We start from the raw sequence: 115,343 nt of genomic DNA, 5'->3' as shown, positions 1-115,343 counted from the left end.
TATTTTAACAATTCTCCCTAGGGCAGATCAAAAATCCGGTTATCGGGGACATTGCTCACCGCCCGCTGGAGTTCAGCAATGGAGCGGTTGTAGGTAATGATTGCTGTTAACAGGTTGCCCCGGGCCCTGGTCAGTTCCGTTTGGGCCGTGATTACATCGGTTTGCGTCCCCACACCGGCTTGGAACCGTAGCCGCGCCAAGCGTAAACTTTCCTCCGCTAACTGCACCGCTGCCGTCGCTGTGCGGATGTTTTGTTCGTTGGCGGTGGAATTTTCATAGGCTTGCTCCACTTCGAGGCGGATTTGATTGCGCTGCTCCTCAAAGGAGACTTCCGCTAATTCAATATCAATCTCCTCCTGAACACTTTGGGCCCGGGCTGCGCCACCATCAAAGAAGCGCCACCGCAACCGGGCCCCAATGGCATAGCCATCGGCGGGGCCGGTATTGTCGTTAAACCGATCTAAAATGTTATAGCTGGCAAAGACGCTCACTTGGGGCCGCACCGCTGCGAGGGCAACGCGCCGCTGCTGTTCGTTGATGTCTCGTTGGAGCAAGTCCTGCTCCAATTCAGCGCGGTTGCGGTAGGCGAGGACGATGGTATCGGCAAGGGAAAGTTCCCAGGGTTGTACCGGGCGAATTTCATCGGCGGTGGTGACTTCCACCTGTTGCCCCAGGGCGAGGACACGCACCAATTCCCGGCGGGCGATCGCCTGGTTGGCCCGGGCCTGGGTCAAGGCCTGCTCACTATTCGCCAAATCCACCTGGGCCCGAATCACATCAAACCGCGTCCCTAACCCCGCTGTTTGCAACAGTTCCGCATCCCTCAGGGTTTGCTGCCCCAGTTCTACGGATTGCTCCTCAATCCCCACCCGTTGATCCCGTTCTTGGAGCGTGTAGTAGGCCGTCGTCGCATCAAGGCGAATTTGCTCGGCAATGCGCTCCACTTCCAGATAACCCAACCGGATTTGGTGCTCTGCTTCCTGAATCCGGGCTTCAATCCGCCCCCCGGAAATAATGTCATAGTTCACCTCCACTTGAGCGCTAAGGGTGTCGGTGGTGTTATCTCCCGTGGCCAGGGGATTTTGCCGCTGTTGCAATCGTCCGGAGGCGGAACTTTCGCGGGTGAGGCCCACAGTGCCATCCACGGTCGGTAGACGACCCGCACGGGCTAGGTCTAAACCGGCATAGGCCCTGTCTAAGTTGAGGCGGGCGGTTTGGAGCGTCGTGTTGTTGCGGCGGGCGAGGGCGATCGCCTGCTCTAAGGTAATCGGTTGGGTAATATCGACGGTGACTTCATCGGCTTCTGTGGGGAAGAGCAACGGATTGCCACTGGGGTTGAGGAAATCCGGGGCCGGGACTTCCTGCCGTCGGGCGGGGGTAATCGGGCTGGGGGCAGTGGGTTCTACTTCCGGTTGAATCAAAATTTCATTAAAATCCCCTTCCATCGTCCCTAAAGGCGCATCCTCAGAGAAGGGATCCGATTGGCTAATGGTGGATTCCGGCTCTGGGCCTTGGGGTTTGGGGATCTCCCTCTCCCTTTGGGTGAGGGTGGGTTCCGGTGGAGGGATGACTGCCTCCTGGCCTTGGGGTTCCGGCAGACGGACGATTTCCCCTTCCGCCCTGGGTTTGGGTTTTGCGACAGTGGGATCGAGGTTGGTGAGGGGGCCAGGGGCCATCGGTGCGCTCTCGCGGATGGGTACGCTATCGCGGATCGCCTCCGGATTCTGGTTTAGTGGCTCCACTGGGGTGGCGGGGGCTACAGTCATTGCCAAGGATTCTCCCGGCTCATCGGCAACGGCTACCGGGGCGGCTACCGTGGGGCGGGGTTGAGCCGCTATGATAGCCTCCCCGACGGGATCAGCGGCCCGTTGAGGAGCCGTCGTTTGCACAGTGGGGGGTAAGGGGGCAAAGGCTACCGCTGATACGGGTTTGCCATACTTATCCACCACCGCCCCAAACTCATCTGCCTCCGTTGCCGCCAGGAAGCTCGGTTGGGGGGTTGAGGGGGGTTGAGTTGGGTTAACTGCGGGCTGGGAGGGTGACTCTGCGGTTGTGGGGCGAGGCTCCATCTGTTCAGCATCAACGGCGGTGGGGGTAGCCGCTGGCGCAGAACGAAAGGGAAAGACAGCCTGAGCCGCAACCGGCACAGCATACCCCAGGGCAACAACGGCCCCAGCACTGACAATAACGAGAGAACGAAACTTGAGCATCGATATTTTTTGGGCTGAGGGTTCCTAGAACTTAACCGGCGCAGGTCGCGGTACAGGTTAATCTTAATAACTGACGGTGAAGATCACAATTTTTCGCTCATCTTTTGTCGATTGCTATGCAGACTTTATATGTTGAACCCGGCTCAGAAGATCGCGATCGCAGCAATGCCTCTGCCCCCCCGGATCGCCACCGTCCCCTCCGTACCTTGACCGCTGCCCTCAAGCTGGCCCAACCCCAAACCATTATCCAACTCCGACCGGGAACCTACAACCGCGCTCATGGGGAAATCTTCCCCCTGATTGTGCCGCCGGGCGTGATGATCATTGGTGATGAGCGGAACCATGGACAACATATTGCCATTGAGGGCAATGGCCTCTACTATAGCCACGCCTTCCAACAGCAGAATGTGACGTTAATTTTGGGCGATCGCGCCCAACTGCGGGGTATTAGCCTCAGTAATCGCGCCCCCAAAGGGATCGGCATTTGGATTGAAACCGCTTCCCCCACCGTGAGCAACACTACGATCACCCGCTGCACCCTCGCAGGCATCGCTGTGATTGGCAATAGTAAGCCGCAAATTCAAGATAACCGCATCACCCACAACGGTTCAGCAGGGATTTTTCTGCGCCGCAATGCCAAGGGAGAACTGATCCGCAACTATTGCCACGCCACCGGCTACGGCATCACCCTCAGCGATGATAGCGCCCCTTTAGTCACCGATAACACCTGCACCGGCAACCAAGTGGGCATCTACCTCTCCCATCGGGTTCAGCCGGTGTTACGGCGCAATCGCCTCGAAGAGAATCAAACCGCTGGTTTGGTGGCCAAGGAAGCCGCCCGCCCGGATTTAGGCCATCCCCAAGATCCTGGCCGCAATATTCTGCGGGGCAATGGCCGCTGTGATCTTGAGAATGAAACCAGTCACCGCTTGTTAATTTCCGGCAATGATATTGCCCCCCAACGGATTCAGGGGTTGGTGGATTTGGCCCCGGTGGAGGTGGAGCAGGGCAGTTTAGGGCCTTCCCAGTTTCGGGATGTGGGGGGCCATTGGGCAGCGGCGTTTATTGAGGCACTGGTGGAGCGGCAATTGTTGCGGGGATTTCCCGATGGCAGTTTTCGCCCCGATGGCCGGTTGACGCGGGCGGAATTTGCGGCGCTGATTGCCCAAGCCTTTGATTTGCCCCGACAGTTGGGGACGCGGCGCAGTTTTCGGGATGTGGCGGAGAATTTTTGGGGGGCGGAGGCGATCGCCAAGGCGGCCCAAATGGGCTTTATCGCGGGCTATGAAGATGGTACGTTTCGCCCCCAGCAGAATTTAACGCGGGTGCAGGCGGTGGTGGCCTTGGTGAATGGGTTGGGGTTAACGGGGGCAAATTTGGAAAGTTTAGGGGCCTACGCCGACCGGGCGTTAATTCCCAGTTATGCGACGGCGGCGATGGCGATCGCCATTGAAAAACGCCTCATGGCCACCCATCCCGACCCGGAAAACTGCCACCCTCAACGGGAAATCACCCGTGCTGAAGTGGCGGTCTTTCTTTACCAGAGCCTAGTCACGATGGGAACCCTGCCCCCCCTCTTCTCCCCCTACCTGGTCAACCCCGACCCCTATCTACCCACATTTAAGGATGTGCGAGATCATTGGTCAGAACCCTTTTTGCGCCGCCTCAGCAGTGGGGAACTGATCAGCGGGTTTAGTGATGGCACGTTCCGCCCCGATCAACCGATCAACCGCGCCCAATACGCCGCCCTATTGGTGAAAATGCTCAACCCTAAGCCGATCCGGCCCGCAACACAATTCCTGGATGTGTTGCCGGAATTTTGGGGCCACAGTGCCATTGTGCAGGCCTATCGCGGCGGTTTTTTAAGTGGTTTCCCGGATCAAACTTTTCACCCCGATCAACGGTTACAGCGGATTCATTTAATCGTGTCCCTGGCCAGCGGTTTAGGGTTAACCCCAGGGGATGAGGCCTTGGTGGCGCAATACCCCGATGGGCCGGAGATTCCCACCTATGCCCGTGGCGCGGTTGCCGCTGCGACTTTGGCTAACCTGATTGTGCGCAATCCTGATCATGCCAATCTGGCTCCCAAACAGGAAGCCACCCGTGCTGAAGCGGCGGTGATGCTCTATCAGAGCCTCGTTCACCAAGGAATCCTGTTGCCCATTCCTTCCCCCTATTTGGTGGCAGTTTAGGCGCAAAAAACCCCTGCTGTCTGGGCCGGGGAAAAGTCAATGTACAATCAAGCTCAATGGAAAGAGGAAAGAGGACAGAGAAGAGAGGATAGAGTCAAGTTTAGCGTTCTCCCGCACTTCTCACTGCTCGCTCCTGCTTCGCTGATCTTGCTGTTTTCCCGTTTAACTGCCCCCCGTGACCAACCCCCCCCCGCCCCCATTGGACTTTTCCCCACAACTTCGCTTCATTTTGTTTTTGCTCGTAGCGATCGCCCTTCTGGGTGCTGGCTTTTATTTTTTCAGCGATAGCGACCCCTATATTCAAGCCGTTCTTGCCCTTGAAGGCCAGGGCGATGGCTTCACGAATGCCGATCGCGGCCATGCCATCTTTGAAATTAACTGCGCTGGTTGCCATGGGGTTTATGCCACTGGCAACGTTGGCCCCAGCCTCGAAAATCTCTCTCGCCACAAATCCGACGCGATGATCATCCATCAGGTGATCAGTGGCGACACTCCCCCGATGCCAAAATTTCAACCCAACCCCCAAGATATGGCGGATCTGCTCCGGTATCTCAAACGCCTCTAAGCCATGACCCAACGGTTTCGTCCCTGACGTTTGGCACTGTAGAGGGCGCGATCCGCCGCCAACAAAAAAGCACGGGGTGATTCATGGGGGGAAGGGAGCCAACTCATTACCCCTAAACTCACCGAGACCCAGGGGGAAACCTCCGACATGGCATGGGGAATTTTTAACTCTGTCACTTTCACCCCGATGCGTTGGGCAACGGTAATTGAGCCGGAGGCTGTCGTATCGGGAAGAATGACCGCGAACTCTTCCCCACCATAGCGAGCCACCAAATCCGCTGGCCGCTTCACCGATTGCTCTAAGGCGCGGGCGATCGCCACCAGGCAATCATCCCCCATCTGATGGCCATAGTGATCGTTATACTGTTTGAAAAAATCCACATCGCAAATAATCAAGCCAATCATGGCCTGATCCCGCGCTGCCCGTTGCCACACCTGTTCTAAATATTGATCAAAGCGGCGACGATTAGCCAAATGAGTCAAGCCGTCGGAGGTGGCCAACCGTTGTAATTCAGCGTTGGCTTGGGCTAGTTCAGCGGTGCGCTCCGCCACCCGTTGCTCTAGGGTGTAGGTATATTGCTCCTGGGCAGCATAGAGGCGAGCATTTTCCAAGGAAATCCCCGCTTGAGCACAGAGCAATTGCACCAACTCCAACCGCGCCGCACTAAACACCCCCGTCGCTAAATTATTTTCTAAATAGACAATATTTAAGAGCTTGCCTTGGTGAAAGAGGGGGGCGCAGAGCAATGAGCGCGGTTGATGCTTGAGGATATAAAAATCATGGCTTTGGTAGAGGGGAGAGGCGGGGTCATGGATCGCTTGACTGGCATCATCGACGACAACCGTGGTGAGGGTGCGCACCACATAAACCAACAGCGATAGGGGTAAGCGGCCCTCCGGTGATTGATGTTGCAGTAGTTGCACCGATTCTTGTTCGCGGCTCGTCTCCCCCGCTGCATCGGCTTCTCCTTCCATTTCAATGAACCATTGCCCTTCCACCGGACTGAGGAGATAGCCCCGCTCTGCGCCGGTATTCGTGAGCAGCATTTCAATGAGGCGGGCAAGGAGGCGATCGAGGCGAATTTCCCGCGAGAGGGCTTGGGAAGCTTGGATCACCGTGGCGAGATCGACGTGATGGGGGTGGCTGGTGGTGGAGGTCGGGGTGGTGGGTAGATGATGGACAAAGAGGGTGGGGTAGCTGGCATCAAGGTGATCGACCTTGGCCATTGCTCCCCATTTTTGATAGGTATAGCGGGCTTCCTGGAGATAGGCCTTCGCCACCAAGGTTTTGCCCTGGTTGAGATAAAACCGCGCCGCCAGTTCATAGGCCAGGGCCAATTCACTGAGATAACCCTGCTCAGTGGCGAGGGCGATCGCCTCGTCATACAACCGCATCGCCGTCGTCAACTGCCCCAAATACCCCGGTCGTGTCGCATCACTGCAGGACAATCGCTCCGCCTGCACCAAACAAAGGCGATGGCCATAGGGAATCGGCCCCCACTTCGCCCAGCGGGTTAACCGGCGTTCATGGGCTTGGGCCCGTTGCCACAATGCTTGCAGGTGGGGAGGGGGATCGGATTTGAGTAGGGCAAAACAGGTGAGGGCATCGTAGAAGCACCACAGACCATAGGCCAAGGTTCCCCGAGCCGAATCCTGATATTGGTGAGCAGTTTGGGCATGGATGCGAGCCGCTAACGGATCCCCAAACCAATAGGACAACACCAATTTATTCAGGGCAAACTCAAAGCGGCCGTAATCATCCCCAGGGGAAGCAATCCGGCTGGTGGCCCGGGCCACCAAGGTATCGTAGAGATGGGTTTCGCGGGGTAGCGTGGGGTGGTTATCTGCCAGATGGGAGAGCACTTCCAAAGAAGCACGGTAGAGTTCGAGGGTGGCGGTGGCATAGGGGTTTTTCGGCGCTCCCTCTCCCAGGGCGGTTAAGGTGTTGTGGAGTTCCCCCACCTCCGTTAACCCCAAGTAGTAGCGGTGGCTATAGCCGGTGGTCAGGGCAGCGGTGGCGGTGGCCAGATCCCCCACATCTAAACAGGCTTGATAGGCCCCTTGCAGTTCCGTCACCACCTCCCGACTATGCATCGACCAATGGTGGAGATAGGCAGCATTGAGCCAGAGAATCGGCCCCCGCACCGTCGGGCAGGGGAGATAATCGACAATTTCTAGGGCCCACCGGCCCAGGATCATCGGTGTACTAGCGCGAATTCCCCAAGGCCGTTGTCCGAGATCATTCCCCAACCACACCGCAAAATGACCATAACCCACCGCAGAATCGGCGCTATGGCCATAGCGCATCGCCGCCTGTACCTGCCGAATGGTGAGGAGGCGGTAGAGGCGGGGGGTGGCGGTGGCGAGGGCTGGTAACGTTGTCGTGATCAACGATAGGGCAGCTTGGAGTTGGGGGGGTTGTTGACTGGGGGGATTCAGCTTGAGGGGAGACTGTCGCCACAGTTGCCATAAGGTTAACCCCGTGGCCCAAACCAACTGCACCGGATGGGGCTGGGGAGGATAGTGCAGATCGAGACGACGGAGAATGTGTCGGAGCGTATCCACTGCCCCTTGAGGATTGCCCTTGGCCATCTGGGCCCGGATCTCAATATCATAGGCTTTGACCTGATCCAACACTGCCCGGGTATGGAGGCGGATGGTTTGTAAATAGGCTGCCATCACTTCGTATTCGCCGAGGCTATAGGCATTGTCCGCCCCATGGGTATAGAGGTTGAGGGTTAAGGCATATTGGCTTGACCAACAATTGGGGGCTAAGAGGGCAATGCCTGCCCGGCAATAACTGAGGGCGGCCCCGTAGGCGGAGGCGGCTTGGGCCCGCTGGGCGGCTTGCAGGTTCAGTTCTGCCCCCTGTTGGCGGATCATGGAGGTGACAACGATGGGGTAGCCAAAGTTGCAGTGGTCGGCAATGGTGAAGATGTTGCGGGGGTAGCTTCTGGGGTTGTGGGGTTTGAGTAAGAGCAGGGCGATTTTGTAGTGGGCTTTGATCCGCTCGTGGGGGGCGAGGAGTTCGTAGGCCGCCTGTTGAATGCGGTCATGGCGGAACCTGTATTGTTGCCCATGGGGATTGGGGAGGAGGGCGTGGTTCAGGGCGGGGGTGAGGGCGGTTTGGGTGGTGGTGAGGGGTTGTTCGAGGAGTTCGGAGAGGAGTTCTACTTCCACATGACGGCCAAAACAGGCTCCGTAGCGTAGCGCTCGCTGGGTGGCGGGGGGAAATTGTTGAATCATGGCGATCATGAATTCAACCACGTTGTCGGTGCTGGGTTGGGCGGCGATCGCCCCTAGATCCCATTGCCATTCCTGACGGCTGGCATCCCAGGCAATCAGACCATCGCGGACGCTGGCTTGGAGAAATTCACGGGTAAAGAAGGGGTTGCCGCCGGTTTTGTCCTGGATCAGGTGGGCGAGGGGTTCCACCTGACGATGGCTCTGGCTAAAGGTGGTGGCCAGGAAGGCGGCGATCGCCCCCCATGCCAAGGGATCTAAGGCCAGTTTGAGGGTGGGGGGATGTCCCGGTTGGGGGGTGAGGAGGGCCTGGAGGGGATGGTGGGGGGAGAGTTCCCCATCCCGATAGGCCCCAATCACCAGGAGCGAGAGGTTGGCGATTGCCGAGCGCATTTGGAGGTCTTTGAGCAACACCTCCAATAGTTTCAACGTGGCGGTATCAGCCCATTGCAGATCATCTAAAAACAGGACAATGGGATGTTCTGGCCGACAGACCAGGCGCAGAAACTGCCCCATGACCCGATGAAAGCGTTGTTGGGCTTCGACAATCCCCAAGGGAACTACCGGCGGCTGCGGCCCGAGAATGAGCGCCAATTCCGGCAAAACCTCCACCAAAACAGCGGGATTACTTAACTCGGTTTGGAGGCGCGATCGCCATTGGGCCAACAGATGATCCGGTTCACTGAGCAGATGGCGCACCCATTGATTCAACGCTTGGCTGATCACATCGTAGGGACGGGTGGCTTGGAGTTGATCACATTTGCCGGTGAGGAAATAGCCCCTGGCTTGGGTAATGGCGGGGTAGAGTTCTTGGATCAGGGCAGTTTTGCCCACGCCGGCCCCCCCGGCCACCATCACCAAGGCAATGGGGATCTCCTGCTGCACCACACCCCGCCAAAGGTTGAGGAGTTTTTCCCGCTCGCGATCGCGCCCATAGAGTTGGGCCGGCAGTTGGAACTGCTCAAAATAATCCTGCTCCCCCAAGGGAAAAGCGGAAACATCCGTTGTCAGGTTTAAGGGTTGTTTGCCGTTGTGCCAAGCTTGGCGACAGCGATTGAGATCCCACTGGAGGCCCTTGGCGGTTTGATAGCGCTCCGTTACGGGTTTCGCCAGCAGCTTCATCACCACTTGGGAGAGGGCTTCAGGAATGCGTTGATCCAGGGTGTGGGGTGGGGGCGGTGTGCGGGCCAGATGGCAATGGATCAGTTCCAATAAATCCCCGGAGGGAAAGGGCAATTGGCGGGTGAGCAGTTGGTAAAACGTCACCCCCAAGGCATAGAGATCGGTGCGGGTGTCGAGGGGACAGTTGAGGCGGCCGGTTTGCTCCGGGGAAATGTAGGCGAGGGTGCCTTCTAGGGTGGTGCTGGGGGCGGTGGCACCGGCTACCCCCTGCTGCCAACGGCTTGCCAGGCCAAAATCAATGATTTTCAACTGCCCGCTGTCGGGGTTGTAGATGATGTTGCTGGGGTTGAGGTCTTTGTGGATGATGCTGGCGCGGTGAATGTCCGCTAGGGCGGTGGTGATGGCGATCGCCACCGTAAAAAATTCCTCTAACCCCAGGGTATGGGCTTCGAGATATTGGGCGAGGGACTGCCCCCCAATATCCTCAAAGGTTAAAAAGACCGTATTGCGATAGGGGTGGAGGCCGTAGACCTCAATCACCCCCGGACTTTTGAGGCCTTGGGTGATCTCATATTCATGGCCATAGCAGCGTAGCTGCTCCGGTGTGGGGTAGTCACTCCTGAGCAGCTTGAGAATCATCGGCTGGGGCGGCCCTTCCGATCCCCGTAAGGCACGATAGACCAGTGTTTGCTGGCTTTCATAGAGTAGGCGACGGAGGAGAGGCTGGTTTGTTTTTTCGGCGGGGCAGTCAAACATGGGCAGTGGTGAAAAAAAGAGGGCGGTGGGGGGGATGATGCCCGACCAGCCCCCACTCGGCGCTCTACTCGTTACAGGTCGAGGACGGCAAGCACCGATCCCGGTGTGGGCCGTTGTAATTGGAAGCCGACTTTTTGACAAACCCGCTGCATGCCTGTGTTTTCGGGGAGAATATTTGCCATCAGACGGCTGATTTGGCGATCGCGGCCAATGGCGGCTAATCGTCCCAAGAGTTCTGTCCCCAACCCCTGGTTTTGAGCGCGATCGCTAATGATCATCGCAAATTCTGCTTCATTGACCCCGTGTAATTGACTGATGCGCCCGATGCCGAGAATCTGATGTTCCCCTGTGTTGGGGTCTTTGTAGTCTGCCACGAGGGCCAACTCGCGATCGTAGTCAATGAAACAAATGCGGGAGAGGCGATCGTGGGCCACCCGACTGGTTAAGGACATGAGATGAAAATAGCGCAGATAGACACTCTCTTCCGACAGCGGTTCATGAAATTTCACCACCAGGGGTTCATCCTCAGGCCGAATCGGGCGGATCACCACCGTCGTCCCATCCTTGAGGGTCCAAGGCTTGACATATTCCAACGGATAGGGGCAAATGGCAGGCTTGGGTAAATCCGCCTCCAGCGTCTCCGGGTCATGGAGCACCACCCGTGCATCCAAGGCAATCAGATGCTCACTCCCTGCCAACAGGGGGTTAATATCCAACTCCTTAATCCAAGACTGCTCGACAATTAAATGGCTAAACCGGACGAGCAACTGCTCCAACTCTTCCAAATTCACCGCCTTTTGACCCCGTACCCCCTGCAAGGCGCGGTAAATTTTCGTCTGCTCAATCATCCGCCGGGCTAGGGTCGTATTTAACGGCGGTAGCCCCAAGGCCCGGTCTTTAAACACCTCCACCAAAGATCCCCCCGTGCCAAACAGCAACACCGGCCCAAACTGGGGATCCAAGCTGCTGCCAATGATCAACTCATAATCCCCTTGGGTTTGCTGCAACATCGGTTGCACCGTCACCCCTTGGAAATGCTCCGCTCCCACCTTGGCCGTCACCGAGGTTTGAATGCCCCGGTAAGCGCCCCGCACTGTTTCCGCATCCTGGAGCAACAGCCGCACGCCCCCCACATCGGTTTTATGGGTGATCGTTGTGGAATTGAGCTTGAGCACGACGGGATAGCCGATCGCCTCGGCTTGGGCCACCGCCTCCTCCTCGCTGTAGGCAATTTCTGTGGCCACGGTGGGGATACCGTAGGCGGCGAGGAGTTGTTTTGATTCGTACTCCGTTAATAATGTGCGCCCCTGGGCCCGCACCGCTGCGATTATCTCCGTTACTTGGGGGCGATCGCGCCGCGCCGGACTCACCCAATCCGGGGATTCCTCCGTATCCGCCGACAGCATCGGCGTTTCATAGAGGCCCTGTAAATTGTAGGCATAGCGCCACATATAGTTAAAAACATGGGCCGCCGTATCGGGAAAAGGCAACGTGAAAATCTTCGCCTGGTTGAGCAACTGTTCCCCCGGCGTAATCCCATCCCCCCCCATCCAACTGGCGAGGATCGGTTTTGCGGGCCGTTGGGGGTCTTGGAGAATTTCCACAAACTTCTTCGCCGTTTGGGTGGGATCCGTCATCGCTTGGGGCGTGAGGATTGCCAGTAATCCATCACTATTGGGGTCATTGAGGGCAATTTTAATCGCCTCAGCGTAGCGTTCGGGGTCGGCATCTCCCAAAATATCAATGGGGTTGGCATGGCTCCAATGGGTGGGCAAAATCCCATCTAAGGCCGCTTGAGTTTCCGGGGAAATTTTCGCCAGTTGCCCCCCTTCGGAAATGAGGGCATCGGTGGTGAGTACCCCCGGCCCCCCGGCATTAGTGAGGATCGTCAGGCGATTACCCTGAGGGCGGGGCTGTTTGGCCAACACTTCCGCCATATTAAACAGATCATCAATGGTATCGACGCGCAACACACCACAGCGGCGAAACGCCGCATTGAGGACTTCATCACTCCCCGCTAACGCGCCCGTGTGGGAGGCCGCCGCCGCAGCGGCGGCTTCGGTGCGACCGGCTTTAATGACAATAATCGGCTTCGTGCGGGCCACCTCCCGCGCCGCTGACAGGAACGATCGCGCATCGCCGATACTTTCCATGTAGATCACAATGCTATGGGTGTGGGGGTCATCCCCCAGATAATCAATTAAGTTCCCCCAGCCCACATCGAGCATTGAGCCTACGGAAATAAACGCACTAAACCCGACGTTTTCCCGCAGGCTCCAATCTAAAATCGAGGTGCAGAGCGCCCCGCTTTGGCTGATAAAGCCGACATTACCGGGGCGGGCGATCGTGCTGGCAAAGGTGGCGTTTAACCCCGATACCGGACACATCACTCCCAAGCAGTTGGGGCCAACAATGCGCAGGTTGCCGGCCCGGGCCTTGGCGAGAATTTGCTGCTCTAGTTCCACCCCGGGTGCGCCAATTTCCTTAAAGCCTGCGGAAATAATAATCGCCCCCTTCACGCCTTGGGCAATACAGTCATCAATGGCGGCGGGAACCGCTTGGGAGGGAATGGCGATGACGACGAGATCCACCGGCTCAGGGATGGCAGCAAGATTGGGGTAGGCTTTGATGCCAAGAATACTAGGCCGTTTCGGGTTGACAGGGAAAACCATCCCCCCAAAGGGATGGCTGATTAAATTCCAAAGCAGGGTTCGCCCCACGCTGCCGGTTTTTTCACTGGCTCCGATGATGGCAACGGCTTGGGGTCGAAAAAAGACATCCAAGGGCTGTTGCTCATAGCGAAGCACGTTTTGAGCGGGATCATGGGTTTGAGGAGGGGATGTGATCATAATTGGGAAAAGCCTGAACTCTAAAAATCAATCGGGGTGAATTTTGTGTTACAAAATACACAAAATCACTCTAGGGTCGAGGTTTAAGGGCAACCCACCCATTCATTCTACTGATATCTTTGGAGAGATCTCCCAATTATCAATGATTCTTTTAACAATCTAGAAGCTGTTTTAATTTTTTCTTAACTTTTAGTTTGAACTGCATCAATTAATGTTTGATTAGGGGTCTAAAATTATGTTTTATTGGGCATCTACTGGGTTAGATATTCCAAGGCGGGAGATGCTCTAGGGGCGAAGATTTTTCATCTCTACGGTGACAACTTTACAACCAGGCTCCCCACAAGATCCTATTTTCAAATATCTCGATCTATCTATCATCAATAGAGATGATCATTCTATGTAGTTTTTGCTTGTTTTTTTGAGCGGTTTACCGATGATCATCGCTGTGCTTATTTTTCCTGATCTGGAATTGAATCTGTGAAGATCATCATGAATGTGTAGGGGGAATGCCGCTATTGTCCAGTGGTGTAGCGAGAACGATCGCTCCCTGCTCTGGGGTAGCGTTGTGTTCATCAGTTTGGCCTTTCCCAGGGGAAGGCGATCGCCCCCTAGGAACGGATGGAATGCCCCAGCCAGCCCTTTATTCAATTGCCAAATCATCTGGATTGCCCAATTAATTTTCTGAAGAGAAAAATAAATTTTCAACTGTACTGATCAGGGGAGGTAGTAATTATACTGAGTTTATCCGTTATAATATTGCTGTTGAATCTGACTCGATGGCAATGGCTATTCATGGTGTTTTGACGTAGTGACGAACTTGAGAATCCGGCTCCGTTCAATTCAACCTCCTTTCTTTTACGGCTTGTTGTTCATGCAAAACCGGACTTCTGCCCCCATTTCTCTCCGCCTGTTTTTGATCGCGCCCTTATTAGCGCAAATCATTGTGGTTGTAGGAACGACAGCCTATCTTTCCCTCCACAATGGCCAACGCACGGTAGATCAAATGGCCCAGGAATTGGTTAAAAATATGGGCGATCGCACCAAAAGTGAGATTAACCAACAACTCAACCTCCCCGAACTCCTCAGCCAATCCTACATTGACAGCTATCGCGCCGGGCAATTGCAGTTTAACCAGCTCACCCAGTTAGAACAATTCTTTGCCCAGCAACTCAAATCCCAAACCACCGTCACCGCCCTCTCCTATGCGACGACCGGCGGGGATTTTGTGGGAGTGGAGCGGGTGAGCGATCGCTCCCTGCTGTTAAAACGACGCAACCCTGAGACAGGGGCCAACCGCCACCTCTACCGGCTGTCCTGGGATGCCCTTGAAGAAACCACAATCCTCAACCCCTATAGCAATCGCTACATCGCCGCTGAACCCTATGATCCCCGTCAGACCCCTTGGTATCAACTCACCACGAGCAAACATCGAGCAATTTGGAGTCCGGCTTATGTTGATAAACGCCGACTGAAAGCAGGGGTTTCTCAACCCATTTATGATCAAGATCATAATTTGATGGGGGTGCTGAATTTAGAGCTTTCTCTTAATCAATTCAGCTATATGCTCAGTCAGTTAACCCTGAGTCGTCAAGGCATTATTGTCCTGACCGATCAAGATGGGTATTTGATCGCCACTTCAGAGCAAGAATCTTTATATCACAACAATCAGCGCCTCAAAGCAGTCCACAGTCAAAACCCAGTGATTGCCGCTTCTGCAATGGAGCATGGGCATGGCAATTTCAACAATTTTCAAGTTTTTCAAAGCAAAATTAACGAAAAAAAATACTATATTTATCGCACTGACTTAAAAAATAATCTGGATATCCATTGGGTGTTAACCATTGCCGTACCAGAAGCCTTGTTTACCGCTCCCCTCGCAGCGACACGGAATAAAACGTTAGTGCTTTGTGCGATCGCCCTGTTTATGGCCACAGGCATGGGCATTTGGACAACCAGAGTGATTAGCCGCCCCCTGCTCCATCTCCTCACCACCAGCCAACGCCTCGCCGAGGGAGATTTTGCCGCCCGTAACACGATTCGCCCCAGTCGAATTCAAGAGTTAAATTTACTCATGGAAGCCTCCGTGGCCATGGGGACAAAAATTCAAGAAACCCTCGCCGCACTCCATGCCCAGCAAGAAAATTTAGAATCCTATATTCAAGATCGAGATAGTTTATTTGAAGCGATTTTTGAAAATGCGGGGATTGGGATTGGCTTAACCAATTTAGAGGGTTATATTATCGATAGTAATCCTGCATTGCAAAGGCTATTGGGCTATAGCAATACAGAACTACAACAACTACATTTTTCAGAATATACCTACCCTGAAGACCTTGATGCTGATGTGGACAAGGTGATTGAAATTATTGAGGGAAAACGCGATAATTTCTCGATGGAAAAGCGCTATATTCGCAAAGATAAATCGATTGTTTGGGCGAGAATGACACTCTGTTCAATTCGTAAAGAGGGGGAATTGCTCTATACCTTTTGTATGACGGAAGACATTACTGAATGGAAACAAAGTGATGCCCAAAATAAGGCCATGTTTACGGTGTTTCCTGATTTAATTTTTCGCATGGATCAGGAAGGGACTTATTTATCCTACAATTCAGCGGCGAGCATGGATGCTTTAGTCACTCAAGGCGATCGCCTAGGGAAAAAACTTCATGATATTTTGCCGGAGGAAGTGGCCAACCGCCATTTATATTTCATTCAAGAGGCGATTGCATCGGGTACGGTGCAGTGCTATGAGCAGGAAATTACCATCAATGGCCGCACCCAGTTTGAGGAGGTGCGTATCGCCCGCAGTGGCCATGATGAAGTGATTATGATTATTCGGGATATTAGCGATCGCAAACGCACAGAAATTTTCCTCCAACAGGCCATGGAAGCCGCCCAAGCCGCCAGCCAAGCGAAAACGCAATTCCTCGCCAACATGAGTCACGAACTCCGCACCCCCCTCAATGCCATCCTTGGCTTTACCCAAGTCATGGCCCGGGATAGTCGCCTTGATGGGGAACAGCAGGGGCAAATTCAAATCATCAACCGCAGTGGCGAGCACCTGCTAGGGTTAATTAATAGCATTCTCGATCTTTCCAAAATTGAAGCAGGGCAAATGCAATTGCAGCCCACCAGTTTCGACCTTCATCACCTCTGTTATGACTTAACCGATCTGCTGATCAGTAAGGCTCAAGTGAAAGGCATTTCCCTGGAATGTAGCTATGATTCTGATGTCCCAGTGCTGCTTTACGGTGATGGGGGCAAACTGCGACAAGTGCTGATTAACTTGATTGGCAATGCGATTAAATTCACCGATCAAGGGGGGGTGATGCTCCATATTTCTAATCTCGCCCCTGAGGAAAACCCCTATCGCCTGCAATTCACCGTGAGCGATACTGGGGCCGGCATTGCGCAGGAGGAAATGCACGCTCTATTTCAAGCCTTTGCCCAAACCGAATCAGGGCTAAAATCCCAAAGTGGGACGGGGTTGGGGTTAGCGATTAGTCAGAAATTCATTGCCTTAATGGGGGGAAATTTAGAGGTGGAAAGTACCCTCGGTGAAGGGTCTCGGTTTTTCTTTACCTTAACGTTACCCCCTGGGGATGCGGCGGATGTGGTGATTGCGACCCAAAGTTTGCCGGTGGTGGGTTTAGCCCCCAATCAAAAGACTTATCGCATTTTGGTTGTCGATGACCGCTGGGAAAATAGTCATTTGGTGGATAAACTCTTAAGCTCCGTAGGCTTCGAGGTGAAAACCGCATCCAACGGGGCCGAAGGGATTGAGGTTTGGCGGGAGTGGGAACCGGATTTGATCTGGATGGATATGCGGATGCCGATTATGGATGGCTATGAAGCGACGACCCAGATTAAAGCCACACCCCAAGGGCGTAAAACCGTCGTGATTGCCCTCACCGCCAGTGCCTTTGAGGAGCAGCGATCACAAGTTCTGGCCGCCGGTTGTGATGATTTCGTCCGGAAGCCCTTCCGGGAGGCGGTGCTGTTTGACAAGATGGCGGAATATTTGGGGGTGGAATATATTTATGGAGAAACGGGTGCAACAACAGAAGTCCAAATTGGTGAAGTCGCCACCTTAGCAGAGTTGCAAGGTTATTTGCTCAATATGCCCAAAACTTGGCAAGAAGACCTGCTCACGGCGACGATGGCCGCTAATAGTAACCAAATCCTGGAACTCTGTGAACATCTACCCCTCGAAGCAGATCCCCTACGGGAGATGATTCAGCAATGGTTAGATGGATTTCGCTTTGATGCTCTCGAAGGTTTCCTAGAATCGGTGGTGGACGAGGCCAATACTATCGGTTAAGACAGAGTAGATCCGTAGCAAAATTGCTGAATCTTGGGTGCTGAATCTGTCGCTGAACTGCTGTAGATCTACTGATCGCAATCCGGAATAATGCATGAAGTTTCCGATGTGCTTCTGCCACAGTTTGGCAGAAGGGTGGCGAGAGCAGAGTGACTCTAGGATGGCTTGCGGATTGCTATTGATGATTTGTTGACGTTAAACTCCCAAAATTTTGCCATGAATAAACCCCTAAAAACAAGTCTTAATCTTTTTTATTACAGTATTTTTGGAGTCTGGAATGCTGTTTTCATGACCTTAATTTATGGATTTTGGTTGCCCTTGGAGGGGGGGGCATTGATCGGGGCGATCGCCTCCGGTGAAATTCAACGGGAATTTGCCCTTTCCCTCATCGGTTTTGGCCTCATTCCCCCGCTTTGTACCGGGATTGGGGTTTGGAAATTTCGGAAACAGCCCCTAGAACTAATGCGGCTCTTTTTCGGCATTGAAGCCCCTCTCTTTTTGCTCTGTCTGATCCGATTTTTTGCCCTGCGACAACTCACTCCGGCAACGGTTTGGCTCGTGGGTTCTTTAGGAATTGTGGTTCTCGCCTTTGCTGCTGAACGGGTGACGGGCTATTGGGGCAAAACGACAACAGTTAGCCCACGGTCAGCCCTCCTGGCCACGCTCCAAACCGCGATCCATACTCTGATGATCGTGATGGGGATTTATGCCGGTTTCCTCCTCCTGCTCTACGTTTTGCCCATGGCAGGTTTTACCGTGCAAGGATTGTGGAATTGGGTGGTTTCTGGGGATATTTGGCGGGATTTGAGCAATAACTTAGGCTGGTTTTGGGAGGATTTAAAAAGGGGTTATTGGTGGGGGGCGATCGCCTTCCCTCTATGGATGGTGATGTTTACAATCACCGTGCCGGTGTTTTTCGCCCTGCCCATGAGTTTTGCCCTCCTCTATGTTGATTCCGGGGGGCGGATTTTGCAGCAATTTCGCCAAGCTTATGGCCGCCGTCGGGCCCTCATTGTCCTGTTGGGAACCCTCGCCCTTTGGTTTGCCATTTCCGGCGGCTTAGGGAACCAGCCCCAAGGCCAAGCCTTTGCCCTCCTAGAGCGGGATATTGCCAACCCCGCAATCCGGCAAATGCTACTCAACGAAGCCCCCACCCTCCGCAAGGGGTTGCTCAATGCCTATCTCTCGGAATACCGCTATTTAGGGATTAACAGTGAGAGCAATCTTCTGGGGCAATGGTATCAAGAGGCGTTCCATCTCCCCAAAGGCATCGCCACGGTTTTGCAAGAAACCCATGACATTCTCCTTTCCCCTTTTCTCTATAGTGGTGAGCGGGGGGATGTGGAGCGGGCAGCGGAACTCTATGCGAACTTCTTTGATACACCGATCCAAAAAGGGGAAAAAGCCGCCATTCTCCAAGCCCTCACCTCGACGAGTAACCTGGATGCCGCCAATGCGGGAGTCCTTGATATTGGTCGGGAAAAAGTGCTGCTCAAGCACCAAGAACTGACCATTGAGGAGCAGGGGGACTGGGCTGAGATCGAACTTTACGAGGTTTATCAAAACCAAACCTTTGAAGTGGAGGAAATTTTCTATGGTTTTTCCCTACCGGAAAGTGCTGTTTTAACGGGGGTTTGGTTGGGGGAAACAGCGGAAAGGGGCGATCGCTTTCCTTTCCAAATTTCCCCCCGTGGAGCCGCCCAAGCGGTTTATAACTCCCAAGTGCAACGGGAGCGGCCTGTAGACCCTGCCCTCTTGGAGCAGGTGGGGCCCCATCAATACCGCCTGCGGGCTTTCCCGATCTTGGCCCGCCCCCAAAGTTGGGAAGAGAATGGGGGCGAACCCGCCCCCCCGATGCACCTCTGGCTCACCTACCGCACCCTCGCCACGGATCAGGGTTGGCCCCTACCGCAGGTGAGTGAGGCTCGCAATGTGTTTTGGACGGAGGCAACGGAGCGGTTCCGCAATGGTGAACGGGCCAAGGGGTTTGATGCTTGGCTCGAAGCCTATGCCCCCCGTTCTCGTCCTACGCCACCCCAAACCCATCGGGCCATCCTGAACAGCTACGAGGTGACGGCGGAACCCCTTCAGGATCAGGCTATTTCAATCCCCAAAGGGCAACGGTTGGCGATCGCCCTCGACACCTCCTACAGCATGGCCCAACAACGGGCAGCCCTCCAGGAAACCCTCCAGGCGATCCAAACCCAAGGCTCCGATCAATTTGATCTCTACCTCACCGCCGCCCCCGGCATCGAACCCCGCCGCGCCGATTTGGACAGTTTGGGCAAGCTCGATCGCAATGCCTTTTATGGCACATTGCAACTGAAAACGATGGTGCGCCAATTCGACCAACTCCGCCAAGGGCAAGACTATGACGGGTTAATTTTGCTCTCGGATCAGGGGAGTTATGAATTGGGGGATGATCAGGGGGATTTACCCGATTTAGGGATGCCGATTTGGGCTGTCCATATCGGCGGCTATCCCATTGCTTACGATGATCAAATTCTCGCCGCGCTCCAAACCAGTGGCGGCGGCTCCACGGATTCGATCCCGGCGGCCTTAACGCGGCTGGCCACGGATGCCCCAGGGGTGCAGCACCTCGATAGCTACCGCTGGCAAATGGCCCCTGTCACCGATAACGCCACAGCCACAACCTCGGACTTTGACCCCTTAGCGGCCCGCTTCCTGATCCACCAATTGAGCCGGGAAACGGACACCACCGATCCGACACAATTGGATCAACTCCACAACATCGCCACGACGACGAATATTGTCACTCCCTATTCTTCGATGATCGTCTTAGTCAACGATGAACAGCGGGAACTGTTGCGGCAGGCGGAAGCCGATGATGCTCGGTTTGATCGCACCGTTGAGGATGGTTCAGAATCCCTCCAAGCTCCCCCTAGTGTCACAGGTGTCACCGCTGTACCGGAGCCGGGAACCTGGTTAGCGGCGCTCTTAGTGACGGCGTGGTTTGTGAAGCACCATCGCCGCCCTGTCCAGCGTGAATGATCTCGTTAACCGCCACTAAAGCTAACAACCCGGTTTCTGAACCCCAGGTAAACCTAGAAACCGGGTTGCGGGATCTGCTCATGATCAGCGCAGACCCTCGCAAAAACCCGGTTTCTGAAAGTAGGGTGGGCAATGCCCACCCCTAATTTTTTTGCTGATCGACGGTCAACTGTGGGCAAGATGTTCACGGAGGAGGTCATGGATAAAGCGATAGCGTCCGCCGACGCGCTTGAGGATCTTTTGCTCACAGGCTTGATTGAGAAAGGCGACATAATTGAGGGGCGTTGCGCCACTCTGCCAGAGGAAAAACCGTAAAATGTAGTGTTGAAAAACGGGAAAACCTGCGAAATTTAATCCAAACGAAAATGCAATAAAAATGCCGCCCAAGAGAGATTCTTTGGTTGTGATTTCTTGACCCATAGTATAACGGATTAAAAATATTAAGAATACAATACAAAAATAGGTTATTAATCCAATCAAAATAGCATTTTTAGCAGATTGAATAATGCCCTGATTTGGGTAAATTCTTGTCTTCAACTCTTTCTTTTTTATTCCTCCAGTGAGCCATATAATTATTCCCATAAATAGCCCTCCAATTATTCCCATGACTATAATTATGATAATTTCAGAAGCTAGCCCGTACATCAACCATCGGATTATTCCATAAAGTATGCCGTACATTAGTCCTGAAATCGGCCCATAGAAAATTGTCCTACTTTTGGAACTTTTCAAAGAATAAGTAAACGCTTCACTCGGATTAATTTTTTTGTCAATGAAAATCAGTAATAATCCTGCAAGTATCCCAAACGTTATTCCATAAAATATTTCAAATGCTATTCCATAAGTTATCCCAACAATCAGCCCAAAAGTTAGCCCCAAAATTATCCGATAAACAATCCTTAACCATTGTCTTTCTAACAAATTAGGCTGCATTCTTTCTAGCAAAAACTCAGTTTGATTCTGCTTCTTTAACTGCCGTGCCAACCAAGAAAGATAGCATTTACTTTTACCAATTTTTGCCATAATTAACTTGTGACTTGCTCCCTGATTTTTCCCCCAGTGTTCCATTAACTTCCGGTCAATATAGGCATCAAACAACTGCCCTCGTACCTGCCTTTGATATAACGCCAAATCTTGAGCCTGCCGCCTTCCCTGTGGAATTCCTTCAGAATAAGCTACCGGAATTAAGTGTAAAAACAAGGGAATTCGAGCCAATGCTAATAATCCATCTTCATCCTTTTGGATATCTGCCCAAAGATCGTCATACTTTAAACGGCGCAAATGGGCTTCAATTTGTCCATCCGTTAGTGGTTGTAAGCAAACTGCCCCACGCAACCCAAAAAAGATCCTATCACCCGCTAAATATTCCTCATGACGACAACAGACTACAACAGAAAATACTCCTCCATTTAAGCGAAAAAACTCATTGAGTTGTTCAATACAAGCTTGCTGACGAACTAAGCCTAATTCATCTAAACCATCTAATAAAGGCAATAATTGTCCTTGTTCCAGCCAACTTTTCGTCATATCTAGGGGGATATTGTAGCGATCTTGAAGGTCTGTGGCTAACCAATCAGCAATCGATTGTTTATCCTCTTTCCAAGCAGAAAGCTCAAAAATAACAGGTAAAGAACGATCAGAATTTTGTTGAGCATCTATCATTAATGCTCGCGCCAAATCCAGCAATAACGTCGTCTTCCCAGCACCCGGATCTCCTAAAATTAACAGCCTTTGCCCAGACTCCTCAAAAACCTCGCGAATCGGTTTCCCCTCTTCCGCCATTTTTTCCCGCCGAAAGATCAAATCAGGTAGTTTTTGCCAGAAAGAAGGCTTTTCCGGCGATGACGGAGCCAATGGCGATGGTTTTCCCACCTGTTCCGGTTGGGCTTCAGCCACTAAATGAATTAATTCTTGCTGGTGTAGGGTATCTGCTAAACGTGCTGTGACGTTCTTTTGTTCGCTGCTGAGGAGTTTTCTCCGGTATTCTAAAAGTTGCTGGGTGGAATAAGAGGCCACTAGCCTGTTTTGGCGTTGCCCCCAAACCATCCCCCCCAAATACAAAATGCTGCTGGTGAAAATTACATAACAGGGCAGCTTCAGCCAGTCTAGAACTTGTTGGGTTTGGAGGTGGTGGGGTTCAGGGTTGTCTGGTAACACCCAATTAAGTTGGGCAACGATGATCAATAAGGCCAGAATGTTGGCGATAATCACGGGAGTTTTCCCCGGTACATCTTGCAGCGGCGGAAGTTGGTTAATCAACCAACACAGGATCGGGATGGTGATCGCCAAACCGAGCAGGATGTTAAGAAAAGCAGGGTCGAGGGGCATGGATGGTAAACCGAGCCAAAGATTCTTCCCTTTAGCCTATCGCAGAACAAGCTAAGGGATACATATTGAATCCCCTCAACCCAAAAATGCAGGTAGACAAAGCCTGCTCTACATCTTTCGTTACATTTAAAGCCGAGAAACCGGGTTGCGAGGTTGGTGAATAATCAGCCAAGACCCTCGCAAAAACCCGGTTTCGGAGGAATTAGAGACGCAATAATAGATCTACGCCGTGGGTGTCAGTGCCGCAGGTTTGGAAGAGGTTGAATTGCTCCGCCAATGCCTTCACTTGGGCTGTTTCCACCGGACTCGCTTGCCAAGGATTGCTTTTGCGATAACTGTAATAGGTTTCCACTCCATCAATGCCCCATTGCGCCAAGATGGGGATTAACTCCGCCGCCGGGCGACGGTAACGTTCCGGGTGGGCTAAAACCGCTAACCCCCCCGCTTGATGGATGGCATTAATCACCATCGGCCCCTGGGCCATGGCTCCCGTCGGGCTTTCTCCCGTTAAATAACGGGCGATCGCCCCCCCTGCCGGATCAAACCCATAGCCCAAAATATGTACATCAGTATCATAAACTTGGGTCGTGATTTCTACCCCTGTCCAGAGTTGGGGGGCATGGGGCAAAGCTTGGGCAGCGAGCCAGGCTTGGGCGCGGTAATAGCCCTCAACGGTGTGGTGGTCGGTGATCGCCATGCCCTTGAGGCCAATGCGCACCGCTTGGGCGATCAGATCTTCCGGCATCAGTTGGCCATCAGAGCTACGACTGTGAAGGTGAAAATTGTAGTGATGGGGACAACTCTCTGCATTGAGATCACGCCAAACGGTTTGGAGCGTTTGGAGATCCTGAGCCGGATGGGGGGTCAGTGTTAAAAACTGGGTCATACAGAAATCCGTCCACTTGCTAAGAAGGCTAGTTGCGCGTTGTGCAGAAATGGCAAAAACCTAAGATTGTATTACATTGCTTCCCAGTTTAACAAAAATTAATAGTCTGTACAGATTGGTGCAATTGGTGGATCCAATCAGAATGTTAAACAGACAAAATCGTTCCATCTGTGGAAAACCTGTGGAAAATACCTGGTGTTTTTCCACAACCTGGGGAAAGTTAGCGGGCGATCGCCACTTGGGTGAGGAGAGAGAGGGGGCCGATTTGGGCGAGTTGCTGTTGCTGGGTGGCATTTTTGACGAATAATGTCCCGGCAAAACCGAGGGAATTAACGGAGATGCCGGCGTATTCATCCTGCGATCGCGGAATCACCACCATCCACCGCCGCGTCATTAACCAGTTATAGGGGGCAGTTTGGCGGGTTCCCTGATAATCAATGCCCGCTTGGGTCAGCAATTGGCCATAACAGGCCCACAGTTCCGCCGCAGTGGCCCCCGGTTTGAGGGGGGCGAAACTGTGGCGGAAGGGAAAATGGGGGATCGGGTTGGGGGCAGTGGGGTCAGAGATGGCGGCGATCGCCACATCTAAGGGCAAATCATGACCCGGCGGCAACAAAGGTAACGGCACTAACTGCAAATGCTTATGGGGCTGACTGGCTCCCGCCGCCGTCCCACCGTTATAAAATGCTAACCCGTCAATTTCTGCCAACCCCGCCGCCACCGCCGCAAAATCCCCCAGGGTTAACCAATCATCTTGGGACTCAAAACCCCGCGTCACAATCAAACTGTGGTGATCCACCACATTAAATTTATTCAACAAACAAATATGGCTAGGGGAGAGATCCGCCACAAATAAATCCGCTTCGTAGGGGAGAAAGGGGTTAAAGTTGGGCTGCTGCGATCGCTTCATCGCCCCTTGGGTTTCCTTCCGGACTAAATTCGCCAAGGCCCGCACCAAAAACCCCAAACCCTCCTGCTCAATAAAATCCCAGGTGGTGGGAATCGGTTGCAGCGCCCCGATCTGCAACGCGGCCTCACTGCGGGCGATAATCTGATCCCATAAATTTAACGGCTCCATAACCCCTCCATCGGCTACCCAACCCAAAAGTAAAGGCGCGATCGCCCTTCAAGAAGAAGATGCGATCGCGCCCCAATTACCTAATCATACGCCAACGGGCTAGAGATTCTTCTCGCCCAGATCCCGCGCCAGATGATCAAAGGGCGCATCAATGAAACCCACATCCGCGATCCCCGCTTCCATGGCGATGGCTTTCACCACATCCTTCATAATTTGAATCCCCATCACCGTCGGGCCAATCGGAACCCCTAAAGAGTTATAGGTTTCCCGCAACCCCTGTAAAACCCGCTCATCAAGGACATTAGTATCACCGGCAACCAAGGCATAACTGGCATAGCGGAGGTAATAGTCCATATCCCGCAAACAGGCAGAATAGCGACGGGTCGTATAGGCATTGCCACCGGGACGGAGTAATTCCGGCACGGTCTCAAACAGCGTCGCCCCAGCGGTCTTGACAATCGCGGCAGCATTACCTGTCACCATCGTCGCCACCGCAATCCGGTCATTGCCGGATTTGAAATAGGACTGCAAAGCATCCATGGCGGCCCGGTCAAAGTAACGGCCGCTCACATCATAATTTCTTATTAAGCTGGTTACTGCATCTTTCATCGAAACTGCGCTCCCAAATCAATCATCTTATTAATATTGTTACGGGTAGCCGATTGCAAGCTTAATCCGGCCCCACCAAGGCATCATCATGCCACAGCACCGGCCAGTCTGAACCAGTCCCCGCCAAGAGAATCGGCCTGAGGCTCACAATTGATATATTTCTTCATGAAATATCACTTAATATTGCGAATTGTTAAGAAGAAGTCTCCTTGGCCCCCAGTTAGGGGGGCCAAAGCGGCCGGCAATTTTTTGAATGATTTAACCAACGGCCTTGAATTCTGTAACACTGAATACAACTGCTGATCGAGTCGCTTTCTAGGATGTTTCGATGATCTACATAGGCGGAACAACCGAAGAAGGAGTCACTTTATGCCAGAGACACCGCAAGAAGTATTGCAGATGATTCAAGATGAGGGCATCGAAATCATCGACTTGAAGTTTGTTGACCTGCCGGGAACCTGGCAACATTGCTCGTTTTACCAAAACCAGATCGATGAAGCCTCTTTTGTAGATGGTGTCGCCTTTGATGGGTCAAGCATTCGCGGCTGGAAAGCCATCAACGAATCGGATATGTCCATGGTTCCCGACCCCAAAACGGCCTGGATCGATCCCTTCTACAAAGAAAAAACCTTGAGCATGATTTGCAGCATCAAGGAACCCCGCACGGGCGAATGGTACAACCGTGACCCCCGCAGCATCGCCCAAAAAGCTGTGGATTATCTCAAAACCACGGGGCTAGGCGATACGGCTTACTTTGGCCCTGAAGCGGAATTTTTCCTCTTCGATGATGTGCGGTTTGACCAAAACGAGCACGAAGGCTACTACCACGTTGACAGCATCGAAGGCCGTTGGAACTCTGGCCGGGAAGAGGCGGGGGGCAACCTTGGCTACAAACCTCGGTACAAGGAAGCCTATTTCCCCGTTGCGCCCACGGATACGATGCAGGATATCCGCACGGAAATGCTGCTGACGATGAAGGCTTGCAATGTCCCCATTGAGAAACACCACCATGAAGTGGCAACGGGGGGACAAAACGAGTTAGGGGTGCGGTTCAACACGATGATCCAAGCCGCCGACGATTTGATGATCTATAAGTATGTGGTCAAAAATGTTGCCAAGAAGTACGGCAAAACGGCGACGTTTATGCCCAAGCCCTTGTTTAACGACAATGGTTCGGGGATGCATACCCACCAATCCATCTGGAGTAATGGTGAGCCGACGTTCTGGAGTGATGAAGGTTATGCCAACCTGAGCCAAACGGCGTTGTGGTATATCGGTGGGATTCTCAAGCACGCTCCGGCGATCTTGGCCTTCACGAACCCTTCGGTGAACTCCTACAAGCGTTTGGTTCCGGGTTTTGAAGCTCCGGTGAACTTGGCCTATTCCCAAGGGAACCGCTCGGCTTCGGTGCGGATTCCGTTATCTGGCCCCAACCCCAAGGCCAAACGGTTGGAATTCCGTTGCCCCGATGCCACGGCTAACCCTTATATTGCCTTTGCGGTGATGCTGTTGGCGGGGATTGATGGGATTAAGAACCAAATCGATCCCGGTTCTCCCTTGGATGTGGATATCTATGATCTCAGCCCGGAAGAGTTGAGCAAGATTCCCAGTACGCCCGGTTCTTTGGAGGAGGCCCTCGAAGCCCTCAAGAATGATCAAGAGTTCTTGACTAGCACTGGTGTATTGAGTTCAGATTTCATTGAAAACTGGATTGCTTACAAGATCGATGCGGAAATCAACCCGATGCGCCTCCGGCCCCATCCCTATGAGTTTATGCTCTACTACGATGTCTAGGGATGCTGCGTCGGTAATTGATTAGTGATGATTTGAGCAAGGGGGCGATCGCCCCCTTTCTTTTTCCCCTAGAATGAACAGGGCAAGGAGATTAACAAGGACTTTGTGAACGGCAGGACAGTTATTTCCGAGTTAAAACGGCGTAAAAATCTCATCGGTTTGGTGCTGTTGGGGTTGGCTATTTTGGGGGGAAGTGTGGTGTATGCTTTGACCTTGCTGAAGGAACCCACGGCGGAAGTTTCTGAAGCGACAGCGCCGGCCATCGCTCCCGCCCCCGATATTACCGCCCTCGGTCGCATTGAACCTTTGGGCCAAGTGATTGCTGTTTCTGCGCCCCCGGCTTTGGGGGGGGCAAAAGTGGAGCGGCTACTGGTGGAGGAGGGCGATCGCGTTGCCGTCGATCAAATCATCGCCCAACTGGATAATTACGAACGCCTCCAAGCCGCCTTAGAAACCGCCCGCCGGGAGTTAACCGTTGCCGAAGCCGCCCTCAATATTGTTGAAGCGGGGGCCAAGCAGGGGGAAATCCAAGCCGCTGAAGCCCGGATCGCCACGTTAATCAGCCAACAGCAGGGACAGCGGCGCACCAACCAAGCCACAGCGGAACGCCTGCAAGCGGCCCTCAACACCGCCCAAGCGGAATACAACCGCTATCAATCCCTCTATAACAATGGTGTGGTTTCTGCTTCCCAGCGGGATCAACGGCAGTTAGACTGGATTACTGCCCAAAAGGAACTGGCGGAAGCCGTGGCGGCCGCCCAAGAAATTGACAACACCCTCAGCCAACAGATCCGGGAAGCCGAGGCGGATCGAGATCGCATTGCCGAGGTGCGCCCCGTGGATGTGGCCCAAGCCCGCGCCCAGGTGGGGCAAGCGGAAGCCCAAGTACGCCAAGCGGTGACAGATTTAGAATTGGGGATTGTGCGATCGCCCATTACCGGCCAAGTTTTGAAAATCCATGCCCGACCGGGGGAAACCATAGAGGGCGGCAGCGGCATTCTCGACCTGGGGCGCACCGATCAAATGGTCGTCGTTGCCGAAGTTTACGAAAGCGAAATTACCCAAATCACCCTCAACCAAAAAGCAACGATCACCAGCGAAAACAACACATTTAGTGAAGCCCTCGAAGGCCGAGTGGCTAAAATTGGCCGTCAGGTGGGTCGCCGTGCCGTCCTCGATACCAACCCCGCCGCCGATGTGGATGTGCGGGTGGTGGAAGTGGAAATTTTACTCAGTGCCGCCGATAGTCAAGTGGTGGCGAGCCTCACCAATGCCAAAGTCATTGCCCAAATTCATCGCTCCTCCACCCCATGAAAACCCCCCTGGCCTGGCTCCAACTCTCCCATGAACGGATTCGCCTCCTCGTCGCCATGGCGGGGATTAGCTTTGCCAATTTGTTGATGTTTATGCAGTTTGGTTTTCGGGATGCCCTCTTTGAAAGTGCCGTCGTCCTCCATCGCCGCGTTAAGGGGGATGTGTTTTTAATGAGTCCAGAGTCCACCGCCTTAATTGCCATGTCTTCCTTTTCCCAACGCCGTCTCTACCAAAGTTTGGGCGTGGAGGGGGTTGAAGCGATTTACCCGATCTATCTCGACTTTGCCCTCTGGAAAAACCCCGAAACCAAGGCAACACGGGCGATCATGGCCATTGGCATCAATCCCGTCGATGATGTCCTCGATTTTCCCGGCCTCACGGAACATCAGCACCGGATTAAACGGGAAAATGGCATATTGTTCGATCGCCTCTCCCGTCCGGAGTTCGGCCCGGTTGCCGATTGGTTCGCAGCGGGGAAATTAGTCGAAACAGAAGCGGGGGGGCAACGGCTGACGGTGTTGGAGTTGTTTGAATTAGGGGCTTCCTTTGGGGCCGATGGCAATATTCTCGTTAGTGACCAGACGTTTTTAAATATTTTTCCCAGTCGGCAGCGGGGGGTGATTGATATGGGAGTGATTGTTTTGGATCCGGGGCTAGAGCCGGAGCTGGTCATTGCCCAATTAAAAACCCTCTTGCCCAATGATGTGATGGTGATGTCCCGTCAGGAGTTTATTGATTTTGAAAAAAACTATTGGCAAACCGCCACCGCCATCGGGTTTATTTTTAGCCTTGGGGCGGGGATGGGGTTTATTGTCGGGATTGTGATTGTTTACCAGATCCTCTATACCGATGTGGCGGATCACCTGCCGGAATACGCGACGTTGAAGGCCATGGGCTATGGCGATCGCTACCTTTTGGGGGTGGTGTTTCAACAGGCCTTAATCCTGGCGGTGATTGGCTATGCCCCCGGTTTGGGCATTTCCAGCATTCTTTATGTCCTCACCGCCCAAGCCACCAGCCTACCCATGGCCATGACCTTGGGCAAAGCAACCACTGTGTTAGTTTTAACAGTGGTGATGTGTGTGGGGTCGGGGGCGATCGCCATGCGGAAATTGAGTGCGGCTGATCCGGCGGATATTTTTTAGGGAAATGGGGAATGGGGAGCGGGCAATGGGGTTTTAATGGAAACAGATATAGCTTTGTTCACCCATTCAAAAATATCCTTAAAGTCCCTCTCCCTTTTTGGGAGAGGGATTTAGGGTGAGGGGCTGTAGTGAATATCGAACAAGCTGTAAAACCTATGGATATGGATGAAGTTGTTGCGATTCGTCGTCTTAACCACTACTACGGCACAGGTGCGCTGCGTAAGCAGATCCTGTTTAACATTAACTTTCACCTCACGGCGGGGGAAGTGGTGTTGATGAAAGGCCCCTCCGGTTCGGGGAAAACGACATTACTCACCCTGATGGGGGCGTTGCGCTCGGCTCAAGAGGGGCAACTGCGGGTTTTGGGCCAAGAATTGGTTTCTGCTTCTAAAGGGGAATTGGTACGACTACGGCGCAATATCGGCTACATTTTTCAGGGTCACAACCTGCTCAACTCCCTCACCGCCCGCCAAAATGTCCAAATGGCCGCCGAACTCCACCCCGTCAGCCATCGCCAAGCCCAGGCCCAGGCAGCAGCGATGTTAACCGCCGTAGGGTTGGGGGATCATATTGATTATTATCCCGCCCAAATGTCCGGGGGGCAAAAACAGCGGGTGGCGATCGCCCGCGCCCTCGTCAGCCATCCCAAAATGATCCTCGCCGACGAACCCACCGCCGCCCTCGATAGTCAATCAGGCCGGGCCGTCGTGGAATTAATTCAACAATTAGCCAAAGAACAAGGCTGTGCCAGCCTGATCGTCACCCACGATAATCGCATCCTCGATATTGCTGATCGCCTCGTCCACCTCGAAGATGGCCACCTCAAAGAAGTGAGCGATCGGGCCCACGCCACCACCTAAACTATTCCCTATTCCCTATTCCCTATTCCCTATTCCCTATTCCCTATTCCCTATTCCCTATTCCCTATTCCCTATTCCCTATTCCCTATTTCCTATTCCCTATTCCCTATTCCCTATTCCCTATTCCCTATTCCCCATCCCCCCTCATCGTTTCGCCGAAGATCCACCCCTTGGCGATTTAGGCGGAGCTTTAGCTGCTCCCCCAGGGGCGGGTTTGGCTGCGGCATCGGCAGGGGGCGATCGCCGCTTCGGAGTTCCACTGGTTTTAGGCGGCGCAGGCGGCGGTGCATCTGCCCGTCGGTTCGGATTCGTCCGAAAACTGACATTCACCCCATCCCCGGACTGTTCCAATACCAACAGCGGTGTGGGTTTCGCCTTTTGATCCCAATCCATTTTGGCCACCCGGCCCTGAATCGTGGGTTGCCAGTTATCATGATCCTCATTGGGGCTGAGGAATTTTTCAATACAATCAATAATTTGGTTAATCGTCGTTGATGTCGATTGGGTCGGCAGTTTCGTCAGCTTAATTTGAGTGCGGAACAAGACCCGTTTCGTCCGTTTGCCCCGGGTTTCCGTTTCATAGGTGACATCAAAGGTTTCATCCACCTGACGGCCTCCCGTATTGGCGATCCCCACCTGATGGGTTGCCGTACTGGGGCGCAGCGCCACACTAATCAACTGTTTAACCCGAATTTTAATCTGGTTAACAATCGCATAATGGAACACCTCTTCATCCATCCGCAACCGCAAATAATCGAGGTTAAACTCCCGAGAGTGGATGAGATCCGGGTTGGCCTCCATTTTTTGAATCGTTTTCAGCGCCAGCTTCAGCCGTTTTTGTAAATCCTGGGCTTTGTAGCGCTCAAACTTGAGGTCTTTTTGGAACTTGTCGTAAATATTGATCTTGGTATAAGCTACCCCCCCCGCCAATACCAGGATGAGGACAACCGTTGTCCCAATCCAAATCAAACTACCCCCGCCACCCTCTGCCGCTGGGCTTGGGACTGCTGGGTCTGGGGCTGGAGCCGCTGACTCCTGAGCGAACACAGGTTGAACCGGGAGCAGTTGGGAGAACATAGTTATTTCCACTTCAGCACAAACAGAGCAAATGTTGAGGTTAGGCCAGTGGTCTTGGGGAAAGTGACCACTTTCACCCACAGGCGCAAGCTCTCCTTACCCTCAACCACAATTTTGTCGAGCACCCATGATCCCCAGGGAGGTTTCCAAGTTGGAACGCACCCCAAACTTGCTTCTTTCTCAACTATAACAGTCTCAATTCGGCCCACTGCCAATTTCTTGTGATTCTTTATCTTGAAATAAAAATAGGGCTACCGATGAGTAGCCCTATACCAAATTGGCGATTGTGGGTTAAGCCGTGAGGGTAGCTGTTTTCACGGGGTAGAGGGCTTCGCGGGTTTCCACCATCGCTGCCACCAGTTGATCAATGTCTTCGGTGGTGTGGAGGGCATTGGCGGTAATCCGCAGGCGGGGCTTGGCAATGAACCAAATGGGCGATACCCAAATGCCATGCTCCACCATGAGGCGACGGGCAAAGGCCTTCGGCTCTAGTTCTGGAGGCAGAATCACCGGCACGACGTTGGTTTCGCCGATGGGGTCGAATTCATGCTCAATGAGGCGCGATCGCAAATAACGGCTATTGGCCTGTAAACGCTGCACCAATTCGGGCCGTTGGCGCACCTGACGAATACTTTCCAAGGCGGCGGCGGTGACTGGCGGCGGCAGGGAAATGGTGCCGATGGAGGTGGGGGAAACATCGAGGAGATCGATCAATTCCCGGCTGTGGCTACTGATGGCGGCTCCGGCGGAGGCGGCAAATTTAGAGAAGGTGGTCATGATCAATGGCACAAGACCCCGATCCAAAACCATTTGGGGGGTGATGCCGAAATGTTCATAAATGCCTCGCCCTGTGGCTCCCAATGCGCCGCTGGCATGGGCTTCATCCATGACAATCACGCTGCCGGGATAGGGGGCCATCACCTCAATCATTTCCGGCAGGGGGACTAAATCCCCATCCATGGAAAACACCGCATCGGAGACGACGAGAATGCGATCGCCCGGTTTCGCATAACGGCGCAATTTACGGGAGAGATCTGCCATATCGCAATGGCGGTAAGGTTTCACCCGCACATCGGGGCTATAGCTAAACACCTTTCCGGAGCGGTTATCGGCATTGACCACCGCTGACACAATACAGCCATGGTTGAGCACATCGGTGAGAATCAACGTCTGGCGCGTATTTTGGAACCCCGGCACCGGCATGGCTAAATGACAGAAACCATCCATCAAGGCCTGCATTGCCATCCAAGCATTTAAAAATAATTGGGTATGGGGGAGATCCTTAAAGGCGGAAATTTCCTGTTCCAGTTGGCGATGGAGATCAATGCGACCACTGAGCACCGAGCAGGAACTATTGGATGTACCGTACTGCATGATCGCATCAACAGCCGCTTGGCGCACCGCTTCCGATTGCACCATCCCCAGCACATCATTGGTGCAGAAGGTCAAAACCGTGCGGCGCAGGCCCGTCGAAGCTTCTTCAAGTTCGACAATATTGCCGCGTTTTTGATGACAAATAAACTTTTCCGGATAAAGGCCGCTATCGTACAGCCCTTGCATATACTCTTTAACAACTTGCACCGTTCACTCCTTAGGAAACTGAGAACTAGATAGGACAATGGGCAGAATTCAGCGGGACGGGATCGCTACCGATGATGTAGCATCCGGGGATGGGGAAGGCAAAGCAGGATGAAAATCTGCGCCGTAGGCTTGTTTGAGCATGACCCGCTGGAGGGCAATAATCGCCGGGTTCACTTCAACATAGTGACGCTGGGGATTATGGCAATAGGTTTGTTGCTCGCTTTCGATCATTTCGACATCTTGATCGAGAAAGGGTTTGAACAGAAATCTCCAAATGACGCGAGACAACCAGGGTCGGATCATCTTAATCAGGATTTGAGGTAAGCGGATTTTCAAGAATAATAATGTGAATGAGCGGGTTTCGGTGGCAGAAACAGGTAAACGCATCAAATACATCTTCGATACCCCCTCTAGACTATTTGCATAGTGGGGGTAGCGGTATTGGATCGAAATGGTGCGCGTCGTCACGCGATCGCCCCTGCGCCCCATCCCTAAAAACTGACTCAGCCAGCCCTGATACGACACCTGGTAATCTGCCTCCACCCAGTTGTCTGATTGGCGCAGTTGAAGCAGTTTGGGATTAAACCACCCCTGTAAGTCTCGATGCAGAAAGCCATGAAACACATCCATTGTGTTCTCATTACAAATGGAAAAATGAGCATTGAACTGGCCCGGAATGGCGACCATTAACCACTGGGGGTCATCGTATTCTGGTACTGAGGGCAGGGGAACGGTGGGGGCCCGCTCCGCATCGCCGGGAAACACCCAGAGCATACCGTATTGGTCTTGGACAGGGTAGCGACGCGCCTGAACACAGGGGAGCTTTTGCTCCGGGGGAAAGTAGGGGATGGTGACACAGTGGCCATCGGGGGCAAACTGCCAACCGTGGTAGGGACACGTTAAGTTTTGGCCTTGGACTTCGCCCTTGTGGAGCGCCACCCCCTTATGGGGACAGCTATCCTCAAGACCGTGAACTTGGCCCTGGTCATCCCGGAAAAGGGCGATCGCCCGCCCCCAAATCTGTACCGCCAAAACCTTACCCCGCCGCAGTTGTGACGACCACGCGACCGGATACCAATAGTGAGGATTAATCCCCACTGCCCTAACTTGATTTTGGACGGTATGACCAGTTAACGTTGGAGCCAGTTCCATCCCATACTCCTAGTTAAAATTTGTAACAATCTTTGAGCTAGAATCATAGCAGACTTTAGTTGCAATGGTTCAAGGAGGCAGTGACAGGGGTCAGACTGTCCCTGAATCCCTCCTAGCCCTAGATTAAGCCCTCTTTAATGGGGCAAAACAATATTTAACGACCCACAGCGAAAAATATCTATGTTACCAATTCTGCTTTTCGTCAGTGCTTTTGTTTTCTCCAGCTTTGTTGAATATTGGATACATCGCCTCATGCACGCTAACGCCCGGATCGGTGAACGCCACCGGGATCATCACCGCCGCAATACGGGGCAAGGGGTCCTCTGGGAATTCCTCGATTACGTTAAGGGGGCGAGTTTAGCGATGCTGCCCTTCTTCTTGGTCTCCTGGCAAGCCGGTTTAGGATGGCTGTTAGGGGCCCTAGCCTATGCGGTTTTTTCTGCCTATGCCCACCAACTTCAGCACGAAAACCCAACGAAATGCTTCTGGATGAAGATGCCCGTCCACTATATTCACCACAAACATGGGATGTGGGAGCACAATTTTGGTTTAGGGGTCGATTGGTGGGATCACCTGTTTAGAACCTACAAACCGATGCCCTGGCCCACTGAGGTGGAAACCAATGAGCCGGAGCGGGGTTATTGGGCGTTGCGGTGGTGGTAGTTCTCTCTCGGAAACTGCCCAGCAGATTCATGCTGCCCTCAACCTCTGAATAAATTGATCGGGAATCCCCTTGTGGAATCGAGGGGTGTGGGGGCGTTGGCGTAAGCCTGCCGGAGGCACAAAAATTTTTCGCCCCTACGGAGCTTAGGGCCTCGCAATATCTGAACTAAGCGGATTTGAGATGAGCTAAGATCGAAAAGCTTTCACCCCTGGGGACTCCGGACTGTGCGCTTATCCTCGAAATTAACCCTCATTTTTGCGGCTCTCCTTTTGGGAGGGCTGCTGATCGTTTCACCCCTGATCCATTGGATTACGGAATGGTGGTGGTATGGCAGTTTGGGGCAGCAGGGGGTGTTAGTGACGGTGACGGTGGGGCAGTCCCTCGCTTGGGGGATTTCGGCGATCGCCTTTTTCCTCTTCAGTTGGGGCAACTACCGCCTCGCCCTCAATCTCACCCGCTACAGTGTTTTTCGCGTCAAATCCGGTTTTGCCCCGGAGGGGATGCCGGTGCAAAGCATGATCAACTTCTTCGCCGTAGGGTTAGCGGTGTTCTGGGCCCTGAGTGGTGCGAGTGGGTTTCTCAACGCCTGGGAAATTATCCTACGCTTTGATCATGCTAGTCCCTTTAATATCACTGATCCGATTTTTGGCCAGGATGTGGGATTCTATACCTTCACGCTGCCCTTTTACCATCTGGTGAGAAACTGGCTCCTCTACCTCGTGGTCATTGGCTTATTAACCACAGTCCCGGTTTATGTCTTTAAAGGGACGTTGGATCTGGGGCGGGGTTGGCAAAATTTGATCATTGGCCGTCCTAAGGCCCATCTGACGATCCTCACCATGGCCTTGCTGGTGCTGATCGCCTGGAGCTATTGGCTGGCGCGGTTTGAACTGCTCTATTCCCCAGAGGGGGCGGTGTTTGGGGCCGGTTATGCCGATGCCCATTCTGGCCTGTGGGTGTTGGCGGCGTTGAGCCTGTTGGGGGCGGTGGCGGTGGGGCTATTGGGCTGGTCGTTGCGGCGCAATGGGGTGGTTTTCGCGCTGGGGGTGATTGGCAGCTATGGGGCGATCGCCTTTTTACTCCCCATCATTCCTGCTTTAGAGCAACAGTTGATCGTCAGCCCCAACGAACTCACCAAAGAAACCCCCTACATTGAATACAATCTGGAGTTTACCCGCCAAGCCTACGGCCTCAACAGTATTGAGCGTCAGGTTTACCCCGTAGAACCCACCCTCACCCAGGAAGTCCTCCAAGACAACCGTGCCACCATTGACAACATCCGTCTTTGGGATTACCGCCCCTTGTTAAGCACCTATCGAGAAGTTCAGGAATTGCGTCTGTACTACAGTTTTCAAGATGTGGATCTCGATCGCTACACCCTTGAGCAGAACTATCGTCAGGTGATGCTTTCCGCCAGGGAACTGGAGTATGACCGTGTACCGGAGCGGGCGAAAACCTGGGTTAACCAACGGCTGAAATATACCCACGGCTATGGTTTAGCCATGAGTCCCGTGAATCGGATTACGCCCCAAGGCCAGCCTGAATTTTTCATTCAAGATATTCCGCCAGTGATTAAGACTGATCTGGTGTTAGAGCAACCCCGCATTTACTACGGGGAAGCCACAGATTCACTGATTTTCACCAGTATGGGGACGGATGAGTTTGACTATCCCATGGGTCAAGAAAATGCGGCCAATCGTTACAGTGGTTTGGGGGGGATCCCCATCCCTACCCTTTGGCATCGTTTGCTTTATGCCCTTGATCGCCGTGACCTGAGAATTCTCATTTCCAACTACTTCACCCCCCAAGCTCGGATCCATTACCATCGCCAAGTGCGCGATCGCGTCCAACGGTTGGCCCCCTTCCTGCGTTTGGATGAAGATCCCTACCTCGTGCTCACCAATGGCCGGCTCCAATGGTTCCTGGATGCCTATACGATTAGCGATCGCTTCCCCTACGCCGAACCCATTAGCCCCGCCTTTAACTACATTCGCAATTCCGTGAAAGTGGTGGTGGATGCCTACGATGGTACGGTGCAGTTGTTGGTGGTGGATGATCAAGATCCCATCCTGCAAACCTATCAGAAAATCTACCCCAGCCTGTTTACCAACAGTTCAGCCCCCATTGACCCAGCGGTGCGGGCCCATTTCCGCTATCCAGAGGATCTATTCCGCATCCAATCCCAAATGTATTTGTCCTACCACATGACCAATGCGGAGGTGTTCTACAACCAAGAAGACCTCTGGCGGTTGCCAATCCAAAAGTATGAGGACAAAGAGGAGGTGATGGAACCTTACTATGTGGTCATGAAGTTGCCGGAGATGACGGAGCCGGAATTTTTGCTGATTATGCCCTTTACCCCACTGAATCGCGACAATATGGTGGCTTGGTTGGCGGCCCGGTGCGATGGCGATCGCTATGGCGAGGCCATTCTCTACGAATTTCCCAAGCAAGAACTGATCTATGGCCCCCGGCAGATCGAGGCTCGTATTGATCAAAATCCGGAAATTTCCCAACAACTCACGCTCTGGAGTCAGGAAGGCTCACGGGTCATTCGTGGGGATTTATTAGTGATTCCCATTGAAAACTCATTGCTATATGTAGAGCCAATCTATCTACGGGGTGATCAAAGTCAATTGCCCGAACTCAAGCGGGTAATTGTGGCCTACGACCAGGATATTTTTATGACGGAAACCCTGGAGGAGTCTTTAGAATTGATGTTTGGAGTTGCCAATCCCACAGTGACAGCGGAACCCAAACCCTCCCCATCGCCCTCCCTCTCACCTCTTGCCCAAGAAGCCCTCCAAATCTATGAGGCATCCCAGGAAGCCCTCCAAAATGGCCGTTGGGAGGACTATGGGGCCCTCAATCAACAATTGGCGGATTTATTACGCCAACTCAATGCTGAAGTTGTCCCCATGGAATAATATGGCGATCTCCTTATTGCGGAAAAAATTTACCGTCCAAACCTTTGCCCAAATGGCCGAACAGGGTATTTTTTCCCCCGATGAACGGGTGGAGTTATTGGCGGGAGAAATTTTTGAGATGGGAAAAATTGGTCGTCGTCATGCCGCTGCTGTGCGCCGTTTGTTGCAAATCCTCAGCCGCCAAGTGGGCGAAGATCAGGCCTGGTTGGATGCGCAAAACCCCATTGCTTTAGATGACTATTCCCAACCCCAGCCAGATTTAACCCTGTTGCGTCCCCGTGCCGATGCCTATGAGGGAGGGCATCCCCGGCCCACAGATGTGCTGCTGTTGATTGAGGTGGCGGATACGACCTTAGAGAGCGACCGCACCGTGAAAATTCCCCTCGATGCCCAAGGGGGGATCTCGGAAGTGTGGCTCGTGGATCTCAATGGCCAGCAGGTGACGGCCTATCGGCAACCCCAAGCAGACGGTTATCGACTCTTGCAAATTTATGGAGCGGGGGACGTGGTTCATCCCCTGGCAATGCCGGAGGTGGAGGTGGCGATCGCCTCCCTCTTTCCCCATTAAAAAAATCCCCCCCGTATGGGGAGGATCATCAATCATTAAGGTTGAATCATTAAGGTTGAAAAGATTGCCCTAGCGGACAACGCCCATGGTTGCCACAGAATCCAAAGGCTTCATGAAGTAGAGTTTGAGTAATTCTACGCCATTGCTGAGGTAGTGGGGCAGTTTTTGGAAGAACTTGATCAAACCGGGAGCGTTAGAGGAGGCGATCGCCGTCAGCTTCTCATTATTCTCAATACAACGCTCCAACCCCGCATAGAACTCCGGGTTATTCACATCCAGCATCACCGGGAACACCCGCGCCGCCGTCTCATTGGTCTTCTCAATCACGAGCTTGTCATATTCCCGCGCATCCAAACCCAATGCCGCATAGAAATCCTTCCGCTGCACATCATTGAGATACATCGTCGCAAACACCGACAACAGGAAGAAACGGCACCAAAGTTTCGCCTTCCAATCATTGAGGATACTGGGTTGCGCCTGCATCAGCGCATCAAAGAAATCCCCATGGCGGTTCTCATCTTGGCACCAGTTCTCAAAGAAATTGAAAATCGGGTAGATCCGGTTTTCGGGGTGCTGCTCCAAATGGCGATAGATCGTGATATAGCGCCAGTAACCAATCTTTTCCGAGAGATAGGTGGCGTAGAAAATAAACTTAGGCTTAAAGAACGTGTACTTACGGCTCTTGGTGAGGAAGCCCAAATCGAGGGACAGATTAAAATCCGCCATCGCCTTGTTCAAGAAACCCGCATGGCGAGCCTCATCGCGGGACATCAGGTTAAAACACTCTGCCAACAGGGGGTTTTTGGTTTTGAGGCGGCGGCCCAATTCCTTATAAAGCAGGAAGCCGGAGAATTCCGCCGTGCAAGACCGCTCGAGGAATTCCACAAACAAGCGGCGTTGATCCCCATCAATGTGATCCCAGCTTTGGGTAAACTGGTCATCCCGCACAAAGTGCTTTTGGTTGTAGTCAGCGCGGAACTCTTCGAGAATGGCTCTGAGTTCAGCTTCATTGACGGAAAGATCCATCTCAGCCATCGCGTCAAAGTCTGTGGTGTAGAAGCGGGGCGTGAGGATGGTTTCTTTCGCCGGAGACTTAACACCTGGGCGAATTTCGTCAAATTGAGGACGTTCAGCGGTCGTTACCATAGTATTAAACGAGAAATGCTAATGTTTCGGGAAATGACCGAGAATCGGTCAAGCCAGCGATCGAGGTTGTGATTCAGTGTAGCAAGGGTTTTAGGGGAGGTTAATCATGGGTTCATTAAACGTTATGAATTGTTACACGATCCCCCGGATCCCCCCCCTGCCCCCCTTACCCTCGTGCCATGGCTCTGCCGTGGCATGGAACCTAGGCGGCTCTGCCGCCTGGTGGAGGCGAAGCCTTCCGGGGATGCGTTACTTGGCAGAGCCAAGTAACGAGAAGAACCAGAAGGGATCTAACGATCCACAGAACCCATGATCACATCGATACTGCCGAGGATCGCCATAATATCCGCCACCTTCATCCCCTTGAGCAATTGGGGCAGAATTTGGAGATTGTTGAAATCCGCCGGACGCACCTTGAACCGCCAAGGGAAAATATTGTCATTGCCGACAATAAACACCCCTAACTCCCCTTTCCCACTTTCCAGGCGCACATAATGCTCACCCGCTGGGATCTTGAATGTGGGGGCAACTTTTTTGGCCACATATTGATAATCAAAGCCATTCCATTCGGATTTGCGGCCCTCCATCATCCGCTTGGCCTCTAAGTTTTCGTAGGGGCCGCCGGGAATGCCCGCGCAGGCTTGGCGAATAATTTTCGTTGATTCGCGCATTTCCCGAATCCGCACCAAATAGCGAGCCATACAGTCCCCTGCGGTTTCCCATTGGACTTCCCAATCAAAATCGTCATAGCACTCGTAGTGATCCACTTTCCGCAGATCCCACTTCACCCCCGAACCCCGGAGCATCGGCCCCGATAGCCCCCAATTAATCGCATCCTCACGACTAATCGTGCCGATGCCTTCAATCCGGCGGCGGAAAATCGGGTTATTTGTGATCAATTTTTCGTATTCATCCACCTTGGGCAGAAAATAATCACAAAAATCAAGGCATTTATCAATCCATCCGTAGGGCAGATCCACCGCAACGCCACCGACACGGAAATAGTTGTTATTGATCAACCGCGCCCCACTAGCGGCTTCCCACAGGTCATAGATCAATTCCCGTTCCCGGAAGATGTAGAAGAATGGCGTTTGCGCTCCCACGTCAGCGAGGAAGGGGCCAAGCCAGAGGAGATGGTTGGCGATGCGGTTCAGTTCCAGCATGATCGCCCGGATGTATTGGGCGCGGCGGGGAACTTCAATATCCGCCAATTTTTCCGGAGCATTGACGGTGATCGCTTCGTTGAACATCCCGGCAGCATAGTCCCAACGGCTGACGTAGGGGACAAACATCACGGTAGAGCGGTTTTCGGCGATTTTTTCCATGCCCCGATGGAGATAGCCGATCACGGGTTCACAGTCAACGACATCTTCCCCATCTAGGGTCATGATTAACCGTAGAACGCCGTGCATCGAGGGATGGTGAGGCCCCATGTTCAAGACCATGGGTTCGGTTCTTGTTTCTATCTGTGCCATAGATCGGCGGTTTCCCTCTGTGAATGTGCAGCTTGTGGTTTGCAGCTTGGGGCGAGTCACCCCGGTATCTTGCTGGTTGCTGAGTTTTAATTATAGGAAGCTCTGGCCCTTGGGATCAGAACTGGGGGAAGAATTGGGAGCCTCCCGTGAAATTGCGGAGCAAACTCGTCCAAATCTCACTAAGATGGGGTCTAAAATCTGCGTATGTGCTGAAAACCGCCTTATGTCCCTCGTGCTTATGTTTTTGTTGGGGTTGCTGGTGGGGCTGATGCTCTGCGGTTGGCAGCATTACCAATTCCGTCAACAACTGGAGCAGCTGTTACGCAAGCTCCCGGCTCAGTTCCAAGATCCTTCGGTGTTAAATCCGCTGTATCGTCTGCGTCGCTCCATTGAGGAACTGTTGAAAACCCAATACATTAGCCAACAACAGGGGCAGATGTGGGCGATTATCTTGGAGGTTGCGCCTTTGGGGTATCTGCGGGTGGATGCTCTTAATCAATTGTTGTGGTGTAATCCGCTTGCTCGGGAAATTTTGCAGATTAATCGCTGGCAATCGGGTCAGGTGCGGTTGTTGCTGGAGTTGGTGCGTTCCTATGAGTTGGATCAGTTGATTGAGATGACGCGGCGGACGGGCCAACCCCAACAGTTAGATTGGGTTTATCGTTCGACGACGATCGCCAAGGATGAAACGGCGATTCCTAGCCCCTATGCGATCGCGCTGCGGGCTTCGACGCTGTTGTTGCCCGATGATCATGTGGGGGTGTTTGTGGAAAATCGCCAGCCGATTGTGGAGGCTCGCCAAGCCCGCGATCGCGCCTTTTCTGACCTGACCCACGAACTGCGCACCCCCCTCACTTCGATTCAACTGGTGGCGGAAACCCTCCTGCCCCGTTTGCAAAATCCCGAAAAACAATGGGTGACGCAGATGTTGCGGGAAATTAAACGGTTAATGGGGTTAATTCAAAGTTGTCTGGATCTCAGCCGTCTATCCAGCCAAGGGGGGGAAATGCTCAATCTCCAGGCCATCCCTTTTGCCAGTCTTGTCCAGATGGTTTGGCAAACCTTAGGGCCCCTCGCTGACCGCAAAGCAATCACGTTGGGTTATCACGATCCGGAAAAGGTGGAAATTTGGGTGGATCGCGATCGCTTTCTTCAGGTTTTACTGAATCTCTTGGATAATGCGATTAAGCACAGTCCTGAAGGGGCAGAAATTCAGGTAAGAATCATAACAATAGCAAAAGAGCCAAAGAACTGGCATACAATTGACATTATCGATCACGGTCTGGGTTTTCGCGAAGCAGAGCTTCCGTTAATTTTTGAACGGCTCTATCGGGGGGATGCTTCCCGCCAACGCTCAAGAAATGATGGTTTAGACTCCCCGCTCCCCAATCAAGGGAGTGGCTTAGGTTTAGCGATTGTCCAGCAAATTATTGCCGCCCATGGGGGAAAAATTACGGCTCAAAACCACCCCAAAACCGGCGGGGCGTGGTTACAAATTCAACTGCCAACCTTCACCCAATCTTAATCTCAAACCGGAAGGGTTTGTCTAGGATAGAAACAACGTCAATCTGCTTCACAACTTAATACCTCTCTAATGCCCCATGACCCTATCTACCTCTGCCTCCACCTCCCCCCACCCGACCCAACTGGAAAGGGCCTTGAAACAGTTGAGTCAGGAGGTTTTGCGGATGGGGACGTTGGTGGAGCAGTCCTGCCGTTTAGGTCATCAGGCGTTGTTTGCTCAGGATTGTGAGGCGATCGCCGCCCTTGCCCCCATTGAATTGCAGATTGACCGCTACTATCGCGATATTGAACTGGAATGCGCCCGACTGATGACGCTACAGCGGCCGGTGGCCCAGGATTTACGCTTGCTCAGTGCGTTTATGCAACTGGTGCGGGATTTGGAGCGCATTGGCGACTATGCCCAAGATCTCACCGAATTGGCGATCAAGCTCTATAACTACCCGCCCCACCCCTGTTTAGGGGAAATCGAACAGATGTCCCAACAGGCTCAAGGTATGTTGGCGGTGAGCTTGGTGGCCTTGGCGGATCTCGATCCGGGGGCAGGGGCAGAATTAAAGGTGATGGATGACACCATTGATGATGCCTACGATCGCCTCTACCAAATCCTGGCCCAAGCGCGGGATATTCAAGGGGTGGTGGAGCCGATTTTGTTGATGGTGTTGGCGATGCGCCATATTGAGCGGATGGCCGACCATGCCACGAATATCGGCCAACGGGTGGCCTATATCGTTACGGGGCAACGGGGTTGATGGTGACGACATTTCAAAGTCCCTCGCCCGTTCTGGGAGAGGGATTTAGGGTGAGGGGACAAAAGGGGGATGCTCCTGAGAGGCCCCTGCTCCGGTAGCATGATCAGGAAAGGATTGATGAGGTGGCGATCATGCAGAAGGTCTTGGATTGGATTGATAAGATTTTGATGGTGGATGTGTTTCTGGTGATGTTGGGGTTTATCTGGTTTGCTATTGCCCTGATTGGCCGCTCCACGGGTCTGCCCTTGGGGTGGGATCTGTGGTATTCCCTTTGGCAACCGCTGTTTAATCCGGCGATCGCCCTCTTAATTACCGGGGCAATCCTCACTTGGGCGGTGAAGAAGTTGAATCAGCGGTTTGGGGGGGATGGGGAATAGGGAACGGGCAACAGAGGGGGAATTATGAAGGAGGGTGAGGGGATGGGGATTCGGTTGGTGGTTTTGGATATTGATGGGACGATCGCTGGGGTGAGTAACCAGGTGCGGCCGGCGGTGGTGGAGGCGATCGCGGCGGTGCAGGCTCAGGGGGTGAAGGTGGCGATCGCGACGGGCCGAATGTATTGTTCGGCGCTCAAGTTTCGCAGTCAGATCAACAGCCGCGAGCCGATGATTACCTATAACGGCGCTTGGATTGGCAACCCGGAAACGGGGGAACGGTTGGCCCATTGGGCTGTGCCGCCGGAACGGATTGCGGAGTTGTTGGATCTGGCGGCGGAACCGGAGTGGCGATCACTCCTTGATGTTCACGTTTACCACGATGATCAGCTTTATGTGGGGGAAATCACGGCCCAAACGGAGGAGTATGTTTCCCGCTCCACGATCCGGCCTCAGGCTGTGGGGGATTTACACACCATGCTGGATCGGCCTTTGACGAAATTGTTAATGCTTTGCCCCGATGCGGCCCGCTTGGATGCATTAAAAGCCCAAACCCAAAGCCGTTATCAACCCAGTGAACTCTACATCACCCAATCCTCCCCGACATTATTCCTCGAATTCACCCACCCCAAAGCCAGCAAAGGCCAAGCCCTACGGTACTTAGCCCAAGAGCATTACGGGATTCCCTTAGATCAAGTCTTAGCCATTGGTGATAACTACAACGATTTCGATATGCTCCAAACCGCTGGCATTGGTATTGCCATGGGAGATGCGCCCCCAGCGGTGCAGGCGATCGCCACCTGGGTTGCCCCCAATGTTGAAGCCGACGGCGTAGCCGTTGCCCTGGAACGCTTCATTCTTGCCTAATCTTCGAGATCCCCCCGGCTACGCCGACCCCCTTAACAAGGGGGTGTACTTTTGAACCCCCCTTTTTAAGGGGGGCAGGGGGGATCCTGCTTCGTTGTCATGTTCAAGATCCCCCCGGCTACGCCGACCCCCTTAACAAGGGAGTGTACTTTTGAACCCCCCTTTTTAAGGGGGGCAGGGGGGATCCTGCTTCGCCCCTACTCCCACCTTTCCCGCAATACCGCCAATGCCCGCTGACAATTCTCTGGGGAATAGACCGCCGTTTGCATCTGCACCGTTGCGTCAATATTGACAATTTGGGGGGAGATTTCGCGAATTGGCTTGATGCCGCAGGGGCTTTGTTGCCAGTCCAATAAATGACTGAGACGGTGGAGCATGAGATCTTCAGTATTGTAAAAATTGAACAATTGTCCATGGAGACTGTGGGTGGCCCGTTGCCAATTTTTACTCGCATCTCGGCGCACCGTCCCCCCTAACATCACCACATCCTGGAGATCAATCTTCGCCTCTGACCATTCCCGCATCCCGTAGTAGGCGACTTGGGTTCCGAGGCCAAAAGACCAAAAAGAAACCCTTGTGGCGGCAATTTCCCAGAGTAATTTTGGTAAAAAACTTTTGCCAATGCGTTTGAACTGGTTGCGGCAACGATTCCAGAGGGCGATCGCCTCCCCCGACTCCAATTGCGCCACCATCGTTAGGCTAATGTTGAGGGATTCATCCCAAGCCAGTTGATAGATTGCCCCCTGCCAACCCAATTCGCGAATGAGCGATCGCCAAGCTTGATCCCCCATTGTCCCTACCCCATCCTCATGCCCTCCCCCCATCAGGACTAAAATATCGTGACTGGATCGGGCCGGTTCTAGAGAGATCAAATACGGTTGTTTCATAATCAGCAGTGTGGCAACGGGTAGGAACAGACAGGCTAGAATAGAGAGCAGCCTTCAGCAAAACTGAAGTGCCGACTCGAACCCAAACCAAATTTTATGCCAGCTACAGCGACTCAGACAAAATACGAAGCAGTGATCGGCTTAGAAACCCACTGCCAACTGAACACGAAAACCAAAATTTTCAGCCCGGTATCGACGGAATTTGGGGCAACGCCCAACAGCAATATTTCCCCCATTTGCCTCGGTTATCCGGGGGTGTTGCCGGTCTTGAATGAGAAGGTTTTAGAATATGCGGTGAAGGCGGGCCTGGCCCTTAACTGCCAAATTGCCCCCTATAGTAAGTTTGATCGTAAACAATATTTTTATCCCGACCTGCCGAAAAATTATCAAATTTCTCAATACGATCTGCCCATTGCCGAGCATGGTTGGCTCGATATTGAAGTGATTGATCCCCAAACAAAGGAGATCAGCCATAGGAAGATCGGGATTACCCGCCTCCATATGGAGGAAGATGCGGGGAAATTGGTTCATGCCGGGAGCGATCGCCTTTCCGGTTCCACTCATTCCCTCGTCGATTTTAACCGGGCAGGGGTTCCCCTGTTGGAAATTGTCTCCGAGCCGGATATTCGCAGTGGGGCTGAAGCGGCGGAATATGGCCAGGAATTGCGGCGGATTGTCCGCTATTTGGGGATCAGCGATGGCAATATGCAGGAGGGTTCCCTGCGTTGCGATGTAAATATCTCGATTCGCCCCGTGGGTCAAAAGGAATTTGGCACGAAAATCGAGATTAAAAATATGAATTCCTTTAGTGCGATTCATAAGGCGATCGACTACGAAATTGAGCGGCAAACCAAAGCCCTCGAAGCCGGTGAACCCCTTTATCAAGAAACGCGGCTATGGGAAGAGGGGAGCCAACGGACGATCAGTATGCGCAAAAAAGAAGGCTCTAGCGATTATCGCTATTTCCCGGAGCCGGATTTGCCCCCCATTGAAGTTTCCCCAGTGCAGTTGGAGCAATGGCGCAGTGAGTTGCCGGAGTTGCCTGCTGAGAAGCGCCACCGTTACACGACAGATTTAGGGCTTTCTCCCTACGATGTGCGGGTGATTACCGATGACCGGGCAATGACGAATTATTTTGAGGCCACCATTGCCACCGGGGCCGATGTTAAACAAATCACCAACTGGTTAATGGGGGACATCACCGGCTACCTCAACAGCGAGAAAAAAGCGATTACCGAAATTGCCCTCACTCCGACGGGTTTAGCGGAATTGGTGAACCTGATCGAAGCAGGTACAATCAGCGGCAAAATTGCCAAGGAAATCCTCCCGGAACTGTTAACAGAAACCGTGGCATCGGTGGCGGATTTTGTGGCCAGCAAGGGGATGACGCAAATTTCCGACACGGGGGAACTAGAAGCAATGATCGATGAATTAATGGCAGCCAATCCCGATAAGGTGGAGCAATTCCGCGCCGGTAAAACGAAGTTGCAAGGCTTCTTTATGGGGCAAATCATGCAAAAAACCAGTGGCCGCGCCGATCCCAAACTTACTAACGAAATGCTGGCCCAAAAACTCAAGGGCTAACTCCAATTTCTCCGATCCCCTGCCCCCTCAATCCAGGGGGTAGATTTCCCCTACTTCCCACTTCCCACTTCCCCATGCACACCCTCACCCCTCCCCCGTTAGAAAATGGCGATCGCCTCACCCGTGCAGAATTTGAGCGACGCTACACCGCCATGGCCCATGTTAAAAAAGCAGAACTGATTGCAGGCAGAGTTTATATGGCTTCCCCCTTGCGTATTCGTCAACACGGCAACCCCCATAGTCGGATCATTACTTGGCTTGGTGTGTATGAGGCGGCCACGCCTGGGGTGATGGCGGCGGATAATGCGACAGTGCGCCTGGATGGAGAGAATGAACCCCAGCCCGATGCCCTCCTCCGCCGCGAAGGGGGAACCTCCCGGATCAGCGTAGATGATTATTTAGAAGGCCCACCGGAATTGATTGTAGAAATTGCCGCCAGCACCGCCTCCTATGACCTTCATGAAAAATTTCAGGTTTACCGAGAAAATGGTGTTCAGGAGTATTTAGTTTGGCGGGTGCAGGATGGTGGTTTGGATTGGTATCAATTGCGGGGTGGGGAATATGTGAGCCAAGATGAGGAGGAGGGGGTGTTAAAGTCGTTGGTTTTTCCAGGATTGTGGCTCAATCGGAGGGCATTATTGGCGGGAGATTTAGCGGCGGTGTTGGCAACAGTACAGGCAGGGATTGCGACAGCAGAGCATCAACAATTTTGTCAACAATTGGCCAGATCTTAAGCTTGATCTGCGGGGCGATATAGACAGCCAGATGTGCAGGTTTCGCGGATTTCTACCGCATCTAAACCCGGCAGTTCTAAACGGGCAAAATAGTCATAAATCCATCGCGCTAGGGCTTCGCTGGTGGGATTTTCTAAGCCCGTGGTTTCGTTCAAATAATGATGATCTAAATAATCCTCCAAAAGGGGGGTTAGATAGGCCTTTAAATCTTGAAAGTCGAGGAGCATACCTGCTTTTGGGCCCGTGGTAATGAGGCGATCGCCCTTCACATAGACCCGCCCAATCCAGCTATGGCCATGGAGCCGCCGACATTTGCCATCATGATGGGGCAAATGGTGGGCCGCTTCAAAGCGAAATTCTTTATAAATCGTCCAAGCTTCCGCCACAGTCTTCCTTAACCCCTAGCGTACCCCTAAAAGTTTGTGGGTTTGTAGCCCCAACCGCCAACGGGGATGATCTCGCACATAATCCACAATTAAACCTTGACTTTCTGGGCTGTGCCATTCCGGTTGGAGATAGGCCGGCATGGTGGGCGCAACCTGGGTGGCTTGGGCTTCAGCCCAGGCTAAATCGGTGGCATTTTGTACCACTACTTTTAATTCATCGGCTTGGGCATAAATCCCAGGCTGAGGAGGCTTAAACCGTTTGGGGGAAAGGGTGATCCAATCAAACGCGCCGCTGAGGGGATAGGCTCCGGAGGTTTCGAGGTGAACCCGCAGGTTTGCGCCCTGGAGGGCGGTGGTAAGGGGTTGGAGGTCGTGCATTAGGGGTTCACCCCCGGTAATCACCACAAAGGCTGGTTGGGCAGCTTGGGCGGCAATGAGGAGGGAGGCGATCGCTTCTTCCCGATGATGATTCAGGGGCCAAGATTCCTTGGTATCACACCAAGGGCAACCTACATCACAGCCCCCCAAGCGGATAAAAAAAGCACTGGCCCCCGTCCAAGTCCCCTCGCCTTGGAGGGAATGGAACGTTTCAACAAGGGGATAACGAATCGGGGACATAGACAGAGGATCAAGGAAATTCGCTAGGGTTTAAAATTGTTACACAATTTCCCCATGGGAGCGAAGGTGAGGGCGAAAAACGTTTCGCCTCTCGCCATTGTTATTGTTAATCATCACCCCATATTGCGATCGCCCATGTCCACCCCCCAATTCTATCCCTGGCAAGCCTACCGTTGCGCCTATGATCGCCACGCCCCCACCGGAACGGCTAGCGGCCCCCCAATTGTGTTGATTCACCCCATCGGTGTGGGCCTCTCCCGGCAATTTTGGCAACGGTTCATTGCCCAATGGTCTCAACAGAGCAACTCTACTGTGATTTATAACCCTGATTTGTTGGGTTGTGGGGCAAGTTCAATGCCCAGAGCCGCCTATCAGCCCGATGATTGGGGCGCACAGTTGGAGCATTTTGTGAAAACCGTTGTTAAAGAGCCGGTGGTTTTGGTGATCCAAGGCGCTCTCGCTCCCGTCGCTCTGGCTTGTGTTGCCCGCTTTCCCGAACTGATCCGGGGCATGGTCTGGTCAGGCCCCCCCGCTTGGCGGTTAATCACCACCCCCACCCAACCCAGCCAACAAAAACTGGCTTGGAATCTGTTTGATACTCCAGCGGGGGCGGCCTTTTATCGCTATGCTCGCCGCGAGCAATTCCTCCGCTCCTTTTCCCAACGGCAACTGTTTGGCAATCCGGCGGATGTGGATCAAGAATGGCTCGATGAACTCCATCGCGGCTCACGGGATCTCAATAGCCGTCATGCGGTGTTTGCCTTTTTATCGGGGTTTTGGCGGCAGGATTATGGAGAGGCGATCGCCGCCATCCCCTGCCCCACCCTCGTTTTATTTGGTGAAGGGGCTTCGAGTGTCACCCGGGGTTATCGGGAAGCAGCGGGCGATCGCCTCCAAGCCTACTTAGACCATCTACCCCAAGGGGAAGGAGAGATCATCCCCGGCCGTAATGTTTTGCCCTACGAATCGACAGCAATTTTTGTAGATCGGGTGGGAAAATTTATCAGAAACATCACTTCATAACCCCTAAGGTTTGGCGATAAGGGGAATCAATAGCCCTTCGGAAAACGTTGTGAAAACCAAAATTAGTGTTATATTAGCTGGGGAAAAATTTTCAGGTTTCCTGGGGAATTGTGGTTTTTATGGCCAAACTTTCGGTGGAATTAAATCGATATTTTTTTGAAGAAGAACGCGATACAACGGTAAAGCTTAATGATATTTTGATGTTGGCTGGTGAACGGGGTTTTGGGTTTTTGCTGGCTATTCTTTCCTTGCCTTCAGCGCTGCCGCTACCGGCTCCAGGCTACTCTACCCCTTTTGGTGTCGTAATTTTTCTGCTCGCCCTTCAGTTTATCTATGGCTCACAACGGCCTTGGCTCCCCCAACGAGTCGCCAATTGGCAGATTAAAACAACGTTGGCACAACGATTTATCAAGGCAGGAGTGCCTTGGTTAAAACGTTTAGAAGCTGTGAGTAAGCCGCGTTTTGTATTTATCTGTCAGGGATTGCCGGGGCGGTTATTGGTGGGGATAGCGATCGCCCTCATGGCCATTTCGATGATGATTCCGATTCCGGGAACCAATACATTGCCAGCAATGGGGATTTTCTTCACGGCGATTGGTTTATCTGAAGATGATGGTCTGATTGTCAGCATCGGGGCAACCATTTGTTCACTCATTGCCGTTGTGATGATTTCGGTGATTTGGGTATTCTATCGTGGCGGTTCAAGTATTCTTGATCTCGTTAAAGCTTGGATTAAAGGGTTAAGCAATTAATCAGCAATGCGATTATAAAGTTGAGCGGTGTAGGGGCGAAAAATTTTTGTGCATCCGGCAGGCTTACGCCAACGCTCCTACATCAACCCCAATGCCACCAATTGCAAAATGATCAGCAATCAAGCACAAAATAGGGTGGGCAATGCCCACCCTACAAGTTATTTTGAAATTAAGTGAATTGCTGCTTATTTCTGTTTCAACCAGCTAAACATTGCCCGTAGATCTTTGCCTACCTCTTCAATGGTATGCTCCGCTTCTTGACGGCGCATGGCGGTGAAGCCGGGGCGACCAGCTTGATTTTCGAGGACGAATTCCCGTGCAAATTGGCCGCTTTGGATTTCTTTGAGGATCTGGCGCATTTCGGCGCGGGTTTCATCGGTGACGATGCGGGGGCCACGGGTGAGGTCGCCATATTCAGCGGTGTTGGAAATGCTATCGCGCATTTTCGCTAAACCGCCCTCGACGATTAGATCAACGATCAACTTCACTTCATGGAGACATTCAAAATAGGCCAATTCCGGCTGATATCCCGCTTCCACCAAGGTTTCAAACCCGGATTTGATCAGCGCACTCAAACCGCCACAGAGCACGACTTGCTCCCCAAATAGATCAGTTTCCGTTTCTTCGCGGAATGTGGTTTCCAAAATGCCGGCCCGCGTGCCGCCAATGCCTTTGGCGTAGGCCATGGCGCGATCACGTGCCTGCCCCGTGGCATCTTGATACACCGCAAACAGAGCGGGAACCCCTTCCCCTTGCTCATAGGTACGGCGCACCAAATGCCCCGGCCCCTTAGGAGCCACCATCACCACATCCACATCACTGGGGGGGACAACTTGGCCAAAATGAATATTAAATCCGTGGGCAAAGAGCAACACTTTACCGGCGGTGAGATGGGGGGCAATTTCAGCGGTGTAGATCGCTTTTTGCACTTCATCGGGGAGCAAAATCATGATCATGTCCGCAGCGGCGGCAGCATCGGCCACGGAATGGACGGTTAAACCAGCGGCTTGGGCTTTTTCCGTGGAGCGGCTGCCGGCATAGAGGCCAACAATCACATTTACGCCGCTTTCTTTGAGGTTGAGGGCATGGGCATGGCCTTGGGAGCCATAGCCGATGATGGCGACGGTTTTGCCTTGGAGTAAATCAAGGTTAGCATCTTCATCATAGTACATCCGAGCCATAAAATCATTCTCCAGCCAATTTTAAATAGAGACAGACTGACTATTTTATCAGACCCTTGGCCCCTCAATGATGGGCTGAGGTTTTAAGGTTCCCTGACAGGCAGGGGCGATCGCATTGCACAATTTGTAAATTTTCGTTAAATTGAGTAACAGGTAGTTTACAAACAACACCCTACCCTCCCAAATCAATCTACGAGGTAACACCATGGAAAATCAAGAGCGCAGCACGTTTAAATTTGGCTTCAACGCGGGTGCAGAAAACTGGAATGGTCGCCTGGCAATGATTGGTTTCGTCACCGCTTTGGTGATCGAACTGGCTAGCGGCAAAGGCCTCCTCCATTTTTGGGGTTTGATGTAATCCCGCCTCTGCTCAATCGCTCTCAACATTAAAACAGAGCACTGAGATTGTGCGACCAACTCAGTACTCCGATTTCTAACCAGTCTATTGATCCCAATCTGAGAAGGTTGGGATTTTCTGCATTTTGGCCAGTTTTGCCGCCGCTGTCAAGATCCCCCCGGCTACGCCGACCCCCTTTTTAAGGGGGTTAAATGCAAAACCCCCCCTTTTTAAGGGGGTTAAATGCAAAACCCCCCCTTTTTAAGGGGGGGCAGGGGGGGATCTCTCTTCCCACTGAGGCTCACGATCCCCCCGGCTACGCCGACCCCCTTGAAAAGGGGGTTATCCGGAACCCCCCTTTTTAAGGGGGGCAGGGGGGATCTCTTAACGAATATATTCCTTAAGAATACTATTGCGGTTGGGGTGGCGGAGCTTGCGGAGGGCTTTGGCTTCGATTTGGCGAATGCGCTCGCGGGTGACGTTGAAGATTTGGCCGATTTCTTCGAGGGTTTTCATCCGGCCATCATCCAAACCGTAGCGCAATCGCAGCACATCCCGCTCCCGGGGGCTAAGGGTATCGAGGACACTTTCCAGGTCTTCCCGCAGTAGGTTTTTAGAAACTTGATCCTCTGGGGTTTCCCCATCGGCCTCAATGAAATCCCCCAGGCGAGAATCTTCTTCTTTCCCGATGGGGGTTTCGAGGGAGATGGGCAACTGGGCGGATTTGGCGATGAACCGTAGTTTTTCAATCGTCATCTCCATGCGGGTGGCGATTTCCTCTTCCGTGGGTTTGCGGCCCATTTCCTGGGAGAGGATTTTCGTGGTTTTTTTGATCCGGGAGATGGTTTCGTAAAGATGGACGGGGAGACGGATCGTGCGGGATTGGTCGGCGATCGCCCTTGTAATCGCTTGGCGAATCCACCAAGTTGCATAGGTGGAGAACTTATAACCCTTGGCGTGGTCAAATTTTTCCGCCGCCCGGATCAATCCTAAGGATCCCTCTTGGATCAGGTCTTGGAAGGAGAGGCCCCGGTTCATATATTTCTTGGCAATGGACACCACCAATCTCAGGTTCGACTGCACCATCTTGTCTTTGGCACGGCGGCCAATAAAGAGGCGACGGCGAAAATCGGGATAGGTGAGATCAACGGCCGCCGCCCACTCCTTGAGGGTGGGTTCCTTGCCACTGTCTTCGAGAATGCGATCGCGCACCCGCTCGAATTCCAGTAACTCAGCAATTTTGCGGGCCAACTCGATCTCTTCTTCAGCCCGTAGCAGGCGAATTCGACCAATTTCTTGGAGATAAATCCGAATGGAATCTTCCGTATAGGGTTTTTTACGGGCCTGTTCCAAACGGCGGGTAGTGGCACCTTTTTTTTGTTTCGCCCCCTCCTCTTCGGTAACATCTACCTTGACCAGAGTATCCTCTCCATCCTGATCAATGAGATACTCCAAATCATTTTGGGGCTGGGTAATGGTTGCGAGATCGTAGTTCGCCTGAGTCATGCTGTTTTCCTCTTGCTCCTTCAGTTCAAGACCAGAACATCGTCATAAGTAAAGTTCTGAATCTAGTTGTCCGGACTAAGACCGACCAAATTCAGAGAATCAGCCCACCACTTTAACATCGTCACCATTGATCTTGCAGAGCCATGTTCAGCACAGTGTCATCCGTGTCCATGGCCGATAAGCCAGCGTCCACGACGACCAACACAAGTATCGGGGGAGAACATTAGCACGAACTTTCAACCTCAATGCAGACTGATGGTATAAGCAAAGTTGAAAATTTTTGCGAACTGTAACGTTTTTGACCTTCTACTTGGAACTTGTCCTGCTTTAATGGTGCGTTGAGCGTTAATGTGATTTTCATTTTGGTTGGGCTGTCAGCCATTGTAGTGAATTCAGTTGAAAATGACAGCCTATGGACGGAAGATTTTCCAAAAAGCAACAAATTGGTGGAGCTACACCCCTGTTTAGCCCGAATTGAGTGGGATTTAGGTTGTCAATGGGTTCTTTTGTATTGTTAAAAATGTGTGTTTTACTGTTGCTCACTGTCCCGGCTCGATAGTCCTGAAGACTTGGGAGGGGGGCTTTGGCCTACCCCATTGATCGATACCGATGCGGAGGGCGATCGCCCCCTCATTGCTCCCCCCCTGTGAAGAATCCCTAAGGTTTTTGCTGCGCACCGGACTCGAACCCCTAGCCTAGAGCTATTGTTCGTTGTTACTGCTATGAGCCGCACCGTTGAAGTTTTGCCCGATAAAACCGCCTTAGTCGCCCGTGCTGAGGATTTGATTGGCGATCGCATCACCCAAACCCTCAGCCAGCGGGACTATTGCACCATTGCCCTCGCTGGGGGCAGCACGCCTAAACCCCTTTACGAAGCCCTCGCCCGGCGGGATCTCCCCTGGGAAAAAATCCATATTTTTTGGGGGGATGAGCGCTATGTGCCTCCAACCCATCCCGACAGCAACGAAAACATGGCCCGCACCGCTTGGCTCAACCATGTCCCCATCCCCCCGGCAAATATCCACGCCATGCCCACCCAAGGGGAGGATCCCCAGGCCGATGCCGATCGCCATGAGGCCCAACTGCGGGAATTTTTCCAAACGGCCCCCGGTACAGTCCCCCGCTTTGACATCATCCTTTTAGGAATGGGGGATGATGGCCATACCGCTTCCTTATTTCCCCATACTGCGGCGTTGGGGGTGGGCGATCGCCTGATTACCGTCGGCAACAAAGACGGTCAGCCCCGGCTCACCTTCACCGTCCCCCTCCTCAATCACGCTCGGCTGATCCTCTTCCTCGTCGCCGGAGCCAGCAAACAAACCGCCCTCAACGCCGTTTTTGCCCCCGAGGGTGATGCTCAACAATACCCCTCACGGCTGATTCAACCGGAGGGGGAAGCCCGATGGCTATTGGATCAGGCCGCAGCGGCGGGGGTGGCGATCGCCTAAGATTCCTTAAACTTTTTTTACGGGAAGAACTGGAAAGCCAAGGGATTTAGAGGCAACCTCTATCATGGGGAATAGAACTCAGACCTAAAATTAATAATTTCGGTAATTGTGGTGCATTGCCGCCCCTAATCTCTCCCTGGGTTTGCCCATTCCTTAACCACCGACCATGATTGTTTGTCCTAACTGTAGCCACCAAAACCCTGAAGGGGCGACCCAATGCGAATCCTGCTATACGCCCTTACCCAGCACCACCCAATGCCCGAACTGTGGCGCATCGGTACAGTCCGATGCCAGTTTTTGCGGGCAATGCGGTCATCATCTCCAAGCTTCGGAGCCTGCCATCATGAATGAACCTCAAAACACCCCTCCCCCTTTACCGGATTTCCCGGAACCAGACTTTCCCCAGCCAGATTTTCCGCCCCCCATCGACTTTGACGAAAGCGCCTTTGAGCTTCCAGAACCCACCGCCGTTGCTCCCGCCGAAACCCCACCCCCCTTACCCACACCGGCCCCTAGCCCGGCTAAAACCCAACTGCAAGTCCAAATCGCCAGCTTGCTCCATATCCAAACCAATACGGAACTGAGCTTGCCCCAACATTTAGCCGTGATCCACATTGGTAAGCCCGGCGGCCCCATTCCCCCGGATATTGATGTCTCTGGCTTCCCCGATTCGGCGGTGGTGTCGCGGGTTCATGCCGATATCCGCATTGAGGGGGGCATCTATTATGTGGAAGATGTGGGCAGTTCTAACGGCACCTACGTTAACCATAATCCGCTCCTGCCGGGGAACCGCCATCGGTTGCGGGGAGGCGATCGCATCGCCCTCGGCAAGGAAGATAAAGTCACGTTTATCTTTCAAATGGCCTAGATCCCCAGAAGAAAGTTGATCCGTCACTCATCCCCCCTGAAATCTTGGCATATACTGAACCATGAGCACAGGCACGCCTGCCTGTGGTGTGAACATTCCGAGGAGTAAATGGTAATGCGCTTACATTCTTTATTTTTGGGTACGATTGGCTTGGTTGGGGTGGCTGCCTTTGCCCCCAACGCGACGGCGCAAACGTTAAGCACGAATCCCGCCGATTATGATCCCATTTCTGCTCTCAACCTGATCTATGACTTGGCGGAAGATGGTTTGAGCCGCAGCGGGTTTATCTGTGCCAACAACCCCAGCATGGACTGCGGCGGCGAAATGTACGAAGTGCCGGAAGATCATGTCATCCCCATGCCGGATTACATGAAAGAGGAACGAACCAGTTTCGAGTGCATGAATAATGTCATCCCCGAATGTAGTAACCCCCGCCACTATGGCGTGTTCTACACCGATGCACCGGAAATGCTCCCCCCTTTAGAAGAGCGCACTGCTGCCCTGTGGGCCCAATTGGAAGAGTCCATGGCAGAACGCCCGGCCTCTACCTTTGATCCCCTGCCTCCCGCTACGGCTACCCCCCCCGTTGCTGCGCCCATCCGTGGCCTGTGGTAGATTGATCCCCCCTACCCCCCTTAAAAAAGGGGGGTTTTTGGGATTGATCCCCCCTACCCCCCTTAAAAAAGGGGGGTTTTTGGGATTGATCCCCCCTACCCCCCTTAAAAAAGGGGGGTTTTTGTTTGCTACAATGCTCCGGTATTTCTGCCGCGTTGATCATTTTGAAGATTGCCCGCCTTTCACCCCAAAGACTTCAGTTTTTGGCCCTGAGTAGTTTTGTGCTGTTGGGACTGTTGGGGATCCTGAACCATGCGATGTGGCGGGATGAAATGAATGTGTGGCTCATTGTGCGGGATAGTTTAACAATTTCAGATTTTTTCGCCCATATTCGTTACGAAGGCCATCCCCTGTTGTGGTACTTGAGTTTAGCCTTGGTGAATCAGATCGGTGATGATCCGGCTTTAATGCAAGGATTTCACCTCAGTTTAGGGATTGGGACAATTTTTCTGCTGTGGAAATGTGGGCCGTTTCCCCCTTGGCAAAAACTACTCCTCACCTTTGGCTATTATCCCTTTTACGAATATTTGCTGATTAGCCGCAACTATGGAATAGGGATGCTATTCATGTTTAGCTTTTGTGTGGCTTGGCCCCGTCGTCACCAAACCTATGTAGGGGTGGGGTTGTTTATCGCGCTGATGGCCAATTGTAATGCCTATGGTTTATTCATCGGGTTGGCGCTGTTGATGGCCTTAAGCGTCGAATGGTGGTGTTATCCTGAACAGCGGCCGAGCGGTTGGGGTTCGGTATTAGGGGGGTTGGGGGTGGCGATCGCCGGTCTGGGGGCTTCCCTCTATATGCTGATTCCCCCCAGTGATAGTCAGCTACAGGGGGGGTTAACCACTTGGTTTTTCACCTGGGATTGGCATCAGTGGGGGCGAGCATTATCACGGGTTTGGAATGCTTATTTTTTACTGCTGATTCCGGGGGATAATCGCGGCTTTGATGGTTTCTTGTTTGGCACGTTGGGGGTGGCATTGTTGGGATTTTGGGCGATCGCCCTTTGCCGCCGTCCCATTGCCCTCCTATTCTACCTCTTCGCCTCTTTAGAAATTATTGTCTTTAGCTACATCAAATTTTTAGGCACAATTCGCCATTATGGGAGTTTATTCCTCGTGTTGATCATCGCCCTCTGGATCGCCGCTGATTGTCTCCCCTGGCAAATTCCGCCACAATTCACCCCTTTACAAGTTTTCAAAAAATGGGTCAAACGGTTACAAACTCCTCTATTCACCCTGATTCTCACCGCCCACCTGATCGCCGGTTTAATCGCCTATGTTCGCGACTACATCACACCATTCTCCGCCAGTAAAGCCACCGCCGCCTATATTCAGGAGCAGGGCCTTAATTCAGGCTTAATCGTCGGGAGCCGCGATGCCAATATGGCCCCTCTTGCGGGTTATTTACAGCGTAAAATTTATTACCCTGAGCGCCAAGAATTGGGAAGTTTTACACTCTTCAATGCCAAGCGTCAAGATGTGGGGCCGGAGGAAGTGTTAGCGCAGGTGACAGATCTGCTTAAGCGTGATGAAGAGGAATTGCTGTTAGTCCTCAATTATCCCTTAGAATTAAACCTACCCCATTTATTCATTGAACCCTTAGCCGAGTTTCGCCGGGTTTTAGTCGAAACTGAGCAATACTTTCTCTATCACATTAGCCTTGGTGAATGATCATGAAAATTGCCACTTGGAACGTTAATTCAATTCGCAGCCGTTTAAGCATCGTCGAAGCTTGGCTGACGGCAAATCCTGTTGATATTCTCTGTTTACAGGAAACCAAAGTTATTGATGCCGATTTTCCCCGTGAACCCTTTGAGGCTTTGGGGTATCATCTCGCCATTGCCGGCCAAAAATCCTATAACGGGGTGGCGATTTTCAGCCGTCAGACCTTGGAAGATGTGAAAATTGGCTTTGAGCCGGTGTTAGGACTTACAGAATTTGAAGCGCAAAAACGAGTGATTAGTGGCGTGATCAATGGGATTCGGATTGTGAATCTTTATGTCCCCAATGGGTCAGCGGTGGGAAGTGATAAATATGAATATAAGCTGGCTTGGTTAGCCGCATTAAAAACCTATTTAAGCCAGTTAATGACCGAAAATCCTCGGCTTTGTATCTGTGGGGATTTTAATATTGCCCTGGAGGATCGGGATATTTATCAACCCAAAAAAGACAATCACATCATGGCTTCCCCACCGGAGCGGGCGGCGTTGCGGTCGGTGTTAGACCTGGGTTTTACCGATGCTTTTCGTCAATTTACCGCCGAAGGGGGCCATTATAGTTGGTGGGATTATCGTCAGGGGGGATTTCAGCGCGATCGCGGTTGGCGCATTGATCACATTTACCTCACCCCAGAATTGGCAAAGCAAGCCATCGCCTGCACCATTGATCGCGAACCCCGCCAACGGGAAAAACCCAGTGATCACACGCCGGTGATTGTGGAGCTTGCTTAACCTTGTCGTTTTATGATTAGGTCTAGTTCGTTTCGCAGTCTTGGAGCAATTGAGCAATTGCTTTTTCATCAAATTCAGCCGCTAAATGGATGAGGCGATCGCAAAAAGCCTGATAGCTAGGATTAACCTGTGCTAACTGATGCGCTTCCCCTTGAATAGCATCGAGATCACCAATTTCCATCGCTTGATAGATGGCTTGTAAGTCTTCCGGTTTGGGAAAAATTAATGGTTGAGTCTCTAAACTGATACTTGGCACTTCTACTTCTTCATCCTGCTCATAAATCCATGTTAGTTTGAGATATTTTTGGATTGTATTCAATAATTTTGGTAGATCTAAAGGTTTATCAAGAAAATCATTACAACCAGCGGCGATCGCCAAACTTCGATCAGCTAAGGAAACACTCGCACTAGCCGCTACAATTGGCAAATCTAGCGAGTAAGATTGACGAATAGTTTGTGCTAATTCATAGCCGTCCATCTCTGGCATGACAATATCAGTAATCATTAAATCTGGCTGGAATGTTTCCAGTTGCCTTAACCCTTCTCGTCCATTTTCTGCTTCAGCAATCAGAAATCCTAAAGGTTTCAAAATTTCCGCAATGACGAGACGATTGACGGGGCGATCATCAACCACTAAGACTTTTTTAGGCTCGCCAGAATAACCAATAATTTTTCCTTGTTCCGATATTGTTCCACTACTCACCCATTCATCTGAAAGGGGAAGATCCAGTTCAAACCAAAAGATACTACCAACACCTAAAGTACTTTTCACTTGTATTTCACTACCCATCATCCCGATGATTTGACGACAAATTGCTAGCCCTAAACCTGTTCCTTCTGATTGCTTCGATTCAGAACCGACCTGCTCAAAGGGGAGAAAGATTTTTTCTAATTGTTCAGGATTCATTCCCACCCCAGTGTCTTGCACCATGAAGCTAATCTTAGCAATTTTTCGTTCTGGATCACTGGCCAAAACTTTGACCTCAAAAATCACTTGTCCCTGGTCAGTAAATTTAATAGAATTTCCTAACAAGTTAAGAAGGACTTGACGGAGACGTTTTTCATCAGCTTTGACCCCATCGGGCAGAAGTTCATCATCGCTAGGAAAAGTCAGGGTAATGCCTTTACTTTTGGCTCGCACCCGCGCAATTTCAGCTACTCCCAGTAAAAAAGATGGAAGATGAAAGTCTTTGGGAAACAGTTCCATTTTGCGGGCTTCGATTTTAGCAAGGTCTAAAATATCATTAATTAGGTTTAATAAGTGAGAGCCTGCTTGTTCAATGACATCAACACCTTGACGATGTTGATTGAGGTCTTTGGCGTAGTGCATAATTTGAGCATAGCCAAGAATACCATTTAAAGGAGTGCGTAATTCGTGGCTCATGTTCGCCAAAAATTCACTTTTTGCTTGGTTTGCGCTATCAGCATTTTCTTTGGCTTCCGCAAGCTGGGCTGTGCGTTCTTTCACTTTTTGTTCCAGGTTAGTAAAAGAGGTTTTTAATTGAATTGCCATGCCATTAAAGGCTTGAGCGAGGCTATTAAGTTCCGCGATCGCATTCTCCGGCACATGTTGATCTAAATCTCCCTGAGACATGGCTTCTGATGAACGTGCCAATTGCAAAATCGGTTGTGTAATCCACCGGGAAGTATAGATACCTAGAATGGTGGCGATCGCTAAAGCACCCAAGCAAAGCAAAACCGTCCGCTGGCGACTTGCATTAATTTGCCCCATAAAATCTTCTTCAGGAACGATTACCACAATCAACCAGTTTAAGTTTTGACTCTCTAGTAAGGGTGTAACCTGTAAAAATTGGCGCTCTCCATTAGCGGTAAATTCTAATTGTTTCGGTTCACGAATCGCCGTTAAATCAGGAAACTGTTGCTGGAGGAAATCACTAGCGAGACGGATTTGGGTGATGCGGCTATCACGGGCCGGTAAACGGACTAATTCATCCGTTTTCTCTGTGCGGAGATAGGGTGATTCGGGGGTAGAAGACGCGATCAGTAATCCAGATGTCTCCATGACAAAAATTTCCCCTGTCGCACTAATTTCAATTGTCGCGAGAAATTTATTGAGCGCATCAAGGGCAATATCAACCGCTGCAACTCCGATAATTTGATTGTCACGATTGTAAATGGGCTGACTGGCTGTAATCCCTAAAATATCCTCAATGGGGTGATTTTGTCCCAAAAAGATATAAACTTCGCTCCAGACCTGTGTTTTTTCGGCGATGGCTTTTTGATACCATGGTCGCTTAGTGGCATCATAAGTAAAGGTTTCTAGCTGTTCAGATGCTTCCAAATCCAAAGGCTTTTCAATTTGTCCTTGGGCATCAGTTTTATAACTCTTAAAGGTTCCCGCTTTTAAGTTTTCAGTAAACTCCCAAACAAACGGGTCATTTAGATCATAGCGACCGACTCCGGCTAACCCCCCCGCCGTATTCCCCACAAATACATAAATGGGGTCATCTTGACCAAAATTGGCACTTTGATTAAGAAAGTGTTGATTGAGGGCATCAACATCAGTAAAATCGACCCATTCATTCTGAATTGCACTGGCATTGAGTTGATTGATCTTGTGGGGAAATTCGAGATAATCATCGAGATAACTTTCCGTCCGCTGAGTCACTGCTTGTCGCAATTGTTGAGCCACAGTATTGACAGCTTCTCGACCTGTACGAAGAGAAAAATAAGCAGTAAGTCCAACTGCACCAAAAATCTGCAAGAGAAACGGCACAATCAATACATAATTTAGAGAGAGTTTTTGGGGGCGAAATTTGCGCATAAAAGTTTTTTCAGGAAAGAAAATTTAGTACTGAACAAAAAGCTTAAAAAAAAGAATAAAATAGGGTTCATCAGAATTACTAAGACGATCAGAAACCATCAGAAAACCTATGGGCTAGTATAGCAAATTAAAGCGAGTTTTACAAGCCCATTTCAGTGTTCAAAGTCTAAAATCATCAGCAAACCGAATGTCACAAAATTTAAAATTTCAATATAGTGGTTTCTCAATTCATGAGGTATATTCTGAAGCTCCTCGCTCTCTTTAAGAGAGGAATTTGAGGTGAGGGCTGTATCTCATGAGTACAAAAATGCTATACTTTCAGCAATCAAATTTCTCGTTGATTGTTTTAAATTACAAACTATTTAGACATGAGCTGATCTGCAATGAGCACAGTCTGTTCGGAGACCATTGCACACCCATTGCTTCTCAATATTTCTCGCTTGTTTGGAAAAGGTATTTAGGATGAGGGTAATTGGTTAAGTAATTGAGCAATTGCTTTTTCATCAAATTCAGCCGCTAAATGGATGAGGCGATCGCAAAAAGCCTGATAGCTAGGATTAACCAGCGCTAACTGATGCGCTTCCCCTTGAACAGCATCGAGATCACCAATTTCCATCGCTTGATAGATGACTTGTAAGTCTTCCGGTTTGGGAAAAATCAATGGTTGAGTCTCTAAACTGATACTCGGCGCTTCTACTTCCTCATCCTGCTCATAAATCCATGTTAGTTTGAGATGTTTTTGGATTGTATTCAATAATTTTGGTAGATCTAAAGGTTTATCAAGAAAATCATTACAACCAGCGGCGATCGCCAACCCTTGATCCGCCACTGATACGCTCGCACTGGCAGCAATAATGGGTAACGTCGTAGAATAATCAGCCCGAATGGCTTGAGCCAATTGATAACCATCCATCTCTGGCATTAAAATATCTGTAATCACTAAATCAGGTACAAATTGCTCCAGCTTACCCCATGCTTCTTGACCATTACTAGCTTCAATCACAATAAATCCTAATGGTCTTAGAATTTCAATCACAACCAGACGATTGACATTGAGATCATCAACGACTAAAATTGTTTTCTGTTCACCTTGATAACCGATAATTTTTCCTCGGTCAGAAATCACAGCACTCTTCATCCAGTCCGCTGCTAAGGGTAAATCCACATCAAACCAAAAACTACTCCCCGCCCCAGCATGACTCTCTACTGCAATCTCTCCCCCCATCATCGTCACAATCTGCCGACAAATTGTTAAACCTAAACCGGTTCCTTCTGCCTGTTTTGACCGAGAACCCACCTGTTCAAAGGGCAGAAAGATTTTGTTGAGTTGCTCAGGGGTCATTCCGACACCCGTATCCTGAACTTTGAAGCGAATTTTAACGGTATTTTGGGTTAAATCATCGCTTAATCGGATCACTTCAAAAATGACTTGACCCACCTCTGTAAATTTAATCGAGTTACCCAATAAATTCAATAAAACTTGTCGTAGGCGTTTTTCATCCCCATGGACACCTTCAGGTAAGTCATGATTACCCTGAAACGTCAGTAAGATGCCCTTACTTTCAGCCCTGACCCGCGCAATTTCTGTAACCCCTATTAAAAATGAGGGCAAATGAAAGTCTTTCGGAAATAGTTCCATCTTTTGAGCTTCAATTTTAGCAAGATCTAAAATATCGTTGATTAATGTTAATAAATGAGAACCTGCTTCTTGAATGACCCCAACACCTTTACGATATTGATTGAGATCCTTCGCTTTTTGCATCACTTGGGCATAGCCCAAAATTCCATTGAGGGGCGTGCGTAATTCATGGCTCATATTGGCTAAGAATTGACTTTTAGCTTGATTTGCTAACTCTGCGGCTTGCTTGGCTGTCACTAACTGCGCCGTCCGTTCTTTGACCCGACTTTCAAGCAATAGAAAAGATTCTTGGAGCTTATTTTTCATGCGCTCAAAAGAAACAGATAAAACATCTAATTCATCCATTTTTTGGGTGACAAGATCATCCCACTGAATTCCATCATAGCCATCTACCTTCATTTGAGCTAATTGATCACACTGATCAATAATGGGCTGCAATCTTCGATTAAGCCATTGAACAAAACCACCCACTACGATCAAAATAATGAAGCCAGATACAAAGGCTGTACCTAGAGCAATTTTAAGTACAGGCAAGACAACTACTTTTTGAGGAATTGTCGCTAACATAATCCATTCTGTACTCGGTATTTTTTCATAGGCCCAGATAGTACCTTCAGCAATTAAAATACCAGAACTTTGGCTAGAGACATCAGCCCAAATATTTTTGATTTCGGGAATATTTTTATAACTTACTCTATTTTTAGCCTGATCAATATCAGGGGGATAAGCCAATAAATTACCTTCTTTGCTCACGATTATAAAGTAACCTTGATCATGAATTACATTGTAATTTTTAATAGCATCAGTAATTGCAGTTACATTAACATCATTGCCGACAATTCCCAAGGATTCACCGGAATCACCTTTTAAAGGATATAGGGCGGATGTCATCGTAATGCCATGCCAATCAAAGGGATCTAACCAAAGCAATTGATTGTTACGCATTGCATTGTGATAATAATCAACTTGTGGATAAAATTCTACTTCTGTAATGTCAACATATCGAATATTTTGATATGGCTTAGGTAACAACTCACCAATATCCTGCGCTCCTTGTTGATCCAAAAAGTAGTAGGGATAAAATAATGTTCGATCTTGAATAATACTGCCATTAACTTGACCAAAGGATGTTCCCATAATCAGATCAGGATGGGGGCGATGAACAAAAAAACTAAATACTAATTCTTGATAGTTTTCTGCGGTTAAGCCTGGATTTTGTCTGATGGTTTTCAAGGTTTTAGCTAAATCCTGAACATGTTGTTCAATATTGCTCAGTTGACCGTCAATCGTCAAAACTTTGGTTTTAAGGGTTTGACGAATTTGATTTTGAGCCTGTTCATTAAGGATTTGGTACAGCCAAAATGACATCACGCCTGAACCCAGTAAAACACCCCCTAGAATCGAGAGCAATAATTTTGTGCCAATGGATGAACAGCGCACAACATTAGATAACTTCATGGTTTGCAGATTGAAAATTTTTATCAACATCATTACACCTCTTTTTTGCAGTTTATTCTCATCTCATCGAAGGATGCTCCGGATAAAAAGTTGATCATAATTATAGGGATTAAATTTGAGCCGGTATTTTGATCATAAACTTTGTACCCTTCCCTAACTCCGATTCACATTCAATGGTTCCGTGATGTTTTTCGGCAATAATTTGATGGGCGATCGCCATCCCCAGCCCTGTCCCTTTAGCAATACTTTTGGTCGTGAAACCCTGTTCAAAAATACGCGCCTTGACATCCGGACTCATGCCTTGACCATTATCGGCAATAATGATGATCAGTTGCTGATTTTCGAGGGCAGTTGTAATAGCAATATGATTGGGGTCTTGGCTAATTTCGGCATAGGTTTTGCCTTGATTTTTTTCCTCAATAGCATCGATAGCATTGGCAAAAAGATTCATAAATACCTGATTGAGTAAGCCTCCAAAACAGTTAATTTTGGGAATGTCGCCATAGTCGCGAATGATTTCAATTTCAGGGTGGGTGTCCCTCGCTTTCAGTCGGTTATGGAGAATGGTTAAATTAGCATCAAGGCCAATGTGAATATCAATGGGTTTTGCTTCTTCTTGGTCAAACCGAGAAAAGGTTCTCAGGGAAGTGACAATTTTAGTCATGCGATCGCTACTCACTTGGATAGCACTGAGCATTTTCGGCAAATCCTCTTCAAGTAGCTCTAACTCTAAATCATCAATTTGCTCTTGAAGATCCTTCGGTAAACCTCCTTGTTGTTGATAAATAGCTAAGGCATTAAATAAGTCTGTACAGGTATCTTTAATTAATGTAATGTTACCTACAATACAACTGAGGGGATTGTTGACTTCATGGGCCACCCCTGCGATAATTTCCCCTAAAGCTGACATTTTTTCACGATGAATGAGAATATTTTGGGTGCGCTTTAAATCAAACAAAGCTTGCTGTAATTCAGCAGTTCTTTGTTCCACTCTTTGCTCCAGTTCTTGGCTCAGTTGTCGCAATTGTGTATGAACCCTCACTCTCACTAAAACTTCTTCCTGCTGAAAGGGTTTGGTAATATAGTCTACTGCGCCCAACTTTAGCCCTTTGACTTTATATTCGGTATCGGCGAGAGCCGTCATGAAAATAATGGGGATATCTTTGATTCTATCGCAGGCCTTGATGCGTTGACAGGTCTCAAAGCCATCTATCCCCGGCATCATCACATCTAGCAAAATTAAATCTGGTTGAATTTTTTCCAGTTTAGAGAGAGCACTTTCCCCATCTTTGGCGATCAGGACTCGATATCCTGCCAACTTGAGACTGTCGGACAAAACCTTTAAGTTTGTACTATTGTCATCAACAATTAAAACAAGGGTTTCTTGATCCATGATTGACCTCGGTGGCGATCAAAGGTTTGCTGATTTCATCCCAGGATTTAATGAATTGACAGGAATCACTGTTACGCTTAGATTTAAAGCGATGGCTCATCGAACCCAAGACTCTTGGCTGAACGAGAAAACTATTCATTTTGAAGAACTCACTGACTGATTCCTAATCCACAGTATCCATTCCACAATAGATTACAAGCTAATTTTGCGGAATCATGATTTTTGGCGATCGCTTTTTGCTATTCCATTAAAAAATGTATTGCAGAATACTTTTGGAGATGCAATTAATATAGATGCTAGCTATAGGATATCATCTTCAAGCAAGTTGTTCACCAACAATAAGCTTTGTCAATATTTCCTGACCTAAGCTTTGCTTTAAAGTTTACTTTTTTTAATCAAAAAAATATAACAATTAATCTTTAAGCAATACAGGGTTAACCTTATTAAACATCCCTTAAATTGAAATTGATGGATTGGAGGTTAGGAGGTAAAGCTATGTTAGTGATTGTAACGGTTTTATTGTTCATGGCGGTGAACTGGTTTGGGTTTGAGTTGTTAACGGATTTGCCCCTGTGGGCGTTTCGGCAGTTGGGGCTAATGGGGTGGTTGGCGTTAGGATTGATCGGGCTGGGGGCGATCGCCGCCTGTTTTGGTGAAGACCCATAACCCCCCTTCCGGTTTACCCAGGGGGCGCGGTGAAAACGGAAACCAGCCCTGATCCTGCTAAACCCTTTGAGCCTGAATGCTGAAATTCCTCCTGAGTCTGTTCTTGATCCCCTGTGCCTTGGCAATCCCTGCCGATGCTCAACCCCTGAACCCTGAAGACCTCAACCTCGATCCGGAACTGGTGGAATCTAGTCCGGTCTTGCAGCGGTGGCTAGAGGAAATCCCCGATGTGGCTGAAGAGATTCGCGAAGATCCGGCCTTTTTGCCCCGCGTGCGCCTCGGTTATCATCAATTCCCCTCAACAGATGATCAGGGCGGCTGGTGGGTGGGGGTGGAGGATGTGCGATTGGGGAACAGTCGCGCCACGGTGAGCGGCGTTTATCAGGGGTCTTGGTCGGGCGATCGCACCACCTGGGGGGGAGATCTGCGCTACTATATGCGCCCCTTGGGGCATTATTTCAATGTGGCCCCTGTGGTGGGCTATCGCCACATGACGACCCAAGGGCGAGAAATCGATGGGGTGAATGTGGGGGCAAAGGTGCAGGTTGCTCTATCTCGCACCGGGGCCGCTGATTTATCGCTGCAACAAACCTTTGTCAATCCCGGCCAAACCGATGAAGTGGGGATCACGACCCTCAGCCTTGGCTATGCCCTCACTCGGCAATTGCGTTTAACGACGGAGATTGAAAAACAAAATTCCCCGATTCGGAAAGATAGCCGCGTTGGTATCGGTTTGGAATGGCTCTTGGATTAAAGGGGTTGGAATTGCGACGGATCCGGTTCGGTTCTACCCCCCTAGGTTGCGTTGGAAAACGAGTAAAGTAAACCTGCAAGCGTCTCGTGGGCTTTATGGTGATGCAATCGCAGGGATTCCCCACCCTCAGTCAAATTGTGGGACAGAGTGAACCGTTGGATTTTCTCCAAGTCGTGGCTGAGGGAGAGAGCAGTTCCCCATGCCCAGGGGAGGCAGAATGGTCAGCGGCGATCGCTGCCCTCAATCACCTTTTACTCAACCTTTTAGCCGCCTCCCCTCGCCCCTGTGCCGGTGTAGTTTTAGCGGGGCCGAACCCTGTCCTCCATGACCCTTACCTCCTCACCCAATTGGGCATTGGCTTATTCCGCCCCCGTTCCCTTGAAGATATTGCCCTCGCCCATTTCCAACTCCCCGCCGCCGGAGCCAGCAAACCTCTCACCGTGGCGCAACAGGAATACCCCCTTGTTCCCCATGATCCCATCGTTGAGGAACAGTTTTGCCTGGTGTGGACGGAGGCGATCGGCGTGATTTTGGTATTGGGGAAAGATGGAGAGGGGCGATCGCGCTTTTATTTTTCCTTTAATCCGGAAGTTTTGAGCCAAGCTTGGCAGGCATTGCGATCGCGCCTCCGCCTCACCAGCCCCCATCAGGTGGCCCCCTTAGATCGCCTCATGGAGCAATACCAGCCCCCTAACCCGGATTACCGGCTGTTAACGGCGTTCTATCGCCTCATGCTCAAGCAATTGCCCCATCAGGCCCCACCGCCACCTGCTCCAACAATTCAAATCCAGCCCACCCCCGCCCCTACCGCTGAGGTGGAATTACTCCAAGCCCTCACCCACGAAGTCCGCACCCCCTTAACAACCATTCGGATGCTGACGCGATTACTGTTGAAAAAACGCTGCACCTTTACCGAAGATGTGGTGAAGCGATTGGAAACCATTGATCAGGAATGCACCGATCAAATTAACCGCATGGAATTAATTTTCCGGGCCACAGAATTAGAATCCCAACCCGATGAACCCCAAAGTTTAGGGCAGTTAATCCCCATTTCTTTGCAGCAAATTATTCAACAACACACCAGCCAATGGCAAAAGCAAGCCCAACGGCGCAATATCACCCTCGATATTCTTTTACCCGAAGAATTGCCGACAATTATTAGTCATCCTGCCATGTTGGCCCAAGTGTTAACGGGGTTAATGGAGCGGCTTACCCGTAGCCTCCCCACGGGGGAAGCGGTGGCGGTGCAGGTGACGACGGCGGGGAATCAGTTAAAGCTGCAATTGATGTCTCAAAGCACATCATTATCGCGATCGCTCAAATCCCTCGGCCAATTGTTAATGTTCCAACCGGAAACGGGGAGTTTGAGCCTCAATTTGGATGTGACGAAAAACCTCTGTCATGCCATGGGGGGTAAGTTGACGGTGAAGCAGCGGCCAAAGGCGGGGGAGGTGTTGACGATTTTTCTGCCTTTAACCAGTTATCGCCTGCCGGTGAAGGATTAGTTTTTATGTACTAATCGTGAACAGAAACCGGGTTGCTTGGTTCCTTGATTACTCAAAAATTTCTGCTGCTAGGAGTTGACCCTTGACTCGTTCATATTCATCTTCAAGGAGCCATTCTTGGGCAGTTTCATAGTTGGGGTGTGTGCTGATGAGTTGATAGTCAGCGGCAGGGTTGAAAATTTGGCAAGTACCATCGTGATCACTGACGAGCATGAGAATTTTAGGGGGAAATAGAACGGGGTCAACCCAAAGTTCGAGAAATTTCCAGAGTTTAGCTTGTTCTGCGCGGGCCGGTGCGTGGGATTGCATGGTATTCACCTGTTGTTTTAATAATTTTGATTTCGCCGTAATACTACAGTGGAATTTTACTTTCGTCTGCTTTTATGATGTAGCCAATGGCTTCTGAGAAGTAGAGTCCGTAGCGTTCATAGTCATCATCTTGATTGTCTGTGCGTTCTCCCCTCTCAATAATAATGCTTGTGACTCGCTCCAAGGTTTCAAGATCATTAAAGACGTGGGCTTTACCTTCTTTCCGTAACAATCGTTGTACTTGGGTTGTTCCAGGCAAATGGCGGTAAATGAGACTGATGCGGGGATCTGGGCAGATATCTCGATTAATGCCGCTCATTATCTAAACAGTATCGTTTCATGAGTGATGAGAAACCGGGTTGTGGGGGTGGGTTGGTTGCGGATATTTTAGCAAAAACCCGGTTTTTGGGTTGGGTTAGGGGGTGGCGCGATCGCTCATAGAAGTCAAGCCGGAATTAATGCTGACTTCACAGATTGAGGCCGATTGAGACACAAATCATACTGAGCTTGCAAATTCATCCAAAATTCGGGGGTGGTTTGAAAGGCTTGGGACAACAGCCAAGCGGTTTCAGGGGTAATCCCGCGCTTCCCGCGCACGATTTCATTGACCCGTTGGGTCGGAATTTCGAGATGGGCGGCCAGAGCCGCTTGAGTCAGTGCCAAGGGTTGCAGAAATTCTTCTAACAGAATTTCGCCGGGATGGGTGGGTTGTCGATGACTGGGAAGCATAGGAATTACGGTGTTTTAGTGGTAATCATCAATTGCAACATCCACCGCCCCAGACTGCCAGCGGAAGATGATGCGCCATTGGTCATTGATCCGAATGCTGTAAAACCCTTTTAAGTTACCTTCGAGGGGTTTTAGGCGGTTGCCCGGTGGGACTCGCAAATCAGTTAGCTCTTGGGCCGCATTCAGCATATCCAGTTTACGATAAAAACTCGGGAGCTTGGTAGCCCCGTCTCTTTAGAGCGGGGCGGAAAAGCGACTCGGCGGCTTTAGCCGCAATGACTATGATAGAATGGCATCACCTTCTCTATGACCCAAATGAAAGGGGCTTAACATCCCGTGAGGGCAGACTTGCATCATGCAGAAATGTCGGTAGCAAAGACGTTTCATTGGCGAGAGACAAAAGGTAGTGAAAGGAAAATAAGTAAAAGGAAGCCTTCGGGCAACCTATAGAGGCGTATTTGACTTCGCCTAAGAGTCCGACTTGTCGGAAGTTCTGAAATCCCTCCAGGGAATCCCCGTCTCTTTAGAGCGGGGAGTAGTCAATGCCTAGATGCAGCGTGGGGGAGCTACCTTTCTATCCAGGAATGGGTGTGCTGGAAACGTGGTGTCTATTTGGGAAACTCCAGGGGAAAGGTGAGCGGGATAATCGGTGTTAAAGTATGGATCGCCCCTGTTTATGATGCCCACCCATGGGCAAACCTAGAGAAACCCTTGTCAACAATCCCCAAGCTTGCCCCTACTTCAGCAACGGCAACACCCAGGCCAGCACCATACTCACCAAAATCATGATTTCCAACGCTAACATTGTCGTCATCGGCTGAAACCATTGCAGCCAATTCCCCTGTTGCACCGCCGCCCACTGTTGGGAAAGATGGGTGGGCCAATGACGGGGGCTATCTTGATCCCGAAATTGGGGGGTGAACATCGAGAGGAGGAGCGGCGTGCCGCCCACCTTGGCGTTGAGCAATAGATGGAGGGCGATCGCCCCCACCATCACCAGCCAAGAAATCAAATGGGCATAGTACCAACCCGCAGTTAAGATGCCACGGGGCAACCAAGTTTCATCCATCATTTTGCCGCTGAACAGGGCAAAGGCTAAGGCCACCAAGGCGAGGGTATTGCCGCCACGATTGAGGGTGTACCACCAAATCGGTTTGCTCCCTTGGGTCAGCTTCTGGAAGGAATCCGGTTGCAACAGCCGCCTTTGCCCCCGATGGAAGGCATAGATCACAAAGGCGGGAAAGATCAGCAACGTCCATAGTCCGAACGTGCCATGGAGGGCCTCAATGGGGCGATAGGTGGGCAGCGTAATGCCACCCCAGCGACCATCGTAGGTGTCGTAAGTCCAATAGGCGGTAAACAGGGCTGCGAACAGGGCGAGGGCTGTACCGCCATGCAAGAGCCGCAGCAGTAGGGGTTGATAGGGACGGGTGGGGGCAAGCTTGGGGGACATTTTTAAGCTTTTTTAAGTTTTGGGGCGGGTAAATTGCAATTGTAGCGCAAGGACAATCAGGCCTAGGGCGGCAATGCCCAAAACCGCCGTTGCCAATGTGGAAACCCCCATTACCAACGTGCGCACCGCAACGGCAATATTTGCCGCCGTCGCGTTCACTGTGGGCAGCGGTTTACTCGCAAAGGCAATGATGATTTTTTGGGTGAGGAAATAGAGGGCAGTGGCCAGGGAGCCGGCGATCGCCGCACCCGTTAAACAGCGGAGGGGAGTGGTGGGGGGTTGTTCCGTCATGGTGTTTTGTGGGGGATGGGGGCCAGGTTGCGGACGGCAGGGCCTTCGAGCCTTGAGCCGTCCCCTCTCTCCATTTTTGCCCATCCAGGCAGGGATTTCTAGCGCTGCGCCCTCAAAGGAGGCCATTAAAGCTCAAAATCTTCGTGAAACGCTTGCCGGGTTAAGGGTTGGCGAATCATTAATCCTTCCCCCCCCAATACTTCTAAAGGTTCCGATTCCACCGCTAACCAGACGGGTAGATTGGGATCGAGGCTGGTGGCGGTGTAGAGGATTTGGGCAACTCTGCCGGTCATGGAGGTGGTGCCGCCGCCGCTGGTGAAGTCCGCAGACAGGTCAACGTGAACGCCGTCGGCTTTGACTTCAATGCCCCGTAACCTTGCCTCTGGGGGGATGGTGGTGCTATGGGCGGCATCTTGGGGGCCATCAAGGAGGGTTTCGAGGGCGGTGGTGAGTAGGATCTCAGGATTGTTAGCCTCGGAGCCGGTGGGATTGAGGGGTTGGGGAACCAGTTCGAGGCGATCGCTCTCCCTATCCAGCCAATACACTTCCGCTGCGCTGGCTTGAACGGGGGTATCCGGTTGCAGCGCTGGGGAGGGGGGCGTGGTGGCGGGGGCGGTAGGGGTGACGGGGGGTTCAGTCTCCACACCGGGATCGCTGTCATCACTGGGGAGGGGGGTGGCGGTGGTGTCGGGGGTGGGGCTGGGTTCCGGTGCTGGGGTGGAGGGGGTGCAACTGCTGAGGGCGATCGCACTCACGCACAGCCCACAACTCAGCCAAAGGGAAAGGGGGCGACGGTAAAACATGGGGGGAATTCTCCTGAAAGCTTAGGGGGTGAGGCGGACAAAACCTGCAATGGCTAATTGTTCAGACTCTATTTTTAATTGTAGGATGCGCACGAAAAGCCCCTGGCGCTCCAAACTGGTTAAATCAAAGGGGCGTTGGAGATTTTCAAGGGCGATCGCCTCCACAAAGGGGGGTAAGCGGTTGCCATTCAGGGTCAGTGCTGGCTCAACGAGGGCGATTTGATGGCCCTCCTCCACCGCTAAAGCCCCCGCCAAGGCCACGACAATCGTCTCCTGGGAAGATTTCACCGTGGCGGTGACTTCCACCCGCCCCGTTTCGGTAAAATTAACCGCCAGATCCCCCAGTTGATACTGTTCCCCCGGACTCAACCTCGCCCCCAACCGCGTCACCACCCCCTGCAACCGTTCTTGAAATTCCGGCGCAGCAAGAGTGGCATTGAGATCATCCTCATGGATGACAAGACGGGTAGCGGCATTGAGGGGTTGGCGCAAACTGGCGCGGGGATTGCCACCGCGCCGGAGGGTGGCTAAATCCACAGAGACGGGATCAGTTTCTAGCTCTAGGGTGTGGAGACGGAGATAGGGCGTGAGTTGGAGGCCAGCGGTGGCGAGGCGGATGCGATCCACTTTGCCTTGCAGGACTTGATGGTTGGGGCGGTTATCCACGCGCACGGTGATCGTCTCGCTCCCGGGGAGACGGTTGTGGAGTTGGCTTTCAATGACTTGATCGAGAATTAACCCAGTGGGGCCAATGCCCGCCAATAAACCGGAGAGTAAAACGGTGAAAAATTCCATGGGCGATCGCCTTCCTTAATAACATTGCTGCCAATGCCCGACTAATCGGGCATCTGCGTCGCTAACACCGTCTGCACAAAATTCTCCAACTGCTCCGGAGGGCAGCATTCAATTAAGCCCCGATAGGCATCGAAGAGCCGCGCCGCCCCATCCCCCAAGAGGGGACTCAAGCCCCACACATCCTGTACCCAATCCTCTGGGTCAGTTTCGGCAAAAATGAGGCGATCGAGAATCTGAACGGCTTCAGTTTTAGTCATGGCAGGGCAAAAAATCCACAATCTAACTTAACATTCCCTTTCCAGTTCAGGCAAAATCATAAATTCCCCCGTTCCATCCGGCTCAAAGGGAAAAACTTGCACCACAGCATCCAGATTGAGGATACCGTAGAGGTGGGGGAAAGTTCCCTCATTGGGGAGGGTATCGGCTTGGAGGGGGTGGTGGGTGCGATCGCCATCAATTTGCAACAACACCAAACCCCGCTGACCGTTAAAAAAGCGGTTCGCCGTTAAAATTACCTGGTCTAAATAGGAACAATGGATAAACCCTTCCGCTTGTAGGGATTCATGATCATAATACCCTAGTTCTTGGGCCTGTTCCCAAGCATGGCGAGTGGTAATGTGAAACACCGTTTGCATCGAGCCAATCGCCTCAAAAAAAGATCATCGTGTTGACAGTGTAGTTCACACCCTGGCCCCCCATACTCCCAACTTATCATCAGGTCAATTTTATGGGTTTTCTTGATTTAACCGTTGGCATGGTGGCGATCGCCTGCCTCACCCCCACCCTCACCCTCGCCCAAACCATCACCCCCGCCCCCGATGGCACCGGCACAGCGATCGAATACCAGGGCCAAACCTACCGGATTACCGGCGGCACCCAGGCCGGCGCGAATCTCTTTCACAGTTTTCAGGATTTTGGCTTGAATGCCGGGCAAGTGGCCCAGTTTTTAAGCCAACCGGGGATTGAAAACATTTTAGGGCGGGTGACGGGGGGCAATCCTTCAGTCATCCAAGGCATTTTACAAGTCAGCGGCAGCAATGCCCATTTATACCTGATGAACCCGGCGGGGATTATTTTCGGGCCGGGGTCAAGTTTAGATCTATCGGGCAATTTCACAGCAACGACGGCGGATCGCATTGGTTTTGAGGGGGGTTGGTTTAATGCCTTTGGCCCCAATAATTACAGTGGCTTAACCGGCAATCCTCAGCAATTCGGTTTCCTGCAAACTGCGCCCGGCAGCATTATTAATTCCGGGGATTTAATCACATCAGGGAATCTCTACATTTCCGCCGGAACGATCCTCAATACCGGCAAAATCGAAGGCAAACACGTTATTTTGGCCGCCGTACCGGGTCAAAGTTTGGTGCAATTGGCCCAACCGGGGATGCTATTGCGTTTGGAAGTGGATCGTACTCAAGTACAAGCGGGGATTACAGCGTTAGATCTACCCACATTGTTAACGGGATCAGGCGTTGATCTGTCGGTAGCGGTTCCGCCGGGATCGGTGGTGATTACAAATACTGTGGCTGGGCAGACGGTGGATTTGATGGCGGCGGAGCGGGTGCGGCCCTCGGAACCGAAATTGATCCGCACGGGGGACGGAACAGGTCATCATCCAACGGTGGTGTTATTCCCGGAAAATCTGCAAGATCCCTTGAGCGTGACGATGATTGATAGCCGTGTGGATCAGCCTGATGATCTGCTCTATGGCGGCAACCGTGGCACAATTTCGCGGCTGATTCCGCCGGGTACAGAGGGGGTGGGGGAGATTACGGCAACATTGGCGCGGGTGACTAGCCCGATTGATAAGTTAAAGATTGTCGCTGAGGGTCATCAGGGGAATATTTGGCTGGGTCAAACGTGGCTCAATGCTGACAATATCCAGGATTATCAAGGGGCGATGGAGGCATGGGGGGAACAGTTGGGGCCGAATGGGGCGCTGTTCATTTACAGTTGTTTTACGGCGTTGGGGGCGATTGGGGAAGGTTTTGTAAATACCCTTGCGGATTTAACGGGGGTAACGGTTGCTGCTTCGACGAATGCGACGGGAAGCGCAAACTATGGAGGCGATTGGAATTTAGAATATCAGACGGGAAATGTTGATGGGGATATGCCCTTCACCCTTGAAACATTGAGTAATTGGGAGGGTAAGTTAGCAACGCTAACTGTCACTAATGCTGATGATGCGGGCTTTGGGTCTTTGCGGGAACGCATTGCAGCAGCGAGTGTAGGAGATACGGTGATTTTTGATACGGCGCGGACGGTGACGTTAGGGGGAACTGAAATTAGTTGGGCAACGGATAATCTCACCATTGATGGTAATGGCTCAACGGTCAGTGGCAATAATGCCTCACGGGTGTTTTATACAACTGCAACCACCACAACATTTCAAAATATCACGATTACAGGAGCAAATGGAGGTGAAGGTGGCGGCATCCTTAGCCAAGGAAACTTAACACTGAACCATGCCAATGTTTCTAGTAATTCCGCACAACGCGGCGGGGGCATTTTCAGCCATGGAACCTTGACGCTGATCAATTCCACTGTTGCTGATAATTCTGCCCATGGCCCCGGCGGGGGTATTTTTAACCCTGCACCATCAGGCACGATAAGCACAACGGTCATTAATTCTACTATTTCTGGTAATTCGGCCAATGGTGGGGGTGGTGGGCTTAACGCCAACGGAATGGTAATTATAAACGACTCTATTATTATTGGTAATTCAGCACGGACTGATGCTGGTGGAATTTTCAGCCAAGGAGGCGCAACGCTGACCAATTCCGCTGTTTCTGGTAATTCCACTAGTGGCCCCGGCGGTGGGATTAACAGTGCTGGAACTGTGACGTTGATCAACTCTACTATTTCTGATAATTCAGCAAATAGGGACGGGGGAGGGATTGTCAACATTGACCCAGTAGGAGCAGTGACGCTGACCAATTCTACGGTTTCTGGTAATTCTTCATTTCAGAACGGCGGCGGTATTTTCAGCAATGGCACTATAACACTGACCGATTCCACTATTTTTGGTAATTCGGCAAGTAGCGGCGGCGGGATTAATAGTACCGGCATGTCAGGCGTGACGCTGACCAATTCTACGGTTTCCGGTAATTCTGCGATTGGAAGGGGTGGCGGGATTAATAGCAATGCAGAAGTAACATTGACTAATTCTATGGTTTCTGGCAATTCATCAGGAACTGATGGGGGTGGGATTTATAGTATGTCAGGTGTGACGCTGACCGATTCTACTGTTTCCGGTAATTTGGCAGATTGGGGCGGCGGGATCCAAAGTAGTATAGGTGTAATGCTAACTAATTCTACGATTTCGGGGAATTCTGGAGTAAATGGCGGTGGCATTCTAGCTCCAGTGGTGACACTAACCAATTCTACGGTTTCTGGTAATTCGGCCAATGAAAGAGGGGGTGGAATTCTCAACAATGGAGCAGTGACGCTGACCAATTCTACGGTTTCTGGTAATTCGGCTAACTCAGATGGGGGCGGGATTTGGAGCAATGGAGCAATGACGCTAACCAATTCTACTGTTTCTGGTAATTCGGCTACTTTTACGGGGGGCGGGATTTACACCCTTGGAGTAGTGACGCTGACCAATTCTACGGTTTCTGGTAATTCGGCTACTTTTACGGGGGGCGGGATTTGGAGCAATGGAGAAGTGACGCTGACCAATTCTACAGTTTCTGGTAATTCGGCTAACTTAGATGGGGGCGGAATTTTCAGCGATCGAGCAGTGACACTGACCAATTCTACTGTTTTTGGTAATTCGGCTAATTCTGGAGGCGGGATGCTCGTCACCTTTGAAGCAGTGACGCTGACTAATTCTACTATTTCTGGTAATTCAGCATCTTCCCATGGTGGTGGGATTGAAAGCTTTGGAGCAGTAACGCTGAACAATTCAACGATCGCCTTTAACACCGCAGGAACCCTTGGCGGAGGACTGTCATTTAGTGGGAACAACCCCCACAGCATTAACAACACCATCAACAAAACCATTATCGCCAACAACACCGCTCCAACCGGCCCCGATGTGGGCATTTGGTCAGATACACACACCTTCAACATCAGCCATAGCCTCATCCTCGACACCAGCGGCATGAATGCTAACGGCAGCACCGGCATCCCCACCAACGGCGTAAATGGCAACATCGTTGGCCTTGACCCCCTCCTCGGCCCCCTCCAAAATAATGGCGGCCCAACCCAAACCCATGCCCTCCTCGCAGGTAGCCCCGCTATCAACGCCGGAAATAATGCCCTCACCACCACAGAAGATCAACGGGGTCAGCCCCGCATCTCCGATCTGATTGTTGATATGGGAGCCTATGAACTGCAAGTGGTACCCCCAGTACCCCCAGTATTGCCCCCAGAACCTCTCCCAGAAAACCCAGAACCCCTCTCAGAAAATCCCCCCATTCCTAACGCAACTTCAGAAGGAATTTGTTTCCCTGATTGTGAACATGAAGAACCATCAGAAGCAGCCGTCGAATTTGTTGAACAGCTTCAACTTGATACATCTGAACGAAGCCCTTTAGATGTCGGTGTAGAAAACATTGAGATACAAATTACCCAGGAATACCAAAATTATTTAGGAGTAGATCCTGTTCCCGAAATGACATTGACTGAAGCCCAAGATATGCTTCAGCGGATTGCCAAACAAACCGGCCAAACCCCCGCCATCCTTTACATCACCTTTGTCCCTACAGGTTTAGAAACCAGCGAAAATTTAACAGACTCGCTCCTCGCCAGTGCCGCTCTCGACGACCCCTTCCCCCTCGCCCAACGGAGCATTGTTCCCGCAGAAACCGACGAACTGCAATTAGTCCTTGTCACCCCCACCGGCACACCCATTTTAAAACGCCTCCGGGTCAACCGTCGCCAAGCCACCGCAGCCGTCTCCCAATTGGCCCGCGCCATCCCGCGCACATCCGGGCGTAGTTACCTCGAACCCGCCCAAGAACTTTATAATTGGCTGATCGCCCCACTGCGATTAGAACTCACGGATTATCAAATCGATCACATTGGCATCATTGCCGATACCGGCCTGCGCTTCATTCCCTTTGCCACCCTCCATGATGGGGAACGCTTTTTAATCGAACAGTATAGCGTCGGCCTCATGCCCAGCCTCTCCCTCACCGAACACACCTATCAATCGATTCAAGGTTTGCCAGTCTTAGCCATGGGCGCTTCAGAATTTACCGATCAAGCCCCCCTTCCGGCTGTTCCCCTGGAATTGAGCATCATTACCGAGCAAGTTGGCACAGGGGAAAAGCTGATTAATGAAGACTTCACCCTTGAACGGTTAAAAGCTGCCCGGGCCGAGCATAGCTACCGAATTGTTCATCTGGGAACCCATGGGGAATTTAACCCCGGTAGTCCGGCAGATTCCTATATTGAACTGTGGGGCGATCGCCTCACCCTCGATCGCATCCGCGAACTCAGCTTAAACAATCCCCCCGTGGAACTCTTGGTTCTCAGTGCCTGTCGTACCGCCTTGGGGAGCAACGAAGCAGAATTAGGTTTTGCCGGGTTTGCCCTCCAGGCCGGCGTAAAGTCTGCCTTGGGGAGTCTGTGGTATGTCAGTGATTTGGGAACCTTGGGCCTAATGAGTGTATTTTATCGACAGCTACAAACGGCCCCCATCAAAGCCGAAGCCCTCCGCCAAGCGCAATTAGCCATGATACAGGGGGAAATTCACCTTGATGGGGTTAATCTCGTGAGTGGTTCCCAAAATATTCCCCTCACTCCCGAGTTAGTTGCTTTAGGCCAAGTAGATCTTTCCCATCCCTACTATTGGAGCGCCTTCACCCTGATTGGCAGTCCTTGGTAAAGGAAAGCTAACCTAAAACTTGATCCCCTCGCCCATTTCCACCCTTGCATCTACACCATACCCAAACAACATGACCATTTTTACTTCAAACAAGCACAATTACCATGCCAGATCGAATCATCACCTGGGGAATCCTCTCCCTGATCAGCGTGGGCTTCAGCCTCCATCCCGCCCATAGCCAAACCATCACCCCCGATGGTAGCGGCACAATCATCCAATACCAGGGCCAAACCTATCGGATTACCGGCGGCACACAGGCCGGCGCTAATCTCTTCCACAGCTTCCAGCAATTTGGCCTCAACAGCGGCGAAATTGCCCAATTTTTGAGCCAGCCGGGGATTGAGCATATTTTAGGGCGAGTGACGGGGGGTGATCCTTCAGTGATTAACGGGTTATTGCAGGTAACAGGCAGTAACGCCCATTTATATTTAATGAACCCCGCCGGGATTATCTTTGGCGCAGGGTCAAGTTTAGATATTCCCGGTAGTTTTACGGCGACAACTGCGGATCGTATTGGCTTTGAGGGAGGTTGGTTCAATGCCTTTGGCCCCAATGATTACAGTCAATTAATTGGCAACCCGAATCAATTTTCGTTTTTAAGTGAACAACCGGGCGGAATTATTAATGGTGGTCATTTATTCACCCCTGGTAATCTGAGCTTACTGGGGGGAACGGTGATCAATACCGGCAATATTCAGGGGAATCATGTCACGCTGGCAGCGGTTCCGGGGACAAGCTTAGTGCGTTTGGCTCAACCGGGAATGTTGCTAACAGTGGAAGTCGAACAGAGTCAATTAGAAGCCGGGATTACTGCCTTAGATTTACCCACATTGTTAACAGGTTCAGGCATATCTTTACCGCAAGATGTACAGCCGGGAGAGGTCTTGATCACCAATCAAGTACAAGGACAAACGGTAGACTTGATGGCAACGGCTCGCGTCTTGCCTTTAGCCCCAGAATTGATTCGCACGGGGGATGGAAGTGATCATGCGCCAACGGTGGTGTTATTCCCGGAAAATTTAGGGGAGCCTTGGGCGATTAATGTGATTGATTTGCGGGCGGATCAACCCTATGATTTGCTCTATGGGGGCAAGGCGGGAACGGTTTCTAGTCTAATTTTGCCGGATCAGGAAGGCATCACCCGAATTAATTCAATTTTAGAGCGGGTAACAGAACCCATTGATAAATTGAATTTAGTGACTGAGGGGAATCAAGGCAATGTATGGCTGGGTCAAACTTGGCTTAATGCTGAAAATATTGGCAATTATCAGAGCCAAATTGCCCAATGGGGGGAACAGTTGGGGCCGAATGCGGCGCTGTTGATTTACAGTTGTTTTACGGCGTTGGGGGCGATTGGCGAAAGTTTTGTGAATACGTTAGCAGATTTAACGGGGGTAACGGTTGCCGCTTCGACGAATGCAACGGGGAGTGCGAATTATGGAGGGGATTGGGATTTAGAATATCAAACGGGAAATCTTGAGATTGTTAATCCCTTTACGGTGGAAACGTTGAACGATTGGGATGGGAAGTTAGCGACGCTGACGGTGACGAATGCTAATGATAACGGGCCAGATTCGTTGCGGGGGCAGATCGGGGCAGCGGCGGCGGGGGATACGGTGATTTTTGATATGGCGCGGACGGTGACGTTAACGACGGGTTCAATTAATTGGGCAAAGAATAATCTGACGATTGATGGCAATGGCTCAACAGTGAGCGGTAATAATGCGTCAGGGGTGTTTAACATTACACTCCCCGGATCAACCACTACATTCCAGAACATCACGATTACAGAGGGTTCTTCTAGCATTTCTGGCGGCGGCATTCGGAACCTTGGAAATGCGACAGTAATTAATTCGACGATTTCTAATAATTATTCAACGGATTCTGGCGGTGGAATTCGGAACAATGGAATGTTGACGGTGATTAACTCTACGATTTCTGGAAATTCAGCACAATATGATGGGGGGGGGATTGATACTGGTAGTGTAACTCTGATCAATTCTACAATTTCTGGAAATTCATCAACGAATGCTTCTGGGGGTGGAATTTACAGCAATTCAGGGGGAACAATAACTAATTCTACGGTTGCTAACAATTGGGCTAGTGAAAAAGGTGGCGGGATTCGTAGCTTTGGAGCAGTGACACTGACTAATTCTACCATTTCTAACAATTCCGCAGGAATTGAGGGGGGTGGAATTAGCAGCGCAGGAGGGGTGACGCTGGCCAACTCTACCATCGCTTTTAACAATGCCACAAGTATTGGTGGGGGGCTTGCACTTGCCAACAACAACACCCACACGTTCACCAACAGCATCATCGCCAACAACACCGCCCCCACCGGCCCCGATATTAGCGTTATTAATGGTACACACACCTTCAATATCAGCCATAGCCTCATCCTCAGTACGGCCGGTATGACCGGCAGCGGCATCCCCACCAACGGCGTAAATGGCAATATCGTTGGTCTTGACCCCCTCCTTGGCCCCCTGGCCAACAACGGCGGCCCCACCCAAACCCACGCCCTCCTTCCCGGTAGCCCCGCCCTCAACAGTGGCGATAATGCATCAACAATAGTAACGGTGGATCAGCGAGGAAATCCTCGTATTGTTTATGGTCGGGTTGATATGGGAGCCTATGAAGCCGAAGAACCATTAACCCCACTCCCCGATCTACCACCCTCTTCAGAGAATCCAAAAGGAGATCTTAGCCAAAGTTGTCCCCCCTATTGTGAGGAAGAAAATCTAGAGGACGAGGTGGATACTGATACATGGGTGGAGCAAGATATTCAAGATACTTTAGACCTAGGGGTAGAAGATCTTGAAGCTTCTTTTAATCAAGAATATGCTGATTATTTAGGGCTTGATGAAATTCCCACCATCAGCCTTCCCGAAGCGCAAAGCATTCTGAATCGCATTGCCCAAGCAACGGGCAAAAAACCAGCCCTGCTGTATCTCACCTTCGTTCCCAAAGGCATTGAATCCACGCCGGAACTCACCCAGTCTCTCATTGCCAGTGCTCAACTGGATAAGCTCCCAGAACTTGCCCAGCGGAACCGCAACCTTGCAGGGGCAACGGACGAATTGCAACTGGTACTCGTGACACCGGGACAGCAAACGGCGATTAAGCGGCTAACGGTTAATCGCGCTCAAGCGGTGGCCATGGCATCGCGCTTAAATCGAGCCATTATTCGCCCGCAAGGGGATAGCTATTTAGATCCTGCCCAACAGCTTTATCAATGGTTGATTGCTCCTTTGCAGGCAGATCTTCAGAGCCATGAGATTGATCACATTAGTATTATTGCCGATGCAGGGTTGCGCTTCATTCCCTTTGCCGCCCTGCACGATGGTCAACGGTTTTTAATTGAACAGCATAGTGTCGGTTTAATGCCCAGTCTTTCCTTAAGTGATCACACCTTTCAATCGGTACAAGGGTTGCCAATCCTGGCCATGGGGGCATCAACATTTACCAACCAGGAACCCCTCCCGGCTGTCCCGTTAGAATTGAGCCTGATCACGGAAGAAATTGCCTCAGGCACAAAACTGATTAACGAAGATTTCACCCTCAATCAACTGCGAGCTGCCCGGGCCGAGCGCAGCTACCGCATGGTGCATCTCGGTACCCATGGAGAGTTCCAATCGGGTAGTCCAGAGAATTCCTATATTGAACTGTGGGGCGATCGCCTCACCCTTGATCGCATCGGGGAACTGGGCTTAAATAATCCCCCCGTGGAACTCTTGGTTCTCAGTGCTTGCCGTACCGCCTTGGGCAGTAACGAGGCAGAATTAGGCTTTGCTGGGTTTGCCGTGCAAGCGGGGGTGAAATCGGTGTTAGGCAGTCTGTGGTATGTCAGCGATGCGGGAACCTTGGGGTTAATGAGTGCATTTTATCAACAGTTGCAAACTGCCCCGATTAAAGCCGAAGCCCTGCGCCAAACTCAGTTAGCCATGGCTCAGGGTAAGGTCTATCTCGATGGGGTTAATCTAGTCAGTGGAACCCAAACTGTACCCCTGACCCCGGAGTTAGCCAATTTAGGCCAGGTGGATCTCTCCCATCCCTACTATTGGAGTGCTTTCACGATGATCGGCAGCCCCTGGTAACAAACCACCCCACTGTTGTAGACGACTCCCCCAAACCTGCCAGCAGTTCCCATGGCCCCTAGGAAACCTAAAGAGAACCTTTAGGTTTACAACCTCGACCGGCTGTCTATTGCAACATCTCGAAGGAATTTGTTACACAAACAGCATACTCGCAACATTAATTCATAAAACTTGGGTTGACCCATGACAGATTTCTTCTCAAATACCGTAGCGCTCTCGCGGACTCAGTTTGCGCTGACTGCGATCTTTCATATGCTCTGGCCTGTTTTAACCACAGGCATGGGCATCTATCTGGTGATCATCGAAGGCCTCTGGCTCAAAACCCGTAATATTGATTATTATCACCATGCCCGCTTTTGGTCAAAACTCTACGTTTTAAACTTTGGCATTGGTGTCGCTTCCGGCCTACCGATGGCCTTTCAATTTGGCTTAAATTGGGCCCCATTTTCGGAAGCTGTCGGTGATTTTTTTGGGACAATTCTCGGCTTTGAAGGGACAATGGCCTTCATGCTTGAAGCCAGCTTTTTAGGGATTATGCTCTTTGGCTGGGGCCGGGTTCCGGCGTTGATTCATTGGATCGCAACCATTCTCGTTGCCTTTGGAGCTAACCTTTCCACATTTTGGATTTTATCCGCTAATTCTTGGCTCCAAACACCAGCAGGGGGAGAATTTATCAATGGCAAATTTGTCGTCGCAGACTATTTTCAAGCCATTGCCAATCCCTTTATGGTAAATAGCTTTCTCCATATGTTTTTTGCCACGTTGGAAACATCGCTTTTTGTGATTGGTGGCATTAGTGCTTGGTACATTATTAATCAACGCCATCAAGAGTTTTTTGCGCGATCGCTCAAGGTTATCCTCGTGGTTGCCCTAGCCGTTGCCCCCCTGCAAATCTTCGTAGGACATCTCAGCGCCGAGCAAGTTTATCAATATCAACCCGCCAAACTTGCCGCCATGGAAGCCCAATGGGAAACAATCCCTGCCGGACAAGCCGCCGACTGGAGTTTAATGGCAATCCCCAATGATCAAGCCGAGCAAAACACTTGGGAAATTAAAATTCCCGGCGCATTGAGTTACATCCTGGAACTGAAGCCCACCCTTGATCAACCCGTGCAAGGTTTGAAGGCATGGGAGCCAGAAAATCGCCCCCATATGGTGGGATTAATCTACTATTCATTTCGGATCATGGTGGCCATCGGCTTATTCCTGGCCGGTTTGGTACTGACGACAGTCATTCAATGGCTGCGGGGTAAGATGAGTACAGAGGCGATCGCCCAGCAAAAATGGTTGATGCGGGCCTGGATTTTCGCCGGCCCTTTGGGATATCTTGCCGTTGAAGCCGGTTGGATTGTCCGCTGCGTTGGTCGCCAACCCTGGATTGTTTATGGTGAATTACGCACCGTTGATTCTGCCTCGAACCTTCCCCCCGGCGAAATTCTTTTTTCCCTCCTGGGGTTAACCAGTATGTACACCGTCTTTTTCTTCGCTGCCTTGTACTTTGGTAGTCGAATTATCCGCAAAGGCCCCAACTTAGAACTACCCTTACCTTTCAATGCGTTACAACCCCTCGACATTGAACCGGCCCAACATACACCCAACCGCCGGCCCACAGAAGCCCAACAATAGCCTTAATAGCATCAACAACAACCATGGAACCCCTTGAACCGTTACAACAATTTCTCCCCCAAGTTTGGTTTTTTATCTTAGGACTGTTTCTCTTTCTTTATGTGCTGCTCGATGGTTTTGATCTAGGTGTGGGGATTCTTTCACTAACAGCATCTACAGAAGAGCGTCGCAGCATTTTGATGACCAGTTTAGGGAATGTTTGGGATGCCAATGAAACCTGGTTAGTATTAATGGGTGGTTCCCTCTTTGGGGCATTTCCCCTTGCCTATGCGACGATCCTCAATGCCCTATATTTACCAGCAGTGATTATGGTGGTCGGTTTAATTTTAAGGGCCGTCTCCTTTGAATTTCGAGAAAATGCCGACAACAAATTAGTCTGGAATATTACCTTTGGGGTGGGGAGTTTCCTCGCTGCCTTGGGCCAAGGATTTGCCTTAGGGAGTGTTTTTGAAGGAATTACCGTTGATGCAGCGGGTCACTTTGTCGGTGGTATTTGGGATTGGTTAACCTGGCGCTCTGTAATTGTGGCCTTAACCCTGATCCAAAGCTATGTATTAATTGGCTCAACCTATCTCATTTTAAAAACGACCGGCGATCTGCAAAAAATTCATTATAAAACCGCAATCATTGCCACATGGACAACCCTAGCGGGGGCTTTATTTATCACGATCAGCACACCACTAATGTCAGAACAGGCCCGCAGTCAATTATTTACGGCTCCACTGATCTACATTTTTGGTTTAATTCCAATCTTGGCAATTATTTGCGTTTTTCTCCTACTCAGAAGCTTGTATCAACGCCGAGAAAATAGCCCACTGGTCTATACATTTTTAGTGTTTTGTTTGTCGTTCATTGGCTTAGGGTTTGTCATTTTCCCGAATATCATTCCCCCTAGTGTGACAATTTACGAAGCCGCCGCCGCCCCCAGTTCTTTGGTGTTTATGTTGACATTTATCGGCTTTTTGATTCCGATTGTCTTGTTCTATAACATCTACAACTACATTGTTTTTCGGGGTAAGATTGTCAATGAAGGGGAGTGATCACCCCTTTACTTTCTGCAATGTTTTTCTAGCCCTTTGATTCAAGATTTAGGGTGCGTCAGAGCGATTAATCCCTGATACAAAAGAGCGGCATAACGGCTGATGCCCCCTTTATTGAGCAACCTGCGGAATGTTGCTGGAGCAATTGTGGTCGGTGGGAAAATTTTTTCGCTACCCTGAAGGAGCAGACCTACCCGATTGTCAAGGTCAGGATCTGCGTTCGATGTTGCAACTAGGAGGGTTGGATATGTGGCAGTTTATCTTGACAGTGGTGATCACGGCGATTAGTTTGATGATTATTGCTAAGTTGCCCTTGGGCATTGAGGTGGATGGATTTAATAAGGCGTTGATGGCGGGGGTGGTGTTTGGGCTGTTGAATGCGACGGTTTATCCGGTTTTGGCGTTTTTGGCTTTCCCGATTACGTTCTTAACCTTGGGGTTATTCAGCTTGGTGATTAACGCGATTATTTTTGCGATCGCCGCTGCCCTTGTGGAGGGTTTTTCCCTCAAAAATGGGTTTTGGAGTGCATTGCTCGGTACAATTGTACTGAGTATCCTTAACTCAGTGCTGATGCAAATTTTTAACGCTCTTTTCTAGTCTTCAATCCTCACCATGATCCCCCTGATCCTCTAGGCCAGGGCGGAGCATGGGGGGGATAGCCCGTTTATCGAGGGCTTGGAGCCAGAACCAGGCGAGAACGCCGATGATTAACCAAACCCAGCCGGTGAGCGATCGCAGCAGTAAAAAGCCCCCCACGGAAAACATCGCCCCAAACAGAATCAAGGAAGCGGCGATCACCCGTTGTACATCTAAGCCTAAATCCTGCCCTGGGGGGATGCCGGTGCGCTCCCGTTGCCGTCGCCAACCCCAACCCGCCGGCCGCACTTTTGTATAGAAAGCATCGAGGGTTTCATCAGATTCTGGCGGCGTGAGGAACATCACCGCAATCCACACCACCGCCGTAATTCCCGAAATTATTAACAACCGTTGGCCAAAATCCGGAATAGCGGCTAAAAGTTCGGGGTTTAAACTGGTGGCCATGCCAATCACGAACCCGCAGATCATCGCGGCCCATTCCGCCGCCGCATTGATCCGCCACCAGAACCACCGCAGGATCAACACCAATCCCGGCCCTGTGCCAATGGCGATCACGAGGCGAAAGACGGTGGCGACATCGGTGGCATAGAAAGCCGCCACAGCGCCCAACACTGTCACCAACACCGAAGCTAAACGCCCCACAAACACTAATTCCGCTTGGGTAGAGTTGGGGCGAAAAAAGCGTAAATAGAGATCATTGGTGAGGTAGGATGCGCCCCAGTTGATGGAGGTGGACACGGTACTCATGAATGCTGCCAAGAGGGAAGCGACCACTAAGCCCAGTAAACCCGTGGGGAGGAAGTCGAGCATTAACTGGGGGTAGCCCAATTCGCGATCGCCTAAATCAGGATAAATCACCAACGCCACCAAGGCCACCACAATCCAAGGCCAAGTTCGCACGACGTAATGGAGGATATTGAACCACCAGGCAGCTTTTTCCGCTTCCCGTTCATCCTTTGCCGCCGCCAACCGCTGAATAAATTCGCCACCGCCATCGCTGCGCCGGAACGACCACCATTGCACAAACAGATAAGCTGAAAAGGTGGTGAGGCTGATCCCGGCAGTATCACTCCAGCGCCAATTTTCCAAAGGGAGGAAGGAAAGGGCATCAAACTCAGTGCTGGCCTGAACAGCGGGGATCAGTTCCCCCATACCGCCCACATGGTTCACCGCAATAATCGCGACGATGATCGCCCCCCCCAAACCGAGGAAAAACTGGAAAAAATCCGTCGCCACCACGCCCCACAGGCCCGAAAACCCCGAATAGATCAGCACAAAAACACTGACACCAATGACGCTCCAGAGTTTGAGCTTAATATTATCCCCTGGATCAATGCCCACACTCTGCCAAAGCTTGAGCGCATCCACCACCTTCACCATGGCCAACATCGCGTAACCAATGCCAATGCAGTTGATGGGTAGGGCAAAGAGGAAGGCCTTTGTGCCTCGGAGGATCGCCGCCGGTTTACCGCCGTAGCGCATTTCTGTGAGTTGGGCATCGGTGACAATCTCTGATCGCCGCCACAGCCGCGCAAAAATATAGATCATAATCACATGGGCAATACCGAAGCTCCACCATTCCCAATTCCCCACAATACCCCGCGTCCCCACAACCCCGGCAATATACAGGGGGGTATCAATGGAGAACGTCGTGGCGGCCATGCTTGTCCCCGCTAACCACCAGGAGAGCGATCGCCCCGACACAAAGAAATCGACTAAACTTTTTGATCCCTTCCGGCCCAAATACAGCCCCAACCCCATGGAGAGGACAAGGTACAGCAGCACAATTAACCAGTCAAAAAGTTGCATGATTTTCAGGAGGAATCGGCACAATCGAGGGGCAGGGCTGCCCAAGCCCTAAAAGCATAGCAAAAGGGGGAACCATGGCCGCCATTCCTCAGGACTTAACCCTTGGCCATTTGGAGCCAGCGGAAAACCTGGGTAGCGGTTAACGATAGGGGAATATCCGGGAGGCAGGGTAAGGCCATGGCTCCGGTGAAGAGTTCCGGTTCTTGCTGGGACGTAAAGACTAAAATACTGCGATCTTCGGGATCGATGAACCACCCCAATTCAGTCCCATGGCGCATCAAGTACAAAATATTGCCAATCACCCGATTGGGGGACTGATCCGTTGACAGGATTTCAATCGTCCAATCGGGGGCGAGGGAAAAGCGATCGCAGACATCCCCCTCAGCAGTGAAGGGAATTCTAGCCCACCGAAACACCGCAATATCGGGAACTAAAGAGCGTTGGGCTTGCCCTTGCGGAGCAATATCGCCACAGGTACAGCGCAGTTCGGGAAAGGCAGCGGCGATCGCCTCTGTTTCCGCTGCTTGATTGATGGCGGCACAGAGTTTGGCTTGCAGACGGCTATGTCTTCCTTGGGGCATGGGTTTAGGGGAAATTGCCCCCTCAATGTATTCTTGGGCGGGTTTGGTTTCGGGTTGGGTGAGGAATTGCTCTAGGGTGAGGGTGGGAGGGGCGAGAACCATGGGGATGTTCAGGGGAGAGCGAAAGATTTTTTCGGGGAGAGGGCGAAAGATTTTTTCGGGGAGAGGGCGAAAGATTTTTCGCCCCTACTGCTTTCAATTCTACGACTGGATTCTTGATTGTACGATTCAAACCCTAGAGGAAGGAGGCTTGATCTTGTTTCAGTTGAGGCATTAACCAGGGGCCAAACTGGGCATAAAGGGCGGGAATCACCAACAGCGTTAGGGCTGTTGAGGTAAATAACCCCCCCAAGACGACGATCGCCAGGGGTTGTAAAATTTCGTTACCCGCACCACTGGCGATCGCCAACGGTAACATCCCCAAGGCCGAAGTCAATGCCGTCATCAAAATCGCATTCACCCGTTCAAGAGAGCCTTTGAGAATCACATCCTTGGGGTGCATTCCTTGGGCGAATTTGTTGTTGTAATTATCAACCAGCAATAAGCCATTGCGCACTGCAACCCCAAAGAGGGTAATAAAGCCAATCAACGAGGCGATGGACATCACACCCCCCGTTAGGAGAATCGAAACAATTCCCCCGACTAAAGCCAGGGGCAAGTTGATCATGATCGCAAGGGTGGCGGGGAGCGACTTCACGGAGAAGAAGATTAACACCGCGATCACAATTGCCGCCAAAATGCTAAAAATTAGCAAATTATTCGAGGCATTTTGCTCCGCTTCAAATTGTCCACCATACTGGATAAAGTAACCGTTAGGGAGTTGGACAGTTTGGCGAATTTGTGACTGAATTTCCTCGACGACACTGCCAAGATCTCGTTCCCCCACATTCGCAGAAACAACAATCAAGCGCGATACATCTTCTCGATTGACCACATTCGCCCCCATGCCATAATCGACAGTGGCCACATCCCCCAAGGCAATCATTGCACCTGTCGGTGTTGCAATGGGAATGGCACGAATGGCATCAAGACTATTGCGGGCTGATTCGGTTAAGGAAACCGCAATATCAATCAACTGCTGATCTTCCACCACTTGCGAAACAACCCGACCATTGAGGGCAGTTTCCACAACATCTGATAACTGCTCCATTCTCAGGCCATAAGTAGCAGCGGCGGCGCGATTGTATTGAATTTTGACTTGGCGAATGGGCAATTGGGGTTCTAGTTGTAAATCCACTACCCCTTCAATGGGTTCACCTTCGATGGGCTTAATAGCATCCCGCACCTGTTCCCCAATGCGCCGCAGTTCAGCTAAATCAGGGCCAAAGATTTTGATGGCGATCGCACTTCTCACCCCCGATAACACCTCATCCATCCGGTGGGAAATAAACCCGCCAATATTGGGGGCAACACCGGGCAATTTGAGAAAGGCTTCCCGCAATTGTTGAACGCTTGCTTCGCGATCTTTGAGGGCAACATCACTCAATTCCACATCCACATGGGCCATATTCACCCCCGCCCCATCGGCATCACCGGGGGTGCGGCCGGCTCGCACCTGCACCGAATCATAGAGGGGATTATCTTGGAGGGCATTGGCCAAGGCAAACCCGGCTCGATTCGTCATTTCCAAGGAAACCCCCGGAAATAAAACCATCGAGTTCACCATCGATTTTTCCTGAAATTCCGGCAGGAAAACCCGTCCGAGGGAGGGGAAGATGGCGCAGGCGGCAACGAGGGCCGCGAGGGCAAAACCGAGAATGATTTGGGGCGATTTTAACGCAACATTGAGCAGCGGCCGATAGAGCCGCTCTGCCCAGCGGGAGACTAATGTGCCTTCCTGGGGCAAGGTTTGATGGGCCAATAAAATCCCACAGAGGGCCGGGGAAAGGGTGAGGGCCACCAAGGTAGAGGCAGCAATGGAGAGCAAATAGGCAATCCCCATCGGTGCAAAAATGCGCCCTTCTACGCCGGTTAAGCTAAAAATAGGCGCAAACACCACAACGATAATGACTGTGGAAAAAATCACCGCTAACCGCACTTCTACAGAGGTATCATAAACCACCTGTAAGGGATGTTTAGGATTCCCTTGGGCCTGATTAGTGCGGAGGCCGCGATAGCAGTTTTCCATGTCCACAATCGAGTCATCAACGACGGAGCCAATCGCCACCACCAGGCCCCCTAAAGTCATTGTATTAATGCCCAAACCAAAGGCTTTGAGCAGCATTAAGCCAATCAATAAAGAGAGGGGAATTGCACTTAAGGTGATCACAGCAGTGCGCCAATTCATCAGAAACAGCAGCATCACCACCGAGACGATTACAATCCCCTGGAGGAGAGAACCGCTAACATTGCGAATGGCGGCATCAATAAAGTTGGCCTGCCGGAAAGTTTGCATCACTTCCACATCGGCGGGAAATGTAGACTGCAAAGATTGCATCACCGCTTCCACCGCTTTCGTAACGGTGGGTGTATCCACATCCGGCTGTTTATTCACCATCATCACCACCGCAGGCTGGCCATTTAAGCTACCATCCCCCCTTTTTAAGGCGGCTCCATTTTTCACCTCTGCCACATCTTGCAGCAAGATGGGCTTGCCATCTTGAACTTTGATGACAGAGGTTTTCAATTCTTCAACGGATTGGACTTGTCCCAAACCGCGCACTAAGAGTTCTTGGCCACCACCGATGAGAAAACCACCGGGAGCATTGGAGTTTGCACCTCTGGCAGCGTGAGTGACTTCGGTGAGGGAAACATTGAGCGATCGCAATTTGGCGGGATCCACTAAAACTTGTTCCTGTCGTTCATCACCCCCATAGATCGTCACATCTGTCACTCCCGGTACTGATAAGATCTGACTGCTTAGAGTGCTATCTACAAAGCGACGTAGATCCATCATTGAGGTTTGCCCCTGGCCATTGACCGTAAAGGCATACATCAAAACTGTGCCTAAAGGCGATGCCAAGGGGGAAATTTCGGGGGGATGGGTTCCTTCTGGAAGCTGATTCGTGACCTGTTGTAGTCGTTCTGTGACCGATTGCCTTGCTTTGTAAATATCGGCATTTTGATCAAAAACAACGCTGACCATCGAGAGGCCCACTTTTGAGGACGATCGCACCGTTGTCACCCCCGGCAAACCATTCACCGCTCGTTCAATGGGGACAGTAATTTGTGACTCCACTTCTTCGGGGGCTAACCCTGTGGCTTCGGTGTGAATATCCACTTGCGGGGGCGCAAATTCGGGGAAGACATCCAGGGGCATTTGAGTGACACCAAAGACACCCCAGACTGTCAGGCAGATCGCACAAGCAACAATGAACCAGCGTTGGGCGATGGAATTTTTGAGTGTCTGATTGAGCAGCGTATCGAACATTTTTACTTATTTGCTCCCCTTCTGACCGCCAGCAACCCGCTTTTGCTTGCGACCCCCCAGGAAGGTCATGGCCCCGAACACCCCCAGGACAACCCCACCAATGGCCGCAACGATGCCCAGGGGAAAACCTGCGCTCGGCTCGGCCAATTCAGCCGGTTGTTGAGCAACCGCAGTAGATTCCACCGGAGCATTGGCCGCCGGAGCAGGGGTGATATCGGGTTGAGCCTCAGCCACTGGCTCGGTAGGGGTTTCAGTCTCAGCGGTTTGGGTTTTCCGGGATTCAGCATAGAGGGACAAACTGCCCTGCGTCACCAGTTGCTCACCCGCTGAAAGCCCCTCGGTGACTTCAATCAGTTCCCCTTGGGTTGCGCCTGTCGTCACGGGAACCGGCTCATAGAAATTCTCATACTGGACAAAGACCAGTTGCCGGCCATTGTCCTCCACCAATGCCGTCGCGGGAATCAGCACCGTCGCCCCCGCTGCAATGGGAGTGACTTCAATGCCCATCACCGCATCGGTTTCAGCATTGACGGGAACCCGATCAATCCCCCCTTCAGCCTGAAATTCATCCCCATGGCCGACGTGGGCAAAAACGACTGTGGGCGTACTGGCCAGTACACTGAGGGCTAAAACACAACTGATCAATTTAGTTGATTTCATCATTTATCTCCTCACAAATCAGGTTGGCGCGAAATCTTCCCCAGTTTGCCAGAGGCCCGATGAAATTCAGGTGAAATGGCAGCGATTTCGGTAGAATCATGGCCAGGATTGATTAAGCGGGTGGCGATGCGGATCTTACTGGTTGAGGATGAAGAAGATTTAGGGCTGGCGATTAAGCAAGTCCTGATCAGCGAAAAATATATTGTCGATTGGGTCGGTAATGGTGCGCAGGCATGGCATTATCTGGAAAGCCAATGGACAGATTACACCGTGGCGATCATTGATTGGCTGCTGCCAGAACTCTCTGGATTAACGTTATGTCAGCGTTTGAGACAACGGCACAATCCTTTACCTGTCCTGATGCTCACTGCCCTTGGGCAACCGGAAAATCGTGTCGCGGGCTTGGATGCGGGGGCTGATGATTACTTGGTGAAACCCTTTGTGATGGAAGAGTTATTGGCAAGGTTGCGGGCCTTACAGCGGCGATCGCCTCAGTTTCATCCCCAAAACCTAACCCTTGGCCCCTTCACCCTCGATTATGCCAATAATGCCCTAGCCGTCACTGGGGATCACACCCGCCAAATCATTCCCTTAACCATTAAAGAATTCCAAATCCTCGCCTATCTAATGCGAAATCCAGACCGGATTATTTCCGGCAGCAAAATTCGCCATCAAATTTGGGATTTAGAGGAAGAACCGATGAGTAATGTCGTGGCGGCGCAAATGCGTTTACTGCGGCGCAAATTGGCTAACCATCACTGTCTTTGTCCCATTGAAACAATTCCCGGTCAAGGCTATCGGTTCACCACCGTCAGTTAATCAGAGCCATGAATAGTCACCAATTATTTCGCCGTAGTCGTATCCATTTAGCCCTCTGGTATGCCCTGGTGATGGGGACAATTTTGAGCCTATCGGGCTTAGGGGTTTATCGGTCTCTGGTGCGGGCGAATTGGGCGGCCATTGAACGGGAAATGGAATCCATTGCGGGAACGCTCCACGACAGTTTAGAGCCGATGCTGCCGGCTTCGGAAGATCCTATCGCGGTGCTTCGGGGCATTTTGCCTGAATTGTGTTTAGCCCAACAACCTTGTAACCTACAACCCACATTGATCCAACGCCATACGACGGGGATTAGCGATCGCAGTATTTATTATCTGCGTCTCTTTGATCATCACGGTCAACTCCTCGCCTTTTCTCCCAATCAACCGCCCTCATTGCCCCCAACCCTCGACCCTTCCCCCTGGCAAACCTTTCACGCCCCCAATGGGATTCGTTATCACCAATTCACGACGATTTTACATAGTGCTGAGGATCAGCACCATGGTCATCCACCCCATAGCCATCCATCCTGGGGTTATTTGCAGTTGGGCCGCACCTTAGCAACCTTTGATACTGAAACAAAACGGATGCAATGGATTGTGCTGATGGGCTTTTTCCTCACCTTGCTACTGGTGGGCTGTTCTGCTTGGTGGCTATCGGGATTGGCAATGGGGCCCATTTACCAATCCTATCAACAACAGCAGCAGTTCACCGCCAATGCCGCCCATGAATTGCGATCGCCCCTAGCCAGTCTTTTAGCCACAGTAGAAGCAATCCTCCGGATGCCACCAGGGGATCGCCAAGACATCCAATCAATGCTTGAAACCGTCGAGCGCCAAGGAAGACGCTTAAGTCATTTGATCACGGATTTATTATTTTTAACCAGCCTTGAGCAAAATGCATCCCCCCAACAGTTTAAGCCTTGTTGTCTCAATGATTTAATCAGCGACTTAACCGAGGAGTTTTTAGAACTGGCCGCAACCCATCACATTCAATTGACCCATCACATCCCCAACCAGGAATTATCTGTTTTGGGCAATGAGGCTCAACTGTATCGTTTGGTGTCTAATTTAATTGCCAATGCTCTGCAATATACCCCCCCTGGTGGTGCGGTTTTCGTGGATCTCCATGCTGATGATCACATTGCCTCGATCACCGTCAAAGATACGGGGTTAGGGATTGCCCCCGCCGAGCAACAGCGCATTTTTGATCGATTCTATCGGGTGGATGGCGATCGCTCTCGCAAAACCGGCGGCACAGGTTTAGGGTTATCCATTGCGCGGGCGATCGTCGAGCGGCATCAAGCCTCTATTAAAGTAGAAAGTCAAATCGATCAAGGGGCAACATTTACCGTCGAGTTGGCGAAAATGACCCCTCAGCAGTCCCTTAAGCCCTTGCCCTCACCCTAAATCCCTCTTTCCAGGAAAAGGACTGGGGGCGAAAGATTTTTCGCCGCTAGCTAAGGGCTTTAGCACAAAATAAAGTTTTGTATCTGCTAGATTTAGCAATTTTTGACACCTCGATATTCATGTGCTAGAATCTCAGCAAAATCATGAAGGGTTCAGTTTTATAGTAGACCGCTAATCACCATCTAATTAATGGTTAGGTGTTCGTAGCTCCTCTCCTCCAATTTTCCAAACCAAAACATGAATGCACCTCAGGAATAAGATGAAGAATTTTGACGTATACATTCCCAGTCCCACAAGCCAATGTACTATTTTAGTGGCATAACCTGAGAGAAGAATGCAGCCGATACTGACTATAGAAAACTTGTGCGCTGAAGCAGCCAGGTTTGCTGAAATAGAGTCTATACACGACGAACCTACCCTTTATGGTGTGACAGATGGAAAAGCTGTCGGAACTTACCTTGAACATAAATTTACAGCCTATTTAGCTCAAAATTACACTCATCAACGAGGAAATTCAGCATCAGGTATTGATCTTCCTGGTCTTGAAGTTGATATTAAAGTAACAAGCATAAAGCAACCTCAGTCTTCTTGTCCCTTTAAGTCAGCAACTCAAAAAGTATTTGGATTGGGATACCATCTCCTAATTTTTGTTTATGACAAGTATGATAACCCAGCAAATAGAACTGGAAGATTAAATATGCAGCACGCTATTTTTGTAGACAAGAGCAAAACAGGAGATTTTCAGACAACTAGAGGTCTTATTGATATCTTAAATCGAGATGGAAATAAGGATGACATTATCGCTTTTATAGTTGAAAGAAATTTGCCAGTCGATGAAATAGGTGCAAATCAGTTGGCCGATAGAATTCTGGAATCACCTCCCAATCAAGGATACTTAACAATCTCAAATGCTCTACAGTGGAGATTGCAATACAGTCGAGTCATTCAGCAAGCTGGTAGTACCTCAGGAATAGTTAGGATTCGATAAATAAAGATGGTTAAATCGAGAGAAAAATGGCAATTTGGTGATTTTCAAACCCCTGACAACCTTGCAAGAGAAGTAGTTCAGATTCTTAGGGAAAATTATCAAATATCGCCGGAATTTATCATAGAACCAAGTTGTGGAAAAGGAGCTTTTATTAGAGCCTCACTTAATGTATTCAAAAATTCAAAAATTATAGGTTTGGATATAAATAAGGAATATGTTAAAGAAACAAAACTTTCTGTATCTGAATATTCAAATGTCGAAAATTTAACTGTATGTGAGTCTGATTTTTTTGGTACAGATTGGAAAAATTTTATTTCAAATCTATCAGGATACATTTTAATCATTGGTAATCCTCCTTGGGTTACAAGTAGTGAATTGAGTACTCTTAATAGTCAAAATCTTCCCTCAAAGTCAAACTTTCAGAATCGTCGGGGTATTGAGGCTATTACTGGCTCAGGGAATTTTGACATTTCCGAATGGATGCTGCTGCAATACGCCGAGTGGCTATCGAAAAAAGAAGGTACTATAGCTGTTTTATGCAAGTACTCTGTTGCTCGCAAGGTAATACGTCAGGTAAAACAAAAGTCAGGAAGTAGATTTTTCGCTCATATTTATTTGATTGATGCAAAAGTGCATTTCGGGGCATCAGTAGAAGCTTGTCTTTTTATTTTATCTACTGATGCTAATGGTGATCTTGACTGCAAAGTTTATGAAAATTTACAGTCTAAAAAGCTATCACATCTAATCGGTGAAAGAGATAGATTAATCCTCCGAGATATATTTAAATATGAAAAGTGGAGACACTTGTCAGGTCAAGACTTAAGATATATGTGGCGTTCTGGAATTAAGCATGATTGTTCTAAAGTAATGGAGTTAGAGCAAGTTCATGATTCCTTATTTATAAACGGCATGGGCAAAAAATATTTTTTAGAAAAAATATTTTTGTATCCTCTTTTGAAAAGCTCAGATCTTGGCAATGGTAGAACCGACAATTATCGGAAACTTATTTTAATTACACAAAAATTTGTCGGTGATGATACAATCTCTATTAAAAATGTAGCTCCTAAAACCTGGCAATATCTCCTTGAACATGATGGATATCTAAAAAATAGAAAAAGTTCGATTTACAAAAACAAGCCACCATATTCTATCTTTGGTGTTGGCTCCTATTCCTTCAAAAATTGGAAAATAGCAATTTCCGGACTGTATAAACAGTTAAATTTTTGTCTTGTTGAACCTTTGGGGGGAAAACCCGTAATGTTTGATGATACCGTAAATTTTTTATCTTTTGAGACAGAGGAAGAGGCTAAATTCATTTTTAAGCTTGTTACTTCAAGTCCTTCACTAGAGTTTCTTGACTCTATGATTTTTTGGGATGAAAAGAGACCAATTACGATAGACATTCTAAGGCGGCTATCTATTAAAGAAGTTGCCAGGGAGCTAGGATTTTTAGAAGATTATTTACGATGGGCTGAAGCGTTTCAGGTAGCTTCTAATGGTCAGCTAGAACTGGGATTAGCGGAGAGGCCTTCCCCGTAAATAGTTCAGATATCTACCTAACAAGTCCCTGCACCGGAACGCCGAAAGCTGGTCGGCGAGTTGCTAAGGCTTTATTTTTTAAACCATACGTGATAAAGATCCCCCTCAATCCCCCTTTTGAAGGGGGATTGAGAATCAAATCACATCCTTACGCGCCGCTGCGGAGTTTGTCTAAGACCGAACGATCTTCGAGGGTGGAGGTATCCCCCGCCACCTCTTGGCCAGAGGCAAGATTCCGCAACAAACGGCGCATGATTTTGCCCGATCGCGTCTTTGGCAATACATCGGTAAAGCGAATTTCACCAGGACGGGCGATCGCCCCGATTTCCTTGGCAACGTGCTGCTTTAACTCATCGGTACGGCCCACCACCGCCGCCTCAGCTGGGGGGAGACTAGGGCTGATTCAATTGCGATCGTCCCCAACCGATGGTCCGAAATGTTGATCACATCATCCCCCTGCGGAAAGTGAGGGCTAAGGGTTTTAGCTGATAATGAAGTTTTGTATCTGTTAGATCTGCAATTTTTGCCACATCAATATTCATGTGCTAGAATCCTGGTTAACTTTGGTCATGCAAGGTTAGCCCTTCATAGGATCTTAAGTAGGCTAAGTCTCAGTCATACCGGTTTTCACTAATTGAAGACATTGAATGTTGAAAGAGAGGCAGATCAGGTATTGAACTTAGTTATCCTAGAAAATAATCTACGTCAATCAGAGATAGGGAAGAATGCCTGCAAATAGAACGACTCCTTCTGGACTTGAGTATGGTCCAACGGCCAGGGGTAAAATGTACTTATCGGTATATAAACATAGAGGAGATGGTTCTAGGCGGCACAAAAATTGCTGGTCGGCAGATATTTCACCAGATATGGAGTATGGAATTTTTTGTTCTTCTGATGATAATAACTGGCATGATGAAGAATTAAACTACTGGGGAGTTTTAGATTTAGGGCGGGCTATCCTTGGCGAAAAAGGTGAGCGAATCTGTAAGTTTCCTTGCACAAGTAATGAGCAAGACCCTTGGCACGGTTATCCTGCTTCTCCTAGAGATAAAGGTGCAAGTGATACTCCTCCTGACTTGTTGATTCAGACATGGATTAGCAGGAATATTGTTACAAAAGAAATAGGAAGAAAAATTCAGAAGTTAAAAATATGAAAGTTGTATCGTTGACTTTTCCAGGACGTTTTGAAGATGCGTTTCTATACATGGGACGACTTTTTACAATCACTGAAAATCACTCAGTGTGTGTTTATGACATGAAGCGCATTATAAGCAAGCTTGAGGAGGAAAAAGATCTGCTTGATGCGCCAACTCTCCTATTTTTTCGGAATGATTGGATAGACAGTGAGCAATTTCGGCATCGCCTGGGCGACGAACTAAAGAAAAAAGCATTTCTTCGTGCCATTGAAAAACTTGAATCCGAGCCGATTCAGATCACCACTGATTTTGTGCAGCCAATTGAGTGGGATCTCGGAATAACAGCCGATATCCTTCTTGATTTGAATATTTATAATGGTCGAGCCTATATTGGCACTAACAAGGGACTGTATCATTTAGATCTTGATTGGGAAGCAGAAAGCATTACGCCAATTGCTAAAGCTCAAAAACGACTCGATGCAAAATGTGTTCACACTACAGCTAGATATGGGACTGTAAACGCTTCTTGTGGTTCTGAAGGCTGGTTCTCATTTCTTGATGATTTTGATTTGGGAGCAAGTAATACTCGTAGAGAGAAGCACATACCAGAATATTCATTAAAAACCAATTGGCTTGATTTTGATGTTGTTAATTATCCTACAAGTATCTCTCCAACTTTGTTTAGTAGCGTTAGAACTGCTGCTTCTCAAGCATTTAGTGAATCTAAACAAAATTTTGACCTTGAACAGGAAAGATGGATTGTTACAGATTTAGAAGATGAGGAATTTAGTTTGGATAATCTATTCGACAACTTAAATCATGGATTTTCTTTCGAGAACTTGCAATTCGTGTATAATAGCTCTCAAGCCTTATTTTTAAGTACATATGATGAATATTTTTTTGCACTTCACTTAGAAAGACGTAGTTCTTCAGCACCTACGGTTTCACGTGTGAGTGATTTTAAGGGATTGAAAGGTTTAGTTTCTAGTCTTCATACTATTAGCGCAGGACGGAAACCAGGGCTTATTTTAGAGACAGATGAACAAATTCTCTTGTTTGCGAATTGTAAATTTATTCCGCTTTTTCATGATGAAGTAATTTCTATACGAACTTTTTCTCGGTCGCGGCACTACCGTAATATCGTAAGTATTACGACCTCCGATGAAATTAAATTAATTGCAATTTTTGACGATAAAGCATAAAATAAAGCATAAATATGAAGATATCTAATTAATGCAGTAGACCAGACACACAGAGCCTCCTCACTACGTTTGGTTCATATCTGTTGCTGCTCATTTTAGCCATTGGATAGACAAAATTTTGATAATTTGAAAGTAGCCTATTGTATACCCTAAGTTCTGCTACAGTCTGAGCTAGACCTTGCCTTTCGTAAGCTGCATTGCCAAGTGCATTAAAAAATCATGTAGAGAAGCTGGATATAAAACATATGAGTCGAATAATGCAGTGAAGTGGGTCACAATCAATAGCCCAGGTCTAAAGCTTGTGCTTCACCTGTAAGTTCTTCAAGGGTTTGTAGCCTTTTCTGATCTATGTCATGCTTATAGGCCATCAGGTCATCAAAACGAATCCGGCGATGAGTTCCCACTTTTCGACAGGGAATCTTGCCATTGTCAATCAGACCGATTAGGAATGGACGGGACACATTTAAGAGATCTGCTGCCTGTTGAGTCGTTAACTCAGCCTGTACAGGCATCAACGTCACTGCATTGCCACGGGACATTTGCACCAGAATATCAGTTAAAAAGCGAAAAGCAGACAGGGGTATAGCCACCACTTCTTCGGGCCCATTATCCACCTGTATCCGCAGTTTGAAATCAGGCAAAGGATTGCCAATAGAGTGTTTACCTAGAAATCTTGAAAGCTGACGGCTGGACTCACGGGCAAGCTCTATATCTGCCGCAGTCGGTGCAATTGTCTCTTGAAAATCAGCCATGCCAGTCGCCATTTTCTGCCCTCAGATGGTTGTAGTTACTCCTATTCAGAGCAACTACAACCCCATTGTAACTACAAACGCAATAACTGCAACAAGCGCAATAAACGAAATATAGTCACAACCTACTGATGCCCATCCCTACGCGCCGCTGCGGAGTTTGTCTAAGACAGAGCGATCTTCAAGGGTGGAGGTATCCCCCGCCACCTCTTGGCCAGAGGCGAGATTACGCAAGAGACGGCGCATGATTTTGCCCGATCGCGTCTTCGGGAGCACATCGGTAAAGCGAATTTCACCAGGACGGGCGATCGCCCCGATTTCCTTGGCAACGTGCTGCTTTAACTCCGCCGCTAACGCCTCACTGCCTTGATAATTCCCCTCCAACGTCACAAAGGCAAAGACATCTTCCCCCTTCACCTCATCGGTACGGCCCACCACCGCCGCCTCAGCGACAGCGGGGTGCGAAACTAAGGCCGATTCAATTTCCATGGTTCCCAAACGATGGCCCGAAACGTTAATCACATCATCCACCCGGCCCATCACCCAAAAATAACCATCGGCATCCCGCCGCGCTCCATCGCCAGCAAAATAGAAATGCTGGCCATCCTTGGGCTGAATATGCTCCCAATAGGTACGGCGGAACCGTTGATCATCCCCGTAAACGGTGCGTAACATACTGGGCCAGGGGTGTTTAATCACCAGATAGCCCCCCTCGTTATCCCCCACGGCATTGCCATCGAGATCCACCACATCGGCCAGAATGCCGGGGAAAGGTAACGTTGCCGATCCCGGTTTGGTGGGGGTTGCACCGGGTAAAGGGGTGAGCATAAAGCCGCCGGTTTCCGTTTGCCACCAAGTATCAATAATCGGGCAACGCTCACCGCCGATCACCTTGTGATACCACATCCAGGCTTCCGGGTTAATCGGTTCCCCAACGGTTCCCAATAATCGCAACGATGACAAATTGCGGGCATTGGGGAGATGTTCGCCCATTTTGATGAAGGCGCGGATCGCCGTCGGGGCGGTGTAGAAAATGGTCACGCCATACTTTTCAATCACATCCCAAAAACAGCCGGGATTAGAAGGGCGCGGCACGCCTTCATACATTAGGCTGGTGGCTCCGTTGGAAAGGGGGCCGTAGACAATATAACTATGGCCGGTGATCCAACCGACATCGGCAGTACACCAATAGACATCGGTATCTTTGAGATCCAACGTCCATTTACAGGTGATATGGGTGTAGAGGTTGTAACCGGCGGTGGTGTGGACTACGCCTTTGGGTTTGCCCGTTGTGCCGCTGGTGTAGAGGATGAACAGCAGATCTTCGCTATCCATGGGTTCGGCGGGACAGTGGGCGCTGGCTCCGGCTTGGAGGTCGTGCCACCAATGATCCCGGCCCGGTTCCATGGGGGTTTTATCTTTCGTGCGTTGGACGACGAGGACGTTTTCAACGCTGGGTACGCCGTTATTGGCGAGGGCTTCATCGACGGCGGGCTTGAGGGGGATGGTTTTATCTTTGCGATAGCCGCCGTCGGCGGTGACGACGAGTTTGGCTTCGGCATCGAGGAGGCGGGTTTTTAACGCTTCGGCACTGAAGCCGCCAAAGATGACGTTATGGGGCGCACCGATGCGGGCGCAGGCGAGCATGGCGATCGCCGCTTCGGGAATCATTGGCATATAAATGCCAACGCGATCGCCCTTTTTCACCCCCAACTGTTTAAACACATTGGCCATTTGGCACACTTCCCGATGAAGTTGGGCATAGGTGAGCGTGCGCGTATCCCCCGGTTCCCCTTCCCAGATCAGGGCGGCTTTGTTTTTGCGGGGGGTGGTGAGGTGGCGATCTAAACAGTTGTGGGTGATGTTGATTTTGCCCCCTTTGAACCATTGGGCATGGGGGGGTTGCCAGTCCAGAACCTGCTCCCAGGGTTGGAACCATTCCAGTTCACTTTGGGCCAGTTCGGCCCAAAAGGCGGCGGGGTCAGCGGCGGCTCTAGCGTAGAGTTCTTGGTATTGGGCGAGGGAGGCGATCGCCGCTTGTTGCGCAAATTCAGCAGGGGGCGCAAAGGTGCGATTTTCTTGCAGGATCGACTCAATAGTAGGTTGGGTCATGGGTCAAAATACTCTCAATGCTCTCTAACCCACGATACGACCTTGCCTGGCCGGGGGTGGCGTTTGTTGCAGAAAGATTAACGTATTCGCCCTGATCCGCAATTCTGGAATTGTGGTTATGTGGTGATGATGATTTAGCCCGCACCCTTGAAAAACTGCGCTCAAGAAAGGGCGAAACAAGCTTCGCCCTCACCAATGATTAATGATTAAACCTCAGAAACAATGGGCGGGGCTGGGGGAATCGGCGGCGCAAGGCTGAAATCGCGAAATTGACGGGCTTGTTTTTCAATCCGGGCAGCGAGGCGATTGCACACCAGATTGCAAAGATCATAGATCAAAGGATCTTCCACACGATAATAAGCCGAGGTTCCCGCACTGCGACGGCTGAGAATTCCCGCTTGCAACATAACCTTGAGATGCTTAGACACATTCGCCTGACTGGTTTGGGTTGCATCCACCAGTTCTTGAACACACTTTTCCCCATCCCGCAGCAGGTTAAGCAGCTTGAGGCGCATGGGTTCACTCAACACACTGAAGTATTCAGCTAACTGCTGAATGACTTCTTGGGAAACGGGCTTCGAGGTGACGTGCATGGAGTCTTCACGAAATCAGTGATCCCCAAATCTTAGCAGTCCCACCCCTTGATCACAATAGAAGGGATCTCGATTTCGCCAAATCTTCTCCCCCCCTTAGCTAGGGTTGATGCGCATCAAGGGCTGGCCAAATTCCACCGGCTCACCATTTTGCACCAAAATCTCCATAATTTGGCCATTAATCTCCGCTTCAATCTCATTCATCAGCTTCATTGCTTCGATGATACAGACCGTCTGACCGTTGTTGATGCGATCGCCCGTTTCCACAAAGGGCGGCTCCGTGGGAGCCGGAGCGCGGTAAAACGTCCCCACCATCGGTGAGGTGATGTCCACCCATTTTGGATCCACCGCAGGCGGGGGGGTATCCACCACCGGAGCCGGGGCCGTGAGCGGGGTAGGGGCGGGAGTGGTGATGGGTACGGGGAGGGAAGCCATCGGGACTCCCGGACTTTGGCCCTTTTTCACGGTGAGTTCAAAGGCTTCGCCCTTGAGACTAAATTCCGTGATATCGGTTTGGGCGATCGCCCCTAGCAACTCCCGAATTTTTTGAAAATCAATAGACACCAACAGTCTTATCCTCAACACGAATGAATGCAAACAAACCCAACCCAATGGCTCCCATGGCTGAATAATCCGCCAATCCCGCCCCTGGGGGCTTACCCTGGGGGCTTAATTTTCCCGACCGAGATAGCTATCGGTGCGGGTATCAATCTTAATTTTTTCGCCAATGGAAATAAACAGGGGAACCATCACCTGCGCTCCGGTTTCGACGATGGCGGGCTTGGTTCCCCCCGTCGCTGTATCCCCCTTCACACCGGGATCCGTGTCAGTAATCTTGAGCACCACCGAGTTAGGTAGCTCCACCTCCAGAACCCGAGTCCCCCAAGTGACGATATTAATTTCCATTTCTTCCTTGAGGTATTTGACGCGATCGCCCACCTGTTCCGGTGTGAGGCGCATTTCCTCATAGGTTTCCATATCCATAAACACCAGTTCATCCCCTTCCCGGTAGGTGTGCTGCATTGTGCGCTTTTCCAGCACTGCTTGAGGGACGGTTTCTCCGGCGCGGAACGTGCGCTCCACCACATTGCCGGACTGGACATTTTTTAATTTAGTGCGCACAAAGGCTGATCCTTTCCCCGGTTTGACATGGAGAAATTCCACCACCCGCCACACTGAGCCGTCTAAATCAATGGTTACACCGGTTCTAAAATCATTGCTCGAAATCATGGGTTTTCCGCAGGCCAAGACAATTCGCCCTCCATTGTACCCCTGTTGGGGTTCCCCCTTTGGCAATCAATCTCAACTCCGGGGGGAGAGGATTGTGGGAAGATGGGAGAAACCCGCAGTCATCCACATTTTTTCAAGTTTTGATTTAATTTTTATGTTCTATCCAATTTTGCAATTTTGGCAGCAGCTTGGGCATTGGGCCCGATGCCAGGCTCGATCCGGCTTGATTTTGGGCATCAGCCTTGGGGCGATCGCCTTTTTTAGCTTCGCTCCCCCCGCCACCGCTGGCCTCGCCCAAGGCAATGCCATCACTGACCCCGCTGCCCTCCTCCGCTATGCCCTACCCTTGGATAATCCCGAAGTGCGGAAACTCCAAGGCCATTTAGAAGATATTGGCGATGCCCTGCGCAGTAAACGCTGGCCCGTGGTGGAGAGCAATATTAAATCCGCTGGCCGCAGCCTCACCTACGGCGACAGCAAGATTTTAGCCAGCGTGGGGGGCGATCGCCAGCCCCAAGCCGAAACCCTCCTCAACCAATTGCGCAACGAAATCGAACAACTACAGGGCGCAGTAGAAGGCCGCGATAAAGATGCCATTTGGACGTTACGCCGCCAAGCCTTGGCCCAGGTCAGCAATCTTGAAGCCCTGATGGTGGATCAATTCCCCTTTGCCATCCCCGCCGAATATGCCCATTTGCCCCAACTCAAGGGCCGGGCAACGGTGGAAATTGAAACCACCCAAGGCTTGTTAACCGTGGTCGTCGATGGCTACAGTGCGCCGATTAATGCTGGTAACTTTGTCGATCTCGTCCAACGGGGCTTTTATGACGGCCTCCCCTTCTTCCAAAACCAAGACTACATCGTCCAAACCGGCGATCCTGAAGGGCCAGAAGTGGGGTTCATTGACCCCAACACCAAAACCTACCGCGCCATCCCCTTAGAAATTCTGGTTAAGGGCGAACCCCAGCCAATTTATGAAATTACCCTCGAAGATGCAGGCCTCTATCTCGCGGATTTAGCCCTGCCCTTTAACGCCTACGGCGCGATGGCCCTGGCTCGCCCCAGCGATGACCCCAACGGCGGTTCCTCCCAGTTCTTTTTCTTCCTCTTTGACCGCGAACTCACACCCCCTGGGTTTAACGTCCTTGATGGTCGTTATTCTGTCTTTGGCTATGTGGTGGAAGGTCAGGAGGTGTTACGCAGCCTCAGCGGTGCGGATCAGATCCTCAAGGCGCGGGTGATCCAGGGGGCAGAAAATTTAGTCCAGCCCAGTTAATTTGCCAATGAGCGCCACCCTTGCTGATTGGGGAGAACATCGCCTCCTCCGCCGCTTACAACGCTTTTCCCCTCCGGCGGTGGTGGGGGATGATGGGGCGGTGTTAAAGCCGGAAGAGGGGCGATCGCTCGTCGTCACCACCGATGTTTTGGTGGCGGGCGTACATTTTAGTGAGGCCACCACGCCCCCCGATGCCGTCGGTTGGCGGGCCATGGCCGCCAATCTTTCCGACCTAGCAGCCATGGGGGCTACCCCCTGGGCTGTGACGGTGGGCCTGAGTTTACCTCCCGATACCGAAATTGCTTGGGTAGAAGCTCTCTATGGGGGAATGCAACGGTGTTTAGACCGCTACGGCGGCGCGATTGTGGGGGGGGATCTGACGCGATCGCCCACCCCCACCCTCGCCATCACTGCCTTCGGTCAAGTCGATCCCGGTCAGATTCTGCGCCGCCAAGGGGCCCAAGTGGGGGCGGCGATCGTGGTGACGGGCTACCATGGCAGCGCGAGGGCCGGCTTGGCTTTGTTGTTGGGGGAAATGGCGGCGAGGGCGGGGGGCGATCGCTGGATCGCCGCCCATCAATATCCCCAACCCCGTTTAGATGTTCTCGCCCCCTTGCAAAGATTAACCTTGGGGGCAAACATTGCCGCCATGGATAGCAGTGATGGCCTAGCCGATGCGGTGGTGCAGTTATGCCGGGCCAGTGGCGTGGGGGCGGTTTTAGCCGCCGACCAGATCCCCCTCGATCCGGATTTAATCACCGCCGTCGGGCAAGAATTAGCCCAGGGGTGGGCGCTCTATGGTGGCGAAGATTTTCAATTAGTCCTCTGTTTACCCCCCCAGATTGCCGCTGCCTTGGTAGCAGAGTTGGGGCCACCAGCGGCGATCATTGGGACAATCACCGCCGGGCTTGAGGTGGTCATAGGGGAGGGCGATCGTCTTCAATCCCTCGATCAAGCCCAAGGTTTCCAGCATTTCCCAGCCCCTTAGCCCTCCATCAATCCTAGATAAGCCCTCACCCCCAACCCCTCTCCCAAACGCGAGGAGAGGGGAGTCGGAAGCTTCACAAATCATTCTGGATTCCGATAATTTCGGGTGAACCCATCCCCCCCACTTTCTGAGGCCAAAATGATCAGTGTTTAGCCATTTCTAAAGAAAAAGAGTTATCCTACAAAAGCAGTCTAAATCTACAGTTAGGCAAGCGTTTCAATCCGTGTAAAAAAAATTTGCATCATGAAGAAAATTCTGGTTGTCGTGACAAGCGTTCCCAAATACCCTAACCTCGAGCGGGCTACAGGCCTATGGTTGGGGGAGGCCGTCCATTTTGTCAAGAAAGTAGAAGCAGCGGGCTATGGGGTAGATTATGTTAGTCCTGAAGGGGGCTATACCCCCATCGATCCCCATAGTTTAGCCATGGCTGAAGCCGTTGATTGGCAATGGTATCAGGATAAAGAGTTTATGCGTAAACTCGGCGCAACATTGAAACCTAGCGAAGTTAATCCAGATGACTATATTGCCATCTATTTTGCCGGGGGGCATGGCGTGATTTGGGATTTCCCAGATAATGAAGAATTGCAGGCCATTAGTCGCAAAATCTATGAACAAGGGGGCTATGTCTCCTCAGTCTGCCATGGGGCTGTGGGTTTACTCAATATCAAGCTTTCCGATGGCACATTGCTGATTCAAGATAAGCAAGTGACCGGGTTTTCCGATGAGGAAGAAAAATTAGCAGAGCTTGATCAATACGTGCCTTTTCTCACCGAGACTGAGTTAAAAGCACGGGGAGCTATCTATAAGAAGGCGGATCAGCCCTGGGCTTCATTTGCGATCGCCGATCAACGTCTAGTCACAGGTCAAAACCCCGCATCCGGTAGCGCAGTGGCAGATTTACTCTTACAAGCCCTAGGCTAACCTCTTCCCCCAACCCTGAGCAAGAACTGACATTGTGCAGGTTGCGCAATCAAGGGTGCGTCAGCCTTGACTACTCCCCGCTCTAAAGAGACGGGGATTCCCCGGAGGGATTTCAGAACTTCCGATAGGTGGATTTCTAGGCGAAGATGAAGCCGCTCTTTTGCTCTATGGATTCATTGATCTGACGCACCTTAAAGCACAGGAATGCCTTCAAGACTTCGGCAATTGATGCCACATAAAGCGGGCTACCCCTAAGCCCGCCAAGGCACTGAGGAAAATTAGCAGGGGTAGGGCGATTTCCCCTGGTAATCCCCCAGAGCGCGGCAGCAATAGAGGCGGTGCAAGCACCGTCCCTACTACCGTTGTCGTCCCTAAGCCCAAACTGGTGGCCACGACGGCCCGCTCCAAAGCCTGCTGTTGGCGGGATTGCTCAATTTGCAATAACCCCGTCATCACCCGGAGGGCATCTTCTAACTGGCGTAACCCTGGACTCAGTTGGTGATAATCCCGCTGCATGGGGCGGAGGTAACGGCGAATGGCAAAATTTTTAAACCGTTCTAGGTATTGGCTATCGTCGGGTTCATGGGGGTTGAGGCTGTGGGAATGATTGAGTTTTGCCACCAAACGACAGCGGTCTTGATAGCTTTGGAGATCCCCCTCTAGGGTGTGAATGTGGGTGTTGAATTGATGTAACGCTGCCCCATATTGGGAGAGGAGGATGAGGCTATGGCGGAGCAGATGGGTAAGGTGTTGGTGGGAAAGGTTTTCCTGATGAACTTGTTGGTTAACCTGATGGCAAATTTTCTCCACCTCTTGACCATAGTTGTTGAGGGTTGTTTTTAAATCCAAGGTGCGGCAATGGGCCCAAGTGGCACGGTGGCGATAGAGGCCGAGGGTGAGGAGGTGGTGGTAGAGCTTATCGAGGCGTTTAAGGCTGGCTCCAGGATCGAACAAACAGATGTAGAGGTGGAAATAGTTCTTGTGATCTGTGATCATGCAGCCATGGGTCATGGCGCATTCATCGCCCCCTGGTGGTCGCCACAGTTCAAAAAAACTCGCCCCCATCAGCCGCCCTTGACCAATCAGATCCTTAGACCAATCCGGTTCGCTGGTGAGGGCAAGGGCATGGTAGCAATCCTTAGCCACATATTCTGGGTTTTGATCCGCCGCCGCCAACCGCCCCACTAATAACCACGATCGCCCCCATTCCCCAGGGGCGATCGCACTTTCGGTGATCAATTGGGCTTTAATGCCTGCAAAACAATCAATTGGTTTGGCCTGATACGTCCATTCCGCATCTTCGCTATCCATGCCATTAATTTGCAAAGCATAGGCATCGGGGAAAATGCGCTGATAAAGGTAGCCATTTTGGGGGGGACGCAAGCGTTTCGGCTGTTTATTGCCAAGGGCTTGGCGATCCGCGTTAGCGTACCCATCCCGTTGGCCTTCGTTGGTCGAGTCACGGCCATCGTAGAGGAATAAGTTTAAGGCAGGGTAGACGAGGCAGGGAGCGTGATCCATGGCAGCAGGGCGCAAAATCAGCAAGACCCCCCCACAGGATCTGTAATGGGAGTCTTTAGACCCTTTCCGGTTCAAGGGGACTGAAACCGGAAAATTGCTTGATTGTCGATCTTTGCGGTTGCATTAAACGTCTCTAAATGGGCTTGAATCTCTAGGGGAAGTTGGGGGAATGTTAAAGTGCAATCCCCTGCGGCCAAATCTGGCCAAAAATAGCGCAGTGCCTTGGCCGCTTCTGCAATTTCTGCCTCATCTTGCAAATAAAAGGGCGGCCCCATTACCAAGCGGGACATAAAGGGGAAGGAGCGTTCCGCAATCCAATCCCGCGATAACTCTGGCAAGTTTTCCCAACCGGGGAGGGATTTAACGCAATAGGTTTTCAGATCGAGGCGAATTTGCTCCCGTTCCTGCCATAATTCAACAATCCGATAGGGGTGGGGATAGCCCACCAGGGAGCCGGTGAGGATTTCCGTTAACCCTTCGGTTTGGGCCACATCTTGAATATGGAGATGGCCGGTGAGGGTCAGTTGCACGCCGTTGGCCCGCAGCAATGCCCGCAACCGGGCGGCATCCTTGAGCATATAGCGGCGGCCAAGGGGATGGGTGGCTTGATGGGGCAAATGTTCTAAAACATTGTGGTGGATCATGACGATGACGAAGCGATCGCCCCACTCCGGCAAAGAAGCTGCTAACCATTGCCATTGTGCTTCATCCAAACACCCCAATTGTTTTCCTTCGGGATCAAACTGAGTGGAATTGAGGGCGACTAATTGCACCCCCGGCACCAGTTCACAACCATAGTAAAGCTGTTGGGGATTGTCATAACCAAACCGTTGATAAAGGGGGGCAAAATCTCCCATCCCTATGGTTGCATCATCCCCCAAAGGGTGAATCAAATCATGATTTCCCGGTACAACATAAGTCGGAAAGGGGAGTTTTTCCAGGCGATTCAAAAGCCAACGGTGGTTATCCCATTCTCCATCCTGGGTCAGATCCCCTGGTAAGAGCAGAAAATCGAGATCCAACTGCTCCAAATGGGCTAAAACTTGCTCGAAGGCGGGAATACTCACTTCCACCAGATGAAATCCGGGTTTAGGACTAATGGTATGGGGAAGGGCAATGTGGAGATCGCTGGCGATCGCAAACCGGCACAATCGATTCATAAAACAAAGGGGCAATATTCACCCCCATAAATTAGCACTTGAGTTCTAATCAAGAAAAGAGGATAGAGAAGAGAGGATAGAGGAAATGGAGATTTCCCGCTTACTCCTCACTTCTCACTGATAAAATCAGTTTAGATGTTTTACTCACTGCTCTATGGTTGCCCAAATCCCTCGCCCGGCCGTTACCGTCACTTGGGAACCTTTACCCCCGGACTATGTTCTTCCCGATGATCCTGTGGAAAATATTCAACAGCCTTGGCTTGCCGCTGCCCTCACCGAAGCCCTCGACTGCGCTGGCCGGCTCACCCCCGAAATGCTGATCGCCTCTAACTTTGGCCTCGTCGCCACCCTTAACCGCAATATCACCGTTAAAGCGCCGGATTGGTTCTATGTTCCCCAAGCCCAACCCGTCCCCCCCGGTGAAATTCGGCGCAGCTATACCCCTGGTGTGGAGGGCGATCGCGTGGCCGTTGTGATGGAATTCCTCTCCCAGGAAGATAATGGGGAACTTTCCGTCCGCGCCACGCCCCCCTATGGCAAGCTCTATTTTTACGAGCAAGTCCTCCAAGTCCCGACCTACGTCACCTATAACCCCTATGAGCTAACCCTTGATGTCCGCTGTCTCACCCAAGGCCGCTACGAACTGCAAACCCCCACCCCAGAGGGCCGGTTCTGGATTCCGGAGTTAGCGCTCTACCTGGGGCTATGGCAGGGGGAACGACAGAATCAAGATATTTATTGGCTGCGGTGGTGGGATGGCAAGGGCAATCTTTTGTTATGGGGGAGTGAATATCAAGCCCTCGAACGAGAGCGGGCTAATCTTGAACAGCAACGGGCCGATCTCCAACAGCAACGGGCGGAACTGCTAGCGGCCAAGTTGCGCGAATTGGGCATTGATCCCACCACCCTTTAATCGCCCATGGGTGAGGGCGAAAGGTTTTTCGCCCCTACGGTGATCCTGATGGGTGAGGGCGAAAGGTTTTTCGCCCCTACGGGTTTGGTGTTGTAGAAATTGAGCAGGATTAAATTTAAAGTTTGCACGTTCTTTTAACCTTGATGCGGATTTTATTGGTGGATGATGAGGTGGAATTGACCACGCCCCTGAGTCGGGTACTCCGTCAGGAGGGCTATGGTGTGGATGTGGCCCATCAGGGGGCGGCGGGGCTGGCTTTGGCCCAAAGGGGGGATTATCAACTGTTGATTTTGGATTGGATGTTACCGGCTCCATCAGGGTTGGAGATTTGCCGGGAATTGCGATCGCAGGGGGATCAAACCCCCGTTCTCTTCCTCACCGCCAAAGATACCCTGGACGATCGCGTCCTCGGTTTAGATGCCGGAGCCGATGACTATTTAGTCAAACCCTTTGAACTGCGGGAACTCCTTGCCAGGGTGCGGGCCTTGTTGCGGCGGTTCCCCCTTCAACCTAGCCCCCGACTCACCTGGGGAGATCTCGCCTTTGACCCCGATAATCGCCTTGCCTACCGGGGAGATTGCCCCATCGAACTCTCGGAAAAAGAAGCCCAACTCCTGGCCTACTTTCTCCAACATCCCGGCCAAACCCTCACCCATCAACAACTGCAAGAACACCTTTGGGGGAGAGAATCCCCCCCCAATAGCAATGTTTTAGCCGCTTTGGTGCGCCTGCTACGGCGCAAAATTGAGCAGGGGGATGGGGCTAACCTAATCCATACCGTCTATGGCAAGGGCTACCGCTTCGGCGAAGGGCTGTGATTTTGGTGAGAGGCCTCATAATGGGGGGAGTGACCCCTCTATTCAGCCTCAATGTTGCCTCTGTTTGTGCCTTTGCCCATTAATCTTTTTCCGCTCCTGGGGGCGATCGCCGGGGTTGGCCTGGGGATCCTGATCGGGGCAGCTTGGCCCAGAGGGCAACGCCGTGATCTGCCCTTGGAGGCTGCCAATCCCCTAGTGGGGGATAGCGAATGGGTGCAAACCCTCTTTGATGCCAACCCCGCTTTTTTCCTGGCCCTCACCCCGGCAGGCAAAATTGCCATGATGAATCGGGCTATGCTCAACACCCTGGGCTATCAGTTGCCCGAAGTCTTCGGGGCGGATTTTATTGACGCTTGTATTCCCCCAGATCATCGGGAGGAAATGACCGACTTTATCCTCCAGGTTAATGCTTCTTTGGGGCTGAGTATTCATATTAGTCAACTGCTTACCCGCAGCGGCCAAGTGTTGACGGTGGAATGGCAAGCAAAGCCGATTGTGAGGCGCGATCGCACCTCCTATGAATTCTGCTTTCTGGCGGGCATGGACATCACCGAGCGCCAACGGGCCGAGGAAGAACTCCACCTCCTCCACAGTGTCACCCAATCCGTCAGCCTCGCCATCGATTTTGACCAAGCCCTTAGGGAAGTTTTAGCGCTGCTTTGTGAAGCCACCGGCTGGGGATTTGGCGCAGTGTGGGTTCCCAATCATGAGCAAACCCATTTAGAAATCAGTCCCGTTCGTTACTACAATTCTCATCTCAATCGGGGGGAGCAAGAGTGTTTTAGCAAATTTTGGCAGGAGAGTCAGGACTCTCGTTTTGCTTGGGGGGAAGGGTTGCCGGGGCAAGTGTGGCAAAGTCAGCTTCCCCAATGGATTCCCGATTTATCCCAGTTGACGGAGGCGGGGTTAATGGGTCGGGGTAGCCGTGAAAGCATCCCCCTTTGTGATCAGGCGATCGCCACTGCGGGAAAGATCCGCGCCTGTCTATTAGTGCCGATTATTGCCGAGGGGCAGGTGTTGGCGGTGTTGGAATTTGCGATGCTCGCAGCCAACCGAGAAGAACCGCGCTTAGTGGAGTTGGTGGCTTCGGTGGCGATGCAGTTGGGGGGAGTCTTTCAGCGCAAGCGAGCCGAAGCCCTATCCCAAGCCGCTGAAGCCAAGTATCGCGGCATTTTTGAAAATGCCGTTGAGGGCATTTTTCAACTGGATAGCCAAGGCCATTATTTGAACGTTAACCCCGCCCTGGCAGCAATCTATGGCTATGAATCCGTCGCTTCCTTTTTAGCCATTCAAGCCCAACAGCCCGTTCCCCCCTACGTCCAACCGGAACGCTACGAAAAACTCCTCCTCCAGTTACAAATTCACGGGGAGGTGAAGGAGTTTGAATCGCAAATTTATCGCCGTGATGGTCGGGTGATCTGGATTTCTGAAAATGCCCGGCGCATTTGTGATCCGCTGGGGGCCATGACCCAAAATCAGCCGTTGGTGCGTTATGAGGGCTGTGTGGTGGATATTACCAGTCGTAAGTTAGCGGAGGAAAATCTCCGTTACAACGCCACCCATGATGCCCTCACGGGGTTGTGGAATCGGGCCTATTTCCTCAAACAAGTGACCCATTGCCTGATAGAACAGCAATATGTACCGGCCTTTGCGGTGTTGTTTCTCGATCTCGATGGGTTTAAGTTGGTCAATGATAGTTTGGGCCATTGGTTGGGGGATGCGTTGCTGGTGGCGATCGCCCGTCGTTTACAAACCTGTCTCCGCCCCACCGATACCCTCGCCCGTTTGGGGGGGGATGAGTTCACGATTTTAATCACTCCCCTCGGAACCAATGCCGCTGCGATCGCCTTAGCCAATAAAATCCTCAAGATTCTCGCTGAACCCTTTGATATTGCTGGCCATCGCGTCTTTACCGGGGCCAGCATTGGCATTGTGCCTCACCAACCCCATTACCGTCAGGCGGAAGAACTCTTGCAAGATGCCGATATTGCCATGTACCGCGCTAAAGCGCAGGGCAAAAACCGGGCGGTCTGTTTTGATCCCCTCATGCGCCAAGCCATTGTCCGCCGCCAACAATTGGATACGGATTTACGCAGTGCGATTCAGCAGAATCAGCTTTGCCTCTATTACCAGCCGATTATGAACCTACAAACCCAAACTTTAATTGGCTTTGAGGCCTTGATTCGCTGGCAACATCCCACCGCTGGTTGGCTATCCCCTTCGGAATTTATCCCCCTGGCCGAAGAGCGAGGACAAATTGAGGCGTTGGGAGAATGGGTGTTGCGCCAAGCCTGTATCCAGGGGCGGCTGTGGCAGGAGCAGTTTCGGGGTTATCCTTTGACGATGAGTGTCAATTTGTCCAGTCGGCAATTAAAGCCCCAATTGAGCGATCGCATTGCCTTAATTTTGGCGGAAACGGGGCTGAACCCAAAAACCCTGAAGTTAGAGATTACGGAGACGGCATTAATGGATGATCCCCAGGGAGCAATTGCGATTTTAAAAGCGTTACGAGGGCAAAAAATTCAGATTTGCATTGATGACTTTGGCACGGGTTATTGTTCCCTGAGTTATCTCCATCGCTTTCCTCTCGATGTCTTGAAAATTGATAAATCTTTTATTGATTACATTGATCAAAATAGCGAAGATATGGAAATTGTCCGGGCGATTATTTCCCTAGCTCAGGGCTTAAATCTCAGCATCATTGCCGAAGGCATTGAATCTATCCCGCAACTGGAAATGCTCCGTCAATTAGATTGTCCCTATGGCCAAGGCTACCTATTTTTCCAACCCCTAACCGTGGAAACTGCCACGCAACTTTTAAAGCAATCTCTTGTGCAACCCTCAGCCAGCCCCTAATCTGCTCCCTCTATTTTCATGCATAGGGGCGTTGGCGTAAGCCTGCCGGAGGCATAAAAATTTTTCGCCCCCAGTTCGCCCCCAGTTCGCCCCCCAGTTCGCCCCCAGTTCGCCCCCCAGTTCTCCCCCAGGCTAATCCAG

87 protein-coding genes and 2 pseudogenes are annotated in these 115,343 nt (G+C 51.1%); 46 read left to right on the top strand and 43 right to left on the bottom strand.

Annotated features, from left to right (window positions below):
• Positions 1-17: 17 nt before the first annotated feature.
• Positions 18-2,210: a TolC family protein gene (locus tag VB712_RS00445; protein ID WP_323250992.1), complete on the bottom strand. Its 2,193-nt coding sequence runs from the start codon at positions 2,208-2,210 to the stop codon at positions 18-20.
• Between the two features lie 116 nt (positions 2,211-2,326).
• On the opposite strand from VB712_RS00445, the gene VB712_RS00440 reads away from it, so the two are divergent.
• Both VB712_RS00440 and VB712_RS00435 read left to right on the top strand, forming a co-directional pair.
• Entirely contained in the window at positions 2,327-4,402 is a 2,076-nt protein-coding gene (locus VB712_RS00440; RefSeq protein WP_323250990.1) for an S-layer homology domain-containing protein, read from the top strand.
• Between the two features lie 175 nt (positions 4,403-4,577).
• Positions 4,578-4,967: a cytochrome c gene (locus VB712_RS00435; RefSeq protein WP_323250988.1), complete on the top strand. Its 390-nt coding sequence runs from the start codon at positions 4,578-4,580 to the stop codon at positions 4,965-4,967.
• Here the strand turns inward: VB712_RS00435 and VB712_RS00430 are convergent.
• Together VB712_RS00430 and VB712_RS00425 are read right to left on the bottom strand one after the other, a co-directional pair.
• Positions 4,964-10,087 carry a diguanylate cyclase domain-containing protein gene (locus tag VB712_RS00430; protein WP_323250986.1) on the bottom strand — a complete coding sequence of 1,708 codons (5,124 nt, stop codon included), beginning with the start codon at positions 10,085-10,087 and terminating at the stop codon, positions 4,964-4,966. The two genes, VB712_RS00435 and VB712_RS00430, sit on opposite strands and share 4 nt — an antisense overlap.
• Positions 10,088-10,158: 71 nt before the next feature.
• Positions 10,159-12,936 carry a bifunctional acetate--CoA ligase family protein/GNAT family N-acetyltransferase gene (locus VB712_RS00425; RefSeq protein ID WP_323250984.1) on the bottom strand — a complete coding sequence of 926 codons (2,778 nt, stop codon included), beginning with the start codon at positions 12,934-12,936 and terminating at the stop codon, positions 10,159-10,161.
• An 871-nt stretch (positions 12,937-13,807) separates the two neighbouring features.
• Between VB712_RS00425 and VB712_RS00420 the strand changes: the two genes are divergently transcribed.
• Together VB712_RS00420 and VB712_RS00415 are read left to right on the top strand one after the other, a co-directional pair.
• Entirely contained in the window at positions 13,808-17,257 is a 3,450-nt protein-coding gene (locus tag VB712_RS00420; protein ID WP_323250982.1) for a PAS domain S-box protein, read from the top strand.
• Positions 17,258-17,473: 216 nt separating this feature from the next.
• A complete protein-coding gene (locus VB712_RS00415; RefSeq protein ID WP_323250980.1) occupies positions 17,474-20,269 on the top strand; it encodes a TIGR02921 family PEP-CTERM protein in 2,796 nt (931 codons plus the stop codon).
• Between the two features lie 165 nt (positions 20,270-20,434).
• On the opposite strand, the gene VB712_RS00410 is transcribed toward VB712_RS00415, so the two are convergent.
• From VB712_RS00410 to apcB, 4 genes are all read right to left on the bottom strand, one after another.
• A complete protein-coding gene (locus VB712_RS00410) occupies positions 20,435-22,597 on the bottom strand; it encodes an NACHT domain-containing protein (RefSeq protein ID WP_323250979.1) in 2,163 nt (720 codons plus the stop codon).
• Between the two features lie 202 nt (positions 22,598-22,799).
• Complete coding sequence (locus VB712_RS00405; protein WP_323250977.1) at positions 22,800-23,483, bottom strand: PHP domain-containing protein; 684 nt, start codon at positions 23,481-23,483, stop codon at positions 22,800-22,802.
• 220 nt (positions 23,484-23,703) lie between these two features.
• A complete protein-coding gene (locus VB712_RS00400; protein ID WP_323250975.1) occupies positions 23,704-24,561 on the bottom strand; it encodes a phosphorylase in 858 nt (285 codons plus the stop codon).
• 99 nt (positions 24,562-24,660) lie between these two features.
• Complete coding sequence (apcB, locus tag VB712_RS00395; protein WP_323250973.1) at positions 24,661-25,170, bottom strand: allophycocyanin subunit beta; 510 nt, start codon at positions 25,168-25,170, stop codon at positions 24,661-24,663.
• Between the two features lie 369 nt (positions 25,171-25,539).
• On the opposite strand from apcB, the gene glnA reads away from it, so the two are divergent.
• The 4 genes from glnA (at position 25,540) to VB712_RS00375 (ending at position 30,283) form a co-directional block, all read left to right on the top strand.
• Entirely contained in the window at positions 25,540-26,964 is a 1,425-nt protein-coding gene (glnA, locus tag VB712_RS00390) for a type I glutamate--ammonia ligase (protein WP_323250971.1), read from the top strand.
• A gap of 105 nt (positions 26,965-27,069) precedes the next feature.
• On the top strand, positions 27,070-28,278 hold the full coding sequence (locus tag VB712_RS00385; RefSeq protein WP_323250970.1) for an efflux RND transporter periplasmic adaptor subunit: 1,209 nt from the start codon (positions 27,070-27,072) through the stop codon (positions 28,276-28,278).
• On the top strand, positions 28,275-29,423 hold the full coding sequence (gene devC / locus VB712_RS00380; RefSeq protein WP_323250968.1) for an ABC transporter permease DevC: 1,149 nt from the start codon (positions 28,275-28,277) through the stop codon (positions 29,421-29,423). The genes VB712_RS00385 and devC overlap by 4 nt, the downstream gene beginning before the upstream one ends.
• A 155-nt stretch (positions 29,424-29,578) precedes the next feature.
• Positions 29,579-30,283 carry a DevA family ABC transporter ATP-binding protein gene (locus VB712_RS00375; RefSeq protein WP_416236205.1) on the top strand — a complete coding sequence of 235 codons (705 nt, stop codon included), beginning with the start codon at positions 29,579-29,581 and terminating at the stop codon, positions 30,281-30,283.
• Positions 30,284-30,427: 144 nt separating this feature from the next.
• Here VB712_RS00375 and VB712_RS00370 read toward each other — a convergent pair whose 3' ends face one another.
• The 3 genes from VB712_RS00370 to VB712_RS00360 form a co-directional block, all read right to left on the bottom strand.
• Positions 30,428-31,360 (bottom strand): hypothetical protein, encoded by a 933-nt coding sequence (locus VB712_RS00370; RefSeq protein ID WP_323250964.1) that lies wholly within the window; start codon positions 31,358-31,360, stop codon positions 30,428-30,430.
• A gap of 291 nt (positions 31,361-31,651) precedes the next feature.
• On the bottom strand, positions 31,652-32,941 hold the full coding sequence (locus VB712_RS00365; protein ID WP_323250962.1) for an aminotransferase class I/II-fold pyridoxal phosphate-dependent enzyme: 1,290 nt from the start codon (positions 32,939-32,941) through the stop codon (positions 31,652-31,654).
• Positions 32,942-32,989: 48 nt separating this feature from the next.
• On the bottom strand, positions 32,990-34,093 hold the full coding sequence (locus VB712_RS00360) for an aromatic ring-hydroxylating dioxygenase subunit alpha (protein WP_323250960.1): 1,104 nt from the start codon (positions 34,091-34,093) through the stop codon (positions 32,990-32,992).
• 180 nt (positions 34,094-34,273) lie between these two features.
• Here VB712_RS00360 and VB712_RS00355 point away from each other — a divergent pair, with 180 nt between their 5' ends.
• The 3 genes from VB712_RS00355 to VB712_RS00345 all read left to right on the top strand — a co-directional run bounded on the left by VB712_RS00355 (position 34,274) and on the right by VB712_RS00345 (position 38,252).
• Positions 34,274-34,756, top strand: coding sequence for a sterol desaturase family protein (locus VB712_RS00355; RefSeq protein WP_323250958.1), 483 nt, complete (start codon positions 34,274-34,276; stop codon positions 34,754-34,756).
• A 225-nt stretch (positions 34,757-34,981) separates the two neighbouring features.
• Complete coding sequence (locus tag VB712_RS00350; protein ID WP_323250956.1) at positions 34,982-37,684, top strand: UPF0182 family protein; 2,703 nt, start codon at positions 34,982-34,984, stop codon at positions 37,682-37,684.
• Between the two features lies 1 nt (position 37,685).
• Positions 37,686-38,252 carry a Uma2 family endonuclease gene (locus VB712_RS00345; RefSeq protein WP_323250954.1) on the top strand — a complete coding sequence of 189 codons (567 nt, stop codon included), beginning with the start codon at positions 37,686-37,688 and terminating at the stop codon, positions 38,250-38,252.
• Positions 38,253-38,321: 69 nt separating this feature from the next.
• Here the strand turns inward: VB712_RS00345 and acsF are convergent, their stop codons facing one another.
• The gene (gene acsF, locus VB712_RS00340; protein ID WP_323250952.1) at positions 38,322-39,398 is read right to left on the bottom strand and encodes a magnesium-protoporphyrin IX monomethyl ester (oxidative) cyclase; all 1,077 of its coding nucleotides are present in this window, start codon (positions 39,396-39,398) and stop codon (positions 38,322-38,324) included.
• Between the two features lie 290 nt (positions 39,399-39,688).
• Positions 39,689-40,873: an NAD(P)H-quinone oxidoreductase subunit H gene (locus VB712_RS00335; RefSeq protein ID WP_323250950.1), complete on the bottom strand. Its 1,185-nt coding sequence runs from the start codon at positions 40,871-40,873 to the stop codon at positions 39,689-39,691.
• 223 nt (positions 40,874-41,096) lie between these two features.
• Between VB712_RS00335 and VB712_RS00330 the strand changes: the two genes are divergently transcribed.
• The 4 genes from VB712_RS00330 (at position 41,097) to VB712_RS00315 (ending at position 44,387) form a co-directional block, all read left to right on the top strand.
• Positions 41,097-42,398, top strand: coding sequence for a HAMP domain-containing sensor histidine kinase (locus VB712_RS00330; protein ID WP_323250948.1), 1,302 nt, complete (start codon positions 41,097-41,099; stop codon positions 42,396-42,398).
• A 76-nt stretch (positions 42,399-42,474) separates the two neighbouring features.
• Positions 42,475-43,146 carry a phosphate signaling complex protein PhoU gene (phoU, locus tag VB712_RS00325; RefSeq protein ID WP_323250946.1) on the top strand — a complete coding sequence of 224 codons (672 nt, stop codon included), beginning with the start codon at positions 42,475-42,477 and terminating at the stop codon, positions 43,144-43,146.
• Between the two features lie 131 nt (positions 43,147-43,277).
• Complete coding sequence (locus VB712_RS00320) at positions 43,278-43,523, top strand: hypothetical protein (RefSeq protein ID WP_323250944.1); 246 nt, start codon at positions 43,278-43,280, stop codon at positions 43,521-43,523.
• A gap of 24 nt (positions 43,524-43,547) precedes the next feature.
• Positions 43,548-44,387 (top strand): Cof-type HAD-IIB family hydrolase, encoded by an 840-nt coding sequence (locus tag VB712_RS00315; RefSeq protein ID WP_323250942.1) that lies wholly within the window; start codon positions 43,548-43,550, stop codon positions 44,385-44,387.
• Between the two features lie 197 nt (positions 44,388-44,584).
• Here VB712_RS00315 and VB712_RS00310 read toward each other — a convergent pair whose 3' ends face one another.
• Positions 44,585-45,274 (bottom strand): DUF726 domain-containing protein, encoded by a 690-nt coding sequence (locus tag VB712_RS00310; protein WP_323250940.1) that lies wholly within the window; start codon positions 45,272-45,274, stop codon positions 44,585-44,587.
• 96 nt (positions 45,275-45,370) lie between these two features.
• Here VB712_RS00310 and gatB point away from each other — a divergent pair, with 96 nt between their 5' ends.
• Together gatB and VB712_RS00300 are read left to right on the top strand one after the other, a co-directional pair.
• On the top strand, positions 45,371-46,858 hold the full coding sequence (gene gatB / locus VB712_RS00305) for an Asp-tRNA(Asn)/Glu-tRNA(Gln) amidotransferase subunit GatB (protein WP_323250938.1): 1,488 nt from the start codon (positions 45,371-45,373) through the stop codon (positions 46,856-46,858).
• A 74-nt stretch (positions 46,859-46,932) separates the two neighbouring features.
• A complete protein-coding gene (locus tag VB712_RS00300) occupies positions 46,933-47,592 on the top strand; it encodes a Uma2 family endonuclease (protein ID WP_323250936.1) in 660 nt (219 codons plus the stop codon).
• On the opposite strand, the gene queD is transcribed toward VB712_RS00300, so the two are convergent.
• On the bottom strand, positions 47,589-47,978 hold the full coding sequence (gene queD / locus VB712_RS00295; protein ID WP_323250934.1) for a 6-carboxytetrahydropterin synthase QueD: 390 nt from the start codon (positions 47,976-47,978) through the stop codon (positions 47,589-47,591). The two genes, VB712_RS00300 and queD, sit on opposite strands and share 4 nt — an antisense overlap.
• Positions 47,979-47,993: 15 nt before the next feature.
• On the bottom strand, positions 47,994-48,596 hold the full coding sequence (locus tag VB712_RS00290) for a 7-carboxy-7-deazaguanine synthase QueE (RefSeq protein ID WP_323250932.1): 603 nt from the start codon (positions 48,594-48,596) through the stop codon (positions 47,994-47,996).
• A 135-nt stretch (positions 48,597-48,731) separates the two neighbouring features.
• Here VB712_RS00290 and VB712_RS00285 point away from each other — a divergent pair, with 135 nt between their 5' ends.
• Entirely contained in the window at positions 48,732-49,619 is an 888-nt protein-coding gene (locus VB712_RS00285) for an alpha/beta hydrolase (protein WP_323250930.1), read from the top strand.
• A gap of 119 nt (positions 49,620-49,738) precedes the next feature.
• The gene (locus tag VB712_RS00280; RefSeq protein WP_323250928.1) at positions 49,739-50,371 is read left to right on the top strand and encodes an exopolysaccharide biosynthesis protein; all 633 of its coding nucleotides are present in this window, start codon (positions 49,739-49,741) and stop codon (positions 50,369-50,371) included.
• Positions 50,372-50,556: 185 nt separating this feature from the next.
• On the opposite strand, the gene ilvC is transcribed toward VB712_RS00280, so the two are convergent.
• Complete coding sequence (ilvC, locus tag VB712_RS00275; RefSeq protein ID WP_323250926.1) at positions 50,557-51,552, bottom strand: ketol-acid reductoisomerase; 996 nt, start codon at positions 51,550-51,552, stop codon at positions 50,557-50,559.
• A gap of 205 nt (positions 51,553-51,757) precedes the next feature.
• On the opposite strand from ilvC, the gene VB712_RS00270 reads away from it, so the two are divergent.
• Positions 51,758-51,910 (top strand): chlorophyll A-B binding protein, encoded by a 153-nt coding sequence (locus VB712_RS00270; RefSeq protein ID WP_323250924.1) that lies wholly within the window; start codon positions 51,758-51,760, stop codon positions 51,908-51,910.
• 363 nt (positions 51,911-52,273) lie between these two features.
• Here the strand turns inward: VB712_RS00270 and rpoD are convergent, their stop codons facing one another.
• Entirely contained in the window at positions 52,274-53,395 is a 1,122-nt protein-coding gene (gene rpoD, locus VB712_RS00265; RefSeq protein WP_323250922.1) for an RNA polymerase sigma factor RpoD, read from the bottom strand.
• Positions 53,396-54,117: 722 nt separating this feature from the next.
• On the opposite strand from rpoD, the gene pgl reads away from it, so the two are divergent.
• The 5 genes from pgl (at position 54,118) to xth (ending at position 58,775) form a co-directional block, all read left to right on the top strand.
• Complete coding sequence (pgl, locus tag VB712_RS00260) at positions 54,118-54,843, top strand: 6-phosphogluconolactonase (protein ID WP_323250920.1); 726 nt, start codon at positions 54,118-54,120, stop codon at positions 54,841-54,843.
• Between the two features lie 166 nt (positions 54,844-55,009).
• Positions 55,010-55,711 carry an FHA domain-containing protein gene (locus VB712_RS00255; protein ID WP_323250918.1) on the top strand — a complete coding sequence of 234 codons (702 nt, stop codon included), beginning with the start codon at positions 55,010-55,012 and terminating at the stop codon, positions 55,709-55,711.
• Between the two features lie 114 nt (positions 55,712-55,825).
• Entirely contained in the window at positions 55,826-56,326 is a 501-nt protein-coding gene (locus tag VB712_RS00250) for a hypothetical protein (protein WP_323250916.1), read from the top strand.
• 164 nt (positions 56,327-56,490) lie between these two features.
• On the top strand, positions 56,491-57,996 hold the full coding sequence (locus VB712_RS00245; RefSeq protein ID WP_323250914.1) for a hypothetical protein: 1,506 nt from the start codon (positions 56,491-56,493) through the stop codon (positions 57,994-57,996).
• A 2-nt stretch (positions 57,997-57,998) separates the two neighbouring features.
• Positions 57,999-58,775, top strand: coding sequence for an exodeoxyribonuclease III (gene xth / locus VB712_RS00240; protein ID WP_323250912.1), 777 nt, complete (start codon positions 57,999-58,001; stop codon positions 58,773-58,775).
• 22 nt (positions 58,776-58,797) lie between these two features.
• Here the strand turns inward: xth and VB712_RS00235 are convergent, their stop codons facing one another.
• The 3 genes from VB712_RS00235 to VB712_RS00225 form a co-directional block, all read right to left on the bottom strand.
• On the bottom strand, positions 58,798-61,560 hold the full coding sequence (locus VB712_RS00235) for a hybrid sensor histidine kinase/response regulator (RefSeq protein WP_323250910.1): 2,763 nt from the start codon (positions 61,558-61,560) through the stop codon (positions 58,798-58,800).
• Positions 61,561-62,017: 457 nt separating this feature from the next.
• A complete protein-coding gene (locus VB712_RS00230; protein ID WP_323250907.1) occupies positions 62,018-64,657 on the bottom strand; it encodes a hybrid sensor histidine kinase/response regulator in 2,640 nt (879 codons plus the stop codon).
• Between the two features lie 109 nt (positions 64,658-64,766).
• On the bottom strand, positions 64,767-66,050 hold the full coding sequence (locus tag VB712_RS00225) for a sensor histidine kinase (RefSeq protein ID WP_323250906.1): 1,284 nt from the start codon (positions 66,048-66,050) through the stop codon (positions 64,767-64,769).
• Between VB712_RS00225 and VB712_RS00220 the strand changes: the two genes are divergently transcribed.
• The 4 genes from VB712_RS00220 (at position 66,049) to VB712_RS00205 (ending at position 68,975) form a co-directional block, all read left to right on the top strand.
• Positions 66,049-66,210 carry a hypothetical protein gene (locus VB712_RS00220; protein ID WP_323250904.1) on the top strand — a complete coding sequence of 54 codons (162 nt, stop codon included), beginning with the start codon at positions 66,049-66,051 and terminating at the stop codon, positions 66,208-66,210. The genes VB712_RS00225 and VB712_RS00220 overlap by 2 nt on opposite strands.
• A 335-nt stretch (positions 66,211-66,545) precedes the next feature.
• The gene (locus VB712_RS00215) at positions 66,546-66,716 is read left to right on the top strand and encodes a hypothetical protein (protein WP_323250902.1); all 171 of its coding nucleotides are present in this window, start codon (positions 66,546-66,548) and stop codon (positions 66,714-66,716) included.
• Between the two features lie 76 nt (positions 66,717-66,792).
• Positions 66,793-67,470, top strand: coding sequence for a hypothetical protein (locus VB712_RS00210; RefSeq protein WP_323250900.1), 678 nt, complete (start codon positions 66,793-66,795; stop codon positions 67,468-67,470).
• Between the two features lie 95 nt (positions 67,471-67,565).
• Positions 67,566-68,975, top strand: a complete 1,410-nt coding sequence (locus tag VB712_RS00205; RefSeq protein ID WP_323250898.1) for a HAMP domain-containing sensor histidine kinase — start codon at positions 67,566-67,568, stop codon at positions 68,973-68,975.
• A 48-nt stretch (positions 68,976-69,023) separates the two neighbouring features.
• On the opposite strand, the gene VB712_RS00200 is transcribed toward VB712_RS00205, so the two are convergent.
• From VB712_RS00200 to VB712_RS00155, 10 genes and pseudogenes are all read right to left on the bottom strand, one after another.
• Complete coding sequence (locus tag VB712_RS00200; protein WP_323250896.1) at positions 69,024-69,284, bottom strand: hypothetical protein; 261 nt, start codon at positions 69,282-69,284, stop codon at positions 69,024-69,026.
• Positions 69,247-69,603: pseudogene (locus VB712_RS00195) on the bottom strand (DUF6972 family protein). The gene VB712_RS00200 and the pseudogene VB712_RS00195 overlap by 38 nt, the downstream one beginning before the upstream one ends.
• A 125-nt stretch (positions 69,604-69,728) precedes the next feature.
• A complete protein-coding gene (locus VB712_RS00190) occupies positions 69,729-70,013 on the bottom strand; it encodes a HigA family addiction module antitoxin (protein ID WP_323250893.1) in 285 nt (94 codons plus the stop codon).
• A gap of 15 nt (positions 70,014-70,028) precedes the next feature.
• The gene (locus tag VB712_RS00185) at positions 70,029-70,208 is read right to left on the bottom strand and encodes a type II toxin-antitoxin system RelE/ParE family toxin (protein WP_416236209.1); all 180 of its coding nucleotides are present in this window, start codon (positions 70,206-70,208) and stop codon (positions 70,029-70,031) included.
• Between the two features lie 541 nt (positions 70,209-70,749).
• Positions 70,750-71,466 (bottom strand): cytochrome b/b6 domain-containing protein, encoded by a 717-nt coding sequence (locus VB712_RS00180; RefSeq protein WP_323250891.1) that lies wholly within the window; start codon positions 71,464-71,466, stop codon positions 70,750-70,752.
• 12 nt (positions 71,467-71,478) lie between these two features.
• Positions 71,479-71,757: a DUF3082 domain-containing protein gene (locus VB712_RS00175; protein ID WP_323250889.1), complete on the bottom strand. Its 279-nt coding sequence runs from the start codon at positions 71,755-71,757 to the stop codon at positions 71,479-71,481.
• A 125-nt stretch (positions 71,758-71,882) separates the two neighbouring features.
• Complete coding sequence (locus VB712_RS00170) at positions 71,883-72,560, bottom strand: GerMN domain-containing protein (RefSeq protein ID WP_323250887.1); 678 nt, start codon at positions 72,558-72,560, stop codon at positions 71,883-71,885.
• Positions 72,561-72,581: 21 nt separating this feature from the next.
• A complete protein-coding gene (locus VB712_RS00165) occupies positions 72,582-73,355 on the bottom strand; it encodes a DUF2993 domain-containing protein (protein ID WP_323250885.1) in 774 nt (257 codons plus the stop codon).
• 41 nt (positions 73,356-73,396) lie between these two features.
• Positions 73,397-73,612 (bottom strand): hypothetical protein, encoded by a 216-nt coding sequence (locus VB712_RS00160; RefSeq protein WP_323250883.1) that lies wholly within the window; start codon positions 73,610-73,612, stop codon positions 73,397-73,399.
• Between the two features lie 27 nt (positions 73,613-73,639).
• Positions 73,640-73,990, bottom strand: coding sequence for a DUF952 domain-containing protein (locus tag VB712_RS00155; protein WP_323250881.1), 351 nt, complete (start codon positions 73,988-73,990; stop codon positions 73,640-73,642).
• 92 nt (positions 73,991-74,082) lie between these two features.
• Here VB712_RS00155 and VB712_RS00150 point away from each other — a divergent pair, with 92 nt between their 5' ends.
• From VB712_RS00150 to VB712_RS00130, 5 genes are all read left to right on the top strand, one after another.
• On the top strand, positions 74,083-79,191 hold the full coding sequence (locus tag VB712_RS00150; RefSeq protein WP_323250879.1) for a CHAT domain-containing protein: 5,109 nt from the start codon (positions 74,083-74,085) through the stop codon (positions 79,189-79,191).
• Between the two features lie 104 nt (positions 79,192-79,295).
• Complete coding sequence (locus tag VB712_RS00145; protein ID WP_323250877.1) at positions 79,296-83,288, top strand: CHAT domain-containing protein; 3,993 nt, start codon at positions 79,296-79,298, stop codon at positions 83,286-83,288.
• Positions 83,289-83,471: 183 nt separating this feature from the next.
• Positions 83,472-84,914 (top strand): cytochrome ubiquinol oxidase subunit I, encoded by a 1,443-nt coding sequence (locus VB712_RS00140; RefSeq protein ID WP_323250875.1) that lies wholly within the window; start codon positions 83,472-83,474, stop codon positions 84,912-84,914.
• A gap of 23 nt (positions 84,915-84,937) precedes the next feature.
• Positions 84,938-85,954, top strand: coding sequence for a cytochrome d ubiquinol oxidase subunit II (cydB, locus tag VB712_RS00135; RefSeq protein ID WP_323250873.1), 1,017 nt, complete (start codon positions 84,938-84,940; stop codon positions 85,952-85,954).
• A gap of 247 nt (positions 85,955-86,201) precedes the next feature.
• Positions 86,202-86,552, top strand: a complete 351-nt coding sequence (locus VB712_RS00130) for a phage holin family protein (RefSeq protein ID WP_416236208.1) — start codon at positions 86,202-86,204, stop codon at positions 86,550-86,552.
• A gap of 3 nt (positions 86,553-86,555) precedes the next feature.
• Here VB712_RS00130 and VB712_RS00125 read toward each other — a convergent pair whose 3' ends face one another.
• The 4 genes from VB712_RS00125 to VB712_RS00110 form a co-directional block, all read right to left on the bottom strand.
• Positions 86,556-88,361, bottom strand: a complete 1,806-nt coding sequence (locus tag VB712_RS00125) for a sodium:solute symporter family protein (RefSeq protein WP_323250869.1) — start codon at positions 88,359-88,361, stop codon at positions 86,556-86,558.
• A 95-nt stretch (positions 88,362-88,456) separates the two neighbouring features.
• Positions 88,457-89,044, bottom strand: coding sequence for a Uma2 family endonuclease (locus VB712_RS00120; RefSeq protein WP_323250867.1), 588 nt, complete (start codon positions 89,042-89,044; stop codon positions 88,457-88,459).
• A gap of 133 nt (positions 89,045-89,177) precedes the next feature.
• Positions 89,178-92,312: an efflux RND transporter permease subunit gene (locus tag VB712_RS00115; RefSeq protein ID WP_323250865.1), complete on the bottom strand. Its 3,135-nt coding sequence runs from the start codon at positions 92,310-92,312 to the stop codon at positions 89,178-89,180.
• A 6-nt stretch (positions 92,313-92,318) separates the two neighbouring features.
• Positions 92,319-92,972, bottom strand: coding sequence for a cobalt transporter (locus VB712_RS00110; protein WP_323250863.1), 654 nt, complete (start codon positions 92,970-92,972; stop codon positions 92,319-92,321).
• A 126-nt stretch (positions 92,973-93,098) separates the two neighbouring features.
• Here VB712_RS00110 and rppA (VB712_RS00105) point away from each other — a divergent pair, with 126 nt between their 5' ends.
• From rppA (VB712_RS00105) to VB712_RS00090, 4 genes are all read left to right on the top strand, one after another.
• Entirely contained in the window at positions 93,099-93,791 is a 693-nt protein-coding gene (rppA, locus tag VB712_RS00105; protein WP_416236207.1) for a two-component system response regulator RppA, read from the top strand.
• 8 nt (positions 93,792-93,799) lie between these two features.
• The gene (gene rppB / locus VB712_RS00100; RefSeq protein WP_323250859.1) at positions 93,800-95,200 is read left to right on the top strand and encodes a two-component system sensor histidine kinase RppB; all 1,401 of its coding nucleotides are present in this window, start codon (positions 93,800-93,802) and stop codon (positions 95,198-95,200) included.
• Positions 95,201-95,534: 334 nt separating this feature from the next.
• Positions 95,535-96,188: a hypothetical protein gene (locus tag VB712_RS00095; protein ID WP_323250857.1), complete on the top strand. Its 654-nt coding sequence runs from the start codon at positions 95,535-95,537 to the stop codon at positions 96,186-96,188.
• A gap of 6 nt (positions 96,189-96,194) precedes the next feature.
• Positions 96,195-97,727 carry an N-6 DNA methylase gene (locus VB712_RS00090; RefSeq protein WP_323250855.1) on the top strand — a complete coding sequence of 511 codons (1,533 nt, stop codon included), beginning with the start codon at positions 96,195-96,197 and terminating at the stop codon, positions 97,725-97,727.
• Between the two features lie 148 nt (positions 97,728-97,875).
• Here VB712_RS00090 and VB712_RS00085 read toward each other — a convergent pair.
• Positions 97,876-98,180: pseudogene (locus VB712_RS00085) on the bottom strand (AMP-binding enzyme); the annotation flags it as partial.
• 272 nt (positions 98,181-98,452) lie between these two features.
• Here VB712_RS00085 and VB712_RS00080 point away from each other — a divergent pair.
• Both VB712_RS00080 and VB712_RS00075 read left to right on the top strand, forming a co-directional pair.
• A complete protein-coding gene (locus VB712_RS00080) occupies positions 98,453-98,881 on the top strand; it encodes a hypothetical protein (protein ID WP_323250851.1) in 429 nt (142 codons plus the stop codon).
• On the top strand, positions 98,878-100,065 hold the full coding sequence (locus VB712_RS00075; protein WP_323250849.1) for a hypothetical protein: 1,188 nt from the start codon (positions 98,878-98,880) through the stop codon (positions 100,063-100,065). The genes VB712_RS00080 and VB712_RS00075 overlap by 4 nt, the downstream gene beginning before the upstream one ends.
• A 278-nt stretch (positions 100,066-100,343) precedes the next feature.
• On the opposite strand, the gene VB712_RS00070 is transcribed toward VB712_RS00075, so the two are convergent.
• The 5 genes from VB712_RS00070 to efp all read right to left on the bottom strand — a co-directional run bounded on the left by VB712_RS00070 (position 100,344) and on the right by efp (position 104,749).
• The gene (locus tag VB712_RS00070; protein ID WP_323250847.1) at positions 100,344-100,829 is read right to left on the bottom strand and encodes a helix-turn-helix domain-containing protein; all 486 of its coding nucleotides are present in this window, start codon (positions 100,827-100,829) and stop codon (positions 100,344-100,346) included.
• 126 nt (positions 100,830-100,955) lie between these two features.
• A complete protein-coding gene (gene acs / locus VB712_RS00065) occupies positions 100,956-102,926 on the bottom strand; it encodes an acetate--CoA ligase (protein WP_323250845.1) in 1,971 nt (656 codons plus the stop codon).
• A gap of 206 nt (positions 102,927-103,132) precedes the next feature.
• Entirely contained in the window at positions 103,133-103,519 is a 387-nt protein-coding gene (locus tag VB712_RS00060) for a metalloregulator ArsR/SmtB family transcription factor (RefSeq protein ID WP_323250843.1), read from the bottom strand.
• A gap of 96 nt (positions 103,520-103,615) precedes the next feature.
• Positions 103,616-104,083, bottom strand: a complete 468-nt coding sequence (accB, locus tag VB712_RS00055; RefSeq protein ID WP_323251070.1) for an acetyl-CoA carboxylase biotin carboxyl carrier protein — start codon at positions 104,081-104,083, stop codon at positions 103,616-103,618.
• A gap of 105 nt (positions 104,084-104,188) precedes the next feature.
• Positions 104,189-104,749, bottom strand: coding sequence for an elongation factor P (efp, locus tag VB712_RS00050; protein WP_323250841.1), 561 nt, complete (start codon positions 104,747-104,749; stop codon positions 104,189-104,191).
• A gap of 154 nt (positions 104,750-104,903) precedes the next feature.
• Between efp and VB712_RS00045 the strand changes: the two genes are divergently transcribed.
• From VB712_RS00045 to VB712_RS00035, 3 genes are all read left to right on the top strand, one after another.
• Positions 104,904-106,025, top strand: a complete 1,122-nt coding sequence (locus tag VB712_RS00045; protein WP_323250839.1) for a peptidylprolyl isomerase — start codon at positions 104,904-104,906, stop codon at positions 106,023-106,025.
• A gap of 7 nt (positions 106,026-106,032) precedes the next feature.
• Complete coding sequence (thiL, locus tag VB712_RS00040; protein WP_323250837.1) at positions 106,033-107,013, top strand: thiamine-phosphate kinase; 981 nt, start codon at positions 106,033-106,035, stop codon at positions 107,011-107,013.
• A gap of 240 nt (positions 107,014-107,253) precedes the next feature.
• Positions 107,254-107,934 (top strand): type 1 glutamine amidotransferase domain-containing protein, encoded by a 681-nt coding sequence (locus VB712_RS00035; protein WP_416236206.1) that lies wholly within the window; start codon positions 107,254-107,256, stop codon positions 107,932-107,934.
• A gap of 210 nt (positions 107,935-108,144) precedes the next feature.
• Here VB712_RS00035 and VB712_RS00030 read toward each other — a convergent pair whose 3' ends face one another.
• Positions 108,145-109,455, bottom strand: coding sequence for a hypothetical protein (locus VB712_RS00030; protein ID WP_323250833.1), 1,311 nt, complete (start codon positions 109,453-109,455; stop codon positions 108,145-108,147).
• A 71-nt stretch (positions 109,456-109,526) separates the two neighbouring features.
• Entirely contained in the window at positions 109,527-110,615 is a 1,089-nt protein-coding gene (locus VB712_RS00025) for a metallophosphoesterase (protein ID WP_323250831.1), read from the bottom strand.
• Positions 110,616-110,769: 154 nt separating this feature from the next.
• Between VB712_RS00025 and VB712_RS00020 the strand changes: the two genes are divergently transcribed.
• Positions 110,770-111,528 (top strand): Uma2 family endonuclease, encoded by a 759-nt coding sequence (locus tag VB712_RS00020; protein ID WP_323250829.1) that lies wholly within the window; start codon positions 110,770-110,772, stop codon positions 111,526-111,528.
• Here the strand turns inward: VB712_RS00020 and VB712_RS00015 are convergent.
• Positions 111,525-111,656 carry a hypothetical protein gene (locus tag VB712_RS00015; RefSeq protein WP_323250827.1) on the bottom strand — a complete coding sequence of 44 codons (132 nt, stop codon included), beginning with the start codon at positions 111,654-111,656 and terminating at the stop codon, positions 111,525-111,527. The two genes, VB712_RS00020 and VB712_RS00015, sit on opposite strands and share 4 nt — an antisense overlap.
• 15 nt (positions 111,657-111,671) lie before the next feature.
• On the opposite strand from VB712_RS00015, the gene rppA (VB712_RS00010) reads away from it, so the two are divergent.
• The gene (gene rppA / locus VB712_RS00010) at positions 111,672-112,346 is read left to right on the top strand and encodes a two-component system response regulator RppA (RefSeq protein ID WP_323250825.1); all 675 of its coding nucleotides are present in this window, start codon (positions 111,672-111,674) and stop codon (positions 112,344-112,346) included.
• 51 nt (positions 112,347-112,397) lie between these two features.
• Positions 112,398-115,202 carry an EAL domain-containing protein gene (locus VB712_RS00005; protein WP_323250823.1) on the top strand — a complete coding sequence of 935 codons (2,805 nt, stop codon included), beginning with the start codon at positions 112,398-112,400 and terminating at the stop codon, positions 115,200-115,202.
• Positions 115,203-115,343 lie beyond the last annotated feature (141 nt).

It is taken from the genome of Spirulina sp. CCNP1310, assembly GCF_034932185.1.
Taxonomy (GTDB): Bacteria; Cyanobacteriota; Cyanobacteriia; order Cyanobacteriales; family Spirulinaceae; genus Spirulina.
This window is presented reverse-complemented; position numbering and strand designations above follow the sequence as displayed.

Bases quoted from the DNA above. Each gene is read 5' to 3' on its own strand.
- VB712_RS00445 (WP_323250992.1), bottom strand. From the start codon at position 2,210: ATGCTCAAGTTTCGTTCTCTCGTTATTGTCAGTGCTGGGGCCGTTGTT.
- VB712_RS00440 (WP_323250990.1), top strand. From the start codon at position 2,327: ATGCAGACTTTATATGTTGAACCCGGCTCAGAAGATCGCGATCGCAGC.
- VB712_RS00430 (WP_323250986.1), bottom strand. From the start codon at position 10,087: ATGTTTGACTGCCCCGCCGAAAAAACAAACCAGCCTCTCCTCCGTCGC.
- VB712_RS00425 (WP_323250984.1), bottom strand. From the start codon at position 12,936: ATGATCACATCCCCTCCTCAAACCCATGATCCCGCTCAAAACGTGCTT.
- VB712_RS00420 (WP_323250982.1), top strand. From the start codon at position 13,808: ATGCAAAACCGGACTTCTGCCCCCATTTCTCTCCGCCTGTTTTTGATC.
- VB712_RS00415 (WP_323250980.1), top strand. From the start codon at position 17,474: ATGAATAAACCCCTAAAAACAAGTCTTAATCTTTTTTATTACAGTATT.
- VB712_RS00410 (WP_323250979.1), bottom strand. From the start codon at position 22,597: ATGCCCCTCGACCCTGCTTTTCTTAACATCCTGCTCGGTTTGGCGATC.
- VB712_RS00405 (WP_323250977.1), bottom strand. From the start codon at position 23,483: ATGACCCAGTTTTTAACACTGACCCCCCATCCGGCTCAGGATCTCCAA.
- VB712_RS00400 (WP_323250975.1), bottom strand. From the start codon at position 24,561: ATGGAGCCGTTAAATTTATGGGATCAGATTATCGCCCGCAGTGAGGCC.
- apcB (WP_323250973.1), bottom strand. From the start codon at position 25,170: ATGAAAGATGCAGTAACCAGCTTAATAAGAAATTATGATGTGAGCGGC.
- glnA (WP_323250971.1), top strand. From the start codon at position 25,540: ATGCCAGAGACACCGCAAGAAGTATTGCAGATGATTCAAGATGAGGGC.
- devC (WP_323250968.1), top strand. From the start codon at position 28,275: ATGAAAACCCCCCTGGCCTGGCTCCAACTCTCCCATGAACGGATTCGC.
- VB712_RS00375 (WP_416236205.1), top strand. From the start codon at position 29,579: ATGGATATGGATGAAGTTGTTGCGATTCGTCGTCTTAACCACTACTAC.
- VB712_RS00370 (WP_323250964.1), bottom strand. From the start codon at position 31,360: ATGTTCTCCCAACTGCTCCCGGTTCAACCTGTGTTCGCTCAGGAGTCA.
- VB712_RS00360 (WP_323250960.1), bottom strand. From the start codon at position 34,093: ATGGAACTGGCTCCAACGTTAACTGGTCATACCGTCCAAAATCAAGTT.
- VB712_RS00355 (WP_323250958.1), top strand. From the start codon at position 34,274: ATGTTACCAATTCTGCTTTTCGTCAGTGCTTTTGTTTTCTCCAGCTTT.
- VB712_RS00345 (WP_323250954.1), top strand. From the start codon at position 37,686: ATGGCGATCTCCTTATTGCGGAAAAAATTTACCGTCCAAACCTTTGCC.
- acsF (WP_323250952.1), bottom strand. From the start codon at position 39,398: ATGGTAACGACCGCTGAACGTCCTCAATTTGACGAAATTCGCCCAGGT.
- VB712_RS00335 (WP_323250950.1), bottom strand. From the start codon at position 40,873: ATGGCACAGATAGAAACAAGAACCGAACCCATGGTCTTGAACATGGGG.
- VB712_RS00330 (WP_323250948.1), top strand. From the start codon at position 41,097: ATGTCCCTCGTGCTTATGTTTTTGTTGGGGTTGCTGGTGGGGCTGATG.
- phoU (WP_323250946.1), top strand. From the start codon at position 42,475: ATGACCCTATCTACCTCTGCCTCCACCTCCCCCCACCCGACCCAACTG.
- VB712_RS00320 (WP_323250944.1), top strand. From the start codon at position 43,278: ATGCAGAAGGTCTTGGATTGGATTGATAAGATTTTGATGGTGGATGTG.
- VB712_RS00315 (WP_323250942.1), top strand. From the start codon at position 43,548: ATGAAGGAGGGTGAGGGGATGGGGATTCGGTTGGTGGTTTTGGATATT.
- VB712_RS00310 (WP_323250940.1), bottom strand. From the start codon at position 45,274: ATGAAACAACCGTATTTGATCTCTCTAGAACCGGCCCGATCCAGTCAC.
- gatB (WP_323250938.1), top strand. From the start codon at position 45,371: ATGCCAGCTACAGCGACTCAGACAAAATACGAAGCAGTGATCGGCTTA.
- VB712_RS00300 (WP_323250936.1), top strand. From the start codon at position 46,933: ATGCACACCCTCACCCCTCCCCCGTTAGAAAATGGCGATCGCCTCACC.
- VB712_RS00290 (WP_323250932.1), bottom strand. From the start codon at position 48,596: ATGTCCCCGATTCGTTATCCCCTTGTTGAAACGTTCCATTCCCTCCAA.
- VB712_RS00285 (WP_323250930.1), top strand. From the start codon at position 48,732: ATGTCCACCCCCCAATTCTATCCCTGGCAAGCCTACCGTTGCGCCTAT.
- VB712_RS00280 (WP_323250928.1), top strand. From the start codon at position 49,739: ATGGCCAAACTTTCGGTGGAATTAAATCGATATTTTTTTGAAGAAGAA.
- ilvC (WP_323250926.1), bottom strand. From the start codon at position 51,552: ATGGCTCGGATGTACTATGATGAAGATGCTAACCTTGATTTACTCCAA.
- VB712_RS00270 (WP_323250924.1), top strand. From the start codon at position 51,758: ATGGAAAATCAAGAGCGCAGCACGTTTAAATTTGGCTTCAACGCGGGT.
- rpoD (WP_323250922.1), bottom strand. From the start codon at position 53,395: ATGACTCAGGCGAACTACGATCTCGCAACCATTACCCAGCCCCAAAAT.
- pgl (WP_323250920.1), top strand. From the start codon at position 54,118: ATGAGCCGCACCGTTGAAGTTTTGCCCGATAAAACCGCCTTAGTCGCC.
- VB712_RS00255 (WP_323250918.1), top strand. From the start codon at position 55,010: ATGATTGTTTGTCCTAACTGTAGCCACCAAAACCCTGAAGGGGCGACC.
- VB712_RS00250 (WP_323250916.1), top strand. From the start codon at position 55,826: ATGCGCTTACATTCTTTATTTTTGGGTACGATTGGCTTGGTTGGGGTG.
- xth (WP_323250912.1), top strand. From the start codon at position 57,999: ATGAAAATTGCCACTTGGAACGTTAATTCAATTCGCAGCCGTTTAAGC.
- VB712_RS00235 (WP_323250910.1), bottom strand. From the start codon at position 61,560: ATGCGCAAATTTCGCCCCCAAAAACTCTCTCTAAATTATGTATTGATT.
- VB712_RS00230 (WP_323250907.1), bottom strand. From the start codon at position 64,657: ATGAAGTTATCTAATGTTGTGCGCTGTTCATCCATTGGCACAAAATTA.
- VB712_RS00220 (WP_323250904.1), top strand. From the start codon at position 66,049: ATGATTGACCTCGGTGGCGATCAAAGGTTTGCTGATTTCATCCCAGGA.
- VB712_RS00225 (WP_323250906.1), bottom strand. From the start codon at position 66,050: ATGGATCAAGAAACCCTTGTTTTAATTGTTGATGACAATAGTACAAAC.
- VB712_RS00215 (WP_323250902.1), top strand. From the start codon at position 66,546: ATGTTAGTGATTGTAACGGTTTTATTGTTCATGGCGGTGAACTGGTTT.
- VB712_RS00210 (WP_323250900.1), top strand. From the start codon at position 66,793: ATGCTGAAATTCCTCCTGAGTCTGTTCTTGATCCCCTGTGCCTTGGCA.
- VB712_RS00205 (WP_323250898.1), top strand. From the start codon at position 67,566: ATGGTGATGCAATCGCAGGGATTCCCCACCCTCAGTCAAATTGTGGGA.
- VB712_RS00200 (WP_323250896.1), bottom strand. From the start codon at position 69,284: ATGCAATCCCACGCACCGGCCCGCGCAGAACAAGCTAAACTCTGGAAA.
- VB712_RS00190 (WP_323250893.1), bottom strand. From the start codon at position 70,013: ATGCTTCCCAGTCATCGACAACCCACCCATCCCGGCGAAATTCTGTTA.
- VB712_RS00180 (WP_323250891.1), bottom strand. From the start codon at position 71,466: ATGTCCCCCAAGCTTGCCCCCACCCGTCCCTATCAACCCCTACTGCTG.
- VB712_RS00175 (WP_323250889.1), bottom strand. From the start codon at position 71,757: ATGACGGAACAACCCCCCACCACTCCCCTCCGCTGTTTAACGGGTGCG.
- VB712_RS00170 (WP_323250887.1), bottom strand. From the start codon at position 72,560: ATGTTTTACCGTCGCCCCCTTTCCCTTTGGCTGAGTTGTGGGCTGTGC.
- VB712_RS00165 (WP_323250885.1), bottom strand. From the start codon at position 73,355: ATGGAATTTTTCACCGTTTTACTCTCCGGTTTATTGGCGGGCATTGGC.
- VB712_RS00160 (WP_323250883.1), bottom strand. From the start codon at position 73,612: ATGACTAAAACTGAAGCCGTTCAGATTCTCGATCGCCTCATTTTTGCC.
- VB712_RS00155 (WP_323250881.1), bottom strand. From the start codon at position 73,990: ATGCAAACGGTGTTTCACATTACCACTCGCCATGCTTGGGAACAGGCC.
- VB712_RS00150 (WP_323250879.1), top strand. From the start codon at position 74,083: ATGGGTTTTCTTGATTTAACCGTTGGCATGGTGGCGATCGCCTGCCTC.
- VB712_RS00145 (WP_323250877.1), top strand. From the start codon at position 79,296: ATGCCAGATCGAATCATCACCTGGGGAATCCTCTCCCTGATCAGCGTG.
- VB712_RS00140 (WP_323250875.1), top strand. From the start codon at position 83,472: ATGACAGATTTCTTCTCAAATACCGTAGCGCTCTCGCGGACTCAGTTT.
- cydB (WP_323250873.1), top strand. From the start codon at position 84,938: ATGGAACCCCTTGAACCGTTACAACAATTTCTCCCCCAAGTTTGGTTT.
- VB712_RS00130 (WP_416236208.1), top strand. From the start codon at position 86,202: ATGTGGCAGTTTATCTTGACAGTGGTGATCACGGCGATTAGTTTGATG.
- VB712_RS00125 (WP_323250869.1), bottom strand. From the start codon at position 88,361: ATGCAACTTTTTGACTGGTTAATTGTGCTGCTGTACCTTGTCCTCTCC.
- VB712_RS00120 (WP_323250867.1), bottom strand. From the start codon at position 89,044: ATGGTTCTCGCCCCTCCCACCCTCACCCTAGAGCAATTCCTCACCCAA.
- VB712_RS00115 (WP_323250865.1), bottom strand. From the start codon at position 92,312: ATGTTCGATACGCTGCTCAATCAGACACTCAAAAATTCCATCGCCCAA.
- VB712_RS00110 (WP_323250863.1), bottom strand. From the start codon at position 92,972: ATGAAATCAACTAAATTGATCAGTTGTGTTTTAGCCCTCAGTGTACTG.
- rppA (WP_416236207.1), top strand. From the start codon at position 93,099: ATGCGGATCTTACTGGTTGAGGATGAAGAAGATTTAGGGCTGGCGATT.
- rppB (WP_323250859.1), top strand. From the start codon at position 93,800: ATGAATAGTCACCAATTATTTCGCCGTAGTCGTATCCATTTAGCCCTC.
- VB712_RS00095 (WP_323250857.1), top strand. From the start codon at position 95,535: ATGCAGCCGATACTGACTATAGAAAACTTGTGCGCTGAAGCAGCCAGG.
- VB712_RS00090 (WP_323250855.1), top strand. From the start codon at position 96,195: ATGGTTAAATCGAGAGAAAAATGGCAATTTGGTGATTTTCAAACCCCT.
- VB712_RS00080 (WP_323250851.1), top strand. From the start codon at position 98,453: ATGCCTGCAAATAGAACGACTCCTTCTGGACTTGAGTATGGTCCAACG.
- VB712_RS00075 (WP_323250849.1), top strand. From the start codon at position 98,878: ATGAAAGTTGTATCGTTGACTTTTCCAGGACGTTTTGAAGATGCGTTT.
- VB712_RS00070 (WP_323250847.1), bottom strand. From the start codon at position 100,829: ATGGCGACTGGCATGGCTGATTTTCAAGAGACAATTGCACCGACTGCG.
- acs (WP_323250845.1), bottom strand. From the start codon at position 102,926: ATGACCCAACCTACTATTGAGTCGATCCTGCAAGAAAATCGCACCTTT.
- VB712_RS00060 (WP_323250843.1), bottom strand. From the start codon at position 103,519: ATGCACGTCACCTCGAAGCCCGTTTCCCAAGAAGTCATTCAGCAGTTA.
- efp (WP_323250841.1), bottom strand. From the start codon at position 104,749: ATGATTTCGAGCAATGATTTTAGAACCGGTGTAACCATTGATTTAGAC.
- VB712_RS00045 (WP_323250839.1), top strand. From the start codon at position 104,904: ATGTTCTATCCAATTTTGCAATTTTGGCAGCAGCTTGGGCATTGGGCC.
- thiL (WP_323250837.1), top strand. From the start codon at position 106,033: ATGAGCGCCACCCTTGCTGATTGGGGAGAACATCGCCTCCTCCGCCGC.
- VB712_RS00030 (WP_323250833.1), bottom strand. From the start codon at position 109,455: ATGGATCACGCTCCCTGCCTCGTCTACCCTGCCTTAAACTTATTCCTC.
- VB712_RS00025 (WP_323250831.1), bottom strand. From the start codon at position 110,615: ATGAATCGATTGTGCCGGTTTGCGATCGCCAGCGATCTCCACATTGCC.
- VB712_RS00020 (WP_323250829.1), top strand. From the start codon at position 110,770: ATGGTTGCCCAAATCCCTCGCCCGGCCGTTACCGTCACTTGGGAACCT.
- rppA (WP_323250825.1), top strand. From the start codon at position 111,672: ATGCGGATTTTATTGGTGGATGATGAGGTGGAATTGACCACGCCCCTG.
- VB712_RS00005 (WP_323250823.1), top strand. From the start codon at position 112,398: ATGTTGCCTCTGTTTGTGCCTTTGCCCATTAATCTTTTTCCGCTCCTG.